The following is a 112141-nucleotide window of genomic DNA, read 5'->3' as shown; positions in this document are numbered from 1 at the left end:
GCCGTGTCCGGCTTGGCGCGGAAGTTCTGGATGATCAGTTCCTGGATGCCGTGGTACGAGCGCGAGACGCGGCGCAGCGCGAAGAGGGAGTCCGCGCGCTCCTCGTACGTCTCGCCGATCCCGATCAGCAGCCCGCTCGTGAAGGGGACGGAGGAGCGGCCCGCATCCTCCAGCACCCGCAGCCGTACGGCCGGTTCCTTGTCCGGGGAGCCGTAGTGCGGGCCGCCCGGCTCGGACCAGAGCCGCGTCGCCGTCGTCTCCAGCATCATGCCCATCGACGGGGCGACCGGCTTGAGCCGCTGGAAGTCCGTCCAGGACAGGACCCCCGGGTTGAGGTGCGGGAGCAGCCCCGTCTCCTCAAGGATGCGGATCGACATGGCCCGTACGTAGGCGATCGTGTCGTCGTACCCCTCCGCCTCCAGCCACTCGCGCGCCTCGGGCCACCGCTCCTCCGGCTTGTCGCCGAGGGTGATCAGGGCTTCCTTGCAGCCCATTTCGGCACCGCGCCGCGCGATGTCGAGAACCTCGTCCGGCGACATGAACATCCCGTGCCCGGCGGCCCGCAGCTTGCCGGGGACGGTGACGAAGGTGCAGTAGTGGCACTTGTCGCGGCAGAGGCGGGTGAGGGGGATGAAGACGCTCTTGGAGTACGTGATGACACCGGGCCGTCCCGCCGCCTCCAGCCCGGCGTCGCGCACCCGGGCCGCCGAAGCGGTCAGGTCGTCCAGGTCGGTGCCGCGCGCCTGGAGGAGCACTGCGGCTTCGGTGACGTCGAGGGCGACACCGTCCCTGGCGCGCCTGAGGGCGCGGCGCATGGCGTTGGCCGTGGGTCCGGGCTGCTGAGCGCTGATCGTCATTTGTCGAGCATACGAGCGAAGTCGTCGAGGGTCTTCAGCACCTCGGCCTCCCCGGCGGGCGGCAGCTGGAGTACGACCTCCTCGACGCCGAGCGAGGCGTAGTGCGCGAGCTTCCCGGGGTTGGGGAGGACCGCGTACGGGACGATCTCGAGCGCGCCCGGGTCGCGGCCCGCGTCCTCCCAGACCCGGCGCAGCACCGGCACCGACTCGGTGAGGCCGCGGCCGCCGATGGGCATCCAGCCGTCCGCGTACTCGGCGATGTGGGCGAAGAGCTTGGGGCCCGCCGCGCCGCCGATCAGGGTGCGGGGGGCGCCGCCGGAGACCGGCTTGGGGTAGGCATGGCTGGCGCGCACCGATCCGAACTCCCCCTTGTACGCAGTCGGTTCGGCGGCCCAGAGTGCCCGCATCAGCGCCATCCGGTCCCTGGTGAGGTCACGCCGACTGCGCCAGTCGACTCCGTGGTCGGCGGCCTCCTCGACGTTCCAGCCGTAGCCCAGGCCGAGGGTGAAGCGGCCGCCGGAGACGTGGTCGAGGGTGGCGATCTGCTTGGCGAGGGCGATCGGGTCGTGCTCGGCGACCAGCGTGATGCCGGTGCCGAGGGTGAGGTTCCGGGTGACCGCGGCGGCCTGGGCGAGGGCGACGAAGGGGTCCAGGGTGCGGCCGTATTCGGCGGGGAGGATCCCGTCCGGGGAGCCGGGGTAGGGCGTCGTCCGCTCGACGGGGATGTGGGTGTGTTCGGGGAGGTAGAGGCCGTCGAAGCCGCGCTCTTCGAGTGCTCGGGCGATGCGGACGGGCGTGATGGTCTCGTCCGTGAGGAAGATCGTGGTGCCGATGCGCATGACCCGGGCTCCTCTGCTGGGTGTCTGGTGGCGGGCAGAGGGTACGCCGTAGGTTGCCAAATGCCGATAGCCATCGGCCGCACAGCCAACGGGAGGAAACACCTTGCACACCCGCAAAGCCCTGTCGGGGCTCGTGCTCGCAGTGAGCATGGTGCTGGGGGCGCCCGCGGCCGCGTACGCAGCCGTGGACAGAACGCGCCACCACTACCACTCGCACAGCACCGGCAGCGGGGGGTCGTCCGGCTGGATGATCTTCATCGCGATCGCGGTCCTCGTGATCGTCCTGATCGTCTACGCGGTCAAGAAGTCCAACAGCTCCTCATGAGGCACCACCAACGGGAGGAATGAATCGTGCACACCCGCAAGGCCATCACAACCCTCGTGCTCACGGGGAGTCTGGTGCTGGGCGCACCCGCCGCCTCGTACGCCGTGGCACGCACCGGCGTGACGCAGAGCCAGAGCCAGAACCAGGTCCAGCACCGGTCGGCCGCCATCGGCGACTCCCACCGGACCACTGCCACCACGACCACCACCGATGCCGCCGCGCAGCACATCAACAAGCTCAAGAAGAAGAAAAAGAAGAAGAAGAGCTCGGGCATCGGCTGGATCGTCATCCTGCTGATCGTGATCATCATCGCGGCCGTGATCGTGTACGCCATCAGCCGCTCCCGCAAACGCGATTGATGCACTCAGGCATCATCTGACGACTCCCTTCCCTTTCCGCCCGGTTCACGGCTCAATACCAGCATGCGACCCATGACTGGAGCGAGCGGATCGAGCGGATCGTTGGGACGACGCGGGCTGCTGGTGACGGGTGCGGCCTCCGCGCTTACGTTGGGAAGCGTGAGCTTCGCGAGCGCGGACGGCGAGCAGACCAGGACCGTGCGGGGGACGCTGCCGCCCGGTTCGCCCGACTTCGTCTACCTGCCGGTGGACGTCCCGCGCGGGGTCCGGGAGCTGGCGGTCTCGTACACGTACGAGAAGGCGGTCGTCCCGGCCGGGACCCAGAACAACGCGCTCGACATCGGCATCTTCGACGAGCGCGGCACGGATCTGGGCGGCCGGGGCTTCCGGGGCTGGTCGGGCGGCGCGCGCACGGAGTTCTTCATCCGGGGCGACGAGGCGACCCCCGGCTACCTCGCTGGCCCGGTGCGCGCCGGGACCTGGCACATCGCGCTGGGCCCGTACACGACGGCCCCCGAGGGCCTTCCGTACGCCGTCACGATCACCCTCCGCTACGGAAAGACGCCCGCGACCCCCGCCCCCGTGTACCCGCCGGAGCGGGCCAGGGGCCGCGGCCGCGCCTGGTACCGGGGCGACTGCCACATCCACTCCGTCCACTCCGACGGCAAGCGGACGCCCGCGCAGATCGCGGCGCTGGCACGGGCGGCGGGCCTCGACTTCATCAACACCAGTGAGCACAACACGAGTTCGGGGCACAGGGCCTGGGCGGGCCTGTGGGGCGACGACCTCCTCATCCTCACCGGCGAGGAGATCACCACCCGCAACGGCCACGTGGTCGCGCTCGGCACCGACCCCGGCACCTTCGTCGACTGGCGCTATCGCGCCCGCGACAACCGCTTCGGTCACTTCGCCCGCGAGGTGCGCCGGGCGGGCGGCCTGGTGGTCCCCGCACACCCGCACGCCACCTGCATCGGCTGCAACTGGAAGTTCGGCTTCGGCGAGGCGGACGCGGTGGAGGTCTGGAACGGCCCCTACACGGTCGACGACGAGGTCTCGCTCGCCGACTGGGACAACACCCTTGTTTCAGGGCGTGGTTGGACCCCGGCGATGGGCAACAGCGACGCCCACAAGGACCCCGACGCGATCGGCACACCGCAGACGGTGGTCCTCGCCGACGACCTCACCCGGGAAGCGATCCAGGCGGGCATCCGCGCCGGCCACTCGTACATCGCCGAGTCCTCCAAGGTCTCGCTGACCTTCGGAGCGGCGGGCGGGCGCGGCCTGCACGCGGGGATCGGCGAGCGGCTGGAGGTGGAGAAGGACGCACCCGTGACCGTACGTCTCGAAGTGACCGGGGCGCCGGGCTGCACGCTGCACTTCGTGACGGACCAGGGGACGCTGTTCACCTCCGCACCGCTCCCGCCCTCGGGGGCGGGCACGGCGGAGTGGTCGACCACGGCGGCGTACGCGGCATATGTACGGGCCGAGGTCCGGCACGCGCCGGTCGTCCCGGGCCTGCCGGGACCGTTCGCCGCGCTCACGAACCCGGTGTTCCTGGGAGCGTGACCGCCCCCAGGGGCGGGCGCTCAGCCCCCGGGCTCGAACAGGTCCCCGGCGTCGCTCGCCGTGAGCGCCCGGTCGAACCACGCCTCGATCTCCTGAAGGTCCCGAGATGCCTCGATCCGCTCACGCACCGGGTCGGGGACGGCAAGTCCGCGCCGGTCGAGGATGCGCAGCACGTCTTCGATGCCCTTCTGCATACGTCCCGTCTCAAGGCCTTCCTCGCGGCCTTCCTCGCGGCCTTCCTGGCGCAGGCGCATCGACGTCTCGGAGCGGAAGAAGGAAAGGTCGACGGCCATCAGTTGCCTCCAGATCGTGGCGCCCGGGTAGCTGCCCAGGCCGAGTTCGGTCAGCTCTGCGAAGATCGCTGCGGTCTCTTCGTCGGTGGCTTTCAGTGCCTCGGCAAGTCTCTCCAGTATGGCAGCGACGCCCGGGTCCCTGCCGTGTGTAATGGCCGAGAGCGTCGCCAGCGGAATATCGCGCGCCGCTTCGTCCGCAGAGGCCACCACCGGCACATTGTGCGGGCCCAGGACCAGCGGACGCATGGTGAGCAGAGGCCAGACCGCGGGGCCGACCGTGAAGGGCCCCGAGGCCCATCGGGCGGTGGCCTTGTCCTGGCAGGTGACCAGGAGGATGACGGGGAGCTGGTACTTGGCGTGCAGGTGGGCCGCGTAATAGCACCAGCTCGCCGGCTTGCGCGGGTCCGGCCTGCTCTGCGCCTCCACCGCCAGCAGGTAGGCGCTTCCGTCGGCCGTCTCCATCCGCAGCAACGTATCGACCCGCCGCTCCAGCGGCTCGGTCTCCGTCAGGTCCGTCGGCATCAGCGCCGTCTCGACCGGCTCGGGGAAGTCGAGCCCCAGCGTTCTGAAGGTGCGGCCGAAGACACCGGGATCCTTCTGGAAGATCCGGTGCAGGGCTTCGTGTGAGGAAGTGACCATGAGCGCGAAGCTAGGGAGATCCACTTCCCAGCGCAGGCATACGAAGGCGGGCCACCCTCACGAGTGACCCGCCCCCGGCCTCCAGATCGCCCAAGTCACCCCGGCCAGACGATCGACTGCATCTCGCTGTACGCGTGCAGCGCGTACGAGCCCACGTCGCGCCCCACCCCGCTCTGCTTGAACCCGCCGAACGGCGCCTCCATGTTCCGGCCGATCGTGTTCACGCCGACCCCGCCCGCGCGCAGCCGCCGCGCGACCCGGAAGGCCTTCGCCACGTCCCCCGACCAGACATAGTCGAGGAGCCCGTAGTCGCTGTCGTTGGCGAGCGCGATGCCTTCCTCCTCCTCGTCGAAGGGGACGACCACGACGACGGGCCCGAAGATCTCCTCCCGTACGACCCGCATGTCGTTGGTGCAGTCCGCGAGCAGCGTCGGCGCGACATAGAACCCCCGCTCCATGGAAGGCCGTTCACCCCCCGCGACGACCGTCGCCCCCTCCTTCTTACCGAGCTCAACATACGACTCGACCCGGTCGCGGTGGGCGGCGGAGATCACCGGACCGACCACCGTCCCCCTCTCCCCCGGATCCCCCACCTTCATGAACCCGATGTACCCGGCCAGCTTCTCGACCAGCTGGTCGTAGATCCCGCGCTGCGCGAGCACCCGCGTGGGAGCCGTGCAGATCTGCCCGCTGTAGAAGGCGTACGTCGTCCCGATCCCGGCCACCGCCGAGTCCAGATCGGCGTCGTCGAAGACGACCGCCGCGCCCTTCCCGCCCAGCTCCATCAACTGCCGCTTCATGGACCGCCCGCAGACCTCCCCGATCCGCTGCCCGACCCCCGTGGACCCGGTGAAGCTGACCATGTCCACGTCCGGCGAATCGACGGCGGCCTCCCCGACCGCGGGGGCCGACCCCGTCACCACGTTCACCACACCCCGCGGCACTCCCGCCTCCTCCAGCGCCTCCGCCATGCGGAAGACCGAGAGCGGGTCCTGCGGGGCCGGCTTCACGACGACCGTGTTGCCCATCGCGAGCGCGGGCGCGACCTTGCCCGCGGGGTTGGCCCATGGGTTGTTGTACGAGGTGATGCAGGTGACGACGCCCACCGGCTGCCGCACGGTCAGCGCCCCGAAGACCCCGGCCTTCCCCATCGGGCCCGCCTCGTTGATCTGCGGGGGCAGCGCCGCCTCCACCGGCTCAAGGGCGCCCCGCGCGTACCGCTTGAAGCGCGCGACCCCCACCGCGACCTGCATCCCGCGCGCCGTCCCGGCGGTCGCGCCGCTCTCCGCCTGGGCGAGTTCGGCGTACGGCACGAAGTTGGCCTGCATGATGCCTGCCGCCCGGTCCAGGATCGCCGCCCGCTCCTCGGGACGTGTACGGGACCAGGACCCGAAGGCCTCCTGCGCCGCCGCGGCCGCCGCGTACACCTGGTCGCGGCTCGCCTCGGGTGCGTACCCGACGACCTCCTCGGACGCCGGATTGATCACCTCATAGTGACCGCCGTCCGGCTCGATCCACTCCCCGCCCACGAACAGCCGCTGATCCGCACTCACTTGGTGGACACCGTCCTTGTGTCTCGGCCCGATCGCAGGACCTTGCCCGGGATCGCCCCGGTGATCTCGTCGTCGCGGATGGTCTCCACGCCGTTGATCCGTACGGACACGATCCCGATGGCCCGCGAGTCCAGCCGGGGCGAGTCGCCCGGCAGGTCGTGCACGAGCGTCGCCGGGCCCGCGTCGATCCGCTCCGGGTCGAAGAGCACCAGGTCGGCATGGAAACCCTCCTCCACCCGCCCCCGCTCCCGCAGCCCGAAGAGCTGCGCCGGGTCGTCGGTCAGCATCTTCACGGCCGCTTCGAGACCCACCAGTTTCCGCCCCCGCAGACAGTCCCCGATGAAGCGCGTCGTGTACGGCGCACCGCACATCCGGTCCAGGTGCGCGCCCGCGTCCGAGCCGCCCAGCATCACGTCCTCGTGCCCCCAGGTCTCCTGCCGCAGCGCCCAGCTGGCCGGGTCGTTGTCGGTCGGCATGGGCCAAAGGACGGTCCGCAGCTGGTCGTTGGAGCAGATCTCGACGAGGGTCTGGAAGGCGTCCTGGCCGCGTTCGGCGGCGATGTCCTTCACCACACGCCCGCTCAGACCCTCGTTCGCCGCGGAGAACGTGTCCCCGATGACGTACCGGCCGAAGTTGGCGAGCCGCCGGAAGACCCCGGCCTCCTTGGAGTCCGCGCGCCGCAGCATCTCGGCCCGCACCCCCGCGTCGCTCAGCTTCTCGATGCGCTCCTCGACGGGGAGCCCGAGGATCTCGCCCCACCCCGGTATCAGGTTCAGTGCGCAGAAGGTGCCGAGCGACATGTTCATCGGGGTGAGGATCGGCATGGTCAGCGCGACGATCCGGCCGCCCGACTTCCGCGCGCGCTCGCTCGCCTCCAGCTGGCGCGGTACGCGCTCGGGGACGGAGGCGTCGATCGTCAGGACGTTCCAGTTCAGGGGCCGTCCGGCGGCCGCGCTCATCTCGACGAAGAGATCGATCTCCTCGTCGGCGAACTGGTCCAGGCATCCCGCCACGATCGCCTCGATCTGGGTGCCCTCGTGCTCGCCGATGGCCTTCGACAGGGCCAGCAGCTCGGCAGGCTTGGCGTGGCGCGAGGCGACCGGCTTCCCGTCGCCGTCGGAGTGCGTGGAGGACTGGGTGGTGGAGAGCCCCCAGGCGCCCGCCTCCATCGCCTCGTGGAAGAGCCGCAGCATGGCCGCGAGCTGCTCCTCGCTCGGCTGCCCGCCGACCGCGTCGGGTCCCATCACATGCCGCCGCAGCGCACAATGCCCCACCATGAAACCGGCGTTGACGGCGATGCGCCCTTCCAGCGCATCCAGATACTCCCCGAAGGTGGACCAGTTCCAGGGCGCGCCTTCCTCCAGTGCGACGAGCGACATGCCCTCGACCTTGGACATCATCCGGCGCGTGTAGTCGGCGTCCTCGGGGCGGTCCGGATTGAGCGGCGCGAGGGTGAATCCGCAGTTGCCGCCGGCGACCGTCGTCACGCCGTGGTTCATGGACGGGGTGGCGTACGGGTCCCAGAAGAGCTGGGCGTCGTAGTGCGTGTGCGGGTCGACGAAGCCGGGGGTCAGGACCAGCCCCGTCGCGTCCTCGCCGGTCGTCGCGTCCTCGGCGACCGTACCCGGCTCGGCGATGACGGCGATGCGGCCGTCGCGGATTCCGATGTCGGCGACGTACGAGGGGGCGCCGGTGCCGTCCACGACGGTCGCGTTGCGGATGAGGTGGTCGAGCATGGGATCAATTCCCTTCACTGCGAAGTGACTTCCGGTCATGGGTCCGGCCGGGGTGCACGGGGCAGGCCGCTGCCACGCATGCACCCCGGCCGGAACCGGACGACGGGAATCCGGGAAGATCCGCCGCCCGCTCTGCTGCTTGCTACTTGCCTGCGCCGGCTGCCTGCCGGAAGCGCGTCGTCCGGTGCACCGGGTCGGAGTCGATCTTCGGGATGACGTGCTCGCCGACGAGCCGAATCGTCTGCAGGACGTCCTCGGACTTCACCCCGATCGGGATCCCGAAGCTCAGCTGGTCGGCCCCGGCCTGCTCCCAGCGCTTGCACTGCTGGAGGACCTCGTCGGGGTCGCCGCAGATCATCAGCTCGTCCTGGATGAGGAGTTCGATGATCTCCTCGGTGAAGTCGGGGAGCATCTCGGGCCAGCGCGGCATCCCCTCGGGCAGCGGGAAGGTGTCGTGGTAGCGGAAGAGAAGGGACTGCAGCCGGTTGAGGCCGGCGCCCGCCGCGATCCGTACCGCCTCCTCGTGCGTCGGCGCGCAGATCGCGGTCGACGTCACCATGACGTTGTCGTTGACGAAGTCGCCGATCGGCTCGGCCTCCTGGATGGCGGTCTTGTACTGCTCCAGGACCCACTCCATGTCGGAGACCTTCTGGATGCTGAAGCCCAGCACCCCGAGGCCCTTCTTCGCCGCCATCGCGTACGAGGACGGGGAGCCGGCGGCGTACCACATGCCCGGGTGCGAGGCCCCGTACGGCTTGGGGAAGATCTTGCGGGGCGGCAGCGACCAGTGCTTGCCCTGGAACCCGGGGTACTCCTCCTGGAGCCACATCTTCGGGAACTCGGCGATGGTCTCTTCCCAGATCTCCTTGGTGTGGTTCATGTCGGTGATGCCCGGCATGAACCCCAGGATCTCGTGGCTTCCGGCGCCCCTCCCGCTGCCGAACTCGAAGCGTCCTTCGCTGAGATGGTCGAGCATGGCCACCTTCTCGGCGACCTTCACCGGGTGGTTGACCGGGGCGAGCGGGTTGAAGATGCCGGAGCCGAGGTGGATGCGCTCGGTGGCGTGGGCGAGGTATCCGAGGAAGACGTCATTGGCAGAGAGGTGCGAGTACTGCTCCAGGAAGTGGTGCTCGGAGGCCCAGGCGTACTTGAAGCCGGACTGGTCCGCCTGGATGACGTACTCCGTCTCCTCCATCAGCGCGTGGTGCTCCGCCTCGGGGTCGACAGCACGCCGGTCGTCCGGCACGTATCCCTGTACAAAGATCCCGAATTCCAAGGAGGTTCACCGTCCTCTGAGTTTCTGACACTGCGTCAGATATCCGATGGCTTCGACTCTGACACCGGGGCCGGGGACCGTCAATACCTGACGACCCATCAGAAGCAGTCGGGGGCGGTCAGAAGAGACTGACCCCGGCCAGCCATCCCCCGTCGATGACGAAGGGCTGTCCGGTGATGTACGAGGAGTCGTCCGCGCTGAGGAAGAGCGCCAGCTTCGCGACCTCCTCCGGCTTGCCCACGCGCTCCAGCGGCACGAGCTTCTTGTAGAGGTCGTCCAGGGCGGCGGACATCGCGTCGGCATCCGCATTGGGGTCGAGCTGGGCGGGGTTGCTCATCGGGGTGTCGATGGCGCCCGGGCACATGGCGTTGACCCGGATCTTCTTGCGCGCCAGCTCCATCGCGGCGACGCGGGTCAGCCCGAGGATGGCGGCCTTGGTGGCGGCGTACGCACCGACGACCGCCATGCCGGTGAGCGCGGTGTACGAGGCGGTGTTGACGATGGTGCCGCCGCCGGCATCCGCGATGGCGGGAGCGGTGTGCTTGATCCCCAGGAAGGCGCCGACCTGATTGACCTGCACGACCTGCTGGAACTCCTCCAGGGGCGTGTCGACGAGCTCGTTGAACCGAAGAATCCCGGCGTTGTTGACGAGCCCGTCGATCTTCCCGAAGGCCTCGACACCCGCCGCGACGGCGGCGACCCACTCCTCCTCCTGGCTCACGTCGAGATGGACGTACTTGGCGACCTTGTCCCCCAGCTCCTTGGCGAGCGCCTCGCCGAGATCGTCGAGCACATCCCCGAGGAGCACCTTCGCGCCCTCGGCGACGAAGAGCCGCGCCTCCTGCTCGCCCTGCCCGCGTGCGGCGCCGGTGATGACGACGACGCGTCCGTCAAGCTTGCCCATGTCCCGTGCTCCTCAGTTCAGTTGGGGTGCAACGTCGGCGGCGAAGGCCGCCATCTGGTCGGTGAGTTCGCTGCGGCTCCGTGAGCGGAACCGGATCTGGATCTGATGCACACCCATCTCCCCGTACTCCCTGAGGGATGCGGCGATGGCGTCGGGCTTTCCGGTGAGGGTGCGGCGGCCGGTGGGCCAGTCGGGCTCGCCGACGTACAGAGGCTCGGTGATGGCGCCGACGGTGATCGGCTCCTGCACACCGGCGGCTTCCCGCAGATCCTTCAACTTCCGGATCTGACCGGGCAGTTCACTGCGCGGATCGCCTTGCGGAAGCCACCCGTCGGCACGCTCGGCCGCCCGCCGGACGGCGGCGGGCGAGGACCCGCCGACCCAGATCGGCACGCGCTCCTGAGCGGGGCGGGGCAGCTGCCCGAGCCCGCTGAAGTCGAAGCGCTCGCCGTGGTGCTCGGGGTACTCCTCGGGCCCGAGGGCGGCCTTGAGCGCGTCGATGGTCTCGTTGAGCACGGGCCCCCGGTGCTCGAAGTCGGCCCCGACGGCGTCGAATTCCTCCTGCACGTGCCCGGCCCCGACCCCGAGGATCAGCCGTCCGCCGGAGAGGTGGTCGAGGGTCGCGTACTGCTTGGCGGTGATGAGCGGATGCCGCAGCCCGACGACGGCGACATGGCTCATCAGGCGGACGCGGGTGGTGATCCCCGCGAGGAAGCCGAGCGTGGCCACCGGGTCGTACCAGACGGTGGACATGCCCTCGGCGAGACGGCGCGGGATGGCGACGTGGTCACAGCTCGCGATGTACGCGAACCCGGAGCGGTCGGCGGTACGGGCGATCTCGGCGAGGTCGTCGGGGGTGGCCGACGCCTCCCAGGACTCGGCGTAGATGGCGCTCTGGGACTGGATGGGGAGCTGCATCCCGTACGCGAGTCGCCCCTCTGGCAGGACGTGGACCATGCGGACCCCCTACGGCCATGATCTGACGGTTCGTCAATTCCATTGCCGCACCATGGTGGTTGCTGACGGGTCATCAGACAAGGGGGTGGAGCGGGGAAGCGGAAGGATGAGGGCCTTGGGGGGCTGAGCCCCGGACCCCACCCAAAGCCCACCACCCGCCCCGCACCCCCGCACCCCACCCGCGTCAACCGATCGGTGGACGCGAAGTACAACCAGGTGATCCTCACGCCAACACCCCCCGGCCGGACAGCATTTCTCTCATGAATCAACTCCCTGTACGCGCCGCCCGCTGGAGCGCCCGGCACCCCTGGAAGGCCATCGTCGGATGGCTCGTGTTCGTGGTCCTGTGCCTCGGCATCGGCATCACGGTCGGTACGCACACCGCTCAGTCCTCCGACTTCGGCGTCGGTGAGGCCGGCCGCGCCGAGGCGATGGCGACCGAGGGCCATCTGCAGAAGAAGCCCGCCGAGCAGGTGCTGATCTCCTCGCGGTCCGGTGCGCTCGACAAGCCCGCCGCCGACGCTGCGGCGGCGGATGTCACCGCCCGGATGAAGAAGCTCCCGGAGGTCGCGTCCGTGGCCGCACCGCGCGCTTCGGCCGACGGCCGTCACCTCATGGTCAACGTGACGATGAAGGGCGCGGAACAGGACGGCAAGAAGAACGTCCCGCCGCTCACCGAACAGACCGCCGCCGTACAGAAGGCGCACCCCGACCTCCTCATCGAGGAGACCGGATCTCCCTCCATCAGCAAGGGAGTCAACGACCAGCGCGGCAAGGACCTCGCGCTCTCCGAGATGATCAGCCTGCCCGTCACGCTGGTCACCCTCCTGCTCGTCTTCGGCTCCGTCGTGATGGCCGGCGTACCGCTCCTGCTCGCGCTGACCTCCATCGCGGCCGCGATCGGCCTCTCCATGGTCGCCTCGCACCTGTCCCCCGACGCGGGCGTGGGCACCAACGTCATCCTCCTCATCGGCCTCGCGGTCGGCGTCGACTACACGCTCTTCTATCTCAAGCGCGAACGCGAGGAGCGCGCCCGCTCAGGCGGCCGCCTCAGCTCCGAAGCCCTCGTAGAACTGGCCGCAACGACCTCGGGCCGGGCGATCGTGGTCTCCGGCTTCGCGGTCATCGCCTCGACGGCCACCCTCTACCTGGCCTCCGACGTCATCTTCGCCTCGCTCGCCACCGGCACCGTCCTGGTCGTCCTGGTCGCGATGATCAGCTCTCTCACCGTCCTCCCCGCCCTGCTCGTCAAGATCGGCAAGCGCACCGAACGCCGGGCCGAGCGCCGTGCGGCCCAGGGGAAGCCCCCGACCAGGAGCACGGGAAGGGCCCAGAAGTCCGACAACGGCGGCAAGCTGTTCAACGCCCTCCTCAAGCCCGCGAGCAAGCACCCCGCGATCACGCTCTGCGTCTCGGTGCTGCTCCTGCTCGGCCTCTCGCTCCCCCTCGCCGGCCTGAAGGTGACGGAGATGCAGCGCGACACCTTCTCCCGCGACATCCCCGCCATGCAGTCGTACGACCGCCTCAACGCCGCCTACCCGGACCTGCGGGTCAAGCACCAGGTGGTCGTACGAGCCGAAGCCGCGCGTGCCACCGAAGTGGCCGCCGCCCTGACCGACCTCGGCCGCCGCGCCACGGCCGACCCGCTGTTCACCGCAACCGGACCCGGAACTCCGAAGCTCCGGACATCCGCCGACCACCGGATCACGGTCCTCGAACTCTCCGTGCCGTACGCAGGGAACTCCGAGGCCGCCGCCCGCTCCCTCGACCACATCCGCGACACCTACGTACCCGCGACGACCGGTCGCATCACAGCCGCCGAGACGGGCGTGACCGGCGACGTGGCCCGCCTCGCCGACTACCCGGCCCACCAGAACAGCAAGCTCCCCCTCGTGCTCGGCACACTGGCCCTGGTCACCTTCCTGATGACGCTGCTCGCGTTCCGCTCCGTGGTCCTGGCCCTGCTCGGTGTCGTACTCAACGCACTGTCCGCCGCCGCCTCGCTCGGTGTGCTGGTCCTGGTCTTCCAGGGCACGTGGGCGGAAGGCCTGCTGAACTTCGACTCGACAGGCTCGATCGGATCCCACGTCCTCCTCTTCCTCTTCGTGATCCTCTTCGGGCTCTCGATGGACTACCAGGTGTTCGTGGTGAGCCGGATCAGGGAGGCCGCGCTGAAGGGCGTGCCCACCCGGCAGGCGGTCATCTACGGAATCCGCAGCTCGGCGAGCGTGGTGACCAGCGCGGCCCTGGTGATGGTGACGATCTTCGGCAGCTACGTCTTCCTCCACCTGATGGAGATGAAGCAGATGGGCCTGGTGCTCGCGGTGGCGGTGCTGCTCGACGCGCTGGTCGTACGGCTCATGATCCTGCCGGCGGCCATGCTCCTGCTGGGGAACGCCAGTTGGTGGCCCTCGCGTGGAATGCGGCGGGCCCAGGCATCAGCATCAGGCTCCCCTGTGATCCAAACCACAGCCGCCGACCACGAGATGACAGCGCACGTAAGTTGAACCGCATGACGAAATGGGTGGAGGCCGGCCGCCGGAACTTCTTCAGCGGCTCGGCCTTCGGCCCGGCTGCGGACCCGTTCTGGCTGGGCGCCCTGCGGCAGTGGCGGATCGTGATCTGGGTCCTGTTCGGCATCATGGCCGCGGGCCTGATGGTGCCGGGCCGACCGGGCGGGTACACGTACGGGGCGCTCGCGGTCCTGGCGGTCGTGGTCCTCGCGTACGCGGCGGTCGACCGCTACCCCGACAACCGCGTACTGCGCCCCCACGGCTACCTCCTGATCCTCTCTCTCGGCCTCGGCGCACTCGCGTACCTCGCGCACAACAGCTACGCGGCGCTGTTCATCGTGACGCTGCCGCACTTCTGGCTGTACGGCAGGACCATGGGCGTCACCTTGTCGTTCATGGGCCTGACGACCGCATTCACCCTGGTCGCGAACGGAATCCGGCAGAGCTGGAGCGCCAACTACGTGGCCTCCACGGTGGTCTCCACCCTCATCGTCGTCGCGGTGGGGGGCCTGATGGGTGTGTGGCTGCACGCGGTGGTGGGCCAGAGCAACGAACGGGCCCGCCTGCTCGCGGAGTTGAAGGAGACCCAGGCCGCGCTCTCCGAGGCGCACCAGCGCCAGGGCGCGGACGAGGAGCGGCAGCGGATCGCACGCGAGATCCACGACACGCTCGCGCAGGGCTTCGCGTCGATCATCGTGCACGCGGAAGCGGCGAGGTCAGGCCTGACCGCAGACCCGGCGACCAGCGTCCAGCAGCTCCGCTCGATCGAGAACACGGCACGCGAGAACCTCGCCGAGGCACGCGTCCTGGTCGGCTCGGAGCAGCACAGCAGACTCGCGGCGGGCACGGTGGCGCAGACGCTGCGCCGGACCCTGGACCGTTTCGCGGAGGACACGGGCCTGCTGGTCGACGCGGACCTGGCGGACGTCACCTGCGACCAGCCGACGCGCATCGCGCTCCTGCGCTGCACCCAGGAATCCCTGTCCAACATACGCAAACACGCGGCGGCCTCCACGGTGAGCGTGCTGCTCGTACAGGAGGCGCACGGCGTGGAGTTGGAGATCACCGACGACGGGAGAGGCTTCGTGTACGGCCGGGCGCAGGGCTTCGGCCTGGACGGCATGCGCAAGCGGCTGGCGGAGTTCGGCGGCGAACTGACGGTGACGAGTTCACTGGGCGACGGCACCAGGGTCCTGGCGATGATCCCCACGGAGGCAACGGCATGAGCGACCACGCGAAGCTCCGGATCATCGTGGTGGACGACCACACGGTGATGCGCGCAGGGGTGGTGGCCCTGCTCGCCGCCGAGCCCGGCATCGAGATAGTCGGCGAGGCGGGCGACGGCCGCGAGGCCCTGGACCTGGTGGAGAAACACGCCCCCGACGTGGCGCTGGTCGACCTCCGTATGCCGGTCCTCGACGGAGTCGCGACGACGACGGAGATCGTGGCACGCCACCCCGGGACCCGGGTGCTGATCCTGACGACGTACGACACGGACGCGGAGATCGAACGCGGCGTGGAGGCGGGCGCGATCGGCTACCTCCTCAAGGACACGACGCGCGAACAGCTGGTCGCGGCGATCCACGCGGCATCGAGGGGCGAGACGGTGCTCGCGCCGAGGGTGGCGGAACGCCTGGTGGCCAAGATGCGCCGGCCGGTACAAGTCCCGCTCACCGCACGCGAGTCGGACGTCCTGAACGCGGTGGCCGACGGCCTGACCAACGCGGAGATAGGCCGCCGCCTGGTGATCGCGGAGGCCACGGTGAAGACCCACCTCCTGCGCCTGTTCGCAAAGCTGGACGTGAACGACCGCACGCGTGCGGTGGTGGTCGCGCTGGACCGGGGACTGTTGCGGCGGGGGTGACGACACTCAAGCGTGCGGCTCCTGCGCCGGGGACATACTCCTGCGTATGAGACGCAGCCGGACGCGCGCACTGGTGCTTGCACTTCTGGCCGCCGTATTCGTCGGCTATGCCCTGCTGTTGTGGCAGGGCCCGTGGTGGCTGGACGGCGATCGGCTGCGTCACGCACAACTCCGCCCGGCCGACGGCGTGGTGATCACCGGATTCCGCACGACGCTGGTGGCGCTCGGCGCGGGTGCGGTGGCCGGGGCGGGCCTCTACTACACCGACCGTACGCTGCGGCACACCCGCGAACGGGACCGCGAGCAGGCCGAGATCGCACGGGACGGGCAGGTCACCAGCCGCTATGTGGAAGCGATCAAGCTGCTGGCGTCGGAACGTGCGGTCGAGCGTCTGGGCGCTCTCTACGCCCTGGAACGGATCATGAGGGACTCCGCCAAGGACCACCTCACCGTGGTCGAGGTCCTCGCCGCGTTCGTACGGGACCAGGCGTCGGTGGAGCCCGGCACGGAGCCGGCCCCGGCAGCGCAGCCGGAGGAGTCCGTCCAGGCCGCGTTGACGGTGCTGGGCAGAAGGCCCGTGGTGCAGGAACCCTTTCGGATAGACCTCCGGCGGACCGACCTGCGCGGAGCAGACCTTCAGGACGCCCGGCTGGAAGGTGTGCGCCTCGCAGGCGCACGCCTGGAGGGAGCCAACCTCATCGGCGCCCACCTGGAGAAGGCATGGATGAGGGAGACCCGCCTCGGCGACGCGTGGCTCAACCGCGCCCACCTCGAAGGGGCCTACCTGAGAGGGGCCGATCTCCGCGGCGCCACCCTCAAGGAGGCGCATCTCGCGGAGACCCGCCTGCTCGGCGCGGACCTGTCGACCGCGGTCGGCCTCACTGCGGAACAGGTGGACGAGGCGGTGCTCGACGCGGAGACAAGGCTCCCTCACTGAGGGTCAGGCGTCCCTCGCGAAGACGAGCACCTCCGTGGAGGCGACACCCATGGGTGCGAGGAAGCCGGCCTCCAGGGTGCAGCCGAGGCTGGCGAAGAGGTCCACGCAGGTCCGGCGCGGAATCGCGGCCGGGTAGGAGTCGTGTCCCGCGCCGCCCTGCGTCGCCCAGGCGCGTACCGCGGCCGGGTCCAGGCAGGTCTCCGTCATGACATCGAAGACGATCCTGCCGCCGGGCCGCGTGACCCGTGCCATCTCGAAGAAGTAGCGGGAGGCGCAGAGGAAGGTCACGCTGTTGAAGACCTTGTTCGCATGAACGAGATCGATGCTGCCGTCGGGTGTGGGGGCGAGACTGGATCCTTCGGTCGGTCGGGCGACCACGCCGAACGTGTTCACCAGGTAGTCGGCCCAGGGCGCCGCCGTCTCGTAGATCTCGTAGCGGCTCGGCGAACACTCCTTGAGCGTCTTCTCCAGGTACCGTCCGGACCCGGGGCCGATCTCCAGCACCGTGTCCGGGCCGGCGGCGTAGACACCGAGGGCACGGAGTTCATCGATGGTGGACTGGGTGGCGCCAGGTGTCCCGTTCACGACCTCGTCGATGTAGTCACCGACCGGCAGACCGGCCGCCCGGGCGGCCCGCATCGTTGCTTCGAACGGGATGAAGTCGTCGATGCCGCCGAGGTTGTTGGCGCTCCGCACGACGTCGAATCCAGTACGCCGCAAAAGCCGCTTGACCCCCGACTTCAACACTGATGTTCCCTTGTCTGCTGCCTTCATCACGTATGACCCCCCCAGGTCGTATCCGTCACAAGTTGTCAGGATAGGTTCGCCGACCCCGACGCGCAGCGGGACGGCGATTTAGCTGCACAACCGCCAAAACCGGTTCACGTCGCCGCAACCTCGCACCCGATATGGCGCAGGTTCGCAGGGGTCGTTGTCAGCGCCCTGGTCTAACGTCGTGAGGCATGAGCGATCAACACCATGAGGTCACCGTCCGCCGAGCTCAACTGCCTGATCTTGAGGGCCTGGTGGCGTCCAGCGGTGCGCTGTTCGCCGAGGATGCAGGGACGCGGGACCCGAGCATCAACATCAACTGGCCGCTGGAGGCCGGGCCTGAACGCTTCGCCGCGGGGATCGACGACCCGAGCAGGCTCACACTCGTCGCGGAGTCCGGCGGGCAGATCGTCGCTCACCTCACGGGGGCCGTGGCCGAGGCGACGGCGCGGCAGCCGGTCAAGGTCGCCACCTTGATGAGCCTGTACGTGCGCCCGGCCCACCGCAGTGGCGGGCTCGGAGTGCGGCTGGTGGAGCACTTCTCCGCCTGGGCGAAGGAAGCAGGCGCCGAACTGGCCGAGGTGACCGCGTATGCGAGCAACAGCCAGGCGATCCGCTTCTACGAGCGGAGCGGCTTCACGAGCCAGGCGGTGACGTTGCGCACCAACTTGTGACCGGGAAGGGAGCGTTCATGAGGTCGGAACGTGTTGCTGTCATCGGCGTGGGCATCCTCGGGGCCAGTGTCGGCTGGAACCTGGCCCGGCTCGGCGCGAGGGTGGTCTTCATCGACGCGGATCAGCCGGGCGAAGGCGTCACCAACTGGTCCTTCTCCTGGGTCAACGCCAGCAACAAGACCGTGCGCAGGTCCTACTTCGACCTGAACGTCGCGGGCATGGAGGCGTACCGGGAGCTCGCCCGGACCGTCGGGCAGCCGGATTCATGGTGGCACCCCAGTGGCCACCTGCGCTGGGCGGACGATCCCGCAGCGGAGGCGGGACTCCTCAAGACGGCTGCTCTACTGACCAGTTGGGACTATCAGACCGAAGTGCGCACGGGGGCCGAGGTGCGCCGCCGCCTCGAACCCGCGCTCGCCTTGCCCGACGCGGTCCCCGTCGTGTTCTACCCCGACGAGGCCTGGGTGCACGGGCGCCATCTCGTCGACCGGCTGGTCGGCCAGGCCGTCGCGGCCGGCGCCGAGCAGCGGTACGGCGCCGCGGTCCGGGACATCGGCACCCGTTCGGACGGAGGTATCCGGACGCTCACCCTGTCCGACGGCAGCAGTCTCGACGTCGACATCGTCGTGAACGCGGCAGGCCCCAGCGCCTCCCAGGTCGCGGGGCTCGTCGCACGGCACTTGCCGATGCGCCGGGAGCCTGGAGTGGTCACCCGGCTCGACTGCGCACAGGTCCCGGTCCACCGGGCCATGCACGCGCCGCACGTGGAGATCCGTCCCGACGGCGACGCTTCGGTGGTCCTCCACAGCCGCGAGATCGACGCCTTGATCGACACAGGCAAGGAGCCAGGGGAACTCGCGCTGTTGCTGCGCGAGTTGGCCGGGCAAGTGGTTCCCGACCTCGGCGACTCCCGCATCGCACGGACACGGGTGGCCAACCGGCCCATCCCGGCCGACGGGTTCCCCTCGGTAGGACCAGTGCCGTCCCTGCCGGGCTACTACGAAGCCGTCACCCACAGCGGCATCACGCTCGGTCCTGTCATCGGCCGACTACTCGCTTCGGAGATCCTCACCGGCAAGCGGGACGAGCTGCTTACGGACTTCCGCCCGGAGCGGTTCACCGCGTGACAGGTCTGCCCGCGCACCGAGCCCGCATTGTCAGTGCTCACCGCTACGGTGCGGCCTGAAAGCGAAGAGAAGAGCTGCACCCTGGGGAGGGTCTGTGGGAGCGAAGACAGGTCTGCTGGTCTACGCGGACGGGGACGTGGCCGCCGCGCTGCGTCAGGTGGGAGCCGCGGCCGAGGAGCCGACTTCTGCCCTGATGGAGCGGCTCTACCCGGGTTGGGAGATCGAGAGGAGCGCGGGTTCGAACCTGTCCGATGGCGTCTACCCGCCTGACGGGACCGCCTACGCGGCCAGCTGGCCCGGCCTGGAGATCGTCTGCGATCGGCGGGTGATGATCGACTGTCCGTCGCAGTTGCCTGACCACTTGGTCGCCGCCGGCGCCGGCCGGCGTCTGGTCCTCCACGCCATGCACAGCGTCATCGACTGCCTCGCCTTCGCCGTGTGGGAAGACGGGCACCTCGTCCGCTCGCTGAGCGTGTCCCCGGAGCACGGCATCATCGAGAACATCGGCGAACCGCTCCCCTTCGAACTTCCCTACTGGGCCGGTGACCGACCCGCGGAGATCATTCCCTGGCCGGGCGAGGAGGACGAGCCGTACGCGCTCCCGTTCCACCCGCTGGACTTCGGCGAAGACGCGCTGCGGGCGCTCTGCGGGTTCATCCAGGAAGGCATGCCCGACCCCGACGACATCGATGCGTACAGCATTCAACTCCACGGCTTCCGGGTGCAGGACCCGCACGGTCCCAGCCCCGAAGAGCGCGAAGCCGAGCTCAAGAGAGCCGTGGAAGCCATGGGTCCGCCGCGCGTCTACACCATGGGCCCCGACGGCACGCTGATCGAGACCGACTTCCCGTAGGCGCACCTCGCTTCCGCACGTGGCGCGCTGCCTGCGCAGGCAGCGCGCCACGTGCACGACTCGCAGCGGCAGCAGCAGCGGTCAGCCCGCCCAGAGCCCTTCCCCCGTGAGTCCCAGCAGCTCGATCGCGTTGCCGCGCACGATCTGGTCGACCACGTCCCCGGACAGGTGGCCCATCTGCGACTCGCCGACCTCCTTCGACTTCGGCCACGTCGAGTCGGAGTGCGGGTAGTCCGTCTCGTACAGGACGTTGCCGACTCCGATCGCGTCCAGGTTCTTCAGGCCGAAGGCGTCGTCGAAGAAGCAGCCGTACACGTGCTCCGCGAAAAGCTCCGACGGCGGGCGGTGCACCTTGTCCGCCACTCCGCCCCAGCCGCGGTTCTCCTCCCAGACCACGTCCGCGCGCTCCAGGATGTACGGGATCCAGCCGATCTGGCCCTCCGCGTACATGATCTTCAGGTTCGGGAAGCGCTCGAACTTGCCGCTCATCAGCCAGTCGACCATCGAGAAGCAGCAGTTGGCGAAGGTGATCGTCGAGCCGACCGCGGGCGGTGCGTCCGCCGACGTCGACGGCATCTTCGAGGACGAGCCGATGTGCATCGCGATCACCGTCCCCGTCTCGTCGCACGCCTGCAGGAAGGGGTCCCACTCGTCGCCGTGGACGGACGGAAGTCCCAAATGCGGCGGTATCTCGGAGAAGGCGACCGCCCGCACCCCCCGCGCCGCGTTCCTGCGCACCTCCGCCGCCGCCAGCCGGGCGTCCCACAGCGGTACGAGGGTGAGCGGGATCAGCCGGCCCTGGGCCAGCGGGCCGCACCACTCGTCCACCATCCAGTCGTTGTACGCACGGACGCCGAGCAGCCCCAGTTCCCGGTCCTTGGCCTCCGTGAAGGTCTGGCCGCAGAAGCGCGGGAAGGTCGGGAAGCAGAGCGCCGACTGGACGTGGTTCACGTCCATGTCCGCCAGCCGCTCGGGCACCGAGAAGGAGCCCGGGCGCATCTGCTCGTACGTGATGACTTCGAGGCGTATCTCGTCCCTGTCGTAGCCCACCGCCGTGTCCAGGCGCGTCAGCGGCCGGTGCAGGTCCTCGTACACCCACCAGTCCCCGATCGGGCCTTCGTCGCCCTTCGCGCCCATGACCGGCGCGAACTTGCCTCCCAGGAAGGTCATTTCCTTCAAGGGGGCGCGGACGATCCGCGGACCGATGTCCTTGTACTTGGACGGGAGCCGGTCCCGCCAGACGTTGGGGGGCTCAACCGTGTGGTCGTCCACCGAGATGATCTTCGGGAAGGTCTCCATGGCGTTCATGCGCCCCACGGTAGACCCAATCTGACGAACCGTCAGCTCCCTTGGCGTGGGCAAGTACCAGGGAGACCTTGTGCAGAGCGTCACCTGGTGCTGACGGACCTGCCATGAACAAGGCAAACTGGCACATGCAGATGAGCAGTGCCAAGCAGTACGGGGCGCAGGGGGCAGCCATGGACCGTGACAGCGGGCCGCGCGTACCGGAGCAGCGGGCTCCGGAGCAGGCCGGGCAGGACCGGAGCACGGTCGCGCGCTTCAGCGTGCTCGGACCCGTACGGGCCTGGCGCGGCGAAGAGGCGCTGCCCTCCGGGTCCCCGCAGCAACGCGCCCTGCTCACCGCCCTCCTCCTGCGCAACGGCCGCACCGCGACCGCCGCCGAGCTGATCGACGCGATCTGGGGCGAGGAACCGCCGTCGCAGGCCCTCGCAGCAGTACGCACCTACGCCTCGCGCCTGCGCAAGATCCTCGGCACCGGCGTCCTGGTCAGCGAGGCCGGCGGGTACGCGATCCGTGCCACCGCGCGCACCCTCGACCTGACCGCCGCCCAGGAACTGGCCGCCGCAGCCGAGAAGTCGGCAGCCTCCGGCGACCGCTGCAAGGCCCGCGACCGGTTCAACGAGGCGCTCGCCCTCTGGGACGGCGAGCCGCTCGCCTCCATCCCCGGCCCGTACGCCGAAACGCAGCGCACCCGCCTCTCCGAATGGCGGCTCCAGCTCACCGAATCGCGCCTCGACCTGGACCTGGAGGTCGGCTGCCACGCGGAGGCCATCTCCGAACTGACCGCGCTCACCGCGGCCCACCCCCTGCGCGAACGCCTCCGCGAGCTCCTGATGCTCGCCCTGTACCGCAGCGGCCGCCAGGCCGAGGCGCTCGCCGTGTACGCGGACACCCGCCGCCTCCTCGCCGACGAGCTCGGCGTCGACCCGCGACCCGAACTCGCCCGCCTCCAGCAGCGCATCCTGCAGGCCGACGAGGACCTGGCCCGCCCGGCCGAAGCCCCTGCCACACCCGCCCCCGTGGCGGTTCGCCCCGCGCAACTCCCGGCCACCGTGCCTGACTTCACGGGCCGCGGCTCCTTCGTACGCGAGCTCGGCGACCGCCTGGCCACCGCCGAGGGCCGCGTCATGGCGGTCTCCGCGGTCGCCGGGATCGGCGGCGTCGGCAAGACGACCCTCGCCGTCCACGTGGCCCACGCCGCCCGCGCCCACTTCCCCGACGGCCAGCTCTACATCGACCTCCAGGGCGCCGGAAACCGCGCCGCCGAACCGGAGACCGTCCTGGGCTCCTTCCTCCGCGCACTGGGTACGGCGGACTCCGCGATCCCCGACTCCCTCGACGACCGCGCGGCCCTCTACCGCTCCACCCTCGACGGCCGCCGCGTCCTGGTCCTCCTCGACAACGCCCGCGACGCCGCCCAGATCCGCCCGCTGCTCCCCGGCACGACAGGCTCGGCGGCGCTGGTCACGAGCCGGGCCCGTATGGTCGACCTGGCGGGCGCGCACCTCGTCGACCTGGACGTCATGTCCCCCGAGGAAGCCCTCCAGCTCTTCACGAAGATCGTCGGGGACGAGCGGGTCAACTCCGAGCGCCAGGCGGCCCTGGACGTGGTGGCGGCCTGTGGCTTCCTCCCGCTCGCCATCCGTATCGCGGCGTCCCGCCTCGCGGCCCGCCGCACCTGGACGGTCTCGGTCCTCGCGGCGAAGCTCGCCGACGAGCGCCGCCGCCTTGACGAACTCCAGGCGGGCGACCTCGCCGTCAAGGCCACCTTCGAGCTCGGCTACGGCGCCCTGGAGCCCCAACAGGCCCGCGCCTTCCGCCTCCTGGGCCTGGCCGACGGCCCGGACATCTCCCTCGCGGCGGCAGCGGCGGTGCTCGACCTGCCCGCGCAGGAGGCCGAGGACATCCTCGAATCCCTGGTGGACACGAGCCTCCTGGAGTCGGCGGCCCCCGGCCGCTACCGCTACCACGACCTGGTGCGCCTCTACGCGCGTGCATGCGCGGAGCGCGACGAACAGCCCCCGGTGGAGCGGGAATTGGCACTGTCCCGGCTCCTGGACTTCTATCTCTCGACGGCTTCGCGGGTGTACGGCATCGAGCGCCCCGGCGACCGCCTGGTGGACCACCTGGAGCCGACGTCGTACGACGGTCTGACCTTCACGGACCGGCACGACGCGCAGGACTGGCTGTACTCGGAGGCCATCTCCCTGCTCGCCTGCGTACGCCAGTCGACGGGACCCGCGACCCTGCGCCGGTCCGTCGACCTGCTCTGGGCAGCCCTTGACCTGGCCGAGTCCGGCGCCAACTCCAAGGCGTACGAGACCGTCGCGACCGTCCTGCGCGACGCCGCGCGCGACGCCGGCGACCCGCGCGCCGAGGCGCGGGCCGTCATCACCCTCGCCTACGGCCACCACGTGGCAGGCCGCTTCGACCAGGGCGGCCGCGAGGCACAGGAGGCGTGCCGCCTCGCCGAGGGCACCCAGGACCCGATGGCCATGTGCTGGGCGGTGAACATCAGCGGCGCGATGGCCTTCTACCAGAACCGCTCCGAGGAGGGCGCGGAGTACTTCGCCCGCGCCGTGGAGGGCTTCCGCGCATGCGGGGACCTGGCGGGCGAGGCGAGCGCGCTGTGCAACCTCTCGCGGCTGCGCCTGGCGATGGGAGACGTCGACAGCGCCGTCGAACTCGCCCGGCAGGGCTCGGAGATGTACGACCGCATGGGTCACGCGCTCAAGGGCGCCAACGGCCGGTACGCGCTCGGACTCGCCCTCACCCAGAGCGGCAGGCTCGCCGACGCGGCGGAGAGGCTCAGGGAAGCCCTGGAGGTCTTCCGCGACAGCCGGCAGCGCCTGTGGGAGGGCATGACGCTCTTCCGCCTCGCCGAGGTGGACCTCGCCGCCCGCCGCCCCGCCCAGGCCGCGGCCAGCGCGGAGATGGCCCTGACGCTCCTGCGGGACATCGGCGGGGAGTGGCGGCGCGGGAACGTGCTGACCGTCCTCGGCCGGGCGCTGTCCGGCATCGGCCAGTCCGGCCGCGCCCGGGTCTGCTGGCAGGAGGCGCTGTCCGTGTTCGAGGAGCTGAAGTCCCCCGAGGCGGACGACGTACGCACACTGCTGGCACCTGCCGCAGTGGCGTGATGCCCGTCACACCAGGGCGTTCATCGTTCGTTTATCCCGACCCGGCAGTCTCTGACCTGTCGAACCGTCGCGTCGGGGGGCAGACGGATCGGCGAGTGGCCGTGGCCTTAGGGTGAGCGGCCCGGAGACGGCCCGCTCGGCAGTCCACGGGGGAGTTGCCGGGCGGGCCTTCCCGACCCATCACAAGCAGCCAGCCATCTATCAGGAGTTGACGATGAGCGAGACGCCAGGAACCGACCCGGTGGTCGACCCGGACAACATCCACGTCACGGATGCGAAGGCCGACGACCTGTCGACGGACAACATCCACGTCACGGGCGGCAAGGACGGCGAGACGTCGACGGACAACATCCACGTCACGGACAAGCCCGCCTGACCTGAACTTTCACGACGGGGTACGGGGTACGGGGGAGGAGCGGCCGCGGTGGCCCGGAGGGGGAGCCACCGCGGCCGCTTCATGTCCGCATGCATCCGCGCCGCACCGCACTGCACTGCACTGCACGCCGACCGATCCACCCCTCCGAGGGAGCCGAAATGACCCGCACCAAGAGGTTCTTCATCACCGCCGCCCTCGTGGTGGCCGCAGCGGCAGCAACCGCGACGCCCGCCCTGGCCGACCACCACGCGACCGTGTCGCCCGGGACCGTGGCACCCGCGAACATCCACATCACCTGAGGCACATCACCTGAGGCGCTCGCCTCACGCCCGCGCCCTGAGCGCCCCCTTGACCACCTTCCCGCTCGCGTTGCGCGGGAGCTCCGACACGAACTCCACGTCCCTGGGGACCTTGTAGTTCGCCATCTCGCGCCGCGACCACGCGATCAGGTCGTCCGAGGTGAGCGTCGAGCCCGGCCGCCGTACGGCATACGCCCGCCCGACCTCTCCGAGCCGCGGATCCGGTACGCCGATCACCGCCACGTCCGCCACATCCGGGTGCAGGCCAAGCAGTTGCTCTATCTCCGCCGGGTAGGCGTTGAAGCCGCCGACGATGAACATGTCCTTGATCCGGTCGGTGATCCGGAGGTTGCCGGACGCGTCCAGTACGCCGACGTCGCCCGTCCGCAGCCAGCCGTCCGCCGTGATCGCCTTCGCCGTCTCGGCCGGGTCCTCGTAGTACCCCTGCATGACGTTGAAGCCCCGCACCAGCACCTCGCCGGGCTTCCCCACCTCCGCCTCCACCCGCACCTCCGTGTCCGGGATCGCGCGGCCCGAGGTCGAGGAGATGACCTCCGCCTCGTCGCCTCTGCGGCACATCGTGACGATGCCCGATGCCTCGGAGAGGCCGTACGCCGTCAGGACCGTGGCGATGTGCAGTTCGCTGCGCAGGCGCTCGACGAGCTGGAGCGGGACCACCGCCGCGCCCGTCACCACCAGGCGCAGGGCGCTCAGGTCGTGGGACGCGCGGTTCGGGTGGTCCAGGAGCGACTGGTGGAGCGTGGGCGGGCCCGGCAGGACCGAGATGCGCTCCGCCGCGATGTTGGCGAGCGCCGTGTCCACGTTGAAGACCGGCTGCGGGACCATCGTCGCACCGCGCATCAGGCAGGCGATGATGCCCGCCTTGTAGCCGAAGGTGTGGAAGAAGGGGTTGATGATCAGGTAGCGGTCGCCTTCGCGCAGGCCGGCCAGGTCGGACCAGATCTCGTAGCCGCGCAGGGTCTGGGCGTGCGTGATCACCGCACCCTTGGGGCGGCCCGTGGTGCCCGAGGTGTAGACGATGTCCGAGGGGTCGGAGGAGACGATCGCCTCCGTACGGTCGCGGACCTCCGCCGCCTTCACCTCGTCGCCCGCCGCGAGGAAGTCCTTCCACGTACGGAAGTCGGCAGGGGCGTCGTCCGCCAGGACCACCACCTCCTCCAGGTGCGGCAGCCCCGGGAGCGGGCCGCCGGAGCCCTCGCCCTCCGCCGCGGCGCGGCGCAGGGACGCCACGTACGACGTCCCGAGGAAGGTCCCCGTGATGAACAGCAGCTTCGCGCGGCTCTGTTGGAGGACGTACGCCGCCTCCGTGCCCTTGAAGCGGGTGTTGAGCGGGACGAGCACCGCGCCCGCCGTCACCGCGCCGAGCGCCGAGACGATCCAGTCGAGGGTGTTGGGGGCCCAGACCGCGACCCGGTCGCCCGGTTCGATGCCGCGCGCCACGCAGGCCGCGGCCGCGCGCTCCACGCGCGCGCCGAGTTCCGCGTACGAGATCCGGGTGCGGCCCTCGACGACCGCCTCCCGATCCCCGTAGCGTTCGGCGGCATACCGGACCAGCCCGGGGATGGTTCCCCACTGCAAGTCGCCGCGCATCGCAAGCCTCCCTTACCCGCCCCGCACCAGTAGCTGACTATCCGTCAGATTAGCTGTAACCTCCCGCCCATGGCGACCCTCAAGGATGCGACAGCAATAGTCGGGATAGGCCAGACCCCCTTCGCGAAACGTCTCCCCGAGTCGGAGAAGACCCTCGCCTGCAGGGCGATCCTCGCCGCGCTGGAGGACGCGGGGATAGCACCCTCCGAGGTGGACGGCTTCGCCTCGTACACCATGGAGGAGACCGACGAGGTCGAGGTCGCCAAGGCGATAGGCGCAGGTGACGTCACCTTCTTCTCCAAGATCGGCTACGGCGGCGGCGGTTCGTGCGCGACCGTGGGACACCTCGCGTCGGCCATCGCGACCGGGCAGGCGAGCGTGGGCATCGCCTGGCGCTCACGCAAGCGCGGCAGCGGACCAAGGCCCTGGAAGAACACGGCGGTTCAGCTCCCGACCCCCGGCCAGTGGACCCGCCCCTTCGGCCTCCTGCGCCCTGCGGACGAGATCGGGATGCTGGCCCGCCGCTACATGCACGAGTACGGCGCGACCCGCGACCACCTCTTCAACGTCGCGCTCGCCTGCCGCAACCGGGCCAACCAGAATCCGGCCGCGATGATGTACGAGCGCCCGATGACCCGCGAGAGCTATATGAACTCCCGCTGGATCAGCGACCCGCTCTGCCTCTTCGACAACTGCCTCGAAACAGACGGGGCGTTGGCGTGTGTCATCGTCTCCGCCGAGCGCGCCCGCGACTGCCGCCAGAAGCCGGTGTACGTCCACTCCGCCGCCCAGGGCCTGCCCTCCCAGCACCACGGCATGGTCAACTACTGGAACGACGACCCGCTCACCGGCCCCGCCTGGACCGCCGCCCGACACCTGTGGAAACAGGCCGACTTCGGCCCCGAGGACGTCGACGTGGCCCAGATCTACGACGCGTTCACCCCGCTCATCCCCCTCTCCCTGGAGGGCTACGGCTTCTGCGGACGCGGCGAAGGCGCCTCCTTCACCGAGGGCGGCGCGCTGGAGATCGGCGGCCGGCTGCCCATCAACACGAGCGGCGGCGGTCTGAGCGAGGCGTACGTACACGGCTTCAACCTCATCACCGAGGGCGTCAAGCAGCTGCGCGGCGTCTCCACGGCGCAGGTCCCGGACGCCGCGACCTGCCTGGTCACCGCCGGTGAGGGTGTGCCGACTTCCGCCATTCTCCTGAGGAGTTGAGGTCACGATGCTCAAGCCAGTCACCGACGACGACGGCGCCCCCTTCTGGGAGTACGCCGCCCAGGGCGAACTCCGCGTCCAGGAGTGCACCGAGTGCAACGAACTCCGCTTCCCGCCCCGCCCCTGCTGCCCCCGCTGCCAGTCCTTCGAGAGCGACTGGCGCCTGATGAGCGGGCGCGCACGGATCTGGTCGTACGTCTTCCCGCATCCGCCGCTGCTCCCGGAGTACGCGGAGATGGCCCCGTACAACGCGGTCGTCGTCGAGCTCGCCGAAGCCCCGCAGATCCGCCTGGTGGGGAACGTGGTCACGGAGGCGGGCGCGCGGCTCGACTCGGTGGACCCAGGAAAGCTCCGCATCGGGGCGCGCGTGCACGTCGCCTTCGCCGAGGTCGAGGGCACCACCGTGCCGCAGTGGCTGCTGGAGCGGCCATGAGCATCCTGGTCCAGCAGTTCAAGGAGACGGGCGTCGCGGTCGTCACGATCGACCGCCCGCAGAAGCTGAACGCGATCGATCTGACGACCGCGAGCGAACTGGGCGCGATCTGGCGGCAGTTCAGGTTCGACGACAGCGTGCGGGCGGTCGTCCTGACGGGCTCCGGCGAGAAGGCTTTCTGCACGGGGATCGACCGGGGCGCGGAGGTGCCGCAGCCTCCGTCCCCGTACACGATCGACGATCCGCTGCTCACCATCGGACCGAAGTCCCAGGATCTGTGGAAGCCGGTGATCGCGGCGGTGCGCGGGATCGCGTGCGGCGGGGCGTTCTATCTGCTGGGCGAGGCGGAGTTCGTGGTGGCGGGGGAATCCGCGACCTTTTTCGACCCGCATACGACGTACGGCATGGTCAGCGCGTACGAGGCCATGTACATGGCCCAGCGGATGCCGTTCGGGGAAGTGGCCCGGATGTCGCTGATGGGGACGGCGGAGCGGGTGTCGGCGCGACGGGCGTACGAGGTGGGCCTGGTCAGCGAGTTGACCTCGGACGGTGAGGAGGAGGCGGCGGCGGTGCGGTGCGCGGAGACGATCGCGTCGTATCCGACGGAGGCGGTGCAGGGAACGGTGCGGGCACTGTGGGCGGCGAAGGCGGCGACGCGGGCGGCGGCGACCGCCCAGGCGCCGCTGCTGATCGGGCTCGGCAATGCGACGGGGGCGGCGCAGGCGGAGCTGTTCGGGGGGCGGGGGCGGGAGTTCAGGCTGCGATAGGGGTAGAGCCCTGCAGACCTCCCACAGGCTGTCCCCGTCACCGTCACCGGACTACCGTCGGACGCATGAAGGTCCGCCACAAGGCCCGAGCCGTCCACGATCGGCCCCGCCGGCGAGTTCACCATGGACCTGGACCGCCGCCACGGCCCCGGGCTCCTCGACCCCGATACCGGCATCTACGAGCCGGTACGCGTCGCACTCGATGCACCGGCCACGACCGGGCTGCATCTCCAGCCGGAGGAACTCGCCGTCTACGTACGCGATCGCGCCGAGGCGTGGTGCGCCCGGTAGTCGGCGCCTCACCTACCCGACCCGCTCCAGCGACTCCACCGCGCAGGTGGCGACCTGTCCCGCCTTCGAAGGCGTACCCATCGGCACCATCAGCACCCCGGCCCCGCCGGGGAACCGCACGTCCAGCGTCGCCGCACCCCGGTCCACCACCCCACCACTCGCACTGCGGAAGACCATCCGCACCCGGTAGCGAACCGAGTCTCCGTACTTGTCCTCCGACCGCTGCCGCACCGTGACCTTCACGGCAGCCTTGGTGTCCGCCTTCTGCACGCACGAAATCACCGTCGCGGAGTCTTCCGCAGACGCGGACGGCGTCGGCGTCGGCGTCGGCGTCGGCGTGCTCCGGTACGTACTGCCCCCGGATGAAGACGAGTTGTAGTTGTCGTCATCGTCGTAGTCATGGTGTGTCGTACGGCTCTTCGAGCTGTGACACCCGCCCCCGCCCGAACTGTGTCCGTGCTTCTTGCTCGAGAAACCGGTCAGCGCAAGCACCACCGCCACCAGAACAGCCCCGAATTTCACGCGTCGCAGCAACATGCCGTGTCCTCCCCCGTCCCCGTTGTCGGCGACACCCTAGCGGCGCGAACTACCGCATCCCAACCCGGAGTTCGGCGACTCTCGGCGCACGGCTCTTGGGCGAATCCAGGCTGAAGCTCCGCGCATCACCCAGTTCGTCCCGTACAAAAGCCGCAGTCTCCGCCACCGCCTTCCGCAGCGCCGCGTCGGGCTCGACGAACGCCTGCCACACGATCTCCTCCGCCTCCACGTCGTACTCCCACAGCCCCACCAGCCGCCCCCGGTCCACGATCATGTGCGCGGGCGCATCCGCGAGCCCGCCCAGCGACCGCTTCAGGAACGTCCGCTCGCCGTCCGCCGCATCCAGCAGTCGCCCCAAGTCCCGGTGCAGCAGGTGGATCCCGTCGATTCCGGCGAGCAGCGCGTACCGGGGCTTCTTCGGCCGTACGTAGGCACGGAACTCCTCCTCCCATTCCCCCGGGAGCAGCAACCCACCTCCCACGTCCACGAGTTCGAGCCCCGCCACCGCCGCCTTCGCCACCGCCGCGGTGAACCCGCTGAACCAGCGGAAGTGCGCGAGCGAGGCGGGCGCGGCCCACGCGAAGTACCGGCGTGCCAGTTCCGCCTGCGCTTCCTCCGCCCCCAGCAGGCCCAGGTCCAGGCCCCAGCGCACATAGCCGTACCGCTGCTGGTCGAGCCGTCCGTTCACGGGGACGCGGCGGATCTCGCCCCGCGCCTGGAGGCGGCCCAGCGCCAGGGGCAGCGTCGTGGAGAGGCCGCGCTTCTTGCCGGCCTCGCCCAGGGCGCGCACCTCGTCGCCCAGCGCGGTCCTGATCGCGGCGGGCAGCATCGGCGTCTCCCCCAGCGCCCCGACCACCGCCGCGCACAGCGCATCCACCTCGGCGGCCGTCACGCCCAGATGCTTGGCCGCCGCCTTGATGTCTCCCTCCGGCGCCCCGGCACCCACCGCGAGACCCAGCGCGAAGTCCCCGGCCGGCAGGACATACGTACAGCCACGCGCCGACGGCAGCTCGTGCACCGCGAGCGCCGCGACGGCCGCGTCCACCGCCTCCCGCCCGGCCCCGCAACGTGCGTACAGCCCGAGATAGGGGCCCGAACCCCCGACCGACCTGGCCCAGCCGGTCGCTGCGAGCACTTCCTCCGGCTGCGCACCCCGCAGGCTTCCGTCAAGCCCCTGCCGGTGGGCCCACCAGGCCCGCAGCCGCTCAGCCGTCACTTTCTCCGCCATGGGCCCCATAATCGCCGCCTCGCGGGGTACCCGCACCCCGCGTAACGTCGTGATCAAGAGCTGCCCCTGGAGGCTGATGATGATCCGCAACGTCCTCGGCTCGGCCGTGGCTCTGATTGGCGCGGCGGCCGCCGTATACAGCCCCTTCCAAGCTTGGTACGACGGCCGCCACGGCAGCGCGTACCGGATCCAGGACCTTTTCGGCGGCATCACGACCGTCAAGTCGTCCATCGCCGGATCGATCCTGCTGCCCTTCGCCTTCGCGGCCCTCGTAGCCCTGGCCGGTGTGGTGTTCCGCTCCCGGCTGCTCGTGGCCTTCGCCGGGGTGGTCACGCTGGGCTTCGCGATCCTGTGGATGGTGCAGATGTACCAGGTGGAGAGCAGCCTCGCCCTCAGCTCGGACGGATCGGGCCTGGGTCAGGGCGTCGCGAACGCCGTGGGCGGCGGCGTCTGTCTGCTCCTCGGCGCGGCCCTGATGAGCGGCCGCGGCAGCAGCCGTACGCAGCACGCGCCGGTGTACGCACCCGAGCCGGAGCCCGCGTCGTATCCCGGCCCCGAGCCGACCTACGCCCAGAACGAGCCGTCGTACACCCAGAACGAGGCAGGCGACACCGCCACCTTCAGCTCCCGCGACCTGCCCCCGGAGCTGACGGACCCGGACCCGCAGCCGTCGGCCGACACCCAGACCCAGCCCCAGCAGTGGTCGCCCCGCAAGAACGGCTGACCCTCAGCGGCTGACCATCAGCTCCTGCCGCCCGTGCCCGTCCCCTTCACCGCGTCCAGTGCGTACACGCACCGGTCCTTGCTGCACGCGTACACCACGCCCGCCTTCGCCACGGGCGAGCCCGTGATCTCGCCGCCCGTCGCCAGCTTCCAGCGCAGCTGGCCGCCCGCGGCGTCCAGCGTGTAGAGGCAGTGGTCCGCCGAGCCGAAGTGCAGGCGGCCCTCGGCCACGACCGGTGCGCCGACGACCTCGCCGCCCGCCGCGAACCGCCACTTCGGCGTGCCCGTCACCGCGTCCAGCGTGTAGAGCGCGCTGCCGCTGCCGACGTGGATGTTGCCGTCGGCGACCAGGACCGGCTCCACCGACTGGCGGGATTCGGTCGCGATGCGCCAGCGGTCGTTGCCGCTCGACGCGTCCAGGGCGTACACCGTGCCGAGGTAGTCCACGAGGTAGACCCCGCCCCCGGCCACCGCCGGGCCCGGCGCGAAGGCGGGCGGGGCGAGGAAGACCGCGGGGGCTTCGAAGTGCCAGCGGACGTGTCCCGACGTCCGGTCGATCGCCAGGACCCTGGTTCCCGCGGCGACGTACACATAGCCGTCGTCCGCCGGGGCGACCCGCACCGGGACTCCTCCGCAGGAGGCGGCGTCGCCGACCGGGTAGGACCAGCGCTCGGTTCCCGTACGGGCGTCGAGGGCGTAGAGGCGGGCGTCCTTCCAGACGTACACCGTGTCCGCGTCGAGGACCGGGCCCGCCTCCGGGGTCTCGAAGTCGGCCTGGCCGCCGGTCAGTTCCCACAGCCTGTCGCCGTTGGAGGCTTCCCGCGCCTGTACGCCGCCGCCGCGCGTCGCGGTGATCACCGTGCCCCGCTCGGCCTGCAGCGCGTACACCCAGGCATCCGTCTGGAGCCGCCAGCGGTCCGTGCCGTCCCTGGAGTCCAGTGCGTAGAGCGTCGGCCCGTCGGAGGCATGGATGCGGCCGCCGGAGACCGCCATCGACCAGGCGACGTCCTTGGTCTTGAACTGCCTGCGACCGCTGCCCACATCGAGCGCGTGCACCTCGAAGGAGGTGACGTAGAGCAGTCCGTTGTCGACGATCGGGGTGCCCCACACGTCGTTGGACATACGGAACCGCCACGGCCGCCAGCGCGGCGCACCTTCCGGAGCCTGCGCGGGTACGGCGACGGGCGGGGCCGCCACCGCGGCCTCGGTCCCGTTGAGAGCTCCGCCGGCGGGCGGCCGGATCCAGCCCGTCGCGGGGCCGGCCTCGGCCACCGCGTGGGACCGCACCTCGGCGGCACGGGGCCCGGGGCCGATCGGCACCGGGGCGCCCGGCAGACGGACCGGGCCATCGGCCGGTGCGATCCGCCAGTCGCCCTGCTCCTGGGGCTGGTGCTGATGCTGCTGGGCCTGCTGCTGCGGCTGCTGGTTCTGGTGCTGTTGGTTCTGGTGCTGCGGCTGGTACGCCGGCCGCGGCGGCGGCGAGGGCTGGGCCGTGGGGCGCTGCGCGGCCGGTGCGCGGCCGCCTCTGCGCTGCTCGATCATCGCGGTGGCCCGCGAGGGCAGCCAGGCCGACGCCGTACCGCTGTCGTCGCTGCCCGACGAGAAGAGGTGCGGGGCCAGCTGGGCCTGGAGGTCCTCGGGGCTCGGCCGGTTGAGGGCGTCCATCTGCATGCACGCCTCGATCAGCGGGCGCAGCTCGGCGGGCAGGCCGTTCGTGTCCGGCCCCTCCCTCAGCAGCATGAAGACGGTCTCCACCGGATTGGCCCCGTGGAAGGGCGCGTGCCCGGTCGCCGCGAAGATCAGCGTCGAGCCGAGCGAGAAGACGTCGCTCGCGCCCTTCACGCTGCGCGAGTCCTTCGCCTGCTCGGGCGACATGTACGCAGGGGTGCCCACAGCCACGTTCGTCATGGTCAGACGGGTGTTGGAGACCCCCGATGCGATCCCGAAGTCGATGACGCGGGGGCCGTCCTCGACGACGAGGACGTTGGACGGCTTGAGGTCGCGGTGGACCAGACCCGCGCCGTGGATCGACTGCAGGGCCTCGGCGATCCCCGCCGCCAGCCAGCGCACCGCCTGGGCCGGCATCGGCCCGCACTCATTCACTATTTCTTCGAGAGAGGGGGCGGGTACGTACGCGGTGGCCAGCCAGGGCACGGCCGCCCGCGGATCGGCGTCGACGACGGCCGCCGTGTAGAAGCCGGAGACGGCCCGCGCGGCCTCGACCTCGCGCGTGAAGCGCACCCGGAACAGCTGGTCCTCGGCGAGCTCGGTCCGTACCGTCTTGATCGCCACGCGCCGGCCCGAGGCCGAGCGCGCGAGGTACACGAGCCCCATGCCGCCGGCGCCGAGCCGTCCGAGCACCTCGAACGGCCCGATCCGCCTCGGATCGTGCTGCGTCAGCTGCTCCACCACTTGCCTGCCACCTCCCCGTACGGGCCCTGCAATGAATGCAGCCCCGTGCAGCGTCTCACCCCTGAGCGCCACCCGGCGGCGCGCACCCTGATTGTTCCTGCCTGGGGCGGTGGTGGCGAACCCGGGTGCGGATCGGGGTGTCCCGGTGCAATCGGGGGCAAGAGGGCGGTCCTGCGGAGATCAGGGCCGGGTCAGGGCTGGAGGACGGCGAAGGTGGCGCCCTGGTCGTCGTTGAGGATGGCGATGCGTCCGTACGGAATGTCGAAGGGCGGCTGCAGCACCCGCCCCCCGAGGCGGGTGGCCGTGGCCACTGCCGCGTCGCAGTCGGCCACCTGGAAGTAGAGGAGGAAGTAGGCGGGGAGCTCGTCGGGCATCTCGGGCCCGATCACGCTGCGTCCGCCGACGGACGTCTCCGGGCCCGGCTCTGCGCCCGCCGGGGACCAGATGCGGAAGTCGTCCGTGCCCTCGCCGACGTCCTGGCTGCCGAAGCCGAAGACCTCTTCGTAGAACGCGTCGACCGCCTCGGGGAGCCGGGTGTGGACCTCGACCCAGCAGTAGGCGCCGGTGGCGCGCTGCTTCTCGAAGCCCTCGTGCTGCGCCGCCTGCCAGAGGCCGAAGACCGCACCGCCGGGGTCCATGGCGACCGCCATCGTGCCGTGCGGACCGACCTCCATGGGGGCGAGCACGACCTGCCCGCCCGCCTCCTTCACCGCTTCCGCGGTGGCGGCGGCATCCGCGGTGGCGAAGTAGACGGTCCAGACGGTCGGCATGCGGCCGTCCTGCTTGGGTGCCAGTGCGGCGACCCTCTTCCCGTCACTGAAGGCGTTCGTGTAGAAGCCGTACTTCTCGTCGGCGTCCTCGTCGAAGGTCCAGCCGAAGAGCTCGCCGTAGAAGCGCTTGCCCGCCTCCAGGTCGTCGAGCTGCGCGTCCGCCCAGCAGGGCACACCGTCTGCGAATGCGGCCATGGGGGCCGTCCTTTCTCCACACTCCGCTGCTTCACTCACTGCTTCACTGTGACGCCCGTCACGCCCGTCATCCCCAAACTAACGGCGCCCCTCCGTTTCCGCAGCCAGTCAAATCGAACATACGGCCCATTATCCCCTTGGGGCACCCCACGCTCGAAGACTTGTCCACAGAAACAATCCACAGGCTGTTGATAAGACTATTCGGGGCACAGCCCCGTCAGGTTCCGGCCGAGCCCCATTTGCAGTCGGCCGAATCGCGCTCCGATCACCCCTCGGTAAGCTGACGGCATGACAGGACAAGTACGCACCGTCGACGGCCGCGTGGCCGGACGACGCGGCCAGGCGACGCGGCAGAAGCTGCTCGACTGCCTCAGCGAGATGCTCAGCTCCTCGCCGTACCGGGACGTCAAGGTCATCGACGTCGCCCGGAAAGCGGGGACTTCACCTGCGACCTTCTACCAGTACTTCCCCGACGTGGAAGGTGCCGTCCTGGAGATCGCCGAGGAAATGGCCAAGGAGGGCGCGGGGTTGACCTCCCTCGTCTCCGGCCGTTCCTGGGTCGGCAAGGCCGGATGGCAGGCCGCGGAGGAACTGGTCGAGGGATTCCTCGACTTCTGGCGTCGCAACGACGCGATCCTCCGGGTCGTCGACCTCGGTGCTGCGGAGGGCGACAAGCGCTTCTACAAAATCCGTATGAAGATCCTCAACTCCGTGACCAACTCCCTTACGGACGCGGTCAAGGAGCTCCAGTCGAAGGGCAAGGTCGACGCCGACGTCAGCCCGGCCGCGATGGCGGGATCCCTGGTCGCGATGCTCGCCGCAGTGGCTTCGCACCAGAAGGGCTTCCAGACCTGGGGCGTCAAGCAGGCCGAACTGAAGCCGAACCTCGCCCTGTTGGTCCACCTGGGCATCACCGGCAAGAAGCCGGTCAAGTAGGCGAGCGGACTCCGCGCCACGTCCTGTCGCGCCGACGGCGGATCACATCAGGGTGATCCGCCGTCGTCGTCTCCGCAGCCTGGAGCGTCAGCGTCGTACTACTCCGAACAGCCGGATCTCGCGGTCGATCCTCGCCTGGTACGTCGCGTACGGCGGCCAGAACTTCAGGGCCGCCTCCCACACCTCCGCACGCTCCTCCCCCTCCAGGAGCCGGGCGCGCACGGGGATGTCCGTACCCTTCCAGCTCACGTCGGCCTCCGGGTGAGCCAGCAGGTTCGCGGTCCAGTTGGGGTGCCCGTCGCGGCCGAAGTTGGACCCGACCAGCACCCACTCCCCGTCCCCCACCGGCATGCACGCCAGCGGAGTGGTGCGCGGGACACCGGACTTGGCGCCCTTCACGGTCAGGATCAGCCCCGGCAGCATCTGGGCGCTGAGCATCACCTTGCCGCGCGTCAGCTTGTGTACCGTCCGGTCCATCGCAGGGATGAAATGCGGCGCGTACTTCGCGAAGGCCCGGGTCGACGAGACCTTCTGGATGAGCTTGATTCCTGGCTTGCTCCTGGCCGGCGACATCAGACCGCGACCTCTCCTTCGAACAGCCCGGCCCCGTCCGCGGCATGTCCGCGGAGCCGGTGCACGGGCCCGAAGAGAAGATCGTCCCCGGCCGCGCGCTTGAAGTACAGATGCGCCTCGTGTTCCCAGGTGAAGCCGATCCCGCCGTGCAGCTGGATCGCCTCGGCCGCGGTCGTCCGCAGCGCTTCCAGGCCCTGGGCGAGGGCGAGGCCGCCGGCGGACGGGTCCCACGCCGCGTAGTACGCGGCCGACCTGGCGGCCTGCACGCCCACGTACAGATCGGCGAGGCGGTGCTTCACCGCCTGGAAGGAGCCGATCGCGCGCCCGAACTGCTCGCGCTCCTTCACGTATTCGACGGTACGGGCAAGAGCCTGATCGGCGGCCCCGACCGCCTCGGCGGCGAGGACGGCGGCAGCGACGGCACCCACCGCGGCCAGCGCGCCGGGAACATCCGCGTCGTCACGCTCCCCCAGCAACTCGGCTTCAGCGTCACGGAGTTCGATTCTGGCCTGCGGCCGGGTCTCGTCCAGGGCGGTGAGCCGGGTGCGCGCAAGCCCCGGCGCATCGTCCCGTACGAGAAAGAGCAGCGTCCGGCTGCGCGCGAAGCCCCCCGCATGGGCGGCGACCAGCAGCAGCCCCGCGCTGTGCCCGTACAGCACCTGCTCGACCTGCCCGTACAGCCGCCACGCCCCGTCCACGATGCGCGCCTGCACCCCGCCCGCACGCCCGCCGCCCGCCCAGTCGCCGTCGTTGGGCCCGGTCAGGCCGAGGGCGGCGCCGAGCGGGGCGGCGAGGGTGGCGGTCAGCGCACCGGCGGCCACCTGGGGGAGCAGGGAGGCGCGCTGCGCTTCGGAGCCCAGGGCCGCGATGAGCGGGGCCGCGAGCACGGCCGTCGCGATGAGCGGGGAGGGCAGCAGCGCGCGCCCGGTCTCCTCGCAGGCCAGGGCGAGTTCGGCGGGGCCGCAGCCCACGCCTTCGTACTCCGCGGGGAGGGCGAGGCCTGGCAGCCCGAGCTGCTGGGCGAGGGTGTTCCAGAGCTCGCTGTCGTACCCGGCTGGGAGACGTACGGCGGCCTTGACCTCGTCCGGACCACAGCGTTTGGCCAGCAACTCGCGTACGGTGCGGCGGATCTCGTCCTGTTCCGCGGTGAAGGCGGCATCCATCGACGGGCCCCTCTCCTGATCTGACGGCGCGTCATGTTAGGACGGCGGGGGCGAGATGCACAGGGTGCGGACACCTCCTGTCCTGGGTCACCGCATCTGATGTACCGTCAGATTCATGTCCTCTGCGATCTCCAGCTCCAACTCCAGGCGCAAGGTCGCCATAGCCGGCGTGGCCCTCTCGGACTGCGGCAAGGTCGACGAAGCCACCCCCTACGCCCTGCACGCCCAGGCCGCCCGCCGCGCCCTGGCCGACTCGGGACTCGACCGCTCCGTCATCGACGGCTTCGCCTCGGCGGGACTGGGCACGCTCGCGCCGGTCGAGGTGGCCGAATATCTGGGCCTGAAGCCGACATGGGTGGACAGCACGGCAGTCGGCGGCTCGACCTGGGAAGTAATGGCGGCCCACGCGGCGGACGCGATCGCCGCCGGCCACGCGAACGCGGTGCTGCTGGTCTACGGCTCGACGGCGCGGGCGGACATCAAGGCGAGGCGGCGGACCTCGAACCTCTCCTTCGGCGCACGGGGCCCGCTGCAGTTCGAGGTCCCGTACGGCCACTCCCTGATCGCCAAGTACGCGATGGCCGCACGCCGCCACATGCACGAATACGGCACGACACTGGAGCAGTTGGCCGAGGTCGCGGTCCAGGCCCGTACGAACGCGGCGACGAACCCGGACGCGATGTACCGCACCCCGATCACGGTCGACGAGGTGCTGTCGGGCCCGATGATCGCGGACCCCTTCACCAAGCTCCACTGCTGCATCCGCAGCGACGGCGGCTGCGCGGTGCTGCTGGTGGCGGAGGAGTACGTACAGGACTGCGCAAAGCCGCCGGTCTGGATCCTGGGCGCGGGCGAGCACGTCTCCCACACGACGATGTCGGAGTGGGACGACTTCACGGTCTCCCCGGCGGCGGTGAGCGGCCGCCTGGCCTTCGAACGGGCGGGAGTGACCCCGGCGGAGATCGACGTGGCGGAGATCTACGACGCGTTCACCTACATGACCCTGGTGACGCTTGAGGACCTGGGCTTCTGCGCGAAGGGAGAAGGCGGCGCGTTCGTGGAGAAGGGCCGCCTGCTACGGGACGGCGGCCTGCCGACGAACACGGACGGCGGCGGCCTCTCGGCCCAACACCCGGGCATGCGCGGCCTGTTCCTGCTGGTGGAGGCGGTACGCCAGCTGCGGGGCGAGGCGGGCGACGGCCAGGTCAGGAAGGCAGGGGGCCGCCTGCCGGAGCTGGCGGTGGCATCGGGAACGGGCGGCTGGTTCTGCTCGTCGGGGACGGTGGTGCTGGGTCGGGGGTGACGCTTGGGGGGTGGTTGGCTGGCGCCGTGAACCCGGTGGCTCTTGTCGGGGTCGGATGGGTGGGCCCCCCTGCCGACCGATACCTGGAGTGTGGCGTTTCCGGGGCGGAGTAAAGGGCGCGACTACGTCGCGTCGGCTACGCCGATTCCGCTGCGCTCCACCCTTGACACCACCCCTCCACCGCAAAAACTTGGCGGCTATCGGTCGGCAGAGGGTCCTGGCCGCATAAAGGGGAAGGTCACCTGGGGTGCGGTCAGCCGGGGACGACACCACACCCGCCAGTGGCTGGGCCGGCGGCCCGGTCCGCCACCCGCACCGGGCGCGGGCGAACCACCGCACCCGCTGGACGGGTAGCGCGGGCCTGCTCGGCGAGTGCGGGACGGCGGACCGGACCCCTCAGCGTGCGATCCGCGCCCCTAACTGAACACACACTCACCCCACGCCCGACGAACACCAGACACACACGCATCGTCGCAGGTCACAGCCCTGCACCCCGAGGACAGGATGGTTGAAGGCTCAAGTGGGTCACCTAAGGGGCACCCCACCGCCCCTGCCCACCCAAAACAGCGGCCAGCGGGGCATGAACACCCGCCCCACGACGGCCCCTTGACGCCGAACCGAGAGCGGCAGCCCCATGCAAGTCGTGCGACCTCCACCCCCAACCCGGGGAGCGGAGCTCCACCTTGGATGCTGTGACGCCAACCGCCCCGCCGAAGTGCCCCGCAGACAAACCCTTCAGCTCATCCGGCCCGCACTAGCAGCGCGGTGTACGCGAAGCGCCCGCCCCAACGCGGCAGCAGCCAGCCGGACGAGCCCCCAAGGGCTCGGCCTACGACGCGCAGCGTCGTACATCACTCACACCAACAACCACACAACCCGCCACCGCGCGCAGCGCACCCACCGACGCACGCCCCCCACCTGTTCGTCGTAGCTGCCTCCTTGCGCCGAAGGCGCGAAACGCCGCGCAACAGCCCCACCCACCCGAAGCCCACCACCCAGCGTCGAGGCGGTGACGCACGCACATGCACGTGCCATGATGCGCCCCATGTACATGATCACCGCTGCGGCGGCTGCAGATTCCTCCACCCCGACCGGGACTCTCATATTCCTCGGCGTGCTGGGACTCGCGGCGGTCTGCTGGGGAGGACGGTCGGCCTTCGACGTGCGGGGCGCCGTGGGCGTCATGATGGCGCGCCGTCGGGCCGCTCTCCAGCTGAGGGCCCAGCAGACCGGCAATCTGGGCCTCGTCGAGACCGATTGGGCCGGGCCGTGGTACTTCCGGCTCGTCGGCAGCGTTGTCGCCCTGGCGGGACTTGTCATCCTGCTCCTGGTCGCGATTCTCGCAACCACCTGACGCACGGGCTCACTCGTTACCCTGCTCGGCATGATCAGTTCATACGCGGGTTCCGAAGATGCCGAGGTTGCGATAGCTGCGGTACGTGCCGGGGCGGATGTCGTGCGCGCGATGTACGGACAGCGAATCGCCCGTATCGACAAGGGGGGCGGGGACTTCGCGACCGCCGCCGACGTGGAGGCGGAGAGGGTGATCCTCGACGTCCTCCGCACCGCCCGGCCCGATGACGCGATTCTCGGCGAGGAGGGCGGGCAGCAGGGGGCGACGGCGTCCGGCGCCAAGCGCCAGTGGCTCGTGGATCCCCTGTGCGGCACGCTGAATTACGCGGTCGGCAACATGCTGGTCGCCGTGAATGTCGCGTTGCGCGACGGGGCGGCGGCGGTGGCCGACCCGTTCAGCGGCGAGGTCTTCTTCACCGATGGGGAGACCGCCTGGGTGCGGCGCGATGAGGAAGACGCCCGGCTGAAGCCCACTCCCGCAACCCAGTTGGTGGACGTCAACCTGGATGCGCCGTTCCCGAGCGCGCCTGGATTCCGGGGCGTGGACCTGCTGGCGCACCCCGAGTTCGGGCGGCACTTCCGGCCCAGGGTCGTCTCCACGACGCTCGCCGTGGCCTGGGTAGCGGCGGGCAGGCGCGCCGCGTACGTCACCGACGGCGGCGACCTGTCCGGCAGCGTGCACTTCGCTGCCGGGATCGCGCTGTGCCGCGCCGCCGGCTGCGTGGTCACCGGGATCGACGGGGTCCCGATCAGTGAGGGCGGGCGCGGGCTGGTAGTCGCCGCCGACGCGGAGACCCACGGGCGGCTGATGTCGATGATCCGCAGCCGGGGGTAGGGCGCCACAGATTCCAGATGTGGAGGCACCGGCCGCCTCTGCTGTGCGGGCCCTCTCGTTACCTCCGCTGAGCACATGAGATCAGGAGGGCAAAATGAGCACCATAAATACGACGGCCTCTACCAGGGCTGGTACCAGTCGCGGTACCATTAGTGGTATGCCAGCGATCAACATCGAATTCACCGTTGAAGAACTTGAGCGCATCAAGGCTCGGGCCGCCTCCGCGAACAAGTCGATGCGGGCCCACGCGCATGACGTGCTCGTGGATGAGGCCGACCGGCTGGCCTTTGTCGAAGGCGCCACCGCCATCGCCCGCCGTATGCTGCCCCACGCTCTGGCAGAGTTCCCGGAGGGGCAACGTTGAGCCCAGTCATCCGCGTCGACATCGGCTGGGTCCTCCACGTCCAAGCCAGCGTCGCACCCCTCAATGTCCCCATCGACGACTGGGGCGCCCTCGGGTACATGGCCAGCCGTCACATGTTCGAGCGTGAGACCGGCTCCCTCTACTACGAGGAGCCCTCCGTGCGCGCCGCGACCTTCCTGCACACAGCGCTGCTCCTGCGGCCGTTCGCCGACTTCAACATGGTGATCGGCTGGTCCTGCGCGGAGATGTACATGATCGGGTCCGAGGAGCCCATCGTCGTCGAACCCAAGGACGTTCACGTCCTGACTGGGCAGGTCCGCGCGCAGGAGATCGGCCTGCGGGACATCGCCCGCCGCATCGAGTCCTGGCGCACGGCCGCCTGACTCAGGCCCGAGCCGTCACCCGGTCGCTTCGGTGAGCGTGACGAACGCGGACCAGGCGGCCGGGGTGACCGTGAAGGTGGGGCCGTCGGGGATCTTGGAGTCGCGGATGTGGATGGCGTGGGGGTGGGCTGCGATCTCTACGCAGGCGCCGCCCTCGTTGTTGCTGTAACTGGACTTGCGCCAGGCGTAGGCCACCTCGACGCAGTTACCGCCCTCGTTGCCGCTGTAACTGCTCTTGAACCAGGCCAGCTTCTCGGTGGTCACAGTCGCTCCGCCGTCCTCTCGATCAGTTCTGCGGACTTCCAGGGCGTGAGCGCCGCGGCGCGCAACGCGCCGAAGCGGTCGATGAGTTGATTGACCTCCTGCGGCTTGGAGATCAACGTACCGCCGCCAGGCCGGTCGGCGTACCCCCAATTCCGCCCGTCCGGCGCGCTCGCCAACTGGAACGGGCCATCCATCCCCGCGTGCGCGAACCCCTCCGTCGGCATCACCTGCACCGTCACGTGATGCATCGTCCGCATACATTCCAGTACATGCAGCAGCTGATTCCTCAGCACCGTCTTGCTGCCCAATGGCCTGCGCAGCACCGACTCCTCGATCACGTACGCCACCATCGGCAGCGGGTTCCGCTTGAGCACCGCCTGCCGTTCGAGGCGCGCCCCGACGTTCTTCTCGATCTCCGATTCCGGCAGTTGCGGGATCCTGACCTCGTACAGCGCCTGGATGTAGTCCTCGTTCTGGAGCAGGCCGGGGACCAGCATGTTCTCGTACGCGCTGATGCTTGCCGCGACCTTCTCCAGGCGTACCCAGCCCACGAACGTGCGCGGGTACTTCTCCTCCTCCATCAGAGGAACGCACGACTTCAGCGCACCCCGCGCGTCCAGCAGCAGATCCGCATCCGTGAGGTAGGTCGTCGTGGGGATCCGCTCGCCCCGCTCGTACGCACCCGCCAGCGACTCCGACACCAGCAGCCGCTCGCTCACCTCCAGCCGAGTCAGACCCGCCCGCGCCCGGAAATTCCTCAGCAGTTCGCCCACGTGCAGGCGCGCCGGTGAGGGCGAGGCCGCGTTCGTCTCGGTCGTCTTGTTGTTGGCCGTCATGGGGCCACCGCCCTCTCCACATCTCGCCGATGTGTACCCCGTACGGCTAGTAACGCTACGCAATCACCCCGAAGCTCGTAGGTATGACAAGAAAAGTGACCCCCGACTGGGTACCCGCTTCCGGCCACCAACTCCGGCTCACCGGAGTCCACTTCGACGCCATCCGGGTACGCGGCGTACGCGGCGAGGCCGTCCTGCATCACCTCGCCATGCTCACCGGTGGCGAACCGGGGCCCGTCGTGCGGGAAGTCGCCGGTGGGCGGTGGACGTACTTCCTCATTCCGCCGGGGACCAGCAGGGGGCACGACTGGCCGCCTGGCGCGACCTGTTTCGGGCCCTCCGTACGCGACCAGTACATCGGCATCCCCGCCGCCTACGGCCACACCTATCCCCTCCACTGGCGGTGCGATCCCCCGGGCGTCGGCGAATTCGTCGACCCTTCGCTCCTCCATGTGGTGGTCACCGCGCAGCTCTGTCATGACCCTGGGTGAGAATCGGCCCCATGGACTTTGTCTCACTTCTGCACAGCCAGCGCGTCTGGGACCTCCCCGAACTCCCCCACTTCGACCCCGCCACCGCGCCCTCCACACCCCTCCCCCTCTTCCACACCTGGTTCGCCGCCGCCGTTGCCGCCGGGCAGACCGAGCCGCACGTGATGTCGCTCGCGACCGTGGGCGAGGACGGGTTTCCCGACGTACGGGTCCTGATGCTGCACGGCGCCGATGAACGCGGCTGGCACTTCGCCTCCCACTCCACCAGCCGCAAGGGCGCGCAGCTCGCCGCCCGCCCCCACGCCGCGCTCGGCTTCTACTGGCCCGCGCAGGCCCGCCAGATCCGGGTGCGCGGAACAGTGACCGCCGCCCCTTCCGCCGAGAGCCAGGCCGATCTGCACGCCCGCTCGACGGGGGCACTCGCAGCGGCGATGACGGGGCGGATGAGTGAAGTGCTGGGCTCGCAAGAGGAGTTGATGGAGGCTTCCGCCGCCGCCTGGCAGCGCGCGCAGGTGGAACCCGATGCCCCCGTACCGACCTGGACTCTGTACGTACTACAGCCCACAGAGGTCGAGTTCTTCCAGGGGGACACGCGCCGGCAGCACGTACGGCTGCGCTATCGCCTTACAGATGAGGGGAGTTGGGCCAGCGAGCTGCTCTGGCCCTAGGCGAGTCGTTGGTCTCACACGGGCACATCGAGGCCGGCCGGCGGGGTCGCGCTCACCTCATGACAGGCGGCGACAAGACTCTGGTAGTACTGGCGACGCAAACCGTCGTTACGGCCACCGGCTCTGTAGACCTCACCCACGTTGCCCAGGGTGATTTTCACTTGACCCGAGACTGAGCGCGGGTCGCTGGAGGCACTCATTCCGGTGGAGCGGGCACGCAGGTTTGCCCCCAGCTGCTGCGCGGCGACGGTCATGGCCGTGTCGCTTCGCATCGCCGAATCGCTCAGCAGTGGATACGCCGCGTATAGGGCCTTGATGTCCTCAAAGGACTGGCTGCAGGCAGACTTCGCCTTGGAGTCCGTGGAGGGTTGGTGGTTCAACGCCCACCCACTCCAAACCCCCGCAACAACGAGGACGGCCTTGCCTGCCGATGCCCAACGGCGGTTCCGTCTCAGTTTCCTGGCTCTTTCAACGGCCCTCTTCTTCGACTGCGGCGTCGCCACAGGCTGCCTCGTGGCCTGCGCCACGGGCTGCTTCTCGGCCTGCACCGCGGCCTGCTTCCCACCCTGTTCTCCGGCGGCCTGACCGGCACTCAACCCCCGTAGCACCACCGCCAGTTCGGCCGCCCCCGAGTAGCGTCGCTCCGGCTCCTTGCTGAGCAACCGCAGCAGCACCCGGTCCCAGGCGGCAGGTATCCCCGGCGCCACCGAGCTGGGCGTGGGCGGCGTCTGGGTGAGGTGGGCCGTCACGTAGCCCATCGAGTCCGTGGCGGTGAAGGGCAGTCGTCCGGTGACCAGTTCGAACAGCAGGCAGCCGAGCGCGTACAGGTCGCTCCTGGTTTCCGGCAGGCCCCGCGCCTGCTCGGGGGCCATGTACGGGGGTGTGCCCACGATGAAGCCGGGCTCGGTGAGGCGATCCGCCGTGGCATACGGACCGGCCGCCCGTGCGATCCCGAAGTCGAGCACCTTCACCAGGCCGGATGGGGTGACCAGCACATTGGCGGGTTTGATGTCCCGGTGGAGCACTGCCGCCTCGTGCGCGGCCGCCAGCGCCTCACTGATCTGCGCCCCCCACTTCGCCGCATCCGCCAAGGCCACCCGCCCTCGCCGCAGCACCGTATCCAGCGACTCACCCGGAACCAGCTCCATCACCAGGAACGGCACCTGGCCGACTTCGGTGCCGGCCTCACCCATGTCGTGCACCGTCACGATGTTGGGGTGCTGCAGCGCCGCCGTGATCCTTGCCTCGCGCAGGAATCGGGCCCGCACCGCATCCCCGCGGCCGCCGGGTTCAGCGAGCATCGAGACCACCTTGACGGCAACATCGCGCCCCAGCCTCTCGTCCCGCGCCGCCCACACCTCCCCCATGCCGCCGTGGCCGATGCCCCTCACCAGTCGGTAACGCTCACCGAAACGCCGCCCCTCCATCGCCGAACTCCCCCCACCCGAATGACAGATCTCGATGGGCTCGCGTCCCACCAATCCACTCCCGCTCCTTGGATAGTTGCATTATCTTCGAAGCGCCGTCGCTTTATCCAGGGGGATCACCACATGGCAACTGACGAGATAGAACACCTCTATGCCGAGCGTCCGTCCGCTCCGGCCGCCGCACTCGCCGCCCAACGCGGCCTGGGCGACTGGGTCAAGACGTTCGCGCCAGGGCAGGGCCGCAAGTGGAGGAAGTCGCGGGACTGGAGGATGTACTTCTACACGGCCGGCCTGGCCGTGACCTCGCAGGAGGGGTTCCTGGCCGCGTACGACTACCGGACCCTGCGCGTCCTGCAGTACCGCCGCACCATCAACGGCTCTCTCGCAGAGGCCTGTTCGGTTCTGATCGACCCGGAGGGGAACGCCCTCAACATCGGGTACGGGCGGCCTCCGCTGTTCAAGAGCGACAAGATGGCCCTCGGCATGACCTCATGGGTGGGCGGCGCCGGGTTCCTCTACCCGGGTGTCTGGGGCGACCACATCCAGCAGCAGGTCACCGCCGCACAGCTGCCCGCGACGATCGCGCGCATCCAGCAGGGCGAGCAGGTGAAGTTCGGTCCCTACACGCTCGACCGGTACGGCGTCTCGGACCAGAAGCGCTCGGCCGCCTGGACCGAGATCAACGAAATCGGCTTCACTCTCGGCTCCTTCATGTTCAACGGCCACCAGAAGAGGTCAACGGCACCGGAGTCCGCGAACGCGTACGTCATCCCCAACCTCGATCTCTTCGTGAAGCTGTGCCACCACCTGAGCCCCTACGTGAAGGGCTGACCCCTCCGCCGTGGAACATCTGACGGGGCAGGACCCCGCACACATCGGCCCCTACCGACTGATCGCCCGCCTGGGCGAGGGCGGCATGGGCCTGGTCTATCTGGGCCGGTCCGATCTCGGCCGTACGGTCGCGGTGAAGGTCGTCCAGGCCGAGCACGCCCAACACCCCGAATTCCGCAGGCGGTTCACCCGCGAGGTCGCCGCCGCCCGGCGCGTGGGCGGCGACTGGACGGCCGCCGTCCTGGACGCCGACACCGAGGCGGCCGTGCCCTGGGTCGCCACCCAGTACATCCCGGGACCCGACCTGACCACCGTGGTCGGCAAGGACTACGGCCCGCTGCCCGAGCACTCGGTCCACACCCTCGCCAACCGCCTGGCCCTCGCTCTGCAGGCCGTGCACGAGGCGGGGCTGATCCACCGCGACCTCAAGCCGTCCAACGTCCTGGTCACCGTCGACGGGCCGCGCGTCATCGACTTCGGCATCGCGCGGGCGCTCGACAGCATCGGCGGCGACAGCCTGCTGACCCGCACCGGCATGCTGATCGGCTCCCCCGGCTTCATGTCCCCCGAGCAGGTCCGGGGTCATCAACTCACCGCCGCGAACGACCTGTTCTGCCTGGGCGCGGTCCTCGTGTACGCCGCCACCGGCCGCCTCCTCTTCGGCGCCACCGACACCGGGCTCAACGCCCATCTCTTCCGGATCGCGGAGGAGGAGGCGGACCTGACCGGCGTACCGGACTCGCTCGTCGATCTCGTACGCGCATGCCTGTCCAAGGACCCGGCGCTGCGGCCCACGACCGCGCAGGTCGTCGCGCGTACGGACACGGACCGGGCCGAGGAGTGGCTGCCGGGGTCGGTGCTGGCCCAACTGGGGCGCAAGGCGGCCGAGTTGCTGGACTTCGCTCCGGAGCAGCGGGGCGCGCCTCTCGAACCGACCTCGTATCCGCTGGCACCACCCGCGGCCGCGTCACCCGCGCCACCCACGTACGCCCCGGCCGCGTACTCGCCCACGAGCCCGGCGCACTTCGGGCCCGCGCCCGGATACACCCCCATGGCGCCCGCGCCCGGCGGCTGGCCCGCCCAGCCCTACGCCGCACCGGGAGCGGGGAACGGCGGGGGTGCTCCGCTCAAGCGCGGGTGGAGCCTCGCGATGGCCACGGTCGCCCAACTGGCCGTGGTGCTCGGCGCGACGACCTCCAGCGTCCTGCTGTGGGACGCCCTGCGCGACTTCGGTTCGGACTCCTCGTCCCGGGAGTGGATGGTCACCGCCCATTTCGTGGCCTTCGGTGCGCTGCTCTTCCTCGGCGGACACCTCGCGGACGTCATCGGCCGCAAGACGACGCTGCTCATCGGGCTGTCGGGGTTCGCCCTGGCCACCGTGGTCCAGGCCTCGGCCGCCGGCCCCGACATGATGCTCGGGGGCTACATCGTGCAGGGCGCCTTCGCCGCCCTGGTCACCCCGGCCTCGTTCGGTCTTGTCGCCGCGCACTTCACCGAGACGAGGGCACGCGCGAAGGCCTTCGGCGTCTACTCCCTGGTCGGCCTGGGCGGTTCGGCGGTCAGCCTGTTCCTCGCGGTGCCGCTCGCCCAGGGCGTGACGTGGCGCGTGTCCTTGTACGTCACCGTCCTGCTGGCCGTCATCGCCCTCATCGGCACCGCCGCCCTGGTACGCGATCTGTCGGACCGTGCCCCGGCCGGCTTCGACGCGGCGGGTGCGCTCCTGAGCACACTCGGGGTCGGAGCCATCGTCTTCGCCCTCGACCGGTCGTCGTTCATCGGCTGGGGAGCTCCCCTCGTCTCCCTCTGTCTCACCGTCGGCATCATCCTGCTGACGGCCTTCTTCTGGCGGCAGTCGCATACGGACGGCGCCGCGATCCTGCCGCCGTACGACTCCGGAGCCCGCGCGCGTCTCGGCGCACTGATCGCTCTGTTCCTGACCGGGGCCGCCCTGTATGCCGTGGTGCCGCTGCTCTCCAGCTTCCTGTGGTCCGTCGGGGCCGGCCTCGGCTTCCTGGCGTTCCTGGCGATGACCGGCTCGTTCCTCATCGGAGCCCTGCTGGTCTCCGCCCGGCTGCAGTACGTCGCGCCCCGCACCCTGCTGATACCGGGGCTGCTGCTCGCGGCGGTCGGCGTCCTGCTCATCAGCACGAGCATGGACTCCCCGACCCAGGCCTTCCCCAGCATGATCTGCCTGAGCATCGGCCTGGGCATGTCCGGCACCGTGCTCTACTCGGCCATCACCGAAGGCATCGCCCCGCACGACTCAGGCGGCCGGGCCGCCCTGGCCAGGACGGGCCAGGAGTTGGGTGATTCGGCAGGCGCCGTCCTGTTCGGCGGGATGGTCGGGATGCACGCCGAGGGCAGCCAGGACCCTCACTTCCTGTACGTGTCGGCTGCCGCCCTGGCGATCGCGGCGCTGATCGGGGGGCTGATGATCAAGGGTCCGACGAGGAGCGCCCTCCCCGCCGAACCCTGGTCCGCCCCGACCCTGGGGCGCTGATGCCGGATTAGGCTCCAGGCCATGCACAGCACCCTGACCGAGTACGCGCGGTGCCTCTACGGCGACGAGCACCGCGCCACGCCCCCTTGCGAGAAGGAACATCGCGAGCAGTACTTCGTCGAGGAGCTGACCTTCGCCGAACCGGACGCGATCCTCGCCATGCTCCGCGAGCTCAGCCCACACATCGTCGACGGCAATCTCCCGGTCTGGATCCGCAACCTGTCCTACCGCCTGGTGCTCCTGCAGCGGCCCGACGAACCCGGGCTGATGCGTGAGGCAGCGGACAGCCTCTGGCTGCACGGCCCCGACTGGGACACCATCGCGGCCGGTCTCCGAGAGCGGGCCGACGCCCTTGAAGCGGCGTCCCAGGAAAGTTAGATGTCGTTCCGGGCGGTGATCCTTCCCGCGTCGATCGCCGCGAGCAGGGCCGCGTGGTCGGCCTCCGTCCGGTCCGCGTAGGCGAGCGCCCAGGCGGCGACCGTGGTGTCGAAGGTGTCGGCGCGGCCCAGGTAGGACGCGATCGCCGCGCGGTCACCGGAGCGGGCGTGGGCGCCTGCCAGGGCCTGTCCGCACAGGGCTGCGTACCGCACCAGCATCGGGGCGGTGAGGCTGTTCACCTCCACGGAGCCCTTCATGTCCTTCAGTTGCCGCCAGTAGAAGAACCGTCCCGCCGGGCCCGTGGCCCAGCCCAGGAAGATGTCGCTCGCCGCCTGCGTCAGCTGCTGGCCGGCGACGACGCGGCGGCCCTGGTGGCGGTGGGCGCTGGGGCCCAGGTGGGCGGCGAGCACGGACTCCTCCGCCTCCTTCACCTGAAGGAAGAGCGGGTCCCCCACCGTCCGCCCTTCAAGGAGCACGATGAAGCAGCGGGTGCCCACGCTGCCCACGCCCACCACCTTCCGCGCGGCGTCGACCAGGCGGTAGCGCGAGAGCAGCGCCCTGCGGTCGTCGGGGACGCTGCGCAGGAAGTCCTCGTACGCCTCGTGGACGAGGCTCAGATCCTGCGCGGTGATCGGTTCGAGCAGGGGCGGGTCGTGGTGGATGCGCCGCTCGCCGTCGGGGCCGACCGCCGTGAGCTTCGCCAGCGCGTGCAGGCTGGTCCGGCCGCGGGCCTTCTCCAGGGCGGCGCCGACCTGCGCGCGGTTGGCCTTGCGTACGGCCGGCAGCAGTTCGGCGGTGTCCAGGCGTTCGTACCAGACGTCCAGCTCGCTCCGGTCAGCCAGCCTGCGCATGTGGGTGCGGTACGAGCGCACGGCGGACTGCGCGGCCGCCAGCGCGGACCGGTCGGTGCCGCCGTTCTCACGGGCGGCCACGGCGATGCTGGCGGCCAGCCGTTTGACGTCCCATTCGAAGGGGCCGGGCAGGGTCTCGTCGAAGTCGTTGAGGTCGAAGAGCAGCGCACGCTCCGGGGAGGCGAAGAAGCCGAAGTTCGACAGGTGGGCGTCGCCGCAGAGCTGGACGGTGAGGCCGGTGTGCGGGACCGAGGCCAGGTCGGCCGCCATGACCGCGGGCGCCCCGCGCAGGAAGGCGAACCGGGAGGCGGCCATCCTGCCGTATCTGATCGGGACCAGTTCGGGCACGCGGGTACGTGCCTGGGCCTCCAGGATCGCGATCGGGTCGGGCCGGTCGGCGGGCGGGGGCGTGGGGCCGTGCGCGCTGCGGGGGATGTTCCTGCGGGCTGCCCGGCCGGGGTCGGTGATCGTCACACCCCAGTCAAAGTCACCTCAGGGCCGCCCGCCATTCGGACCGTCCGGGTACGGGGGCGACTACGGAGCGGGGTACGGATCCGACGCCAGCCGCGCGTGCCCGTGCGCGTCCCGGAACGCCGTCAGGTCATGCGCCTCGTGCATGCCGCCGCGGCGCGTCCCCTCGTAGCGGTAGCCCGCGCGCTCGGCGACCAGGCAGGACGCCTCGTGGCCCAGGGCGTGGCCCAGTTCGACGCGGTGCAGGCCCAGGCCTCCCCGGCCCGTCTCCTCGAAGCCCCAGCGGGTGCAGACCTCCAGGGCGCGGCGGGCGATGCCCCGGCCGCGATGGTCAGGGAGGGTCCAGTAGCCGACGCCGGCGCAGCGCATGGAGGGGTTGATGGCGTGCAGGCCCACGTGGCCGACGACCAGGCCCGTGCCTTCCTCCGCCACCGCGAACATCACCATGTCCCCGCGGTCCCAGGCGGCGGCACGGGCCTCCAGTACGGCCCGTACGCCCTCCAGGTCGGTGACCGGAATCCTCGGGGTGTTCCAGCGGAGCAACTCGGGGTCGGTGACCCCGGCCAGCATCGCGTCCGCATCCCCCAACTCCCAGGCGCGCAGGGTCAGTCCGAATCCTGACAGGACGGGGTGGGGTCGGTGGATGGTGCGCGCGTCCGTCATCCCGCCATTCAACACGGCCCGAACACGGGGACGGCGACGGCCTCCTCGGTGCGGAACGACACCGCCAGCGCCATGCCGATGCGCAGGTCCGCTTCCGGGACTCCGACGACCTCCGTCATCATCCGCGGCCCCTCGGCGAGGTCGACAACAGCGGCGACGTACGGGACCTTCTCGCCGAACGGCGGCAGGTCGTTCCTGTGCACCACCGACCAGGTGTAGAGCGTGGCCCGGCCGCCCGCCCGCTCCCACTCCACGCGCTCGCTCCAGCAGTACGGGCAGAACTCGCGCGGGTAGTGGTGCGCCCGGCCGCAGTCGCCGCAGCGGCGGATCAGGAGGTGGCCTTCGCGGGCCCCGGCCCAGTAGGCCTCGGTGAAGGCGTCCACTTCGGGAAGGTCGAACCGTACGGCGCCTGCCCCTGCCCCGGTCACAGGAAGATCCCTATCGCGTGGTCGAGCGACCAGGCCTGCCAGGACATCGCGAAGAAGGCGACCAGCGAGATCAGCGCCATCATCGCGTTCTGTCCCTGCTCGGCCCAGTCGTGGATCATGAGAACGAGGTAGAGGAGGTTCAGGAGGAGGCCCGCGATCAGGGCGATCGGGGTGAGGAAACCGACCACCAGGCCGAGCCCCAGGGCCAGTTCGGCGTAGACGACGAGGTACGCCATCGCGCGCGGGCGCGGCTCCACCACCTTCTTGAAGCCCTTCCCCACCGCCGCCCACTTGTGCTTGCCCGCCACGTCCGCGGCCCAGGCGATCCCCGTACCGCGCTCGAACCAGCCCTTCTTGTCCTTGTGGCGCCAGCTCTCCAGCCACCACAGGCCCAGGCCGATCCGCAGGACGGCCAGCCATTCGGCGCTGCCGAGCCATATCGAGTGCATCCGGGGGTTCCTCTCCGGGGGCGTCATCTGACGGTACGTCAGTTCAGCGGATGGCGGCCGCGCGCGCAAGGGGCTGCGCATTTCCCGCCACCCGTGATCAATTCGCAACGGCATCTGCACTTGACCGAGACCGATCAAGCGACCGGGCGATTACTCTCCGAAGCATGAGCGACATCACTACCCACGACGACCGCCCCGTGTACGTCATCGGCGCGGGCCCCGGCGGCCTCGCCGTGGCCGCCGCGCTGCGCGAACAGGGCGTACGGGCCGTCGTACTGGAGAAGTCCGAGGACGTCGGCGCCTCCTGGCGGCGGCACTACGACCGGCTGCGCCTGCACACCACGCGCCGCCTCTCCTCCCTGCCCGGGCTGAAGATGCCGCGCTCGTTCGGGCGGTGGGTGGGCCGCGACAACGTCGTGCGCTACCTGGAGAAGTACGCCGAGTTCCATGAGCTCGAAGTCGTGACAGGGGTCGAGGTCACCCGCATCTCCCCCACCGACGACGGCAGTTGGCTGCTGCACGCCACCGGCGGGCGCGAGCTCACCGGGCGGGCCGTGGTGGTCGCCACCGGCTACAACCACACCCCGCGCATCCCGGACTGGGCCGGCCGCGAGACGTACACCGGTGACCTCATCCACGCGGGCGACTACCGCAACCCCGCCCCGTACGCGGGCAAGGACGTCCTCGTCGTCGGCATCGGGAACACCGGCGCCGAGATCGCCGTCGACCTCATCGAGGGCGGCGCCGCCCGCGTGCGGCTCGCGGTCCGTACCGCGCCGCACATCCTGCGGCGCTCGACGGCCGGATGGCCGGCCCAGGCGACGGGCATTCTCGTACGCCGCCTGCCAACCGGTCTGGTGGACCGCGCGGCGGGCCCGATGGCCCGCATCTCCGTACCCGACCTGGCGGAACACGGGCTGCCGCGACCGGACACGGGGCTCTACACGCGGGTGCGCCAGGGAGCGATCCCGGTGCAGGACGTCGGGCTGATCGACGCCGTACAGAAGGGCCAGGTCGAGATCGTGGCCGCCGTCGAGGCCTTCGAGGAGGGCAAGGTCGTCCTCGCCGACGGCGACCTGATCTCCCCCGAGACGGTCATCGCGGCCACCGGCTACCAGCGCGCGCTGGAGGGCCTCGTCGGGGAGCTGGACGTACTCGACGAGCGCGGACGCCCCGTGGTCCACGGCGGACGTACGCCGAAGCACGCACCCGGGCTCTACTTCACCGGCTTCACCAACCCCATCAGCGGGATGTTCCGCGAACTGGGCATCGACGCACGGAAGATCGCGGGGGCGGTCGCGAAGGGCTGAGCAGAAGGGCTGAGCACACGCGCTCCTGTGATCTCTGTGCAAGAAGTTCTGTACCGGGGCCCGAGGGTTGTACGAGACTGCGCTTTCCAACTGCATTACCTGCACCCCATCCATTGATCCATTGCTTCAACGGAGGATGCACGTGGCACGTGAAAGAAAGCTGTCCCGTCGCGCGATACTCGGCGGCGCCGCAGCCACCGCCGCCGCAGGCGCCACCACCCTCGCGGGCGCCCCCGCCGCACAGGCCGCCGATGCCGCCGCGGCCGCCGCCGACCGCACCGCGTCCGTGGACGCCGTCGTCGTCGGCGGCGGGCTCGCCGGGCTCACCGCGGCGCGGGACATCGCCGCCGGCGGGAAGTCCGTACTGGTCCTGGAGGCACGGGACCGGGTCGGCGGGCGGGTCTTCAACCTGACGCTGCCGAACGGGAGTTACACCGAAGGCGGCGGCGAGTTCATCGGACCGACGCAGGACCGGATCAAGGCCCTCGCGGACTCGCTGGGGGTCGCCACCTTCCCCACGTACAACACCGGCAAGAACGTGCTCCTCAAGGACGGCAAGCGCACACCGTACGCGACCGACGGGCTGCTGGGCTCGGTGCCGCCCATCGATGTGGCGGGGCTCGCGAACGCCGCCGCCGTGCAGGCGCTGCTCGACGACATGGCCAAGAAGGTCCCGGTCGGGGCTCCCTGGACGGCCGCGAAGGCCGCCGAGTGGGATGCGCAGACCTTCGAGAGCTGGCTGAAGGCCAATGCGATCATTCCGTCGGCGAAGTTCCTGTTCGACGTGGCGTGCACGTCCATCTTCTCGGCCGAGCCGCGTGAACTCTCCCTGCTGTACGTGCTGTTCTACATCGCGGCCGCCGGCAACGAGACCACGCCGGGAACCTTCGAGCGGCTGACCGAGACGGCCGACGGCGCGCAGGCCAACCGCTTCGTCGGCGGTTCGCAGCAGGTGCCGCTGAAGCTGGCCGCATCGCTGGGCGACAAGGTCGTGCTCGGTGCTCCCGTACGGCGCATCGCGAGCGGCGCCGGTGGCCGGCTGACCGTGACCGCCGACGGCATCAGCGTCTCCGCCCGCCGGGTGGTCGTCGCGCTGCCGCCGCCGCTCGCGGCGCGCATCGACTTCGACCCGCTGCTCCCGGCCCTGCGCGACCAGCTCGCGCAGCATCTGCCGATGGGGGCGATCGGGAAGGCGATCGCCGTCTACGACACCCCGTTCTGGCGGGCCGACGGGCTGAACGGGCAGGTCGTGAGCGACCAGGGTGCCGTCAGGTCGACGTTCGACAACTCGCCGCAGGACGGGTCGTTCGGTGCGCTCATGGGCTTCATCGAGTCCGACGAGATGCGGGCGCTCGACGGGGCGAGCGAGGCGGAGGTGAAGGCCGCCGTGCTCAAGGACTACGTCGCGTACTTCGGTGCCAAGGCGGCATCGCCGACCGCCTTCCTGCTCCAGCGCTGGGACAACGAGCGCTTCTCGCGCGGGGGTCCGGTGGCGTACGGGCCGCCCGGCTTCCTGACCACGTACGGGGCCGCGCTGCGGACCCCGACGGGGGCGGTGCACTGGGCGGGGACCGAGACGTCGACGTACTGGAACGGCTATATGGACGGGGCCGTGCGGTCCGGTGAGCGTGTGGCCAAGGAGGTCTTGGCGGCCCTCTGAGGCGGGTAGGTGTGACGGGGCCGGGAGCGATTTCTGCTTCCGGCCCCAAGCCTTTGCCTGCACAACTGTTCCTGACGGGCCGTCAGTTCAGTAATCTGACGTAACGTCAGGTACTTTTGGCCATCGCACAGGAGTGGGCGGCAACGATGCTCGGATCGACTCACGGCACCCTCACCACCGACTTCCGCGCACGTGTGGTGGCCTGCGGGGAACAGCCCCCCGTCGCCGTCCACGGCATCGCCGCCGCGGAGGGCGACGCCGACGTCAGCGGACGTCCGCTGTATGCGGCCGTACCCGACCTGGACCGGTTCTTCCGGCCGGAGTCGGTGGCGGTCGTCGGGGCATCGGACGCCGAGGGGCGTCCGAACACGGGCATCACGCGCCAGCTCATCGCGTGGGCCGAGCGGGTGGGCGCGCGGCTTCATCCCGTACACCCGACGCGCGAGACGGTCTTCGGGCTGCCGTGCGTCCCTTCGGTGGCCGACCTGCCCGAGCAGGTCGATCTGGCCGTGCTGCTGGTCGGGGATCCGCTGCCCGTGATCGAGCAACTCGGTGAAGCGAAGGTGAAGTTCGCCGTCGCGTTCGCTTCCGGCTTCGCCGAGACCGGCGACGAGGGTGCGGCCGCGCAGGCGCGGCTCGCGACGGCCGTGGAGGAGTCGGGGATCCGGCTGCTCGGGCCGAACACCAATCTGAACGCCTTCGAGAACTTCCGGGAGGACCTGGAAGGGCCCGCGATCGCCCTCATCACCCAGTCCGGGCATCAGGGACGGCCGGTCTTCGCCATGCAGGAGCTGGGGGTGCGGCTCTCGCACTGGGCGCCTACGGGCAATGAGGCGGACCTGGAGACGTCGGACTTCATCTCGTACTTCGCGGGCAAGCCGGAGATCGGCGCCATCGCGTGTTACGTGGAGGGACTGAAGGACGGCCGCTCCTTCCTCCTCGCCGCCGACCGGGCGGCGCGTGCCGGGGTCCCGGTCGTCGCGGTCAAGGTCGGGCGTACGGAGACGGGCGCGCGGATGGCCGCCTCGCACACCGGGAAGCTGACCGGCGCGGACCAGGTCGTGGACGCGGCGATGCGGCAGTTCGGGGTCGTGCGGGTCGACGGGCTCGATGAACTCCAGGACACGGCGGCGCTGTTGGCGCGGGCGAAGAAGCCGGTGGGCGGGGCGGAGGGTGTCGTCGTCTACTCGATCTCGGGCGGGACGGGCGCGCACTTCTCGGACCTGGCGTCGGCGGCGGGGCTCAAGCTCCCGGTGCTCTCGGAGGCCAAGCAGGCGGAGCTGCACGAGTGGATACCGCCGTATCTGAATGTGGCCAACCCGGTGGACTGCGGGGGCCATCCGGTGGGCGACTGGCGCGGACGCAAGATCATCGACGCGATCCTGGCGGACCCCGAGGTGGGCGTGCTGATCTGCCCGATCACCGGGCCCTTCCCGCCGATGAGCGACCGGCTGGCGCAGGACCTCGTGGACGCGGCCGAGCAGACCGACAAGCTGGTGTGCGTGGTGTGGGGGTCGCCGGTGGGGACCGAGGACGCGTACCGGGAGGTGCTGCTGGGATCGGGGCGGGTCGCCACCTTCCGGACGTTCGCGAACTGCATCACGGCGGTGCGGGCCTGGGCGGACCACCACCGGTTCACCGCCTCGTACCGGTCGGCTTTCGACGAGGCGCCCCGGGTGCCTTCGCCGTCGTTCCGTAAGGCGCAGGCACTGATGCGGCCGCACCAGCAGCTGAGCGAGCACGCGGCGAAGCAGCTGCTGCGGGCGTACGGGATCCGGGTGCCGCGCGAGCAGCTCGTGACGAGCGCGGCGGCGGCGGTGCGGGCGGCGGGGCTGGTCGGCTACCCGGTGGTGATGAAGGCTTCGGGGGCGCGGCTGGCGCACAAGACGGAGCTGGGGCTGGTGAAGGTCGGACTGACTTCCGCGAGTCAAGTACGTGACGCGTATCGGGAGTTGACCGATATCGCGCGCTACGAGGGCGTGGATCTCGACGGCATTCTGGTCTGCCAGATGGTGGAGCGGGGCGTGGAGATGGTGGTGGGCGTCACCCAGGACGCGCTGTTCGGGCCGACCGTGACGGTAGGTCTGGGGGGCGTCCTGGTCGAGGTGATGGGCGACGCGGCGGTACGGGTGCCGCCGTTCGGGGAGGACCAGGCGCGGGCGATGCTCGGGGAGTTGCGGGGGAAGGTGCTCCTGGAGGGGGTACGGGGTGCTCCGCCTGCGGATGTGGATGCGCTGGTGGAGGTGGTGCTGCGGATTCAGCGCATGGCGCTCGAACTGGGGGATGATCTGGCGGAGTTGGACATCAATCCTCTGATGGTGCTGCCGAGGGGGCAGGGGGCGGTGGCCTTGGATGCGCTCGCTGTGTGCCGGTAGGTGCGGGTCCGGCTGCGCGGGGCTCCTGATCGCGGCCTGCGGCCTGCTCGTCCTCAAGTGCCGGACAGGCTTGATCCGCCCGCATCGGGCCCGGTTGGCCCCGCGCTCGAATCACCCCCGCCCGTAGGCGACCTTCGGCCGCCTGTCCTCAACCTCCCCCAAGCCCTTGAGGAGCAGGGGGACCCCCTTGACGGGCTTCATCGCCCCAGTCTGAAAGGCCACCAGCACCCATGTCCGACGTTCTGCACACCACCTCCGACGGCGTCACCCGCATCACGCTCAACCGGCCCGAGGCCATGAACGCCCTCACCTGGGATCAGCGGGAGTTCATCATCGGGCTCCTCGCCGAGGCCTCCGCCGACCCTGCCGTGCGTGCCGTCGTCATCACCGCCAACGGCAAGGGGTTCTGCGCGGGTGCCGACCTGCGCGGGGCGCCCGCCACCGGCGATCGCGTCGCCGGTGACGTCGCCCGTACGATCCGGCGCGGCGCCCAGCGCTTCATCGCCGCCGTACTGGACTGCGAGAAGCCGGTGATCGCCGCCGTGAACGGCACCGCGGCCGGCATAGGCGCCCATCTGGCGTTCGCCTGCGACCTCGTCATCGCCGCTGAATCCGCCCGCTTCATCGAGGTGTTCGTACGCCGGGGCCTGGTCCCCGACGGCGGCGGCGCGTATCTGCTCCCCCGCCTCATCGGGCCCCAGCGCGCCAAGGAGCTGATGTTCTTCGGCGACGCGCTCCCCGCCGCCGAGGCGGAGCGGCTCGGGCTGGTCAACCGGGTCGTGCCCGACGAGGACCTCGCCAAGACGGCCCGCGAGTGGGCCGACCGGCTCGCGCAGGGCCCGACCCGGGCCCTCACCCTGACCAAGCAGCTGGTCAACGCCTCGCTCGACTCCGACCGTGCCACCGCGTTCGCCGCCGAGGCGACGGCCCAGGAGATCAACATGACGACGGCCGACGCGAACGAGGGCGTCGCGAGCTTCGTCGAGCGGCGCACGCCGAAATACCGGGGCCTCTGAACTCCCCTCCACCCCTTCCAATCTGACGATGCGTCAGCTCTAATGAGGTTGTGATGGGACACGCAGGGATGGCGGAAACCACCATCCGATACCTCAGGTCAGCAGGCGCCCCGGCAACAGCACGCCCGGTGGATCCACTCCCACGCCCCGACCTCCGAGCCGTCGGCGAGGACGAGCGGCTGCCGGTCGACCCGGGTGAATTCCGGCGTGTACTGGGCCAGTTCGCCAGCGGCGTCACCGTGATCACCGCGTACGACGACGAAGGCCCCACCGGCTTCGCCTGCCAGTCCTTCGCGTCCCTCTCCCTGGACCCGCCCCTGGTCGCCTTCATGGTCGGCCGTACGTCCACGACCTGGCCCCGCATCGCCCGCGCCGGCATCTTCTGCGTCAACATCCTCGGCGCGGACCAGGGCGCGCTGTGCCGGGGCTTCGCGGTGAGCGGCGCGGACAAGTTCGCGGGCGTCGAGCACACCCCGGCCCCCGTGACCGGCGCGCCACGCCTGGCCGGCGTACCGGCGTGGATCGACTGCCGCATCCAGACCGTGCACACCGGTGGCGACCACCTCATCGTGGTCGGCCGGGTGGAGGCGCTGGGCGGCACGGAGGGCGAGGAAGCGGGGCCGCTGCTCTTCCACCGGGGCCGCTTCGGCCGCTTCTCGGACTGAGTTCAGGCCGCCATCGCGACCGCGCCCACGTCCGGCTTGCGCCGGATGACCAGCGCCATCAGCGCGGCTGCGGCGCAGAGTGCGCCCGAGGCGTACCAGATCATGTCGTACGAGCCGAAGACGTCGCGCACCAGCCCGCCGAGATAGGCCACGATCGCCGCGCCCACCTGGTGCGAGGCCAGCACCCAGCCGAAGACGATCGCGCTGTCGTCGCCGAACTGCTCGCGGCAGAGCGCGATCGTGGGCGGGACGGTGGCGACCCAGTCGAGTCCGTAGAAGACGATGAAGAAGACCATCGGCGGGTGGACGTTGGGCGCGAGCAGGATGGGGAGGAAGAGCAGCGAGATGCCGCGCAGGGCGTAGTAGACGGCGAGCAGGCGGCGCGCGTCGAAGCGGTCGGTGAACCAGCCCGAGGCGATCGTCCCGATGATGTCGAAGACGCCGATCACCGCGAGGAGCGAGGCGGCGGCCGGGATGGGCATGTGGTGGTCGTGGGCTGCCGGGATGAAGTGGGTCTTGACCAGGCCGTTGGTGGACGCACCACAGATCGCGAAGGTCCCGGCGAGCAGCCAGAACGTGCCGGTCTTCGAGGCGTCGCGCAGCACGGTGACGGCGCGGCGGGCGGCGCCCGTCGCCGGCGGCGGCTTGGGGACGAAGACGTCGGAGCCGTACGGCGTCGTGCCGATGTCCGCCGGGTGGTCACGCAGCAGGAGCCACACGAAGGGGACGACCGCGAGGGCGGCGAGGGCGACGGTGATCGCGGCCGGGCGCCAGGTGTGGTGCTCCACCATCCAGGACAGGAAGGGCAGGAAGATCAGCTGGCCCGAGGCGCCGGCGGCGGTCAGGATGCCGGTGACGAGCCCCTTCTTCGCGACGAACCAGCGGTTGGTGACGGTGGCGGCGAAGGCGAGCGCCATGGATCCGGAGCCGAGGCCGACCAACACGCCCCAGAGCAGGATCAGTTGCCAGGCGGCGGTCATCCAGTAGGTGAGCCCGGAGCCGACGGCGATGACGGTGAGCGCGACCGCCACGACCTTGCGGATGCCGAAGCGGTCCATCAGAGCGGCGGCGAAGGGTGCGGTCAGCCCGTAGAGGGCGAGGTTCACGGAGACGGCGGACCCGATCGTGCCGCGCGACCAGTCGAACTCCTTGTGCAGCGGCTCGATGAGCAGCCCCGGCAGGGAGGCGAAGGCGGCGGCCCCGATGATCGTCACGAAGGTGACGACCGCGACGAACCAGGCACGGTGGATACGGGGCCGGGGTGCGGGGGCGCCGGTGGTGGCGGCGGGGAGGTCGGTTGTCTGCGTCACGTCAATCAGCATCGGGGAGCCGCCCCGCACGGACGAGTGGCCCGAAGGACAGCTCTCGCTAGGATCGGGCCACGACCGGGCACCCTGGAGCCACGAGCCGAACCGTGGCTGCGTGAACGGTTCTGCCTCGCTCGAAGGAGTGAGCGCACCTCATCGGCCGGGCAACCGGGCCCGACCCCGCTTAGGTTCGCGCACATGGTCAAGTCCCTCCACGAGGCCTCGCACCGGATCTTCCAGGACCGGCCCGAGATCCTCACCCCCGTCTTCAAGGTGCTGGACATCGAGCTGCCCGAGAAGGCCACCGTCGATGTCGTCACGGGTGACGTCACCGAGACCCGCCCGCTGTCGCGGCACGTGGACAGTGTGCTGCTCATCCAGCCCGCGGACGGCGAGGCGTTCCTCCTCGCCATCGAGGCGCAGGGCAAGAGGGACCCGGACAAGGAGACCAGCTGGCCCTACTACGTGGCCTATCTGCGCGAACGCTACGGAATTCCCGTGTTGTTGCTTGTGCTGTGCCACCAGCGGAGCACTGCCAAATGGGCCGTGGGACCGTTCACCTGCGGCGCGCGAAAGTGGACCGCGCAGAGCACCCATCCGCTGGTCATCGGCCCCGACAACGTACCGATGATCACCGAGCCGCGGGCCATCGAGGAGAATCTGGCCATGGCCGCGTTCACGGCCATCACGCATAGCGGAGGCCGCGGCGTCACCGCGATACTGGAGCCATTGGCGCGCGCCGTCCACGACCTCGACAGGGACTCCGCGGCCTATTGGGGCGAGTTTCTGGAGATCGGCCTGAGGGATACCCCGGCCGGAGCGAAATGGAGTGAACTCATGACCGTTGCCAGCTTCTTCCCCGGTCGGGGCACCGTCCGCGAGACCGCCTTTCTCGAAGGCGAGGCCCAAGGCGAGGCCAATTCCATCCTCCGCATCCTGGACCTGCGCGGCGTCGATGTCCCGGACGAGATCCGTGACCGTATCCGCGTCTGCACCGATCTCGACCTCCTCGGCCGCTGGCTGGACCGGACGGTCACCGCGCAGACCATCGACGACCTCTTCGCCGACGGCGCGACTCCCGACAGCGCCTGAGCATCGGAGGAGAGCCATGGCCTGACCGGCGGATCGTAGCCAGGCCGGTCGCCCCCGGCACCCGCCTACCCCACCCGCCGCAGATTCCGCACCGCCGGTATCGCGAACAGCACCCCGCACACCCCCACACTGATCACCGCCCCCGCGATCAGCACCTGCTTCATGCCCAGCGCCTCCGCCGCCGGTCCTGCCATCGCGCGGCCCACCGCCAGCATGATCAGGGAGCCTGCGACGTCGTACGCGTGGATTCTGTTCAGCGCCTCCTGGGGGACGTGCGTCTGGACCGTCGTCGACCACATCACCAGCCAGAACGCGAACGCCGTTCCCCCGATGAAGAAGCCAGCCGCCATCACGCCCAACGGCACGTCGTACGCCAGCACCAGCACATTCGCGACGATCCCGAACAGCGCGAACGTCCCGGCGAAGAGCGGGCGGACCGGGCGCAGGCGCATCGCGAGCAGGCCGCCGAGCGCGTTGCCCGCGCCGTTCAGCGTCATCATCACGCCGAACATCGTCGAGCCGTGCCGCTCGGTGACCACCACCGCCTCCAGCGGTACGAGCGGGCCCAGCACGGTCACTCCGTACACCGTCCAGACCAGGATCACGCTCCAGAGCCAGCTGCGCGCCCTGAACTCCCGCCAGCCGCCCGCGAGATCAGCCAGGAAGGACTCGCCGCGGGTGGCGGCCATCGGGGCCAGACGGATCATGAAGAGGCAGATGCCGCTCACCGCGAAGGTGCCCGCGTTCACCCCGAAGACGACCCCCGGGCCACCGAATCCGACCAGCGCGCCCGCTGCCGCCGGGCCGGCCATGGTGGTCAGGGACTCGGCGACGTTCAGCATCGCGTTGCCGCGCTGTACGTCGGGGACCATGCGCGGCAGCATGCTGGCGACGCCGGGCTGGAAGAGCGCGGCGGCGAGGCCGTTGAGCGCGCTGAGCGCGTAGACGAGCCAGAGCGGGGGCGAGCCGGCCACGAAGACCACCACGAGCATCGCCGTCGCCCCGAAGCGCACCGCGTCGGCCAGGACCATCATCCGGCGCGGGGTGAAACGGTCCGCCAGCACCCCGCCCACGATCACGAAGCCGGAGAAGCAGATCATCCAGGCGCCCAGCGCGAAGGAGACGGACGAAGCGCCGTGACCCGCGTCGAGGAGGCCCGCCGCGAGCGCGACCGGGACCATGCCGTCACCGAAGCGGGCGACGGTGCGGGCCGTGAAGAAGTAACGGAAGTTACGGTTCCAGAGGGTTTGTCCGCCCTCCGGCACCGGTTCGGCGGTCGTTTCGGGAATGGTCTGGCTCGGCGCGCGCTTATCGGTCACGATGGCGATGAATATCAAGGACAGGTCTGGACCACCACCCCTTTCCACTCCGTGAACAACCCGGGAGGAGCCCCACCGTGCGCCGCCACCGCGTAGTAGTCCTCGCCCTCGACGGGCTCCTCCCCTTCGAACTCGGCATCCCCGCAAGGATCTTCGGGCTCGCCCGGGACGCGGCGGGGCGGAGGCTGTACGAGGTCGTGACCTGTTCCGTCCGCCCGCCGGGACCCGTCCACACCGACTCCGACTTCTCGGTCCTCGTCGAGAACGGCCCCGAAGCCCTGGCAGGCGCCGACACCGTCGTGATCCCGGCCTCGTACGAACTCGGCCCCGTCCACGAGGAGGGCCGCCTCACCCCCGAACTCGCCGCCGCCCTCGCCCGGATCCGCCCCGGCACACGCCTCGTCTCCATCTGCACCGGCGGCTACGTCCTGGCCGCCGCCGGCTACCTCGACGGCCGCCCCGCCACCACCCACTGGGCCTCCGCCGACCACTTCCAGCGGCTCTTCCCCACCGTCCGGGTCGACCCGGACGTCCTGTTCATCGACGACGGCGACGTCCTCACCTCGGCCGGGGTGGCCGCAGGCATCGACCTCTGCATCCACATCGTGCGCCGCGACTTCGGTACGGCGGTCGCCAACCACGTCGCCCGTCGTACGGTGGTGCCCCCGCACCGCGACGGCGGCCAGGCGCAGTACATCCAACGCCCGGTCCCCGAACCTCAGTTGGCCACCACGACGGCCGCCCGCGCCTGGGCCCTGGCCCGCCTCCACGAGCCGATCCAGCTCCGCGACATGGCCGAGCAGGAGTCCATGTCGGTCCGCACCTTCACCCGCCGCTTCCGCGAGGAGGCCGGCATCAGCCCCGGCCAGTGGCTGACCCAGCAGCGCGTGGAACACGCCCGCCACCTCCTGGAGTCCACGGATCTGGGCATCGACCAGATCGCACGGGACTCCGGCTTCGGCACGGCCCAGTCGATGCGCGCCCACCTGCAGGCGGTGCTCGGCGTGCCGCCCACGGTCTACCGGCGGACGTTCCGCACGGGCAGCGCGGTCGTCTAGCCCACCGGTCAGCCGAGCAGCCGCACCCCCGGCCGGTCCGACTCCACGCGCAGCCGCGCCAGCGTGCTCGCGGTCGCCGTCGGCTTCAGGACCGTGGAGACCGCCCTGACCTGCGCCTGGACCGACTGGCGGCCGATGTCGAAGAGGTGGTAGCCGCGGTGGGCGTCGATGAACTTCCAGTGGGGGTTGTCCGCGCGCAGCGGGTTCCAGTACGCGTCGAAGGCCGCCAGGTCCTGGTCGCCGTTGCTGGAGATCGACGTGCCCACGAACTCGGCGCCGACCACCGCCGATGCCGGGTTCCCGAAGTCCTTCTTCAGGTCGCTGATCATCGTCAGGTGGCGGTCGCCGGAGAGGACGAGCGGGTTGCGTACGGCACCCAACTCGGCCAGCAGCGCGTTGCGTTCGGTCTGGTAGCCGTCCCACGCGTCGTAGAACCAGAGCTTGCCCTCACCCTGCTGGATGTCCGTCTCGGCCATCATGATCTGTGAGGCGATCACGTTCCAGCGGGCGGGCGAGCGGTTCAGGCCGCGCAGCAGCCAGTCCTTCTGCTCGGCGCCCAGCATGGTCATCACCGGGTCCTGCGCGCCCGCCTGGGTGGTGGCCTGGTCGCTGCGGAACTGGCGGGTGTCCAGGACGTTGAGGCGGATCAGGCGGCCGTAGTCGAAGCGCCGGTACATCTGGATGTGCGGGCCGTCGGGGATCGCGGTCGCGCGGACCGGCATGTGCTCGTAGTAAGCCTGGAAGGCGGCGGTGAGGCGCGTGAGGAAAGCCTCGTGGGTCTGCTTGGCGGGGTCCTGCGGGACCTCGCCCGCCCAGTCGTTGTCGACCTCGTGGTCGTCGAAGGTGACGACCCAGGGCGCGTGCGCGTGCATCGCCTGGAGGTCAGGGTCGGTGCGGTACTGCGCGTAGCGGTTGCGGTACTGCTCCAGGGTGTACGGCTCGCCCGCGCCCTCGTGGACGCGGACCGAGCCCGCCGCGGGCGCCGACTCGTAGATGTAGTCGCCCACGAAGAGGACCAGGTCGGGGTTCTGGGCCTTCATGTCGGCGTAGGGGGTGAAGAAGCCGTTCTGCCAGTTCTGGCAGGAGGCGAGCGCGATGCGCAGGCTGCCGCCCGAGGAGTGCGGGTGCGGGGCGGTGTGGGTGCGGCCGGCCGGGGATATCTGGCCGCCGACGCGGAAGCGGTACCAGTACTCGCGCCCCGCCTCCAGGCCGCGCGCGTCGGCGTGCACGCTGTGTCCGTACGCGGGGAGCGCCTGCGCGATGCCGTGGCGGACGATGCGGCGGAAGTGCTGGTCGGTGGCGACCTGCCATTCGACGGCGACCGGGGCGTCGGGCATTCCGCCGCCGTGCAGGGGGTCGGGCGCGAGGCGGGTCCACAGGACCACGGCGTCCGGGAGCGGGTCGCCCGAGGCGACGCCGAGGGTGAACAGACCGTCGGGGAGCGTCGGTTGGGCCGAGGCGTACGAGGAGGTCGCGAGCGGCAGCTGCGTGACGGCCGCCGCCCCGAGGGCGGCGGCCGATCCGGCCAGAAAACGGCGGCGGTCAGACATCTGGGACAACTCCCCTGCTCAGTGGGCCTCTTGTCACGCAAGAGGCTCACAGAGCAAAGGAGCCCTCCGGTTGAACAGGGGGCGTCCTGCGTATGGCGGCTGACGCAATCAGTCGGTGCGGTTGGTGTGCGCGACCGGGCAGCCGCCCGTCATCTGGCCGAGGAAGGCGTTCGGGTCGTAGAAGTGCTCGACCTCCAGGAGCTTCAGCTCCTCGCTCACCTTCGCGACGCTGACACCGTACATCTCGATCTTGCTGCCGTCGGGCTGGAAGCCCTTGTACTCGCCCTCGAAGCTGCCCCAGTGGCGCCACTTGAAGGTGACGGTCGGCGGGGGCGAGAGGACCTCGAGGACCTCCCAGTAGAAGCCCTGGGGGAAGGCGGTGTGGAAGACGTCGTGCGAGGACTCGAAGGTCTCCGCGCCGTAGAAGACGCTGTCGCCGATGAGGATGTTGTAGCTGCCGCGGTCCACGATCTCGGCCGCGTCGGCCCACTCGCCGCCGTTGATCCGGGTACGGAACTTCTCCGAGACCATGGACACCCAGGTCGCCGGATCGGCCTTGTGCGAGACCTCCATCTCGAAGACCTGCACGATCGATTCGACGATCGCCTCCAGCGACCCGGGTGCATGCTCGGTGGAACGCTGCCCGGGCATCACCGTGTGCGAGAGGTGATAGTCCGGGACTTCTTCGCGCCAGTCTTCGGGGGACGCGGCGGCGATGACCGCATCGCGTCCCTGGAGCCACAGTGGAGTCGGAGCCTGAGTCATGGAGAGGATCCTCACTCAGTCAACCTTTGGCCACAAGTGCACGTTTGGTAATGGATGGCCTACGACTCCCTTATGGATCAAGGGAGTTGAACATTCCGGTCAGGGCCCGAACGTGAGCACCCCGCGCGCGACCCGGCCGTGCTCGGCATCGTCCGCGGCCTTCGCGAAGTCCTCGATCGGATACGTCTCGGTGACCAGCTCGTCCAGGAGCAGCGCCCCCGTCCGGTACAGCTCCGCGTACAGCGCGATGTCGTGCTGCGGGCGCGAACTCCCATACCGGCAGCCGAGGATGGACTTGTCCAGGAACATCGCGGCGGGCAGGAACGACGCCTCCGCCGTCGGCGCCGCCATGCCGAGCAGGATCGCCTGGCCGCCCCGGTCGAGCAGCTCGATCGCCTGCCGTACGAGCGCGACGTGGCCCACGCATTCGAAGACATGGTCGGCCCCGGTGGGCAGGATGTCCCGTACCGCCTCGGTCGAGGGGAGGAACTCCGTCGCCCCGAACTGCCGTGCCACCGCCTCCTTCGCGGGGTTGTTGTCGACAGCGACGATCTTCGTCGCGCCCGCGATCCGAGCGCCCTGGATGACGTTAAGCCCGATACCGCCCGTACCGATGACGACGACGCTCTCGCCGATCGCGACCTTCGCCCGGTTCAGTACGGCACCGACCCCGGTCAGCACCCCGCAGCCGATCAGCGCGGCCGAGGTGAGCGGGATGTCGGACGGGATCTTCACCGCCTGGACCGCCTTGACGATCGTCCGCTCGGCGAAGGAGGAGTTCGACGCGAACTGGTAGAGCGGCTTGCCCGCGCGGGAGAAGGGCTGTCCCGGCATCCCGATCGCCTTGCGGCACATCGTCGGCCTGCCCCGGTCGCAGTCGGCGCACGCGCCGCAGGCCGCGAGCGTGGAGAGCGAGACATGGTCGCCTGCCGCCACGTGCGTCACTCCGGCCCCTACGGCCTCGACGACTCCCGCGCCCTCGTGCCCCAGTACGCAGGGCGCGGGAAAGGGGATCGTCCCGTCGATGACCGACAGGTCGCTGTGGCAGAGCCCGGCGGCGGCCACGTCCACCAGGACCTCGCCGGGTCCCGGGTCCCGTATCTCCAGATCGTCGACGACCTGGGCCTGCTTGCCGTCGAAGACGACACCCCTCATCTCGGCTCCCTCGGTAGGCCGAGCACGCGCTCGGCGATGATGGTGCGCTGGATCTCGTCCGAGCCGCCGTAGATGGTGTCGGCCCGGGTGAAGAGGAACTGCCTTTGCTGCGCGTCGAGTTCGTAGGGGTGGGCGGCGTCCCAGTCGTACGGACCGACTGCGGCGGACGCCCCGCGCACCTGCATCGCCAGCTCACCGAGCCGCTGATGCCAGCCGCCCCAGAGGAGCTTGGCGACACTGGGGGCGCCGGGGTCGGTGGTGGTGCCGAGGGTGCGCAGGGCGTTCCAGCGCATGGTGCGGAGTTCGGCCCACTGCCGTACGAGGCGGTCGCGCAGGACGGGGTCTTCGGCGGCGGCGCCGCGCGCGACGGCCTCGCCGATGACCTCCTCCAACTCGCGGGCGAACCCGATCTGTTGGACCAGCGTCGACACGCCACGCTCCAGGGCGAGCAGCCCCATGGCGACCTGCCAGCCGTTGCCTTCACCGCCGACGACGCCCACCGCGTGGGCCCCGTCGAAGAAGACCTCGTTGAACTCGGCGGTGCCCGACATCTGGCGGATCGGCCGTACGTCGATGCGGCCCGGCTGGTCCATGGGAACGAGGAGGAAGGAGAGTCCGTGGTGGCGGGTGCTGCCGGGCTCGGTCCTGGCCAGTACGAAGCACCAGTCGGCGTCCTGGGCGAGCGAGGTCCAGATCTTCTGGCCGGTGACCCGGTAGCCGTCTCCTTCCTTCTCGGCAGTGGTACGCACGCCTGCCAGGTCGGAGCCTGCGCCGGGCTCGCTGTAGCCCTGGCACCAGAGCTCCTCGCCGCGGGCGATGGGGGGCAGGAAGCGGCGCTTCTGCTCCTCGCTGCCGTACGCGATGAGGGTCGGGGCGAGGAGGTTCTCGCCGATGTGGCCCATGCGGCCGGGGGCGCGGATGCGGGCGTACTCCTCGGCCCAGACGACCTGTTGGGTCAGGGAGGCCCGCCGGTTGCCGAACCCGTCCTGTTCCCAGCCGATCCCGACCCACCCGCCGGAGCCGAGCTCCTGCTCCCAGCGGCGGCGGAGGCAGCTGCCTTCGTGCTCGCTGCCGGGGCCGCCGGTGCCGGCGGCGGTGGCGAACTCGCCGGTGAAGTGGGCTTCGAGCCAGGCGCGGGCGTCGGCGCGGAAATCGGCGTCCTCATCCGCGAAGGAGAAGTCCATCCCGCGCCCCCTCCCGCTGCGCGGGGCTTTCCCCTACCCGCCCCTTCCCGAACTGGGGCAAGCCCCAGACCCCGAGCCCCATCGGGCGTTTCGGGGGCTCCGCCCCCGGACCCCCGCTCCTCAAACGCCGGAGGGGCTGAGTTTTCCCGGCGTGCGCCTCCACGTGCGGACCTAGGGGCGCGGGGCTGTGACATGTGCGGCTCCGCCGCGTGGGCGCGACCAGCCACAACGCACCCGCGCGTACAAACGAAACCGAAGGCCGCTTACGGGGGCGCAGGGGGCGAAGCCCCCGCACAACGGGGCCCACGCGGTCTGGGGCGCAGCCCCAGTTTCGGGAAGGGGCGGGTAGGGGAACAGCGCCGCAGGCACCCCCGCACCCACCCCTAGCCATTCGGCCGCTCCTTCGCCGCCGCGGCCCGCGCCATCTCCTCCAGCCGCGCCAGCATCGGCATGGGGTCCGTCCCCACCGTCCCCGGCAGGAAGTCCGCGATCCGCTCCGGGGTCCACGCGCCCCCCTCCGCGTACCCGGCACGAAGCTCCCGCGGCTGCGCCCACACCGCGATCTTGGGCCCGGCGATCGTGTAGACCTGCCCGGTGATCTTCTCCTCCCTGGCCCGCTCGCTCAGCAGGTACGTCACGAGCGCCGCCACATCCTCCGGCTCCCCGATCTCCTTGAGCTCCATCGGTACGTTCGCCGACATCCGCGTCCGCGCCACCGGCGCCACCGCGTTCGCCGTGACCCCGTACTTGTTCAGGCCCAGCGCAGCGCTCCGCACCAGCGAGATGATCCCGCCCTTCGCGGCGCTGTAGTTCGCCTGGGCCACCGACCCCTGGTGGTTGCCGCTGGTGAAGCCGATCAGCGTCCCGGTCCCCTGCTTGCGCATGACCGCCGACGCCGCCCGGAAGACCGTGAACGTCCCCTTCAGGTGCGTCGCGACGACCGGGTCCCACTCCTCCTCGGACATGTTGAAGAGCATCCGTTCGCGCAGGATCCCCGCGACGCACACCACCCCGTCGATCCGCCCGAACTCCGCCAGCGCCGTGTCGACGACCCGTTGTCCGCCCGCCATCGTCGAGATGTCGTCGGCGACCGCGACCGCTTCGCCGCCCGCTGCCACGATCTCCTTCACCACGCCCTGCGCGATCTCGCTCTCCGGCTCTCCGCCCTCGATCGAGACCCCGTAGTCGTTGACGACGACCTTGGCCCCCTCCGCCGCGGCGGCCAGCGCGACCGCTCGCCCGATGCCGCGCCCGGCACCCGTGACGGCGACGACCTTGCCTGCCAAGAAGTTCCCCATGCCCAGCCCTTTCCACGGTTTCTGACGGACCGTTAGATTTTACGGGCACGCCGACAGCCGAGCACAAGACCCCCGGAGGACCGATGTCTCAGCCAGCACTCCCCCCGGAGTTCTTCGACATCGCCAAACGCGTGAACAACTGGGGGCGTTGGGGGGCGGAAGACGAGATCGGAACCCTCAATCTCATCACCGACGACGTCGTACGCGAGGCCGCCGCAGCCATCCGCACCGGCCGCCGCATCCCCCTCGCCCTCCCGCTCCAGGCGGACGGCGTCCAGACCGGCATGATCCCCGGCCGCATCAACCCGCTGCACGCCATGGTCCAGATCAACCAGGAGCTCTTCGGTCCCGGCACGGTCGCCACCAGCGACGACGCCGTGACCATGGGGCTGCAGGCGGCGACCCACTGGGACGCCCTCACCCACGCCTCGCACTCCGGAAAGATCTACAACGGCCGCCCCGCGTCCACGATCACGCCCCACACCCGCGCCGAGTTCAGCGGGATCGACAAGGCCCGCCATGTCGTCTCACGCGGCGTGCTCCTCGACGTCGCCCGCGCCAAAGGCCTCGACCGGCTCGAAGGCGGATACGCCGTCACACCCCAAGACCTGGACGAGGCGGAGGAGTTGGCGGGGACGAAGGTACGCTCCGGCGACATCGTTCTCGTACGCACCGGGCAGATGCAGGTCTACTTCACCGGCGACAAGCACGGCTACGGATACCCCTCGCCGGGCCTCTCCGTCCGTACCCCCGAGTGGTTCCACGCCCGCGACGTCGCCGCGGTCGCCAACGACACCCTCACCTTCGAGATCTTCCCCCCGGAGATCGAGAACCTCTGGCTGCCCGTGCACGCCCTGGACCTGGTCGAGATGGGCATGCTCCAGGGCCAGAACTGGAATCTCGAAGAACTGTCCACAGCCTGTGCAGAAGACAAGCGCTACAGCTTCCTGCTCTCCGCGATGCCGGAGCCGTTCGTCGGCGGTACGGGAACCCCGGTGGCACCGGTCGCCATCCTCTAGACCTGCCCACAGGGATGGTCGGGTGGCGGCGTTCGGCTGCCGCCACCCGGTCCGGCACCATGTGCCTTGCTCCTCTGCTGCCCTGGAGGAGCCGGCGCCGAGACACGACCCGCACTCGCCGAGGCGGTCCGAGCCCTCGGCACCCTCGACGTCCCCTCGCAACGAATCGCACATCCAGGGTGCTGAGACCGCCACGGTCCGTCAACGCCTGGGGAGCGCTTTGGGAGTTATACCCAATTTGTGACGGCGCACGACGGCTCGTACGCCTCCGCGTCGAACGCCTCTTCCGCGCCCCCGGATCCGGCCTCCGATCCGGCCGGCGTACCGCGATCCACCTCGCACCAGATGGACTTGCCCGCACCCTCCGGCTGCCAGCCCCACCGGTCGGCGAGCCCGTCGACCAGCTCCAGGCCGCGGCCGTTGGTGTCGTCGCCCTCCGCATGACGCGGCCGGGGCGGCCGGGAACTGATGTCGGCGACCTCGACGCGTACGGTCCCCGCCTCTTCGGCGCAGGACTCCGAGGGGCCGAAGAGCATCCTCAGTACGGCCGGACAGCCCGTGTGGACCACCGCGTTGGTGACGAGCTCCGAGATCAGCAGGATCAGCGTCTCGGCCACCGAGTCGTCGACCTTTATGCCGGATCCGTCGAGCCGGGAACGCGCCCATCTACGGGCCCGCCCCACCTCCGCGGGATCGGCCCCGACCTCCAGCTGAACCTGAAGCACCTGCACCGCTCACACCATCCGAACCGGCGGACACATCGCCTCTTGCCTCCGGGAAGTCACGGAACGTGATTCCCCTGGGAGACAGCATGGTTGACGTTCAGTCACCGCTACAAGCGCTTCAGGCATATTCCAGCGCGAAGGAGTAAGCGTGGTGCATACTGTGCGACGCTCGTTGCGGGATGTCGCACAGGGGTACTTTTCGCACCCCCGTACGGTGCGAGCGGCGCGCATTCCACGCCCCGGAGTCGCCGCACTGGCAACACCGGGACAGCTGCGCATCAGAGCCACTCGCATCCAACGGAGCGTACCGGAGCGAGCACCCGACTCCGGCCCGTGACGACCCGGCCGCAGGACACAACCCGATATCGACGCATCGTGACTCCTTACACAACCCCCTGCAACGCCTCGGCGAAACGGTCCTCCACCTGCGCGGCCGTCGGTCCCTGCCCGGCGCGCACCCACGCCCGTTTGAGGTGGAGGTGAACATCTGCCTCCCAGGTGAATCCCATCCCGCCGAACACCTGCAGACAGTCCCGTGCGTTGCGTACGGCCGCCTCGTCCGCGAGCAGCTTGGCGCCCGCCGCCTCCAGACCGTCCCCGGTCACCGCGGCCGCATAGACCGCCGCGCGCGCCAGTTCCGTCCGTACGAGCATCTGCGCGCACAGGTGCTTGACGGCCTGGAAGGACCCGATGGGCCGGCCGAACTGCTCGCGTTCGCCCGCGTATCGGACCGCCATCTCCGTCGTGCGGCCCGCACTGCCGAGCTGGAGCGCGGCGGTGAGGAGCACAGCGACATCGGGCATTTCGCTGTGAGGAGGGGCAATTCGGTGCAAGGGAGTCAGCGGGTCCACGGACCGGATCGCGCGGGCGCCGCTCGCGTCGCCCCGTACCTGGTCCGCGTCGGCCAGCCACTCCACGAGCCCGCCGTGGACCGCGGTGACGACCGTGTCCCCGGTGTCCGCGCCCTTCACCGACCCCGCGGCCAGGTGGGTCGCCACCAGCGGGCCCGGCAGCAACGCCCGTCCCGCCTCCTCGAAGACGAGTACGGCCTCGGGCGGTCCCAGCCCGACCCCGCCGTCCGCCTCGGGCAGACAGAGCGCGAACAGGCCCGCGTCGCCGAGCTCTTTCCACAGACCCCGGTCCAGCGTGCCCCGCTCCACCGCGTCCCGCATCGCCTCGCGCCCGAAGCGCCCGGCGAGCAGGTCGCGGAAGCCGTCCCTCAAAGCCCGCTGTTCGTCGCTGAGTTGAAAGTCCACGGGCGCCTTCACCGTCCCTTCGGTAGGCCGAGGATGCGCTCGGCGACGATGTTCTGCTGGATCTGGGAGGTTCCGGCGGCGATCGTGTACGACAGCGAGGAGAGCCGGTCCGCGGTCCACTCCTGGTCCAGGTCCAGCGCATCGGGGCCGAGCACTTCGGCCGCCGCCTCGTAGAGCTCCTGGCGGGCGTGCGAGTAGCGGAGCTTGAAGACCGAGCCACCCGTGCCGGGGACGCCGCCCGAGCGCTGCGCCTCGCTCACGTTCCACTGGGTGAGGCGCCACAGCGCGCCGAATTCGGCGCTGAGACGGCCCAGGCGGCGGCGCAGGACGGGGTCGTCCCAGCGGCCGTTCTCCCGTGCCGCGGCGGCCAGTTGGCCGAGCGTGCGCCGGCAGGCGACGACCTCGCCGACGAAGGCGGTGCCGCGTTCGTAGGAGAGGGTCACCATCGTCACCCGCCAGCCGTCGTTCTCCTCGCCGACCCGGTTGGCGACCGGGATGCGTACCTCGTCGAGGAACATCTCGGCGAACTCGGCGGATCCGGCGAGGGTGCGCAGCGGCCGCACCGTGATCCCCGGAGCGTCCATGGGCATCGCCAGCCAGGAGATCCCGCGGTGCTTGGGGGCGGTCGGGTCGGTCCGTACGAGCAGCTCGCACCAGTCGGCGACCTCCGCGTGCGAGGTCCAGATCTTGGAGCCGGTGACCACATAGTGGTCGCCGTCGCGGACCGCTTTCGTACGGAGGGACGCCAGGTCGGAGCCCGCGTCCGGCTCGCTGAACCCCTGGCACCAGGCCTCCTCGCCGCGCAGCACGGGCGGCAGCCACCGCTCGCGCTGCTCGGCGGTGCCTTCGGCGGCGATGGTGGGTCCTGCGTGCAGGAGGCCGACGAAGTTGGCCCCTACGTACGGCGCCCCGGCCTTCTCGGTCTCCTCCAGGAAGATCAGGTGCTGGGTGGGGCTGGTGCCCGCGGTGCCCCAGTGGACCTCGCCGTACCCGGCGTCGTACAGCCTGCGCTGCCAGCCCAGGTCGTACGTCCGGCGGGCGGGCCAGTCGAGCGGGTCGGGTCGCGGCGGCAGGGTGGGGAGGGTCGCGGCCAGCCACGCGCGCAGCCTGAGCCGGAAGCCTTCCTCCTCGTCGGTGTAGGTGAGGTCCATCAGTTTCGGCGGTCCCGGTCGAAGTCGAGGTCGAGCATCCGGATCGCGTTGCCGCGCATCAGCTTGTAGATCGTCTCGTCGTCGAGGCCCTTGACGTGGTCGAGGGCGACTTCCCTGGTGTTCGGGAAGGTGGAGTCGACGTGCGGATAGTCGGTCTCGAAGGTCGCGTTGTCGCGGCCGACGACGTCGAGCGAGGCGACGCCGTGCTTGTCGCGGAAGAAGCAGCAGAAGATCTGCCGGTAGTAGTACGTGGACGGCGGCTCGGGGATCAGGTCGCGCACCCCGCCCCACGCCCGGTGCTCCTGCCAGACGTCGTCGGCGCGCTCCAGGGCGTACGGGATCCACCCCATCTGGCCCTCGCTGTAGGCGAGTTTGAGCGTGGGGAACTTGACCAGGACCCCGCTGAAGAGGAAGTCCATCATCGAGGCCATGGCGTTGTTGAAGCTGAGCGCGGCCTGCACGGCGGGGGGTGCGTCGGGCGATGCGGCCGGCATCTGGGAGCTGGAGCCGATGTGCATGTTGACGACCGTGCCGGTCTCCTGGCAGACCGCGAAGAAGGGGTCCCAGTAGCCGGAGTGGATGGACGGCAGGCCGAGGTGGGTGGGGATCTCGGAGAAGGTCACGGCCTTCACGCCGCGCGCCGCGTTCCGCTTGATCTCGGCGACCGCGAGGTCGATGTCCCAGAGCGGGATGATGCAGAGCGGGATGAGGCGGCCGCCGCTGGAGCCGCACCACTCCTCGACCATCCAGTCGTTGTACGCCCGTACGCAGGCCAGGGCCACTTCCTTGTCGTGGGCCTCGGCGAAGGTCTGCCCGCAGAAGCGCGGGAAGGTGGGGAAGCAGAGCGAGGCCTCGACGTGATTGAGGTCCATGTCCTTGAGCCGCTCGGCCGGGTCCCAGCAGCCGCGCCGCATCTCGGCGCGGGTGATGCCCTCCAGGGTCATCTCGTCGCGGTCGAAGCCGACGGCGGCGATGTTGCGCTTGTACGGGAACTTCAGGTCCTCGTAGATCCACCAGTCGGTCGGCGGCCCTTCGGGGTCCATGGTGATCTGGTATTTACCGGCCACGTAGGCCAGTTCGCCGATGCCGGCGGTGAGCGGCTTGGGCCCGCGGTCCCGGTATTTCGCCGGCAGCCACGTATCGAAGAGATGAGCCGGTTCGATCACATGGTCGTCGACGCTGATGATCCGAGGCAGTTCGGTCATGGTGGCTGTCCCCTCCGGCTTTTCTGATGGACCGTCAGAAAGAGGCTAGCCCCGCACCCTCTGGACCGACAAGGCGCAGACCTCTACGCTCTCGACACGATCTGACTACCCGTCAGTTGTAAGGGAGTTCAGGGCATGACCGATTCCGCAGCCGCGACCGCACACAGCCAGGCCCACGCACTGGGCGCATCCGCGACGATGTGGGAGCTGATCGCCCGGCGCGCCGATCTCACCCCGGACCGCCCCGTCCTCCTCCAGGAGGACCGCACGCTCACCTTCGGCGAACTGCGGGACCGCTGCGAGCGCGTGGCCGCCGGGCTGTACGAGCGGGGCGTCCGCGCCGGCACGGTGGTCGCCTGGCAGCTGCCGACCCGTATCGAGACCGCCCTGCTCTCCTTCGCGCTGGCCAGGCTCGGAGCCGTACAGACGCCGATCATCCCCTTCTACCGCGACCGCGAGGTGGGCTTCGCGCTGCGCGAGTCGAAGGCGGAGTTCTTCGCCGTGCCTGGCACCTGGCGCGGCTTCGACCACACCGCGATGGCACACCGGCTCGGCGCCCGGGGCGTCTTCGAGGCGTACGACGAACTCCCGGACGGCGACCCGGAGTTGCTGCCACCGCCGCCGGGCGAGGGCACCTCGGTCCGCTGGATCTACTGGACCTCGGGCACGACCTCGGACCCCAAGGGCGTGCTGCACACGGACCGTTCACTGATCGCGGGCGGCTCATGCCTGGCGCACGCGCTGCATCTGCGCACCGACGACGTCGGCTCGATGGCATTCCCCTTCGCGCACATCGCCGGGCCCGACTACACGGTGATGCTGCTCCTGTACGGCTTCCCCGCGGTGATGTTCGAGCAGTTCGCGATGCCGGGCGCCCTCCCGGAGTACCGCCGCCACGGGGTGACGGTGGCCGGTGGCTCCACCGCGTTCTACTCCATGTTCCTCACCGAACAGCGCAAGGCCCCCGCCGGGAAGCTGATCCCCACCCTGCGCCTGCTCGCCGGCGGCGGCGCCCCCAAGCCGCCCGAGATCTACCACGCGGTGGTCCGCGAAATGGGCATCCAGCTCACCCACGGCTACGGCATGACCGAAGTCCCCATGATCACGATGGGCGCCCCCGACGACACGGCGCAGAACCTGGCCACCACGGAGGGCCGCCCGCCCGCCGGGATGGAGATCCGCATCACCGACGAGTACGGCAAGGAGCTCCCCCCGGACACGGACGGCGAGGTCAGGCTGCGCGGCGAGGCGGTCTGCCAGGGCTACCTCGACCCGGCCCAGTCGGCCGGCGTCTTCGACGCGGAGGGCTTCCTGATCACGGGCGACGTGGGCCACCTCACCGTCTCGGGGCACCTCGTCCTCACCGGCCGCCTCAAGGACATCATCATCCGCAAAGGCGAGAACATCTCGGCCAAGGAGATAGAGGACCTGCTCCACCGGCACCCGGCGGTGGGCGACGCCGCCGTGATCGGGCTGCCGGACACGGAGCGCGGGGAGCTGGTCTGCGCGGTGGTGGAGCAGCGGGCGGGGGCTGAGGCTCCGACGCTGGCCGGGGTGGTCGCGTATCTGCGCGGGGAGGGCCTGGCCACGCACAAGCTGCCCGAGCGCCTGGAGGTGGTCGAGGCGCTGCCGCGCAACGAGACGCTGCGGAAGGTCCTGAAGTACAAGCTGCGTGAGCAGTACAGCTAGAAACCCGCCGGAACCCGCCGAGGAGCCCGCCCGACGAAAGGGATATAGCGTACATAGTGCCGATCTCCGGCCAAGGAGGCATCTATGTCCGAACTCATTGTCATCGGCTACGACGACCCTGCCGTGGCGAAACAGGCCTTCCGGGCTGTTCAGCAGCTGAAGAAGGACTCCGTGGTCGACTTCACCGGTCTGGCCGTCGTCTCGGTGGACGAGGAGGGCGAGACGCACGTCGACACCCCCCGCAAGGACGAGAAGGTGCCGATCGCGGCGACCGCAGGGGCCCTGTGGGGCCTGGTCATCGGCATGTTTGTCCTCGTCCCTGTGCTGGGCATCGTGGGAGCCGCTGTCGGCGGGCTGGCCGGAAAGCTGAGCCAGATGGGGCTCGACGCGAAGTTCCGCGCGAAGGTCGACTCCCTGCTGCAGCCCGGCTCGGCAGCCGTCGTGATCATGGCGCCGGCGACCGGGGAAGCGTTCTCGGAGGCGATGGCGGAGTTCGGCGGCGAGGTCCTGAAGACGACGCTCCCCGAGGACCAGGAGAAGGAGCTCTCCGAGCTGCTCTCGGGCGCCGCTGCCTAGCCGATCGCGTAGTACGAGGCGAAAGCGGCCAGCACCTCGTCCTCGGTGATCCGGCCGTCGCCGTCGCCGTCCAGCGCGCCCGCCACCTGCCCGGAGATCTCGGCGGGAACACCGAGGGTGCGCAGGACCCGGTCGGCGGCCGCGGGCGTCGGACCCGAGCCGTCCTCGTCCGCCAGCGCGATCACCGCGTGGAGGAAGGGGCGGGCGATCTCCGCGAACCGTGCCGGGTTGTCCTGGAGTCTTTTCACCGCACCCGAGACGAATTCCGGCCGGGTGATGCGCTGGTCGCCGTCGACGTCGGCGATCCCGGCCATGCCCTGCCAGAAGGCTTCCGCCCCCGCGTAGAGGGCCTGGCCCTTGTCGCACCGCGCCGTCGTGGAGAACTCCGCGAGCAGTGCCTTCGCCGCCGCACTGAAGTCCTCGCGGTCGATCCAGCCGTTGCCGTCCTGGTCGAAGGTGGCGAACCGCGACGCCGTCTTGCGCTCGTACTCTGCGCTGTCCATGTACCGGAGCGTACGACTCGCCGGAGCCCGGTGAAGGGGTTACGCCGACAGCGGCTGTGCGTCGTCCTCGACGGCCGATGCCACGTCCACGTACACCTCGAACAGACGGCGTACGCCGAGGGCCGCGAGGACCTTGTTCACATGCGATCCGTCGGGCGCTCCCTGGGCGGGGAGGATCAGACGCAGGCGGCCCTGGCAGGAGCGGAGCAGCCGGCGGGCGGCGATCAGGACGCCGACACCGCTGGAGTCGCAGAAGAGAACGTCCGAGAGGTCGAGCACCACGTCGTGGCGGCCCTCGGCCACCGCGTCGTGGACCCGCTGGCGTATGACGGGCGAGCTCACCAGATCCAGCTCGCCGGAGATGCGCAGTACGGCCCATTCGCCCTGGTCGGCTTCGACAACGTTCAGCATCACGCGACTGGACCTTCCCGCTCCGGTTCTTGCCCCCGCTGTGCGCAGCTGCCCCGCAGCCCTCTCATGAAACACCGTTCCCATGAGCTACACACCGAAGGTTTCGGACAGAAGTGATCATATTTGGTCGGCGAGACTGACAGGTTCTTTATCATCGCGAGCCGCCCGCCGGGCGCACTTACCGCAAAGGCACCTGCATTGTCGGCACCCCGCACTACATTCGAAGGGGTAGAGGGGCACAGCGTGCGGGCTTGGGGGCCAGATGCCGAAGGACACACCACCCCGGTGGGACCGCAGGATGCAGCAGCGACTCGCGCGCGGCGAGGCCGCCGCGCTCGGTGAGCTGTACGACCGGTTCGCGTCACTCGTGCACAGCCTTGCCCACCGAGTGCTCGACGACGACGAGGCCGCCGACCGCATCACGCGCGAGGTGTTCGGTTATGTGTGGGAAAACCCCGATGCGTACGACCCCAAGCACGGGTCGATGAGGTCATGGGTGGCCACCCTCGCCCACCGCCAGGCCGTGCACCGCCTGCGCCAGACCGAATCGGCCGCACTGGCGGCGGGCGGCGAAGGCACCACCGAGGATCTGGAGCAGAAGGTACGGGAGGCCTCGGCGGCCGCCCGCGCCGACTACATCGTGACGTCCATGCCCGCCCCTCTGCGGGCCGCACTCGAACTCGCCTATTTCCAGCGCCGTGACTACCGCCAGACAGCCGCCGACCTCGGCGTCACCGAGGACGAGGCGCGGCGCCGGCTGCGGCTCGGGCTGCAGCTGCTCTCCACGGCCAACACCCGCCCCGTCACCGGCGCTTCGGCCCCTCCCGGCTACGGACGTGCACTGTGAACGGCCCGGCGCAGGACGGCATCCCCGAGCCGGCGGAGGAACTCCCGCCCCGGATACCCTCCCAGCGCGGAGTCTCGGAGGCCGCGGACGCCGGGGGCGAACTGGCCACCCCACCCCTGTCCCTGACCCACAAGGTGCTCAAGTCCCTGCTCGGCGCCTGGGCGCTGGCCGCCTGCTCGCCCCAGGAGACCGAGGCCGTCGAGGCCCACCTCACCACCTGCTCCGCCTGCGCGGACGAGGCGCTGCGGCTGCGCGACGCGGTGGGGCTGCTGCACGCCGAGCGGAGCCTGGACCTCGACCCGCTGCTCAGGTCGCGGGTCCTGCAGGGGTGCCTGGCCGGGCGCCCGGCCCGTATCCCCGTACCGGACTGGGCCGCTCCGTACGACGCGGAGACCGCCAGGCTCGACGCCCTGCTCAATGACTTCGGCGATGCGGAGTGGCACGCGCCGGTGCGGCTGAAGTGGTTCGAGAGCGAGCAGCCGGTGTCCCGGCGGACGACGGTCGCGGGCGTCATCGCGCACCTCCTGTCCGTGGACGCGCTGGTGGCCCTGGCGCTGGGCCTGGACGACCCGTTGGGCGGCGAAGCCCCGACGGAACCCACCGAGCGCACCGACCACTTCTGGCGCTCGGCCCACTTCCCGCCGACCCGCACGATCCGCGAGCCGTGGCGGGAGCAGGGCCACGACCTGATCCGTACGGTCTCCTTCGCGGGCCGCGGCGTGGCCGAACTGGACGTCCCCTACGGCGGGTTCAGCCTGCCGCTGCGGGACTCGTTCCTTGACCGGGCCTTCGAGTGCTGGGTGCACGCGGGCGACATCGCGGACGCGGTGGACTATCCGTACGACCCACCGTCGGCGGCCCACCTCCACACGATGATCGACCTGGCCGCACGACTGCTCCCCACCACCCTCGCCGCCCGCCGCCGCGCCGGCCTGGCCGCTCCCGCCCGCAGACTGGTCTCGGCGGGCTCGCCCGGCCGCAGCCTGCGCCTGGAGATCGAGGGGGTCGGCGGCGGCGACTGGTACATCTCCCTGGACTCCCCCGGGGCGATCGCGTCGCCCGCTCACGCGGTGGCCCACATCGCCCTGGACGGCGTGGAGTTCTGTCAGCTGGCCGCAGGCCACGTCTCTCCGGAGGAGGCGGCGGCGGGTCAGGACGGCGACCGCGAGGCGATCAGGGACGTACTGTTCGCGGCGGCATCGATGAGCAGGCTGTGATTTTCGTGCACCCCGCACGCTGATGGGCCCGGGGGGCCTCACAGGCTTCGGGGCGCTGCGCCGTCAGGCGAAGACGACCGTGCGGCGTCCGTTCATCAGCACCCGATGCTCCGCATGCCACTTCACAGCCCGCGCCAGCGCCTGGCACTCCACGTCGCGGCCGACCGCCACCAGCTGGTCCGGAGTGACCTCGTGGCCGACCCGCTCGACCTCCTGCTCGATGATCGGGCCCTCGTCGAGGTCGGCCGTCACATAGTGCGCCGTCGCGCCGATCAGCTTCACACCGCGCGCATGCGCCTGGTGGTACGGCTTCGCGCCCTTGAAGCTCGGCAGGAAGGAGTGGTGGATGTTGATGATCCGGCCGTTCAACGCCTTGCAGAAATCGTCCGAGAGGACCTGCATGTAGCGGGCCAGGACGACCAGCTCGACGCGCTCCTCGCGTACGAGATCGATCACCTGCGCCTCGGCGGCCGCCTTGGTCTCCTTCGTCACCGGGATGTGGTGGAAGGGGATGCCGTACGAGCCGACCAGCTCCGCGAAGTCCGTGTGGTTGGAGACGACGGCCGCGATCTCCACCGGCAGCGCGCCGGTCCGCGAGCGGAAGAGGAGGTCGTTCAGGCAGTGGCCGAATTTCGACACCATCAGCACGATCCGCATCCGGTCGCCGTCGCCGGCCCGGTGCAGCTGCCAGTCCATCGCGAAGGAGTCGCCGACCGCCGCGAAGCTCGCCCGCAGCTTCTCCAGGTTCACCGGCGCCTCCGCCGAGAAGTGGACCCGCATGAAGAAGAGACCGGTGTCACGGTCGCCGAACTGCTGGCTGTCCTCGATGTTGCAGCCCGTGATGAACAGATACGAGGACACGGCATGGACGATGCCCTGCTTGTCCGGGCAGGAGAGCGTGAGGACGTACTGGTCAGCCATGCCGGACAGGGTGCCACAGACCGCTTGAGTCAGGCTGCACGGGTCAGAATGCGGAGCACCTCGAGCGTGCGCGGGGCCGCGTCCGGGTCGTCCCCGTCGCTCGCCGCCAGCCGTACGTGCGCCTCGCGGGCCGCGCGTACCGCCTCCGGCCACCCGTGATGTTCCATATATACGGATACGGGCGCATCAGGCCCCACTTGGTGCATGATCCTCAGCACCCGCAGCACGGCGGTGTCGACCAGGGTGGCCTCGCCCGAGTCGCGGAAGATCGTCCCGACGTACTTCTCGGCGGACCAGTTGTCGAGCCAGGTGTCCTCGACCAGCCGGTACACGGCGTCGGTGACATCCCCGTATCCCTCAAGGCCGGCCAGCCAGCATTCCTGGTGGAAGGCGGGGTCGGAGAGCATGTGGAGCGCCGAACGCACATTGGCGCGCCAGCGCCACCACGGCATGTCGTTGAGTGGCATGGAGCCCATGGTGGCGGTGCGACGGGGTCGGCGGGAAGGGGTTTCGGAAGAAGCTGACACGATTTCGATCGTACGTTCCCTTCAGGCACGCCTGTGCCCGCCCCCGTAATTCACTTTCACGTCACCCAACGTTGAGCGAAGGCCACCGCCCCGTTACCCGGGAGGCGGAAATCTTCATGCCCATGACCGGTGTGCGACGCTCCACCTCCTTCCTCCTCGCTCTCACCATGGCGGCTGGAGCCTCGCTCCTCACCGGCTGCGGGTCGCTCCCTGGGATCGGGGGATCCAGGGAGCCACTCACCGTGATGACGTGGGCGCCCGACGGCACCCAGGCCACCAACATGCCGGGCATGCCCGCCATGGCCGTCGCCTTCTCCCGCTGGGTCAACGACAACGGCGGCATCGACGGGCACAAGATCAAGGTGCTCACCTGCAACGAGCAGAACACCACCATCGGCGCGGGCAACTGCGCCCGGCGGGCGGTCAAGGAGGGTGCGGTCGCCGTCGTCGGTTCGTACAGCCAGTTCGGCTCCGCCTTCATGCCGCCGCTGGAGGCCGCGGCGATTCCGTTCATCGGCGGATACGGCATCTCCGGCGACGAGTTCACCTCCCTCGACTCCTATCCCGTCAACGGCGGCCAGGCCGCGCTCCTCGCGGGCAACGGCCGGCAGCTCGCACGCGACTGCAAGCGGGTCGCACTCATCCGTCCCGACACCATCGACGGCGACAATCTGCCCCCGCTCATCAACTCCGGCCTGGCGGAGGGCCACCGGCGTGCGGCGGTCGACATACGCGCGGCCGACGACGCGGGCGACTACAGCACGGTGGCCGCACAGGCCCTGGAGCGAGTGGGCGCAGGGCCCGGGGTCCCGGCGCGGATCGGCAGATCCGCGGCGCGGGAACAGGCGGGCAAGGGCTGCGTCACGGCCGTGCTCGGGGAGCGCACCGAGACGTTCCTGGACTCCTTCCGCCGGGTCGAGGCCAAGGACCAGCAGGTGCGGATCTCCTCGGTCGTCGGCAGCGTCGGCCAGGCACTCGTCGACTCCACCGGCGGCAAGGCGGGCCCCTTCGAGGGGGCGTACGTCACCGGCTGGTACCCGGAGTCGGGCGACCCGCGCTGGAACGCGATGCGCGGCGTCGTCGACAAGTACGCCTTCGGGGACGACCGGATCGACACGGACGACGCCGGGGTGCAGACGACCTGGGTCGCGTACACCGTGCTGAAGCGGGCCGTCGAGTCCCTCCACAAGGACTCGATCTCCCGCAGCGACCTGATCACCACGCTGAACCGCCGGACTCCGGTGACGACGGGCGGGCTCACTCCGCCGCTGCGGTGGGACTTCGACTCGATGCTGGCGTCGGCGGGCTTCCCGCGGCTGGTCAACCGCTCGGTGACGTACCAAGTGGTGCGTCAGGGGCGGCTCGTGGCGCAGCAGAAGGGCTTCGTGGACGTGGGTGCGACGCTGGAGAACGCGCGCACGTCGAGCTGAGTCCGGGGCCCGGTTCGCCGGGCCCCTTCGCCCCCCTACAGCTGGGTGGCGCCGCGCTTGGTCAGTCCGTACTGGCCCGCGATCGCGTTCCAGAGCTTGGACGCCTGCTGCTTGGCGCCGCTGGCCTGGCCGCTCGCCGCGTCGCCCTGGTTCGCCGCCTGGGTGCGGCGGGCGTGGCCGCCCTTGCAGCCGTGCTTCTTCGCCTTGGCGACCTGGTCGGCCCAGGCGGCGTAGTGCTCGTCGGCGGAAGCGGAGGCATTCCACGCGGTGGTGAGGGAGGCCGACAGCTGGGCGTTGTCCGCCAGTTTGTCGAGCTTGAGGGTCTTCAACTGGGTCACCAGGCTGTGCCGTTGGTTGGCGGCACCGCGCAGGTCGACGGCGGCCTGGCCGAGGTTCTGGCAGGACCTGATGTTGCCGACGGCGCCGATCACGGCGGAGCGGCTGCTGCTGCTGCCCGCGAGCAGCTTGTCGAGCTCCACGGCCTGGGCCTTGCCCGCGTCGGCGGCGGGCTGCTGCGAGTTCTTGCCCGGGGCGGACGAGGAAGAGGCGACGGGCTGCTTGTCGTCGCCCTTCTTGGCGTCGTCCCCGCCGCTGCTCATCAGGGCTCCGACACCGACGCCGATGACGGCGCAGCCGACCACGACGGCGGCGATGAGGGGCGTCTTGGAGGAGCGGCGCCGGCCGGAGTCAGGGGCTTCGTCGGGGTCGTAGGCGTACTGCTGGTGCTGGGGCTGGGGCTGGGGCTGCGGCGGCTGGTAGGACGGCTGCTGCTGGTAGGGCGGCTGCTGTCGCTGAGCCTGGGGCCGCGGGGTGTGGGGCTCGAAGCGCGGCAACTGCTGGGTCTCACCGGCCGGTTGGGGCGGCCCGTCCGTACGGAAGAGGCTGTCGAACTCGGCGGGCGGCTGCCGGTCCTCGGGGGCTCCGGGGCGGATGCCGTACGGCGCGCTGTCGGGGGCGGCAGGGACTGGCTGGATGAACTGGGTGGCGTCGGCGTCGTAGTTCTGCTGGGCGGGCTGCGGTGCGTAGCCCAGGAACTGGGTGGAGTCCGCTGCGGGGACCGGCGCGATGTACTGCGTGGCGTCGGCGGAGCCGTGGGGGGACTCGGGGGGCAAGGGCTGGGCGTAGGACGGGGTTTGGGGCGCGTAGGGCTGGGGCTGCTGCTGAGGCTGCTGGTAGGGCAGCTGCTGCTGGGGCTGCTGGTACGGGAGTTGCTGGTGCGGCTGCTGGTGCTGGGGCGCGGGTTGCTCGGGGCCCCAGGGCTGCCCCCATGGCTGGCCGCCGGCCGGGACGGTGTGTCCGCCGGCAACCTCCGGTATCAGCGGCGCACTTCCGTCCGCGGGCAGCACAACGCCTTCGTGCGCGGGCCGCACAGCGGGAAGCTGCGGCTCGTCGCCCTGTCCGTTCTGCGTCACCGGGACTCCTACTGCGCGTAGACCTACGGAATCGTCGGTTCACGCTACCGGGTGACACGGGGGTGCTGCCACGTGCCCGGGGGTGCGGGTGAGGTGTGTAACACGGCGGGGGTGCGCGGCGCTGATGATGGGGCCGGGCAAATTCAAGCCCCTCCGGCGATTGAGGAGCGGGGGTCCGGGGGCAGAGCCCCCGAAAAGCGGGGGCCGGGGCGGCAGCCCCGGTTTCGGGAAGGGGCGGGTCAGGGGACAGATCCCGGCCTGCGCCTACGCCGCCGCCACCTCCAGCCGCGCTCCGAACTCCCTCACCGGCGCCTCCTCCCCGAACGGCTCCAGCCGCGCCTGCAAGTCCTCCAGATAGTCCGCGCCCCGGTTCGACCGCACGGTCGCGAGCAGTTCCACCGCGCGAGTCCCCGTCGCACACGCCTGCTCCACCTCGCGCTGCTGCACCTGCGCCGTGGCCAGCAGCACCAGCCCGATCGCCCGGCGCCGCACCTTCCCCTCGGGCAGTGCGGCCAAGGCCTCCTCCGCGCGCCGCGCACCCGCCTCGCCCTGGCCCAGGTCCCGGTGGCAGTGCGCCAACTCGTCCGCGAGGTACGCCGTTCCGAAATGCCCGATCCAGGCCGGATCGTCCCCGCTCTCGCCCTCCCCCTCCGCCACGTCCATCGCCGTCAGCGCCTTCCCCGCCACCAGCTGCGTCGTCCGCGCGTCCCCCAGCAGCGCGTGGCCCCGCGCCTCGGCCGCGTAGAACATCGCCTCCACGCGCGCCGTGACCCGCCCCCGCGCACCTTCCTGCGCCGCCCGCGCGAGCTGCGCGATCTCCCTCGGGTTGCCCAGCTGCGCCGCGAGGTGCGACATCGAAGCCGCCAGTACGTAGCCCCCGTACCCCCGGTCCCCCGCCGCCTGCGCCAGCCTCAGCGCCTGGATGTAGTAGCGCTGCGCTAGCCCGGGCTGGCCCGTGTCGATCGCCATGTAGCCCGCGAGCTCCGTCAGCCGGGCCACCGCGGCGAACAGCTCACGGCCCACCGCGTCGCGGTACGAACCGGCCAGCAGCCCCGACACCACGCTGTTCAGGTAGTGGACGACCACCGGGCGCACATGCCCGCTCCCGAAGCGGTGGTCCAGTTCCACCAGCGCCTCGGTCATCGCCCGGACCGCCTCGACGTCCGAGACCCCCACCCGCGCCCCCGACGACCGCGCCACCGCCGCGTCCGCGCCCGTGATCAGCCAGTCCCTGCTCGGCTCGACCAGCGCGGAGGCCGCCACCGTCGATCCGGAGAGGAAGTCCCTGCGGCCCACGTCACTGCGCCACAGCTCACACACCTGCTCGATCGCGCCGAGGACGGTGGGCGAGAACTGCAGCCCCACCCCCGACGCCAGGTTCTTGCCGTTCGCCATCCCGATCTCGTCGATCGTGACCGTACGGCCGAGCTTGCGGCCCAGCGCCTCGGCGACGATCCCCGGCGCCCGCCCGCGCGGCTGCTGGCCGCGCAGCCACCTGGCCACCGAGGTCTTGTCGTAACGAAGGTCGATCCCGCGCTCCGCGCCGACCATGTTGACGCGGCGCGCGAGCCCCGCGTTGGAGCAGCCCGCCTCCTGGATGAGCGCCTGCAGGCGCTCGTTGGGCTGGCGTGCGACGAGAGGCCTGGCGGCCATGGGTACCCCCTGCATTGATCACAGTGCAGATCACTGTGTTGATCACTTCCCGGCAGATGTCCGGAGAATGCGGATGAAGGAGCAATTCCGCGCAGTTCTCCCCATGTGGCTACCCACCCCCGCACCGCATTCGCATGCGCGCCCCCGTACGTGCATCCATGCGCCCCACATGCCGGAACGATGCTCCACCGCCGCCCGCCCCGCGCCCGTAACCCAAGGTGGCGGCGGGAGTTGTGTTCTTCGTGGAAGAGACCATCGCAGGCACAGCAGGCACGACGGCAGCCGCACACATCCCCCAGCAGCGAGGCGAGCTCCTCCTCGACTGCGCCGTCCGGTACGCGGAGGAACGGCACTGGGACGTGTTCGCCGGCGCCTGGCTGGAGGCGGAGGACGGCGTCGAACGGTGCTCCTGCGGCGAGGCCGAATGCGCGGCGCCCGGTGCGCACCCCAACGGTTCCGACTGGGCGACGCAGGCGACGGGCAGCGCCGTGGCCGCGCGCCGGCTGTGGTCCAAGATGCCCAAGGCCTCGATCCTGCTGCCGACCGGCCGCACCTTCGACGCGATCGACGTCCCCGAGACCGCCGGCTTCCTCGCGCTCGCCCGCATGGAGCGGATGGAGCTGACGCTGGGCCCCGTGACCTGCACGCCCGACCGCCGGATGGTGTTCTTCGTGCTGCCGGGCGCGGGCGTCAAGGTGCCCGATCTCGTACGGAAGTTGGGCTGGGCGCCGTCCGCCCTCGATCTCGTCGTACGCGGCGAGGGCGACTACGTGGCCGCGCCCCCGACCAGGGTCGGCAGGAGCGGCGCAGTGCAGTGGGCGCGCCGTCCCACGCCCGCGAACCGCTGGTTGCCCGACGCGGAGGAACTGATCAGTCCGCTCGCGTACGCCTGCGGCCAGGAGGCCCGCGGCAGCCGCCCTTAGTGTGGTCCCCATCAACGGGGACTTCGAAAGGCGCGGCACCATGCCCGACCAGGCAGTGGCGGTAAAGGTAAGCGGACTCTGGAAGCGGTTCGGCGAGCAGGTGGCCGTCGCGGGGATCGACCTGGAGCTGCCCGCAGGCCAGTTCATCGGCCTGGTCGGCCCGAACGGTGCGGGCAAGACCACGACCCTGTCCATGGTCACCGGGCTGCTCAGGCCCGACATGGGCACGATCGAGGTCGCGGGCCACGACGTCTGGCAGGACCCGGTCGCGGTCAAGTCCCGTATCGGCGTGCTCCCCGAGGGCCTGCGCCTCTTCGAGCGGCTCTCGGGCCGCGAACTCCTCGCGTACAGCGGGCGGCTCCGCGGGCTGCCCGGCGCGGAGGTCGACAAGCGGGCGACGCAGCTCCTGGACGTACTGGACCTGGCAGGCTCCCAGCACAAGCTGGTCGTCGACTACTCGACGGGCATGCGCAAGAAGATCGGGCTGGCCGCCGCCCTGCTCCACAATCCCGAAGTGCTGTTCCTCGACGAGCCGTTCGAGGGTGTGGACCCCGTCTCCGCCCAGACGATCCGCGGCGTCCTGGAGCGCTACACCGCCTCGGGCGCCACCGTCGTCTTCTCCAGCCATGTGATGGAGCTGGTCGAGTCGCTCTGCGACTGGGTGGCCGTGATGGCCGCGGGCCGCATCAGGGCGCAGGGTCCGCTGGCGGACGTACGGGGTGAAGCACCCTCCCTCCAGGAGGCGTTCCTGGAGCTGGTCGGCGCGAACGGCCGCGACGCGGGGACCAGCCTGGACTGGCTCGGCGGCGGTGCCCGATGAACGGACCCACCGACGGTCTGGGCGCGCTCGGGGTGGACGCGGACGGACCCGCACCTGCCCAACAGAACGCCGCGCCGGCCGACTTCGCCCTCACGCCGATCTTCATCAGGCTCAAGCTCTCCCTCCTGCGCAACGGTCTTCGCCAGTCGTCCGGGCGCAAGGCCGCGTACATCGCCTCGATGGTCGTCGTCGCGCTCTTCGGCGCGCTGCAGCTCCTCGGGCTGATCGCCCTGCACGGCAACGCGCACGCGGGCTCGCTCACGGCGATCCTCGTCGCGGTCCTCGCGCTGGGCTGGACCGTGATGCCGCTCTTCTTCCCCAGCGGCGACGAGACGCTCGACCCGACCCGGCTGGTGATGCTCCCGCTGCGGCCCGAACCCCTGGTGCGGGCGCTGCTCGCCGCGTCGCTCGTCGGCATCGGACCGCTCTTCACGCTCTGCCTGGTGCTCGGGTCGGCCATCGCGGTGGCGACGTCCGCCGCCGCGGCGGCCGTCGCCGTCGTCGCCGTGCCCCTCGCCATCCTGCTCTGCGTGGCGCTGTCCCGTGCGGTGGCGGCGGGCAACGTACGGCTGCTCACCTCCCGCAAGGGCCGCGACCTCGCCGTACTGAGCGGGCTGATCATCGCGGTGGGCATCCAGGTGGTGAACTTCGGCGCCCAACGCCTCGGCCGCTCGGGCGGGTTGTCGGCGCTCGACCCGGCCGGGGACATCCTGCGCTGGGTGCCCGGTCCATCCGCGATCGGCGCGGTCGCCTCGGTGAGCGAGGGATCGTACGGGCGGGCCGCCGCCCAGCTCCTCATCTCCGCCGCCGGGCTCTTCCTGCTGCTCCGCTTCTGGCAGAACTCGCTCATCAAGCTCATGACGTCCCCCGACGGCTCGACGATCGCCGCCGCGGAACCCGTCCGCAAGGACTCCGCGTCCGGCATCGGCCGGCTGCTCCCCCAGGGCCGCACGGGCGCGGTCATGCACCGCACGCTGCTCTACATCTGGCGCGACCCCAAGACCAAGGCCGCCTGGATCACCTCGCTCGCGATCGGGCTGATCGTGCCGATCTTCAACGCCCTCCAGGGCAGCGGCTCGATCTACTTCGCCTGCTTCGCCTCGGGGATGCTCGGCGTCCAGATGTACAACCAGTTCGGCCAGGACACCTCGGCCTTCTGGATGGTCGCCCAGACCATCTCGACCACCAAGGACGCCTACGGCGAGCTGCGGGCCCGCGCCCTGGCCCTGCTCCTGGTCGCCCTTCCGTACACCGTCCTGGTCACCTTCGTGACCGCCGCGGTCATCGGGGACTGGTCGGCACTGCCCGAGGCGCTCGGTCTGGCGCTGGCGCTGCTCGGCGCGATGATGGCGACGGGGGCGCTGGCCTCGGCCCGCTTCCCGTACTCGATCCCGCAGGACAACGCCCACAAGAACGTCGCGCCCGGCCAGGGAGGCATCGCCGCGATCTCGATCTTCGGCGGGATGGTCTCGGGTGCCGTGCTGTGCGCGCCGGTGATCGCCCTGCTGATCTGGCTGCATGTGACCGGTGCGCACGGCTGGCTCTGGGTGCTGCTTCCGCTGGGTGCGGTGTACGGGGTCCTGATCGCCTGGGCCGCCCTGCGTCTGGCGGCACCGCAGACCTCGGCCCGGCTGCCGGAGATCCTCGCGGCGGTCAGCAAGGGGTAACGGAGCCCGTCACGAGGACGTCAGGACGCCGTCCAGGAAGGACTCGACCGCCATGCGCCAGCCCTCGGGCTGGTCGTAGTGGACGAGATGGCCGGCGTCCGCGACCTCCGCGTACTGGCCGCGCGGCAGGACTCTGACCATCTCCTGGGCCTCCGCACGGCCCAGCTCCCCGTCGAGGCCGCGGACGACCAGGGTGGGGCACTGGACCTGGGCGAGCTCCTCCCAGTGGGCGTCGTACACCCAGGTCTCGCGGGACTTGAGCATCTGGCGGCGGGAGAAGACGGGACGCCATCCGTCGGCGCGCTCGGCCATCACCTCGGCGAAGAACTCGCCGCGGGCCGGGCTGGGGCGCTCCACCCAGGGGTCGTCCTCGCCGAACCACTTGCGTACGTCGGCGAGGGTGGCGAAGGGGACGGGCCAGGACTTGAACCAGTCCTCCCACTCGCGCTGGGACGCGGCGCCGAGCGAGGAGGCCCGCATGTCGCAGATGACGACGGCCCGGACGAGGTCGGGGCGTTTGGCGGCGAGCTGCCAGGCGGTGAGGGCGCCCATGGAGTGGCCGATCAGGGTGACCGGGGCGAGGTTCAGCTGTTCGACTGCGGCTTCCGCGTCGGCCACGTAGGCCTCGCGGGTGAACGGTCCTTCGCTGGGCCTCTCGCTGCGTCCGTGGCCGCGCTGGTCGAGGGCGACCGCGCGGTGGCGCTCGGTGAGCCAGCGGGCGGTGGAGGCCCAGTGCGAGGCGCGGCCCATCAGCCCGTGCAGTAATAAGACCCCTGGGGCGTGGTCCGCCTCCGAGCGCCCCTTCGGGGCTTCGGCGAACTCCCAGGCGGCGAGGCGCACGCCGTCGGCTCCGGTCACGTCGATACGCCGCACCATGTGTTCCGGCACCCCCTTCTCGTTCCCCAGGATCGAACAGGTTGCTTCAGCCCCACCAGGCTATCGAACTCGTATTCGAAAAAGCGCCCCTCCCACACAACACCCCTCTTTCGAGTGACGGCACTCAAGGATTGGCCGCTGCTGCCGAGGGGAGATCTTCAGCGGGGGGCGGACCGCTCGGGGATGACGGTCCGACGGAACTGACCTTGAGAGCTCGGGGCTCCAGGTCAGAGCAGGGGAGGACAGGCCCCGGCGCCTTCGGGCGCCGGGGCCCTCTGCGCACAGGAGCGAGTGCGGATGCGACAGGCGCATTCAGCAGCTCCTTTCCCGGCCGCGACAAGCGGGCCGAGCCGGCACGTCCGGGTCCGGGACGTCCGGGTCTCGCACATCTGGGTCGTGCACATCCGGGTCGTGCGCTTGTCGTACTCGCATACCGAAGCCCGGCGCAACCCGCTGTGGCGCGGCACGCTCGGACCTCAGGTCATATGCCTCAGCCGACAGCCTTGCACGGCTCGCGCCCGAGCGCTGCCCATACGCCGGTTCTCAACGGACCTACGGCGTACGGGTGTTACGTCCCGATCAGCGCTTGGCGACGAAGACGTGCGACGCCACCTCGGAATCGAGCTCGGCGGCCTCGCCGCTGCTCCCCACGAGGACCCCGCCGGGCGAATCCGTCACGCTCACCACCGAGCCCGGCTGCACGCCCGCGCGGCGCAGCGTGTACATCAGCTGGGCGTCCGTCTGGATCGGCTCACCGATGCGCCGCACGACCACGGTCTTGCCCTCGGGACCCGGGTCCAGATCGGCCAGGCTGACCATGCTGTCGTCCAGGAACGGATCGGCCTCGGCCTTCTCGCCCAGCTCCTCCAGGCCCGGGATCGGGTTTCCGTACGGAGACTCGGTGGGGTGACGCAGCAGCTCCAGGACCCGCCGCTCCACCGCCTCGCTCATCACGTGCTCCCAGCGGCATGCCTCCGCGTGGACCTGCTCCCACTCCAGGCCGATCACATCGACCAGCAGACACTCGGCGAGGCGGTGCTTGCGCATCACCCGCGTCGCCAGCTTGCGGCCCTCTTCCGTCAGCTCCAGGTGCCGGTCGCTCGCGACGGCCACCAGGCCGTCGCGCTCCATCCGCGCCACGGTCTGGCTGACCGTGGGACCGCTCTGGTCCAGCCGCTCCGCGATCCGGGCACGCATGGGGACCACACCTTCCTCCTCGAGTTCGAGGATGGTGCGGAGGTACATCTCGGTTGTATCAATCAACCCCGACATTTGGTGCCCCTTGTTTGACTAGTGCGCTGGCCCGAGGAGGGTGCTGGAGGTCCTCCTGGCTCAATTCTGACGCATAGCTCCGACAACCGGGCCGCGCCGGGGTCGAGCGGTATTGACAGTCCACAGGTCCAGACCGCAACGTGATCGCCATGACCAACGCGAGCGACAGTCTGGCCGGGCAGTTCTTCGACTCCGCGATCGGGCTGTTGCAGCAGGTCCGGGACGGTGAGGCCCACAGTGTGGCAGCCGCCGGGACCATGATCGCCGACACCGTCGAAGCGGGCGGCCGGCTCTTCGCTTTCGGCGCAGGACACTCCTCGCTCCCCGCCCAGGACGTGGTCTACCGCGCCGGCGGCCTGGCCCTGATGAACCTCCTCGTCGTCCCCGGCACCCTCGGCGTCGACGTCATGCCCGCCACGCTGGGCTCCGCCCTGGAACGGGTCGACGGCCTCGCCGGCGCGGTCCTCGACTCCAGCCCGGCCCAGCCCGGCGACGTACTGGTGATCATCTCGATGTCCGGGCGCAACGCACTGCCCGTGGAGATGGCGATGAACGCGCGCGCCCTGGGCCTGAAGGTGATCGGCGTGACGTCCACGGTCTTCGCGACGGAGACCAAATCGCGGCACACCTCGGGCACGTACCTCAAGGACCACTGCGACGTCGTGATCGACAGCCGCATCCCGATCGGCGACGCGGAGCTCACCGCCGAGGGCATCGACGCACCGTTCGCACCGGCGTCGACCGTGGTCACCAGCGCGCTGATGCAGGCCACGATGGCGACCGCGGCGGGCGAGCTGGCCAAGCGGGGCGTGGAGGTACCGCTGCTGAGGTCGGGGAACGTCGACGGCGGCCACGAGTGGAACGGCCGCGTGCTCAAGGAGTACGGCGACCGCATCTTCTACCGCCACTGAGCGAATTCAAGCCCCCGGCCCCGAAAGGGCCCTGGCCAAGTCCACCGCGGCAGCGATCCGCACGGCCACACTCTCCGCGTACACCGCATCCGGCTTCTCGAACGCGGCCCGCGAAGCCCCCCGCAGGAACGTCACCACCCCCAGCGTCAGCCCCCTGCTGCGCAGGACCACACAGAGCGCGTGCACGGTCCCGGGCAGCCACAGCCGGTCCGCCGCCCACCCCGTGTCGGCAGCCGCCCCGCTCGCCCGGACCGCCCCGATCCGCTCGACGGCCTGCAGCGCCGGGTGCCCGGCCGCGTACCGCAGCGGGATCCCCGAGGCATACGGCAGCGTGGGCCCCGGCTCGGGCGAGGGCGTGGCGGCCGCCCGTACGAGCCTCGTCCCTCCCTCGGGGACCAGATCGATCAGCGCATGGTCGGCGAAGCCCGCGAGCGCGTAGTCCAGATACGAGGTCGCCGCCTCCATCGGGTCCTCGCACTCGGAGGCCGCATGCGAGGCCCGGTGCAGCTGATTGGCGCGGAAGCGCAGCCGGTCCGCCTCCTGCGCGGCCTCCTTGGACTCGGTGACGTCCTGGAAGAGCCACCCGACCCCCAGCGGAACAGGCTCCTCCGCCAACGGCGAAGCCAGCCGCAGGAACCCGCACCGCCAGCACCGCCGCCGCTCCCCCTCGGCCGTACGCAGCGTCACCCAGATCTCGGCGGGCGCGGGCAGCGCGCCTTCGGCCAGTACGTGATGGAGCGCACCCTCCAGCTCATCCACGCCCTGCAGGATCAGCTCGCCCAGCGGCCGCCCGAGGAGCGTGGAACGCCCGGCCGAAAGGGCCCGCGCCGCATGGGCGTTGACGACGGTGGGACGCAGATCGACGTCGACCAGGACGACCCCCCACGACGCGTCCTCGAAGAGCGCCTCGCTCAGCGCGATGGCCCGCTCCAGATCGATCTGGGCGTGCACCTCGCTGAACGCGCAGTAGATCCCGGCCGGTTGGCCGTCGGCGCCGCGCACCCCGGCGGACTGCATCCGTACGAGAACGCGCCCCCCGTCCTTCCGCAACAGCGCGAACTCGTGCACCTGCCGCCCCGGCACACCCATCACGGCCATCAGCCGCCCCTGCACCTCGCCCGCATCGGCACTCCGCACCGCCCACCCCGCGAACCCCCGCCGCCCCACGGCCTCTTCGGGCGTCCATCCGAGGATGCGCTCGGCCTCGCGGTTCCAGTGGGTGATGACACCGTCCGCGTCGAAGGCGCAGAGAGCGGCGTCCATTCCGTCGAGGAGTGCGGCCAGAAGATCGCTGGTCGGCTGCTCGGTGGGCTGTTCGTGTTCGGGCTCGATCCGGGAAGCACTCATCCTGAACCCCCTGGCAGGACGTGTCCGCCGCGTATGACGTCTACCCGATCATTGAACGCGAACGTGACCCAGCCCACACGCGACTTTCAGAAATCGTTGCTCTGGACGTGCCGCAGCGAACTGCCGGACAAGCCCTAACACAGCCCAAGTCCCCATGCCGGACAATCCCGTTGATTCGGCAAAAATCACATCCAGCCGTGATGAGCCCTGAATTATCGCCCGATCGTGATGCGGCAGCTACGGTCGCAGCACACGCTCGAAAGGAGGTCACTCGCTCCCCGGCCCGGCTGCCGGGCTCATCTCCATCTGCGGAGGCGGGCAGAGTGACCAGCTCCAGTCATCGCGATCAACAGGTCCAAGGCAGGTGCCCTTGATGGCTACGTTTCCTGTAGGTGAGAAGACCCACCAGGCTGTGCTTCCTCAGCAGCCTGCTCTGGAATCCGTGGGAGCAGACACCCCTGGGAGCAGGGACGAAACGGCTCACGGACAGCCCGCCACCAGGCGGCACACCGGCATGGAACATGAGCGAGGGGAGACCGGCGGCGAACGCACCACATCCCGTCGGCGTCACGCCGGACCCGATGCCACGGCACCGGGTCCGGCAGAGAACGGGAACGGTGACGTTCCCCCGCACAACTCGCCATACGGGGGCGGAACAGGAGCAGGCAGGGTCTTCGTCCTCGCAAAGGACGGAGCCCCCCTCATGCCCTGCCACCCCGCACGCGCCCGCCAACTCCTCGATCGCAGCCGCGCCGTGGTCACACGGCACGCTCCGTTCACCATCCGGCTGAAGGACCGAACCTTCGCCGATTCCGAAGTCCAAGGGGTACAGATCGGGATCGATCCCGGCTCAAAGTTCACCGGAATCTCCGTCATGGACGAGAAGAAGCAGAGCAATCACGACGGGTCAACATCCACTGTGCGGCGCGGACTTGCCGCAGTCGAACTCCAGCACCGCGGCGAACAGATCCACCGCAGCATGCGGCAGCGCGCAGGCTACCGCCGCCGCAGACGCTCGAAGAACCTCCGCCACCGAGCGCCGCGCTCCCACAACCGCACCCGCCCGAAGGGCTGGCTGGCCCCGGCAGTACGCCACCGGGTCGACACCACGATCTCCACCGTCCGCCGGCTGTCCCTGCTCGCCCCAGTGACCGGCATACACGTGGAGAGCGTGGCATTCGACACGCATGCCATGAGCGAGGGCAGGCCGCTCAGCGCTGTCGAGTACCGCAACGGCACACTCGCAGGCACCGAAATCCGCGCGTATCTCCTCGCCAAATGGGGCCGTGCCTGCGCGTATTGCGGGGCAACCGGTGTGTCCTTGAACATCGATCACGTCCGCTCCCGCAGCCGTGGCGGCTCCGGCCGCGTCTCGAACCTGACGCTGGCGTGCGTCGCGTGCAACCAGGCCAAGGGCTCCCTGCCCATCGAGGCCTTCCTCGCACACCAGCCCAAGAGGCTCGCGGAAATCCTGCGCGAGATGAAGAAGCCACTGCACGACGCAGCTGTCATGAACGCAACTCGGCGACAGCTCATTGGGGCCCTCAGCACCCTTGGTGCGCCCGTTCACACCTGGTCGGGCGCCCGCACACAGTGGAATCGCAACGCGATGGGACTGGGGAAGAGCCACACCATCGACGCCCTTGCCGTCGGTCACCTCGACCTTGAGTGCGGGGACGCCATCGTCCGCGTTCCCGAAACGATCCACATCGTCAATGCCACCGGCCGCGGTTCGTACGCCCGCACGACCCCCGACCGCTACGGCTTCCCCCGGCTCCACCGCACCCGCGCCAAGCAGCACTACGGCTATGCAACCGGCGATCTGGTGCGCGCCGTGATGCCCAGCGGGAAGTGGGCCGGGACATGGACCGGACGCATCTCGGTACGGGCCAGCGGGCAGCACAGCCTGGCTGTCCACGGAGGCCGTTTCAACGTCTCCTACCGGCACCTTCGACTTCTTCAGAGGGCCGACGGCTACGCCTATGCCACAAGGGTCGAGCCCACGCTCGGCACCAGTAGGGAAAAATAGGTTGAGCGCCCTAGCGGCGACTCCTAATGTGATGCCCACGCACTGAGAGGAGGTGATCCGTAAGTGAAGGCTTACCGGACCAGCGAGGTGGCTGCGGGCTGACGGCCCGTCGCGCACCACTGTGCCTTGGTGCACCGGGGCACAGCGCCGACAGACTGTCGGCCGTAATACCACGCAGTCACCGACCCGCGGGCTCGCCGGTTTCGTCCGGCCGGCTCCTCTCCGGAGGAACCAGAGCCCGCGGGTTTCTGCACGTCCAGAAGTCCTACGGACAGAGGCGCTCGACGCGCCACCGCCCGCCCTCGTTCACGTACCGCAGCCGGTCGTGCAGCCGGTTCTCGTGGCCCTGCCAGAACTCCACCGCCTCCGGTACGACCCGGAAGCCGCCCCAGCCCTCCGGCACCGGCACCTCCGTGCCCGCCGGATAGCGGGCCTCCAACTCCTCGTATCTGCTGGTCAGTTCTGTGCGCGAGCCGATCACCGTCGACTGCGCGCTCGCCCACGCGCCCAGCTGCGAGCCGTGCGGGCGGCTGTGGAAGTACGCGGCCGTCTCCTCGCGCGGGATGCGGGCCGCCGTGCCGGTGACGATGACCTGGCGGGCGATCTGGTGCCAGGGGAAGAGGAGCGAGAGGTGGGGGTTGGCGGTCAGTTCGCGGCCCTTGCGGGAGGCGTAGTTCGTGAAGAAGACGAAGCCCCCGTCGTCGTACTTCTTCAGCAGCACCGTGCGGGACGACGGGCGTCCGTCCGGGGTCGCCGTCGAGACGACCATCGCGTTCGGCTCGTGGAGTCCGCCGGAGACGGCGTCCTTGAACCAGCGGGCGAACTGGTCCATCGGTGTGGGGGCGAGGTCCGTCTCCGCGAGGACGGTGGTGCGGTACTGCTCACGCATGGCGGCGGGATCGAGATCGTTCGGCACGGGGCACATCCTGCCGCAGCCGCCAGGAATACCCCCGTGTGCCGGATACTGCATCTTCCCGGGGGACGACCCCCGAACCCCCAGCAGTACGGACAGGCCACCGGGCCCGATGACACCGCAGCCGCGAGGAATACCCCCCGTGTGCCGGATGTCACGCTTCCCCGCACCCGTCCGGACCCGCCAAACTCTGCGACGGGCCACTGTGGCCTTCTGACGAAAGCGGTGGGGTGACCAACCGCCGCACGGGGCATGAGCGGGGTGACCCCACACCCCTTCTTTTCCGTCTGCCGCACGCATCTTGAGGAGCCGCCTGATGTCCGACTTCATTCCCGGCCTTGAAGGAGTCGTAGCCTTCGAGACCGAGATCGCCGAACCCGACAAGGAGGGTGGCGCGCTCCGGTATCGGGGCGTCGACATCGAGGACCTCGTCGGTCACGTCTCCTTCGGGAACGTCTGGGGCCTGCTGGTCGACGGGGCGTTCAATCCCGGCCTGCCGCCCGCCGAGCCCTTCCCCATCCCCGTCCACTCCGGGGACATCCGCGTCGACGTCCAGTCCGCGCTCGCCATGCTCGCGCCCGTCTGGGGGCTGAAACCGCTCCTCGACATCGACGAGAAGACGGCGCGCGACAATCTGGCGCGGGCCGCCGTCATGGCACTCTCGTACGTCGCCCAGTCGGCCCGCGGCCAGGGCAACGCGATGGTCCCGCAGCGTGAGATCGACAAGGCGGAGTCCGTCGTCGAGCGCTTCATGATCCGCTGGCGCGGCGAGCCCGACCCCAAGCATGTGCAGGCCGTCGACGCCTACTGGACGTCGGCCGCCGAGCACGGCATGAACGCTTCCACCTTCACCGCGCGCGTCATCGCCTCGACCGGTGCCGACGTATCCGCCGCCCTCTCGGGCGCGGTCGGCGCGATGTCGGGCCCGCTGCACGGCGGTGCGCCCTCCCGCGTCCTCGGCATGATCGAGGAGATCGAGCGGACCGGGGACGCCACCGCGTACGTGAAGCAGGCGCTCGACAAGGGCGAGCGGCTGATGGGCTTCGGCCACCGCGTGTACCGCGCCGAGGACCCGCGGGCGCGCGTCCTGCGCCGTACGGCCAAGGAGCTCGGGGCGCCGCGTTTCGAGGTCGCCGAGGCCCTGGAGAAGGCGGCTCTGGAAGAGCTGCACGCGCGTCGGCCCGACCGGGTGCTGGCCACCAACGTGGAGTTCTGGGCGGCGATCGTCCTGGACTTCGCCGAGGTCCCGGCGCACATGTTCACCTCGATGTTCACGTGTGCGCGGACGGCGGGGTGGAGCGCCCACATCCTGGAGCAGAAGCGCACCGGCCGGCTGGTCCGTCCCTCCGCCCGCTACATCGGCCCCGGGACGCGCGACCCCCGCGACATCGTGGGGTACGGCGACATCGCACGCTGAGGCGGCCTCTCCGGCAGGCTGGCCTTGACGTCAGGGTCAAGGTCTACGGTCGTCATCACGAGAAAGAGCGAAGGGCAGGGCAGCACCCATGCGCATCGGAGAACTGGCGGAACGTGCGGGCATGACCACGCGCGCACTGCGCTACTACGAGACGCGCGGACTGCTGCCCGCCCGCCGCACCACCAACGGCTACCGCGACTACGACGAGGAGGACCTGGCGCTCCTGCGCCAGATCCGCACCCTCCAGGACTTCGGTTTCGACCTGGAGGAGACCCGTCCGTTCGTCGACTGCCTGCGCTCGGGCCACCCCGAGGGCGACTCCTGCCCTGCCTCCCTGGAGGTCTACCGCAGGAAGCTTGCCGAGCTGGACGGGGTCATCGCCCAGTTGCAGGCGGTACGCGAACAGGTCGGTGCCCAACTGGTGCGCGCGGAGGCGGCGCTGGTGCCCGAGCCGCGGTGCGAGCTCTCCTCGTACGACGCCTGACCGACCTGCCATCCGAGGGAGCAGACCCATGTCGCAGAGCACTGCCCTGAACCCCGTCCTGACCATCACCGACGCCGAGTTCGCCGATGAGGTCCTGGCCTCCGACGTCCCCGTGCTCGTCGACTTCACCGCCGCCTGGTGCGGCCCGTGCCGGATGCTGTCGCCGGTGCTCGACCGCATCGCCGAGGAGGCGGAGGGCCGGCTGAAGATCGTCAAGCTGGACGTGGACACCAGCCCGGCCACCCCGGCCGCGTACGGCGTCCTCTCGATGCCCACGCTGATGGTCTTCCAGGGCGGCGAGCCGGTGAAGTCGATGGTGGGCGCCCGCCCGCAGCGCAGGCTCGTCGAGGAGCTCTCGGACGTCGTCGAGCTCTAGTCGAGCTCCGGTCGAGCTCTAAAGCGCGTCCGGCTCCTTGAACACCACGGGCACATCGTTGTCGACGACGACCCGGCCGAGCAGCTCGGCGAGCCGGTCGCGGTCGTCGTCGCCGAGCGAGGCGGGGAGCAGCTCGATACGCCGGCAGGTGTCGGCGTAGAACCGCTTGGCGAGCTCCGCACCGTCGTCGGTGAGCGCGACCCGGACCGCGCGCCGGTCCTGCGGGGACGGCTCGCGTCGTACGAGTCCGTTCGCGGCGGTGCGGTCCACCAGCCCGGTGAGGCTGGACTTGGCGAGGCCGAGCATGGTGCCGAGCTCGGTCATCCCGTACGGCTGCGGCATCAGGACGCAGAGCAACTGGCCCTGCTGCGGGGTGAGTCCGAACTGCCGGCCCGACTCCGCGTACACGGCGTTCACCAGGAAGGAAGCGCGCACCAGTGCGGTGACGACTCCCATCCGCCCGCCCTCTTGGATTGCCATGCCGCCAGCGTACGGCAGCAGACTTCGCACTACGAACTACCGTGCAGCGACTCCTCGACGAGGTGCGCCCACTGGGCGACGACCCGCTCGCGGCGGCTCGTGTCGTCGGTGAGGAGGTTGGCGAGGCCCAGGCCGCGGGCCATGTCGAGGAGTCCCTGGACAGTTTCGCGCACGCCGGGGACCGACTCGTCCGCGTGCAGGAGTGCGACCGCGATGCGGTGCGACTCGCGGCCCACTCTGGCTTCCAATTCTGTGACGCGGGCGTGAAGTTGAGGTTCATTGGATGCCGCGACCCACAGGTGGAGCGCGGCACGGAAGAGCGGGCCCGTGTAGAGGCCGACTATCGCCGCGACCACCGTGCGGGGGTCCTGGGACGGCAGCGCGCGCAGGGCGTTGGAGCGTTCCTCGGCGACGTATTCGACCGCCGCCGTGAAGAGGTCCTCGCGGGTCGGGAAGTGGTGCTGCGCGGCGCCCCGGGAGACGCCCGCGCGTTCGGCGACGACAGTGACCGTGGAGCCCGTCCAGCCGTGTTCGGCCAGGCAGGAGACCGCCGCCTCCAGGAGGCGCTGGCGCGTGGCGCGGCTGCGGTCCTGCTTCGGGGAGGTCACAACACCCATGCGGGGTCCCGTCGTTCGAGGAAGGCCGTGATGCCCTCGTGGGCGTCGGGTGAGGCGAAGAGGGACGCGGAGAGGGCGGTGAGGTCTTCGGTGTGGCGGTCGAATTTCTCCAGGATCGTAGCCGTGACCAGGGACTTCGATGCGGTCAGGCCCTGGGGGGAGGCCCGGCGGAGGCCGGTGAGGATGGGGGCGAGAGCAGTGCCGGGGTCGGCTGCCGACTCGGTGATCAGGCCCGTACGGGCTGCTTCCGCCGCGTCGAAGCGCTCGCCTGTGAGGTAGTAGCGGGCCGCCGCGCGGGGGTCCATGCGCGGGAGGACGGGCAGGGAGATGACCGCGGGGGCCAGGCCGAGCAGGGACTCCGTGAAGGCGAAGGTGGCGGCGGGGCCCGCGACGGAGATGTCGCAGGCCGCCAGGAGCCCGAGGCCGCCGGCGCGGACGTGGCCGGTGACGCGGGCGACGACCGGCTTGGGGTGCGCGACGATCGTACGGAGGAGGGCGACGAAGGCCGCCGGGTCGGCCGGGGACTTCAGATCGGCGCCTGCGCAGAAGGTCGTGCCGGTGTGGGTGAGGAGGATGGCGCGGGTGTCGGTGTCGGTCGCGCAGGCCTGGAGCGCCTGGGCGAGTCCGGTGACCAGGGCCGCGGAGAGTGCGTTGCGGTTGGGCGGGGAGTCGAGGGTGAGGGTGGTGATCCCGCGCTCGGGTTTGGAGATGCGTACAACGGTCATGCCTTGTCCCTGAGTTGGCGCCTGAGGATCTTGCCGGACGCTGCGCGCGGCACGCTCCCGATGAACTCGACGCGGCGGATCTTCTTGTACGGGGAGACGCGTTCGGCGACGTACGCCATGACGTCGTCGGCGGTGAGTGCCGCTCCGGGCTGCTGGACCACGTACGCCTTGGGCAGTTCGGTGCCCTCGTCGTCGTACACGCCGATGACCGCCGCGTCCGCGACGGCCGGGTGGGTGAGGAGGAGCGCTTCGAGTTCGGCGGGGGCCACTTGGTAGCCCTTGTACTTGATGAGCTCCTTCACGCGGTCGACGATGTGCAGCCAGCCGTCCCCTTCGACGCGGCCGATGTCGCCCGTGTGGACCCAGCCGTCGGGGTCGATCATCGCGGCGGTCTCGGAGGGGCGGTTGAGGTAGCCCTTCATCACCTGCGGGCCGCGGATCGCGACCTCGCCCTCCTCGCCGGGGGCGACGTCCTTGGCCGGGTCGTCGAGGGACAGGATGCGCATCTCGGTGGAGGGGACGAGCTTGCCGACGGTCCCCGGGGGCGGGTTCTTCGCGTCGTACGGAACCATGTGCGTGCCCGGGGAGAGCTCGGTCATGCCGTACGCCTGACGGACCGGCGGGAGGCCGAGGCGCTCCGAACAGGCCGCCGCGAGGGCCGAGTCGAGGGGGGCCGCCGCGCTCACGATGTAGTCGAGCGAAGAGAGGTCGTAGCGGGCCACGGAGGGGTGCTTGGCGAGCGCGAGGACGATCGGGGGCGCCACGTACAGGCCGGTGATGCGGTGGCGTTCGATCGTGGCGAGGAACTGGTCGAGGTCGAAGCGCGGGAGGACGACGACGGTCGCGCCGGAACGCAGGGGGGCGTTCATGAGGGCGGTGAGGCCGTAGATGTGGAAGAAGGGGAGGACCGCGAGGATGCGGTCGCCCGGATTCATCGGGGCGAGCGGGCGCATCTGCTCCAGGTTGGTGGCGATGGAGGTGTGCGTGAGCATGACGCCCTTGGGGGTGCCCGTGGTGCCCGAGGAGTACGGGAGGGCCGCGATGTCCGTGGCGGGGTCGATGGGCGGGTCGGGTACGGGGCCTGGCGAAGCGAGGTCGCCGGGCCGGTCGCAGACGAGGATCTCCTCGATGCCGCCGACCAACTCGGCTGCCCTGCGGGCGGTTTCGAGGAGCGGGGAGATGGTGACGATCCAGCGGGCGGAGGAGTCGGAGAGCTGCTTGGCGAACTCCTCCGCCGTGGCGAGGGGGTGGACGGTGGTGACGGAGGCTCCGGCGCGGGTGGCGCCGTAGAAGACGACGGGGTAGGCGATGGTGTTGGGGCTGTGCAGGGCCAGGACGTCGCCCTTGCGGACACCGGCTTCGGCGAGGGCCGCGGCGGTGCGGCGGTGGCTGATGTCGAGCTCGGTGTAGGTGAGCGTGGTGCCGGTCGCCGCGTCGATGAGGGCGGGGGCGCTGCCGTACGCGCGAGCGTCGCCGAGGACCGCTTCGTGGATGGGCTTGCTGACGGCCGGGACATCTGCGTACGCGCTGCGGAACACCATGACAGCCCCTTGGGTGGTGGGTGAGTAAGCGTCAGGATCCCTGCTGTCAGTACGACTTGGGGAGCCCCAGGGACTGGTGGGAGATGAAGTTGAGGATCATCTCGCGGCTGACGGGGGCGATGCGGGCCACGCGGGCTGCCGTGATGAGGGAGGCGAGTCCGTACTCGCGGGTGAGGCCGTTGCCGCCGAGGGTGTGGACGGACTGGTCGACGGCTTTGACGCAGGCTTCGGCGGCCGCGTACTTGGCCATGTTGGCGGCTTCGCCGGCGCCGAGGTCGTCGCCCAAGTCGTAGAGCGCTGCGGCCTTTTGCATCATCAGGCGGGAGAGTTCGAGCTCGATGTGGGCCTGGGCGAGGGGGTGGGCGATGGCCTGGTGGGAGCCGATGGGCTCTTTCCAGACCTGGCGGGTCTGTGCGTACGCGATGGCTTTGGTGAGGGCGTAGCGGCCCATGCCGATCGCGAAGGCGGCGGTCATGATGCGCTCGGGGTTGAGGCCCGCGAAGAGCTGGAGGAGGCCGGCGTCCTCGTCGCCGACGAGGGCTTCGGCGGGGAGGCGTACGTCGTCGAGGGTGAGCTCGAACTGCTTCTCGTGCGCGGCGAGTTCCATGTCGATCTGGGAGCGCTGGAAGCCGGGGGCGTCGCGCGGGACGATGAAAAGGCAGGGCTTGAGGCGGCCGGTCCTCGCGTCTTCGGTGCGGCCGACGATGAGGGTCGCGTCGGCGAGGTCGACGCCGGAGATGAAGACCTTGCGGCCGGTGAGGAGCCAGTCGCCCGTCTCTTTGTCCCGGCGGGCGGTGGTGGTGATGCGGTGGGAGTTGGAGCCCGCGTCGGGTTCGGTGATGCCGAAGGCCATGGTGAGGGTGCCGTCGGCGAGACCGGGGAGCCACTGCTGCTTCTGGGCTTCGGTGCCGAAGCGGGCGATGACGGTTCCGCAGATGGCGGGGGACACGACCATCATGAGGAGGGGGCAGCCTGCGGCGCCCAACTCTTCGAGGACGAGGGAGAGTTCGGCTATGCCGCCGCCTCCGCCGCCGTATTCGGCGGGGAGGTTGACGCCGAGGTAGCCGAGCTTGGCGGCTTCGGACCAGAGGGCGGCGCGGTCGTAGTCGCGGGGGTTGCCGGTGGTCGAGGCGTGGCGTTTGCCGAGGGCGGACACGGCGGCGCGGAGTGCGGTGAGCTCTTCGGTTTCGAGGACGGTGCTCATGCTGATGCTGCCTCCTGAGGGTCCTGTGCTGCGTGGTCCTGCGCTGCTTGGTCCAGTGCTGCTTGGTCCTGTGCTTCTTCTTCTACGACGGCGAGCAGGGTGCCGACCTCGACCTGGAGGCCGGGGGTGGCGTGGAGCGCGGTGAGGGTGCCGGAGGCGGGCGCGGTGATCTTGTGCTCCATCTTCATGGCTTCCAGCCAGAGGATCGGCTGACCTGCGGTGACGCGGTCTCCGACGGCGATGTCAGTGGTGCGTACTACGGTTCCTGGCATGGGGGCGAGCAGGGATCCGGGGGCCTGCTGGGAGGCGGGGTCGGGGAAGCGGGAGAGGGGGGTGAGGGTGGTGGCGTTGACGTGGACGCGGCCGCTGCCTGCGGGGGCGGCGACGGTGAACGGGCGCTGGATGCCGTCGACTTCGAGGACGACACGGTCGGGGGCGGCCGATACGACGCGTACGCCTTCGGCGGTGAGCCCGTCGCGGGTGTGGCGGTAGCGGACCTCGTGCTCGGTGCCGTCGGGCTCGGAGCGGTAGCGCTTGATCTGGGGCTGGGAGTGCAGGTTGCGCCAGCCGCCAAGGGAGGAGCGGCCGCAGGCGTCGGCGAGGGCGGCGGCGAGGGGGGCGTGGGGATCGGGGACGGGGGCGGTGAGTTGATGAAGGTGGCGGTCGAAGAACCCGGTGTCCGCGAAGCCGGTGTCGGGGCTCCCGGCAGCGAACTCCGGGTGGCGCAGGGAGCGTACGAGCAGGTCGCGGTTGGTGACGGGCCCGTGGAGGGTGGCGCGCTCCAGGGCGGCGGCGAGCCGGCGGATGGCTTCCGCCCGGGTCGGGGCGTGGGCGACGACCTTGGCGAGCATCGGGTCGTAGTGGACGGGGATGGTGTCTCCGTCGGCGTACCCGGAGTCGAGGCGCACGCCGTCGGGGACGGCGATGCGATGGAGGGTGCCGGTCTGGGGGGTCCAGGAGCGGGCGGGGTCCTCGGCGTAGAGGCGGGCCTCGACGGCGTGACCGCGGGCGGGCGGCGAGGCGCCGTCCAGCCGGTGGCCTTCGGCGATGCGGATCTGGAGGGCGACGAGGTCGAGCCCGAACACGGCCTCGGTGACGGGGTGTTCGACCTGGAGGCGGGTGTTCATCTCCAGGAAGTGGGCGCGCCCGTCGGAGGTGACGAGGAACTCGACGGTGCCTGCGCCGCGATAGTCGGTGGCACGGGCGGCGCGTACGGCCTGGGTGTGGAGGGTGTCGATGAGCTCGGGGGTCAGCCCCGGGGCGGGGGCTTCTTCGATGACCTTCTGGTGCCGGCGCTGGAGGGAGCAGTCGCGGGTGCCGAGGGCCCAGACGGTGCCGTGGGCGTCGGCCATGATCTGGACTTCGACGTGCCGCCCGCCTTCGATATAGGGCTCGACAAAGACTTCCCCGTCACCGAAGGCGGAGGCGGCCTCGGCACGAGCGGCGACCAACTCCCCTTTCAGCTGGTCGAGTTCGCGGACGACCCGCATCCCGCGCCCGCCGCCGCCCGCGGCGGCCTTCACGAGGACGGGCAGGTCGTCGGCGGTGAGACCGTCGACGTCCAGGGGCGCGATCCCCATGAGCTCCTTGGCGCGGGTCTTGGAGGCCATGGCCTCGATGGCGGCGGGGGGTGGCCCGATCCATACGAGTCCGGCATCGATGACGGCGCGGGCGAAGGCGGCGTTCTCGGAGAGGAATCCATACCCCGGGTGGACGGCGTCGGCGCCTGCGGCGAGCGCGGCCTTCACGACGAGGTCGGCGCGGAGATAGGTGTCGGCGGGGGTGGCGCCCGGGAGCCGTACGGCGGTGTCGGCGGTACGGGTGTGGAGGGCGTCGGCGTCCGGGTCGGAGTGGACGGCGACGGTGTGGATGCCGAGGTCGCGGCAGGTGCGGGCGATGCGGCAGGCGATTTCGCCCCGGTTCGCGATGAGGATTGAGCTGATCATTTGATTCGTCATGGGGAGGACCTCACATCCGGAAGACGCCGAAGCCGCCGCGGGCGCCCTCGACCGGTGCGGTGTGGATGGCGGACAGGCACAGGCCGAGGACGGTGCGGGTGTCGCGGGGGTCGATGACCCCGTCGTCGTACAGCCGTCCGGAAAGGAACATCGGGAGGGATTCGGACTCGATCTGCTGCTCGACCATGGCGCGCAGGGCAGCGTCGGCCTCGTCGTCGTAGGGCTGGCCCTTCGCGGTCGCGGAGGCGCGGGCGACGATGGAGAGCACACCGGCGAGCTGCTGGGGCCCCATGACTGCGGACTTGGCGCTGGGCCAGGCGAAGAGGAAGCGGGGGTCGTAGGCGCGGCCGCACATGCCGTAGTGCCCGGCGCCGTAACTCGCGCCGAGGAGGACGGAGAGGTGTGGGACACGGGAGTTGGAGACGGCGTTGATCATCATGGCGCCGTGCTTGATGATGCCGCCCTGCTCGTACTCCTTGCCGACCATGTAGCCGGTGGTGTTGTGGAGGAAGAGGAGGGGGATGTCGCGCTGGTTGGCGAGCTGGATGAACTGGGCGGCCTTCTGCGACTCGGCGGAGAAGAGGACGCCCTGGGCGTTGGCGAGGATGCCGATGGGATAGCCGTGCAGCTCGGCCCACCCGGTGACGAGGCTCGTCCCGTAGAGCGGCTTGAACTCGTCGAAGTCGGAGGCGTCGACGATACGGGCGATGACCTCGCGGGGGTCGAAGGGAGTGCGGAGGTCGGACGGCACGATGCCGAGGAGCTCGTCGTGGTCGTACTTGGGCGGGACGGGAAGGGCCGCCGCCGGACCGGGGTGCGCCTTGCGGTGGTTGAGGCGGGCGACGACGCGGCGGGCCTGGCGGATGGCGTCGTACTCGTCGAGGGCGAAGTAGTCGGCGAGGCCTGAGGTACGGGCGTGCATCTCGGCGCCGCCGAGGGATTCGTCGTCGCTCTCCTCGCCGGTGGCCATCTTCACGAGGGGCGGCCCGCCGAGGAAGACCTTCGACTGCTCCTTGATCATCACGACGTGGTCGGACATGCCCGGGACGTAGGCGCCGCCGGCGGTGGAGTTGCCGAAGACGACGGAGACGGTGGGGATTCCGGCGGCGGAGAGCCGGGTGATGTCGCGGAAGAGGGCGCCGCCGGGGATGAAGATCTCCTTCTGGGAGGGGAGATCGGCGCCGCCGGACTCGACGAGGCTGATGCAGGGGAGCCGGTTGGCGAGGGCTATCTCGTGGGCCCGGAAGGCCTTCTTGAGGGTCCACGGGTTGGAGGCGCCGCCGCGGACGGTGGGGTCGTTGGCGGTGATGAGGCACTCCGTGCCCTCGACGGTGCCGATGCCGGTGACCATGGCGGCCCCGACGGCGTACTCGCTGCCCCAGGCGGCGAGCGGGGAGAGTTCGAGGAAGGGGGTGTCGGGGTCGAGGAGGAGCTCGATGCGCTCGCGGGCGAGGAGTTTGCCGCGGTCGTGATGGCGGGTCGTGTACTTCTCGCCCCCGCCGGCGAGAGCTTTGGCGTGCTCGGCGTCGAGCTCGGTGAGCTTGGCGAGCATGGCGGCGCGGGCGGAGGAGTAGTCGGGGGAGGCGGGGTCGAGGGTGGTGGGGAGGGTGGTCATGGGGTGGGTTACCTCGGGGGTTGGGGGGTGGATTCGGCGCGGGTGGCGCTGCGCGTCGGGCTCATCCGGCTGCTCGTACGCAACACGCCTGTGGATCAGTCGCACATCAGCAAAATCAAGCCCGTCCGGCGCTTGAGGACAGGCGGCCGAAGCTCGCCTACGGGGGTGCTGAGGGCGAAGCCCCCGCAGGCGGGGCCCGGGGCGCGCAGCCCCCGTTCACCCCACCCCCGCCAGGGGGTCTGGGGCGCAGCCCCAGTTTCGGGAAGGGGCGGGTAGGGGAACTGGCCCGCGCAGCGGCGCCCCCGGCTCACCCTGCGCCCCCGCTCACCCCGCCCCCGCGAACGCGACCGGCACATCGACCCACCGCGCCCGCAACCACTCCCCCACCCCCTTCCCCTGAGGATCGAACCGCGCCTGGGACGCAACCCCGTCCCCCAACAACCCCTCCACCACAAAGTTCAACGCCCGCAGATTCGGCAGCACATGCCGAACGACCCGCAGCCCACCAACCTCCGGCAGCAACTCACGGAACCGCTCCACGCTCAGCTCATGCACGAGCCAACGCCACTCCTCGTCCCCCCGCACCCACACCCCCACATTCACGTCCCCGCCCTTGTCACCACTGCGAGCCCCAGCGACAACACCCAATGGAGCACGCCGAGTTGGCCCGACCGCCAACGGCTCAGGAAGCGCAGGCTCACCCACCGACTCCAGCACCCGGGTCCGTAGAGGATCAGAAATCACCACTCGCACCCCATCCGGCAGCACCGCGGAATGCACCACACTCCCCCGCTCGACCCCCACCGCATCGAAGACCCCATAAGGCGCCCCCTTCCCCGGCGGAGCCGTGACGTGGAACCCGGGATAGCTCCCCAGCGCCAGCTCGATCGCGGCCCCGCTGACCACCCGCCCGACGGCCGCCGCATCGGGATCCCGCACCACAAGCCGTAGAAGCGCGCTCGCGCACTCCTCGCTGGCGGCATCGTCCCGATCGGTCCGTACGAGTTCCCACCGCACATCCGCAGGCCGGGCCTTCCCGAAGGCATCCTCGACCTGCCCCCGTACGAGGTCGGCCTTGGCCTCGATATCCAGCCCGGTCAGCACGAACACGACTTCATTGCGCCACCCCCCGATCCGGGTGACCCCGCCCTTCAGCAGGGGCGGCGGCGCCTCGCCCCGCACCCCTGATATCCGCACCCGGTCGACCCCGTCGGCCTCCAGCCGCACGGTGTCGAGCCGGGCGGTGACATCGGGCCCGGGGTATCGCGCGCCCCCGGTCTCGTACAGAAGCTGCGCGGTCACGGTGCCCACATCAACCACACCCCCGGTACCGGGATGCTTGGTAATAACGCAGGACCCATCCGCATGCACCTCGGCCACAGGAAACCCGGGCCGCCGCACGTCATGACCGCCGAAGAAGGAGTAGTTCCCCCCGGTGGCCTGAGTCCCGCACTCCAGGACATGCCCGGCGACCACGGCCCCCGCGAGCGGGTCCAGGTCTTCGGCGCCCCACCCGTAATGCCAGGCGGCAGCCCCACTCACCAGAGCCGCATCGGTCACGCGCCCGGTGACGACAACATCGGCGCCACCCCGCAGGCACGCGGCAATGCCACCCCCACCCAGATACGCGTTGGCGGTCAGGGCCCCGTCCGGCAACGGAAGCGAGCCCCCGTCGACCCAGCCCACCCGCACCGGAACACCGACCCGAGCACTCAACTCCCTTACAGCAGCGGCCAGCCCACCGGGATTGAGCCCACCGGCATTGGTGACGATCCGCACCCCCCGCTCCCGGGCAAGCCCCAGCCCTTCCTCCATCTGCCGCAGAAAGGTCTTGGCATACCCGAGCCGGGGATCCTTGAGCCGGTCGCGCCCCAGGATGAGCATGGTCAGCTCGGCGAGATAGTCCCCGGTGAGCACATCGAGCGGCCCGCCGGTGAGCATCTCCTTCATGGCATCGAAGCGATCCCCGTAAAAACCGGACGCATTCCCCACCCTCAACACCACTGCGCCTCAGGCCCCCTTGGCCGGACGCCCGGCCCCCGCAGGCCCGGCGAAGGCCTGCGCGATGTCGAGCCACCGATCGGCGTCGGCGCCCACGGCACGGAGCGCCAGATCATCACGGTGCGCGCGCTGCGTGACAAGCAGACAGAAGTCGATCGCGGCCCCGCTGACCCGCTGCGGAGCACTCTCGGGCCCGTAGACCCACAACTCGCCACCGGGCCCGGTGAGTTCGACGCGAAACTCCTCCCCCGGCGCATCAAGCCCCCGCACCCCAAAGGCAAAGTCCCGCGCCCGCACACCAATCCGCGCCACATGCCGCAGCCGAGCGGTGGGCTTCCGCGTTACGCCAACGGCATCGGCGATGTCCTGCCCATGGGCCCAGGTCTCCATGAGCCGCCCGGTGGCCATGGACGCAACGCTCATGGGCGGCCCGTACCAAGGAAACCGAACCCCGACCGGGGCGTCACGCAAAGCCTGTTGCAACTGCTCACGCCCATCACGCCACCACGACAACAACTCCCCCACGGGCAGCAGCGCCCCGGCCTCGGCGCCTTCGTCCACAAAGGACTCGGGCGAGGCGAGCGCCTTCTCGACCTCCCCCGCAAAGGCATCGGCATCGGTCACGGCAAGCAGCGACGCGGCGTCCGTCCACGCGAGATGGGCGATCTGATGGGCGACGGACCACCCGGCGGCGGGCGTGTCCAGCGCCCACTCCCGCTGCAACAACCCCCCGACCAATCCGTCGAGTTCGGCGCCTTCATCACGCAGATCATCAAGCACAACTGCTGCATCGGACACGGCGAGCTCCCTCCGGCGGGCACGGCGGCGTGGACCGGAGCATGGCACCGCCCACCAAAACAAGCAAGCGTGCTTGCATTATTTTCCGGCCACTCGAGTGCAGCACCAACCGCCCACCACGCAGGGCGATGTAAAGGATTCCTTGACACCACCAAATCCGTAAAGGCATCCTTTACGCATGGCCAACTCCCCCGCCCCACTGGCGGCCTTGAGCGCCCAGCTCACCGAACAGAGCTCGGCCCTGGCGACGTCGGCGATCAGCCCGTTGACCCCGCCGCCCTACCTCGACCTGGTCCGACGCGCTCAAGACGTCGACGCGCTGGCCGAGCAGGTGCTCAAACTGTGCGTCCAGCAGGCCCGGGACGCCGGCCACACCTGGCAGGAGGTCGGGGATCTGCTCGGCGTCACCCGCCAGGCCGCCTTCCAGCGATTCGGCAAGCCCATCGACCCCCGGACGGGAGAACCCATGGACAAGACCGTGCACATCACCGACGCCGCAGAACGCGCCATCAGGCTCGTCACGGACATCCTCGAAGACCGCATGGCCGACGCCAGGCCTTCCTTCAACGCCGAGGTCCTGGCGGCATTCACCGACGAGGTGCGGGGCAACACCCTGGCCTCCGTCACCGGCCTCGTCGGCGCGTACGAAGGCTTCGGTGAGGGCGAGCCCTTCGTGCGACGCATCGGCGATCACACGGTGGTCGACGTCCCGCTGCGCTACGAAGCAGGCGCGATGAAGGCCCGCGTCGCGTTCGACGCGGACGAGAAGGTCGCAGGATTCTTCATCCTCGCGCCCGAGGCCCCGTAAGGCCCCTGCATCCGGCTATCCGGCCCTGACCGGGCTTGCGTAGTACGGGGAGCGACGCCAGTTCTCGCGACCCACAGCGGACAGTGGCGGCTTCCACAGCAGGACGCCGCATCGGCGCTCCCACAAGATCGTCAGCCAAGTATCAACAAACCCCAGGGCCAGCATCACCGGAAGAAACAGGCCGATCAACGGCATGTGGATCACGTACGCGCCCGCGAGCGCCATCATCAGAACCAAGACTGCCACCCGCACGCGGCCCCGCCGCAGGTGGCGGGCCTGCTCCACGTTCCGATCCAGCACCGCGAGATCTTCGATCATCACAGCGGCGCCGAACTCCCGTAGCCGACGCGGCCGGGACAGCAGCAGACAGGCTGCCCAGACCAGCTCCATGACGACAAGGCCGGCAATCTGAAGACGCCCGGCAAAGCCGGAGAGCCTCAGGTCGTCCACGGTGAAGAAGATCAGCGCATACGCGGCCACCCCAGCAAGGATCCCCGCCAGCCCCTCCCCAAGCTGAGCAGCGACAACCCGCACAAGTCCGGCACCGGCCATGC

The 112141-nt window shown here is 70.3% G+C and carries 106 protein-coding genes (1 of these 106 only partly in view); 51 read left to right on the top strand and 55 right to left on the bottom strand.

What is annotated here, in order from left to right; translation table 11 throughout:
* Together AB0H78_RS13785 and AB0H78_RS13780 are read right to left on the bottom strand one after the other, a co-directional pair.
* On the bottom strand, positions 1 to 857 hold the 5' portion of the coding sequence (locus AB0H78_RS13785) for a bifunctional FO biosynthesis protein CofGH (protein ID WP_363234549.1). The gene continues 1732 nt to the left of window position 1, outside the view; 857 of the gene's 2589 nt are visible here — the first part of the coding sequence; it begins with the start codon at positions 855 to 857; the stop codon falls past the left edge of the window.
* A complete protein-coding gene (locus AB0H78_RS13780; protein WP_363234548.1) occupies positions 854 to 1696 on the bottom strand; it encodes an LLM class F420-dependent oxidoreductase in 843 nt (280 codons plus the stop codon). Before AB0H78_RS13780 ends, AB0H78_RS13785 begins: the two co-directional genes overlap by 4 nt.
* 103 nt (positions 1697 to 1799) lie before the next feature.
* On the opposite strand from AB0H78_RS13780, the gene AB0H78_RS13775 reads away from it, so the two are divergent.
* The 3 genes from AB0H78_RS13775 to AB0H78_RS13765 all read left to right on the top strand — a co-directional run bounded on the left by AB0H78_RS13775 (position 1800) and on the right by AB0H78_RS13765 (position 3946).
* On the top strand, positions 1800 to 2021 hold the full coding sequence (locus tag AB0H78_RS13775; RefSeq protein ID WP_363234547.1) for a hypothetical protein: 222 nt from the start codon (positions 1800 to 1802) through the stop codon (positions 2019 to 2021).
* Positions 2022 to 2047: 26 nt separating this feature from the next.
* Positions 2048 to 2380, top strand: a complete 333-nt coding sequence (locus AB0H78_RS13770; protein ID WP_363234546.1) for a hypothetical protein — start codon at positions 2048 to 2050, stop codon at positions 2378 to 2380.
* Between the two features lie 72 nt (positions 2381 to 2452).
* Positions 2453 to 3946 carry a CehA/McbA family metallohydrolase gene (locus AB0H78_RS13765; protein ID WP_363234545.1) on the top strand — a complete coding sequence of 498 codons (1494 nt, stop codon included), beginning with the start codon at positions 2453 to 2455 and terminating at the stop codon, positions 3944 to 3946.
* Positions 3947 to 3966: 20 nt separating this feature from the next.
* Here AB0H78_RS13765 and AB0H78_RS13760 read toward each other — a convergent pair whose 3' ends face one another.
* The 6 genes from AB0H78_RS13760 to AB0H78_RS13735 all read right to left on the bottom strand — a co-directional run bounded on the left by AB0H78_RS13760 (position 3967) and on the right by AB0H78_RS13735 (position 11304).
* Positions 3967 to 4878 carry a hypothetical protein gene (locus tag AB0H78_RS13760; protein ID WP_363234544.1) on the bottom strand — a complete coding sequence of 304 codons (912 nt, stop codon included), beginning with the start codon at positions 4876 to 4878 and terminating at the stop codon, positions 3967 to 3969.
* A gap of 95 nt (positions 4879 to 4973) precedes the next feature.
* Complete coding sequence (locus tag AB0H78_RS13755; RefSeq protein ID WP_363234543.1) at positions 4974 to 6431, bottom strand: aldehyde dehydrogenase family protein; 1458 nt, start codon at positions 6429 to 6431, stop codon at positions 4974 to 4976.
* Positions 6428 to 8167 (bottom strand): D-aminoacylase, encoded by a 1740-nt coding sequence (locus AB0H78_RS13750; protein ID WP_363234542.1) that lies wholly within the window; start codon positions 8165 to 8167, stop codon positions 6428 to 6430. The genes AB0H78_RS13755 and AB0H78_RS13750 overlap by 4 nt, the downstream gene beginning before the upstream one ends.
* A 142-nt stretch (positions 8168 to 8309) precedes the next feature.
* Positions 8310 to 9443 carry an LLM class flavin-dependent oxidoreductase gene (locus AB0H78_RS13745; protein ID WP_363234541.1) on the bottom strand — a complete coding sequence of 378 codons (1134 nt, stop codon included), beginning with the start codon at positions 9441 to 9443 and terminating at the stop codon, positions 8310 to 8312.
* Positions 9444 to 9561: 118 nt separating this feature from the next.
* A complete protein-coding gene (locus AB0H78_RS13740; protein WP_363234540.1) occupies positions 9562 to 10347 on the bottom strand; it encodes a glucose 1-dehydrogenase in 786 nt (261 codons plus the stop codon).
* Positions 10348 to 10359: 12 nt separating this feature from the next.
* Positions 10360 to 11304, bottom strand: coding sequence for a TIGR03619 family F420-dependent LLM class oxidoreductase (locus AB0H78_RS13735; RefSeq protein WP_363234539.1), 945 nt, complete (start codon positions 11302 to 11304; stop codon positions 10360 to 10362).
* A 260-nt stretch (positions 11305 to 11564) separates the two neighbouring features.
* On the opposite strand from AB0H78_RS13735, the gene AB0H78_RS13730 reads away from it, so the two are divergent.
* Genes AB0H78_RS13730 through AB0H78_RS13715 form a run of 4 tightly spaced genes read left to right on the top strand, consistent with a single transcriptional unit; the run spans position 11565 to position 16618 of the window.
* Complete coding sequence (locus AB0H78_RS13730) at positions 11565 to 13811, top strand: MMPL family transporter (protein ID WP_363234538.1); 2247 nt, start codon at positions 11565 to 11567, stop codon at positions 13809 to 13811.
* A 5-nt stretch (positions 13812 to 13816) separates the two neighbouring features.
* Entirely contained in the window at positions 13817 to 15043 is a 1227-nt protein-coding gene (locus AB0H78_RS13725; RefSeq protein ID WP_363234537.1) for a sensor histidine kinase, read from the top strand.
* Positions 15040 to 15681, top strand: a complete 642-nt coding sequence (locus AB0H78_RS13720; RefSeq protein WP_363234536.1) for a response regulator transcription factor — start codon at positions 15040 to 15042, stop codon at positions 15679 to 15681. Before AB0H78_RS13725 ends, AB0H78_RS13720 begins: the two co-directional genes overlap by 4 nt.
* Positions 15682 to 15727: 46 nt before the next feature.
* Entirely contained in the window at positions 15728 to 16618 is an 891-nt protein-coding gene (locus AB0H78_RS13715; RefSeq protein ID WP_363234535.1) for a pentapeptide repeat-containing protein, read from the top strand.
* A gap of 3 nt (positions 16619 to 16621) precedes the next feature.
* On the opposite strand, the gene AB0H78_RS13710 is transcribed toward AB0H78_RS13715, so the two are convergent.
* Positions 16622 to 17392: a methyltransferase domain-containing protein gene (locus tag AB0H78_RS13710; RefSeq protein WP_363234681.1), complete on the bottom strand. Its 771-nt coding sequence runs from the start codon at positions 17390 to 17392 to the stop codon at positions 16622 to 16624.
* Between the two features lie 188 nt (positions 17393 to 17580).
* Here AB0H78_RS13710 and AB0H78_RS13705 point away from each other — a divergent pair, with 188 nt between their 5' ends.
* The 3 genes from AB0H78_RS13705 to AB0H78_RS13695 all read left to right on the top strand — a co-directional run bounded on the left by AB0H78_RS13705 (position 17581) and on the right by AB0H78_RS13695 (position 20043).
* The gene (locus AB0H78_RS13705; RefSeq protein ID WP_363234534.1) at positions 17581 to 18063 is read left to right on the top strand and encodes a GNAT family N-acetyltransferase; all 483 of its coding nucleotides are present in this window, start codon (positions 17581 to 17583) and stop codon (positions 18061 to 18063) included.
* Between the two features lie 17 nt (positions 18064 to 18080).
* Positions 18081 to 19190: an FAD-dependent oxidoreductase gene (locus tag AB0H78_RS13700; protein ID WP_363234533.1), complete on the top strand. Its 1110-nt coding sequence runs from the start codon at positions 18081 to 18083 to the stop codon at positions 19188 to 19190.
* Positions 19191 to 19284: 94 nt separating this feature from the next.
* Positions 19285 to 20043: a hypothetical protein gene (locus AB0H78_RS13695; RefSeq protein ID WP_363234532.1), complete on the top strand. Its 759-nt coding sequence runs from the start codon at positions 19285 to 19287 to the stop codon at positions 20041 to 20043.
* Positions 20044 to 20124: 81 nt separating this feature from the next.
* Here AB0H78_RS13695 and AB0H78_RS13690 read toward each other — a convergent pair whose 3' ends face one another.
* The gene (locus AB0H78_RS13690) at positions 20125 to 21342 is read right to left on the bottom strand and encodes an amidohydrolase family protein (RefSeq protein WP_363234680.1); all 1218 of its coding nucleotides are present in this window, start codon (positions 21340 to 21342) and stop codon (positions 20125 to 20127) included.
* A 179-nt stretch (positions 21343 to 21521) separates the two neighbouring features.
* Between AB0H78_RS13690 and AB0H78_RS13685 the strand changes: the two genes are divergently transcribed.
* The 3 genes from AB0H78_RS13685 (at position 21522) to AB0H78_RS13675 (ending at position 25157) form a co-directional block, all read left to right on the top strand.
* Positions 21522 to 24482, top strand: a complete 2961-nt coding sequence (locus AB0H78_RS13685) for a BTAD domain-containing putative transcriptional regulator (protein WP_363234678.1) — start codon at positions 21522 to 21524, stop codon at positions 24480 to 24482.
* A 214-nt stretch (positions 24483 to 24696) separates the two neighbouring features.
* A complete protein-coding gene (locus tag AB0H78_RS13680) occupies positions 24697 to 24858 on the top strand; it encodes a hypothetical protein (protein WP_363234531.1) in 162 nt (53 codons plus the stop codon).
* 158 nt (positions 24859 to 25016) lie between these two features.
* Positions 25017 to 25157 carry a hypothetical protein gene (locus tag AB0H78_RS13675; protein WP_363234530.1) on the top strand — a complete coding sequence of 47 codons (141 nt, stop codon included), beginning with the start codon at positions 25017 to 25019 and terminating at the stop codon, positions 25155 to 25157.
* Between the two features lie 24 nt (positions 25158 to 25181).
* On the opposite strand, the gene AB0H78_RS13670 is transcribed toward AB0H78_RS13675, so the two are convergent.
* Positions 25182 to 26768 carry a FadD3 family acyl-CoA ligase gene (locus AB0H78_RS13670; protein ID WP_363234529.1) on the bottom strand — a complete coding sequence of 529 codons (1587 nt, stop codon included), beginning with the start codon at positions 26766 to 26768 and terminating at the stop codon, positions 25182 to 25184.
* A gap of 69 nt (positions 26769 to 26837) precedes the next feature.
* On the opposite strand from AB0H78_RS13670, the gene AB0H78_RS13665 reads away from it, so the two are divergent.
* The 4 genes from AB0H78_RS13665 (at position 26838) to AB0H78_RS13650 (ending at position 29477) form a co-directional block, all read left to right on the top strand.
* Positions 26838 to 27986, top strand: a complete 1149-nt coding sequence (locus tag AB0H78_RS13665) for a lipid-transfer protein (protein WP_363234528.1) — start codon at positions 26838 to 26840, stop codon at positions 27984 to 27986.
* Positions 27987 to 27993: 7 nt separating this feature from the next.
* The gene (locus AB0H78_RS13660; protein ID WP_363234527.1) at positions 27994 to 28419 is read left to right on the top strand and encodes an OB-fold domain-containing protein; all 426 of its coding nucleotides are present in this window, start codon (positions 27994 to 27996) and stop codon (positions 28417 to 28419) included.
* Positions 28416 to 29186, top strand: a complete 771-nt coding sequence (locus tag AB0H78_RS13655) for an enoyl-CoA hydratase/isomerase family protein (RefSeq protein WP_363234526.1) — start codon at positions 28416 to 28418, stop codon at positions 29184 to 29186. Before AB0H78_RS13660 ends, AB0H78_RS13655 begins: the two co-directional genes overlap by 4 nt.
* A gap of 123 nt (positions 29187 to 29309) precedes the next feature.
* Positions 29310 to 29477: a hypothetical protein gene (locus AB0H78_RS13650; RefSeq protein ID WP_363234525.1), complete on the top strand. Its 168-nt coding sequence runs from the start codon at positions 29310 to 29312 to the stop codon at positions 29475 to 29477.
* 12 nt (positions 29478 to 29489) lie between these two features.
* On the opposite strand, the gene AB0H78_RS13645 is transcribed toward AB0H78_RS13650, so the two are convergent.
* Both AB0H78_RS13645 and AB0H78_RS13640 read right to left on the bottom strand, forming a co-directional pair.
* Entirely contained in the window at positions 29490 to 30014 is a 525-nt protein-coding gene (locus AB0H78_RS13645; RefSeq protein WP_363234524.1) for a hypothetical protein, read from the bottom strand.
* A 49-nt stretch (positions 30015 to 30063) separates the two neighbouring features.
* Positions 30064 to 31242: a crosslink repair DNA glycosylase YcaQ family protein gene (locus AB0H78_RS13640; protein ID WP_363234523.1), complete on the bottom strand. Its 1179-nt coding sequence runs from the start codon at positions 31240 to 31242 to the stop codon at positions 30064 to 30066.
* 79 nt (positions 31243 to 31321) lie between these two features.
* Between AB0H78_RS13640 and AB0H78_RS13635 the strand changes: the two genes are divergently transcribed.
* A complete protein-coding gene (locus tag AB0H78_RS13635) occupies positions 31322 to 31966 on the top strand; it encodes a hypothetical protein (protein ID WP_363234677.1) in 645 nt (214 codons plus the stop codon).
* Between the two features lie 17 nt (positions 31967 to 31983).
* Here AB0H78_RS13635 and AB0H78_RS13630 read toward each other — a convergent pair whose 3' ends face one another.
* Both AB0H78_RS13630 and AB0H78_RS13625 read right to left on the bottom strand, forming a co-directional pair.
* A complete protein-coding gene (locus AB0H78_RS13630; RefSeq protein ID WP_363234522.1) occupies positions 31984 to 34377 on the bottom strand; it encodes a PQQ-binding-like beta-propeller repeat protein in 2394 nt (797 codons plus the stop codon).
* 191 nt (positions 34378 to 34568) lie between these two features.
* A complete protein-coding gene (locus AB0H78_RS13625; protein WP_363234521.1) occupies positions 34569 to 35342 on the bottom strand; it encodes a VOC family protein in 774 nt (257 codons plus the stop codon).
* A 288-nt stretch (positions 35343 to 35630) separates the two neighbouring features.
* Here AB0H78_RS13625 and AB0H78_RS13620 point away from each other — a divergent pair, with 288 nt between their 5' ends.
* Complete coding sequence (locus tag AB0H78_RS13620; protein ID WP_329121198.1) at positions 35631 to 36278, top strand: TetR family transcriptional regulator; 648 nt, start codon at positions 35631 to 35633, stop codon at positions 36276 to 36278.
* 87 nt (positions 36279 to 36365) lie between these two features.
* On the opposite strand, the gene AB0H78_RS13615 is transcribed toward AB0H78_RS13620, so the two are convergent.
* The gene (locus tag AB0H78_RS13615) at positions 36366 to 36851 is read right to left on the bottom strand and encodes a nitroreductase family deazaflavin-dependent oxidoreductase (protein ID WP_363234520.1); all 486 of its coding nucleotides are present in this window, start codon (positions 36849 to 36851) and stop codon (positions 36366 to 36368) included.
* Complete coding sequence (locus AB0H78_RS13610; protein WP_363234519.1) at positions 36851 to 38014, bottom strand: acyl-CoA dehydrogenase family protein; 1164 nt, start codon at positions 38012 to 38014, stop codon at positions 36851 to 36853. The genes AB0H78_RS13615 and AB0H78_RS13610 overlap by 1 nt, the downstream gene beginning before the upstream one ends.
* 115 nt (positions 38015 to 38129) lie before the next feature.
* On the opposite strand from AB0H78_RS13610, the gene AB0H78_RS13605 reads away from it, so the two are divergent.
* From AB0H78_RS13605 to AB0H78_RS13585, 5 genes are all read left to right on the top strand, one after another.
* On the top strand, positions 38130 to 39317 hold the full coding sequence (locus AB0H78_RS13605) for an acetyl-CoA acetyltransferase (protein ID WP_363234518.1): 1188 nt from the start codon (positions 38130 to 38132) through the stop codon (positions 39315 to 39317).
* A 1045-nt stretch (positions 39318 to 40362) separates the two neighbouring features.
* The gene (locus AB0H78_RS13600; RefSeq protein ID WP_363234517.1) at positions 40363 to 40671 is read left to right on the top strand and encodes a hypothetical protein; all 309 of its coding nucleotides are present in this window, start codon (positions 40363 to 40365) and stop codon (positions 40669 to 40671) included.
* A 30-nt stretch (positions 40672 to 40701) separates the two neighbouring features.
* Positions 40702 to 41505, top strand: a complete 804-nt coding sequence (locus tag AB0H78_RS13595; protein ID WP_363234516.1) for an inositol monophosphatase family protein — start codon at positions 40702 to 40704, stop codon at positions 41503 to 41505.
* A 157-nt stretch (positions 41506 to 41662) separates the two neighbouring features.
* The gene (locus tag AB0H78_RS13590) at positions 41663 to 41869 is read left to right on the top strand and encodes a hypothetical protein (RefSeq protein WP_363234515.1); all 207 of its coding nucleotides are present in this window, start codon (positions 41663 to 41665) and stop codon (positions 41867 to 41869) included.
* Entirely contained in the window at positions 41866 to 42252 is a 387-nt protein-coding gene (locus AB0H78_RS13585; RefSeq protein ID WP_363234514.1) for a hypothetical protein, read from the top strand. The genes AB0H78_RS13590 and AB0H78_RS13585 overlap by 4 nt, the downstream gene beginning before the upstream one ends.
* A 15-nt stretch (positions 42253 to 42267) precedes the next feature.
* Here AB0H78_RS13585 and AB0H78_RS13580 read toward each other — a convergent pair whose 3' ends face one another.
* Positions 42268 to 42516 (bottom strand): DUF397 domain-containing protein, encoded by a 249-nt coding sequence (locus AB0H78_RS13580; protein ID WP_363234513.1) that lies wholly within the window; start codon positions 42514 to 42516, stop codon positions 42268 to 42270.
* Complete coding sequence (locus AB0H78_RS13575; protein WP_363234512.1) at positions 42513 to 43352, bottom strand: helix-turn-helix transcriptional regulator; 840 nt, start codon at positions 43350 to 43352, stop codon at positions 42513 to 42515. Before AB0H78_RS13575 ends, AB0H78_RS13580 begins: the two co-directional genes overlap by 4 nt.
* A gap of 83 nt (positions 43353 to 43435) precedes the next feature.
* Here AB0H78_RS13575 and AB0H78_RS13570 point away from each other — a divergent pair, with 83 nt between their 5' ends.
* Both AB0H78_RS13570 and AB0H78_RS13565 read left to right on the top strand, forming a co-directional pair.
* On the top strand, positions 43436 to 43843 hold the full coding sequence (locus AB0H78_RS13570; protein ID WP_363234511.1) for a hypothetical protein: 408 nt from the start codon (positions 43436 to 43438) through the stop codon (positions 43841 to 43843).
* 11 nt (positions 43844 to 43854) lie between these two features.
* Entirely contained in the window at positions 43855 to 44511 is a 657-nt protein-coding gene (locus AB0H78_RS13565) for a pyridoxal 5'-phosphate synthase (protein WP_363234510.1), read from the top strand.
* Positions 44512 to 44525: 14 nt separating this feature from the next.
* Here the strand turns inward: AB0H78_RS13565 and AB0H78_RS13560 are convergent, their stop codons facing one another.
* Positions 44526 to 45989 carry a serine/threonine-protein kinase gene (locus AB0H78_RS13560; RefSeq protein ID WP_363234509.1) on the bottom strand — a complete coding sequence of 488 codons (1464 nt, stop codon included), beginning with the start codon at positions 45987 to 45989 and terminating at the stop codon, positions 44526 to 44528.
* Positions 45990 to 46061: 72 nt separating this feature from the next.
* Here AB0H78_RS13560 and AB0H78_RS13555 point away from each other — a divergent pair, with 72 nt between their 5' ends.
* Genes AB0H78_RS13555 through AB0H78_RS13545 form a run of 3 tightly spaced genes read left to right on the top strand, consistent with a single transcriptional unit; the run spans position 46062 to position 49647 of the window.
* The gene (locus AB0H78_RS13555; RefSeq protein WP_363234508.1) at positions 46062 to 46769 is read left to right on the top strand and encodes a DUF6585 family protein; all 708 of its coding nucleotides are present in this window, start codon (positions 46062 to 46064) and stop codon (positions 46767 to 46769) included.
* Between the two features lie 10 nt (positions 46770 to 46779).
* A complete protein-coding gene (locus tag AB0H78_RS13550; protein ID WP_363234507.1) occupies positions 46780 to 49269 on the top strand; it encodes a bifunctional serine/threonine protein kinase/MFS transporter in 2490 nt (829 codons plus the stop codon).
* A 21-nt stretch (positions 49270 to 49290) separates the two neighbouring features.
* Complete coding sequence (locus AB0H78_RS13545; RefSeq protein WP_363234506.1) at positions 49291 to 49647, top strand: hypothetical protein; 357 nt, start codon at positions 49291 to 49293, stop codon at positions 49645 to 49647.
* Here AB0H78_RS13545 and AB0H78_RS13540 read toward each other — a convergent pair.
* The 4 genes from AB0H78_RS13540 to AB0H78_RS13525 are packed head-to-tail and all read right to left on the bottom strand — an operon-like array spanning position 49644 to position 52509.
* Positions 49644 to 50972, bottom strand: coding sequence for a DUF2252 domain-containing protein (locus tag AB0H78_RS13540; protein WP_363234505.1), 1329 nt, complete (start codon positions 50970 to 50972; stop codon positions 49644 to 49646). The genes AB0H78_RS13545 and AB0H78_RS13540 overlap by 4 nt on opposite strands.
* 60 nt (positions 50973 to 51032) lie before the next feature.
* The gene (locus AB0H78_RS13535) at positions 51033 to 51632 is read right to left on the bottom strand and encodes a GNAT family N-acetyltransferase (RefSeq protein WP_363234504.1); all 600 of its coding nucleotides are present in this window, start codon (positions 51630 to 51632) and stop codon (positions 51033 to 51035) included.
* A gap of 8 nt (positions 51633 to 51640) precedes the next feature.
* The gene (locus AB0H78_RS13530; protein WP_363234503.1) at positions 51641 to 52060 is read right to left on the bottom strand and encodes a Zn-ribbon domain-containing OB-fold protein; all 420 of its coding nucleotides are present in this window, start codon (positions 52058 to 52060) and stop codon (positions 51641 to 51643) included.
* Entirely contained in the window at positions 52057 to 52509 is a 453-nt protein-coding gene (locus tag AB0H78_RS13525; protein ID WP_363234502.1) for a DoxX family membrane protein, read from the bottom strand. The genes AB0H78_RS13530 and AB0H78_RS13525 overlap by 4 nt, the downstream gene beginning before the upstream one ends.
* Positions 52510 to 52673: 164 nt before the next feature.
* On the opposite strand from AB0H78_RS13525, the gene AB0H78_RS13520 reads away from it, so the two are divergent.
* The 5 genes from AB0H78_RS13520 (at position 52674) to AB0H78_RS13500 (ending at position 59535) form a co-directional block, all read left to right on the top strand.
* Positions 52674 to 53819 carry an NAD(P)/FAD-dependent oxidoreductase gene (locus tag AB0H78_RS13520; RefSeq protein WP_363234501.1) on the top strand — a complete coding sequence of 382 codons (1146 nt, stop codon included), beginning with the start codon at positions 52674 to 52676 and terminating at the stop codon, positions 53817 to 53819.
* A 142-nt stretch (positions 53820 to 53961) separates the two neighbouring features.
* Positions 53962 to 55479: an FAD-dependent oxidoreductase gene (locus AB0H78_RS13515; protein ID WP_363234500.1), complete on the top strand. Its 1518-nt coding sequence runs from the start codon at positions 53962 to 53964 to the stop codon at positions 55477 to 55479.
* A 146-nt stretch (positions 55480 to 55625) separates the two neighbouring features.
* The gene (locus tag AB0H78_RS13510; protein WP_363234499.1) at positions 55626 to 57854 is read left to right on the top strand and encodes an acetate--CoA ligase family protein; all 2229 of its coding nucleotides are present in this window, start codon (positions 55626 to 55628) and stop codon (positions 57852 to 57854) included.
* Between the two features lie 230 nt (positions 57855 to 58084).
* Positions 58085 to 58870: an enoyl-CoA hydratase-related protein gene (locus tag AB0H78_RS13505; RefSeq protein ID WP_363234498.1), complete on the top strand. Its 786-nt coding sequence runs from the start codon at positions 58085 to 58087 to the stop codon at positions 58868 to 58870.
* A gap of 68 nt (positions 58871 to 58938) precedes the next feature.
* Complete coding sequence (locus AB0H78_RS13500) at positions 58939 to 59535, top strand: flavin reductase family protein (protein ID WP_363234676.1); 597 nt, start codon at positions 58939 to 58941, stop codon at positions 59533 to 59535.
* A 2-nt stretch (positions 59536 to 59537) separates the two neighbouring features.
* Here the strand turns inward: AB0H78_RS13500 and AB0H78_RS13495 are convergent, their stop codons facing one another.
* Positions 59538 to 60857, bottom strand: coding sequence for an MFS transporter (locus AB0H78_RS13495; protein ID WP_363234497.1), 1320 nt, complete (start codon positions 60855 to 60857; stop codon positions 59538 to 59540).
* A gap of 183 nt (positions 60858 to 61040) precedes the next feature.
* On the opposite strand from AB0H78_RS13495, the gene AB0H78_RS13490 reads away from it, so the two are divergent.
* Complete coding sequence (locus tag AB0H78_RS13490) at positions 61041 to 61934, top strand: hypothetical protein (RefSeq protein ID WP_363234496.1); 894 nt, start codon at positions 61041 to 61043, stop codon at positions 61932 to 61934.
* A gap of 65 nt (positions 61935 to 61999) precedes the next feature.
* Here AB0H78_RS13490 and AB0H78_RS13485 read toward each other — a convergent pair whose 3' ends face one another.
* Positions 62000 to 63199: an MFS transporter gene (locus AB0H78_RS13485; RefSeq protein WP_363234675.1), complete on the bottom strand. Its 1200-nt coding sequence runs from the start codon at positions 63197 to 63199 to the stop codon at positions 62000 to 62002.
* 131 nt (positions 63200 to 63330) lie between these two features.
* Here AB0H78_RS13485 and AB0H78_RS13480 point away from each other — a divergent pair, with 131 nt between their 5' ends.
* Positions 63331 to 64311: a helix-turn-helix domain-containing protein gene (locus AB0H78_RS13480; protein WP_363234495.1), complete on the top strand. Its 981-nt coding sequence runs from the start codon at positions 63331 to 63333 to the stop codon at positions 64309 to 64311.
* Positions 64312 to 64319: 8 nt separating this feature from the next.
* On the opposite strand, the gene AB0H78_RS13475 is transcribed toward AB0H78_RS13480, so the two are convergent.
* The 5 genes from AB0H78_RS13475 to AB0H78_RS13455 all read right to left on the bottom strand — a co-directional run bounded on the left by AB0H78_RS13475 (position 64320) and on the right by AB0H78_RS13455 (position 70263).
* Entirely contained in the window at positions 64320 to 65861 is a 1542-nt protein-coding gene (locus tag AB0H78_RS13475; RefSeq protein WP_363234494.1) for an alkaline phosphatase D family protein, read from the bottom strand.
* A 108-nt stretch (positions 65862 to 65969) separates the two neighbouring features.
* Positions 65970 to 66626 (bottom strand): SnoaL-like polyketide cyclase, encoded by a 657-nt coding sequence (locus AB0H78_RS13470; protein WP_363234493.1) that lies wholly within the window; start codon positions 66624 to 66626, stop codon positions 65970 to 65972.
* A 99-nt stretch (positions 66627 to 66725) separates the two neighbouring features.
* On the bottom strand, positions 66726 to 67781 hold the full coding sequence (locus AB0H78_RS13465; RefSeq protein ID WP_363234492.1) for a Zn-dependent alcohol dehydrogenase: 1056 nt from the start codon (positions 67779 to 67781) through the stop codon (positions 66726 to 66728).
* On the bottom strand, positions 67778 to 68965 hold the full coding sequence (locus AB0H78_RS13460; protein WP_363234491.1) for an acyl-CoA dehydrogenase family protein: 1188 nt from the start codon (positions 68963 to 68965) through the stop codon (positions 67778 to 67780). The genes AB0H78_RS13465 and AB0H78_RS13460 overlap by 4 nt, the downstream gene beginning before the upstream one ends.
* 383 nt (positions 68966 to 69348) lie before the next feature.
* Positions 69349 to 70263, bottom strand: coding sequence for an SDR family oxidoreductase (locus tag AB0H78_RS13455; RefSeq protein WP_363234490.1), 915 nt, complete (start codon positions 70261 to 70263; stop codon positions 69349 to 69351).
* Positions 70264 to 70346: 83 nt separating this feature from the next.
* On the opposite strand from AB0H78_RS13455, the gene AB0H78_RS13450 reads away from it, so the two are divergent.
* Positions 70347 to 71282 carry a cyclase family protein gene (locus AB0H78_RS13450; protein ID WP_363234489.1) on the top strand — a complete coding sequence of 312 codons (936 nt, stop codon included), beginning with the start codon at positions 70347 to 70349 and terminating at the stop codon, positions 71280 to 71282.
* A gap of 227 nt (positions 71283 to 71509) precedes the next feature.
* Here AB0H78_RS13450 and AB0H78_RS13445 read toward each other — a convergent pair whose 3' ends face one another.
* From AB0H78_RS13445 to AB0H78_RS13430, 4 genes are all read right to left on the bottom strand, one after another.
* Positions 71510 to 72013 (bottom strand): ATP-binding protein, encoded by a 504-nt coding sequence (locus tag AB0H78_RS13445; protein WP_363234488.1) that lies wholly within the window; start codon positions 72011 to 72013, stop codon positions 71510 to 71512.
* Positions 72014 to 72390: 377 nt separating this feature from the next.
* Positions 72391 to 73263 carry an acyl-CoA dehydrogenase family protein gene (locus AB0H78_RS13440; RefSeq protein WP_363234487.1) on the bottom strand — a complete coding sequence of 291 codons (873 nt, stop codon included), beginning with the start codon at positions 73261 to 73263 and terminating at the stop codon, positions 72391 to 72393.
* An 8-nt stretch (positions 73264 to 73271) separates the two neighbouring features.
* A complete protein-coding gene (locus AB0H78_RS13435) occupies positions 73272 to 74414 on the bottom strand; it encodes an acyl-CoA dehydrogenase (protein WP_363234486.1) in 1143 nt (380 codons plus the stop codon).
* Positions 74414 to 75619, bottom strand: coding sequence for an amidohydrolase family protein (locus tag AB0H78_RS13430; RefSeq protein ID WP_363234485.1), 1206 nt, complete (start codon positions 75617 to 75619; stop codon positions 74414 to 74416). Before AB0H78_RS13430 ends, AB0H78_RS13435 begins: the two co-directional genes overlap by 1 nt.
* Before the next feature lie 135 nt (positions 75620 to 75754).
* Here AB0H78_RS13430 and AB0H78_RS13425 point away from each other — a divergent pair, with 135 nt between their 5' ends.
* Together AB0H78_RS13425 and AB0H78_RS13420 are read left to right on the top strand one after the other, a co-directional pair.
* Positions 75755 to 77308, top strand: coding sequence for an AMP-binding protein (locus AB0H78_RS13425; protein ID WP_363234484.1), 1554 nt, complete (start codon positions 75755 to 75757; stop codon positions 77306 to 77308).
* Positions 77309 to 77392: 84 nt separating this feature from the next.
* Complete coding sequence (locus AB0H78_RS13420) at positions 77393 to 77884, top strand: DUF1269 domain-containing protein (RefSeq protein ID WP_363234483.1); 492 nt, start codon at positions 77393 to 77395, stop codon at positions 77882 to 77884.
* Here the strand turns inward: AB0H78_RS13420 and AB0H78_RS13415 are convergent.
* Positions 77881 to 78387, bottom strand: coding sequence for an EF-hand domain-containing protein (locus AB0H78_RS13415; protein WP_363234482.1), 507 nt, complete (start codon positions 78385 to 78387; stop codon positions 77881 to 77883). The two genes, AB0H78_RS13420 and AB0H78_RS13415, sit on opposite strands and share 4 nt — an antisense overlap.
* Positions 78388 to 78426: 39 nt before the next feature.
* Positions 78427 to 78798 carry an STAS domain-containing protein gene (locus AB0H78_RS13410; RefSeq protein ID WP_363234674.1) on the bottom strand — a complete coding sequence of 124 codons (372 nt, stop codon included), beginning with the start codon at positions 78796 to 78798 and terminating at the stop codon, positions 78427 to 78429.
* Between the two features lie 262 nt (positions 78799 to 79060).
* Between AB0H78_RS13410 and AB0H78_RS13405 the strand changes: the two genes are divergently transcribed.
* The gene (locus AB0H78_RS13405; RefSeq protein WP_363234481.1) at positions 79061 to 79645 is read left to right on the top strand and encodes a sigma-70 family RNA polymerase sigma factor; all 585 of its coding nucleotides are present in this window, start codon (positions 79061 to 79063) and stop codon (positions 79643 to 79645) included.
* A gap of 53 nt (positions 79646 to 79698) precedes the next feature.
* On the top strand, positions 79699 to 80862 hold the full coding sequence (locus tag AB0H78_RS13400) for a zf-HC2 domain-containing protein (RefSeq protein ID WP_363234673.1): 1164 nt from the start codon (positions 79699 to 79701) through the stop codon (positions 80860 to 80862).
* A gap of 63 nt (positions 80863 to 80925) precedes the next feature.
* Here the strand turns inward: AB0H78_RS13400 and purU are convergent, their stop codons facing one another.
* A complete protein-coding gene (purU, locus tag AB0H78_RS13395) occupies positions 80926 to 81783 on the bottom strand; it encodes a formyltetrahydrofolate deformylase (protein WP_363234480.1) in 858 nt (285 codons plus the stop codon).
* A 29-nt stretch (positions 81784 to 81812) separates the two neighbouring features.
* A complete protein-coding gene (locus AB0H78_RS13390) occupies positions 81813 to 82259 on the bottom strand; it encodes a hypothetical protein (protein ID WP_363234672.1) in 447 nt (148 codons plus the stop codon).
* 173 nt (positions 82260 to 82432) lie between these two features.
* On the opposite strand from AB0H78_RS13390, the gene AB0H78_RS13385 reads away from it, so the two are divergent.
* Positions 82433 to 83740, top strand: coding sequence for an ABC transporter substrate-binding protein (locus AB0H78_RS13385; RefSeq protein ID WP_363234479.1), 1308 nt, complete (start codon positions 82433 to 82435; stop codon positions 83738 to 83740).
* Between the two features lie 35 nt (positions 83741 to 83775).
* Here the strand turns inward: AB0H78_RS13385 and AB0H78_RS13380 are convergent, their stop codons facing one another.
* Positions 83776 to 85152, bottom strand: a complete 1377-nt coding sequence (locus AB0H78_RS13380) for a hypothetical protein (RefSeq protein ID WP_363234478.1) — start codon at positions 85150 to 85152, stop codon at positions 83776 to 83778.
* A 264-nt stretch (positions 85153 to 85416) separates the two neighbouring features.
* Positions 85417 to 86805 (bottom strand): transcriptional regulator, encoded by a 1389-nt coding sequence (locus AB0H78_RS13375; RefSeq protein ID WP_363234477.1) that lies wholly within the window; start codon positions 86803 to 86805, stop codon positions 85417 to 85419.
* Positions 86806 to 87038: 233 nt separating this feature from the next.
* Here AB0H78_RS13375 and AB0H78_RS13370 point away from each other — a divergent pair, with 233 nt between their 5' ends.
* The 3 genes from AB0H78_RS13370 to AB0H78_RS13360 are packed head-to-tail and all read left to right on the top strand — an operon-like array spanning position 87039 to position 90215.
* Positions 87039 to 87728, top strand: a complete 690-nt coding sequence (locus tag AB0H78_RS13370) for a bifunctional DNA primase/polymerase (RefSeq protein ID WP_363234476.1) — start codon at positions 87039 to 87041, stop codon at positions 87726 to 87728.
* Positions 87729 to 87768: 40 nt separating this feature from the next.
* Positions 87769 to 88548 carry an ABC transporter ATP-binding protein gene (locus AB0H78_RS13365; protein WP_363234475.1) on the top strand — a complete coding sequence of 260 codons (780 nt, stop codon included), beginning with the start codon at positions 87769 to 87771 and terminating at the stop codon, positions 88546 to 88548.
* A complete protein-coding gene (locus AB0H78_RS13360) occupies positions 88545 to 90215 on the top strand; it encodes a transporter (protein WP_363234474.1) in 1671 nt (556 codons plus the stop codon). Before AB0H78_RS13365 ends, AB0H78_RS13360 begins: the two co-directional genes overlap by 4 nt.
* 9 nt (positions 90216 to 90224) lie before the next feature.
* On the opposite strand, the gene AB0H78_RS13355 is transcribed toward AB0H78_RS13360, so the two are convergent.
* Positions 90225 to 91091 carry an alpha/beta hydrolase gene (locus tag AB0H78_RS13355; protein ID WP_363234473.1) on the bottom strand — a complete coding sequence of 289 codons (867 nt, stop codon included), beginning with the start codon at positions 91089 to 91091 and terminating at the stop codon, positions 90225 to 90227.
* Positions 91092 to 91670: 579 nt separating this feature from the next.
* Positions 91671 to 92363, bottom strand: a complete 693-nt coding sequence (locus tag AB0H78_RS13350; protein ID WP_363234472.1) for a metal-dependent transcriptional regulator — start codon at positions 92361 to 92363, stop codon at positions 91671 to 91673.
* Positions 92364 to 92512: 149 nt separating this feature from the next.
* On the opposite strand from AB0H78_RS13350, the gene AB0H78_RS13345 reads away from it, so the two are divergent.
* Entirely contained in the window at positions 92513 to 93274 is a 762-nt protein-coding gene (locus tag AB0H78_RS13345) for an SIS domain-containing protein (RefSeq protein WP_363234471.1), read from the top strand.
* Between the two features lie 6 nt (positions 93275 to 93280).
* Here AB0H78_RS13345 and AB0H78_RS13340 read toward each other — a convergent pair whose 3' ends face one another.
* Positions 93281 to 94621, bottom strand: coding sequence for a PAS domain-containing protein (locus tag AB0H78_RS13340; protein WP_363234470.1), 1341 nt, complete (start codon positions 94619 to 94621; stop codon positions 93281 to 93283).
* A gap of 373 nt (positions 94622 to 94994) precedes the next feature.
* Between AB0H78_RS13340 and iscB the strand changes: the two genes are divergently transcribed.
* The gene (gene iscB / locus AB0H78_RS13335; RefSeq protein ID WP_363234469.1) at positions 94995 to 96650 is read left to right on the top strand and encodes an RNA-guided endonuclease IscB; all 1656 of its coding nucleotides are present in this window, start codon (positions 94995 to 94997) and stop codon (positions 96648 to 96650) included.
* A 265-nt stretch (positions 96651 to 96915) separates the two neighbouring features.
* On the opposite strand, the gene pdxH is transcribed toward iscB, so the two are convergent.
* Positions 96916 to 97575, bottom strand: coding sequence for a pyridoxamine 5'-phosphate oxidase (gene pdxH / locus AB0H78_RS13330; protein ID WP_363234468.1), 660 nt, complete (start codon positions 97573 to 97575; stop codon positions 96916 to 96918).
* 304 nt (positions 97576 to 97879) lie between these two features.
* On the opposite strand from pdxH, the gene AB0H78_RS13325 reads away from it, so the two are divergent.
* The 3 genes from AB0H78_RS13325 (at position 97880) to trxA (ending at position 99840) form a co-directional block, all read left to right on the top strand.
* Positions 97880 to 98980, top strand: a complete 1101-nt coding sequence (locus AB0H78_RS13325) for a citrate synthase 2 (protein WP_363234467.1) — start codon at positions 97880 to 97882, stop codon at positions 98978 to 98980.
* Between the two features lie 88 nt (positions 98981 to 99068).
* Positions 99069 to 99464: a MerR family transcriptional regulator gene (locus AB0H78_RS13320; protein ID WP_363234466.1), complete on the top strand. Its 396-nt coding sequence runs from the start codon at positions 99069 to 99071 to the stop codon at positions 99462 to 99464.
* Positions 99465 to 99492: 28 nt separating this feature from the next.
* On the top strand, positions 99493 to 99840 hold the full coding sequence (trxA, locus tag AB0H78_RS13315) for a thioredoxin (RefSeq protein ID WP_363234465.1): 348 nt from the start codon (positions 99493 to 99495) through the stop codon (positions 99838 to 99840).
* Between the two features lie 18 nt (positions 99841 to 99858).
* On the opposite strand, the gene AB0H78_RS13310 is transcribed toward trxA, so the two are convergent.
* The 9 genes from AB0H78_RS13310 to AB0H78_RS13270 all read right to left on the bottom strand — a co-directional run bounded on the left by AB0H78_RS13310 (position 99859) and on the right by AB0H78_RS13270 (position 110779).
* The gene (locus tag AB0H78_RS13310) at positions 99859 to 100296 is read right to left on the bottom strand and encodes a MarR family transcriptional regulator (RefSeq protein ID WP_363234671.1); all 438 of its coding nucleotides are present in this window, start codon (positions 100294 to 100296) and stop codon (positions 99859 to 99861) included.
* Between the two features lie 53 nt (positions 100297 to 100349).
* Positions 100350 to 100937, bottom strand: a complete 588-nt coding sequence (locus tag AB0H78_RS13305) for a TetR/AcrR family transcriptional regulator (RefSeq protein WP_363234464.1) — start codon at positions 100935 to 100937, stop codon at positions 100350 to 100352.
* Positions 100925 to 101662, bottom strand: coding sequence for an enoyl-CoA hydratase family protein (locus AB0H78_RS13300; protein ID WP_363234463.1), 738 nt, complete (start codon positions 101660 to 101662; stop codon positions 100925 to 100927). The genes AB0H78_RS13305 and AB0H78_RS13300 overlap by 13 nt, the downstream gene beginning before the upstream one ends.
* Positions 101659 to 103203: a 4-coumarate--CoA ligase family protein gene (locus AB0H78_RS13295; protein ID WP_363234462.1), complete on the bottom strand. Its 1545-nt coding sequence runs from the start codon at positions 103201 to 103203 to the stop codon at positions 101659 to 101661. The genes AB0H78_RS13300 and AB0H78_RS13295 overlap by 4 nt, the downstream gene beginning before the upstream one ends.
* 46 nt (positions 103204 to 103249) lie before the next feature.
* Positions 103250 to 104407: an acyl-CoA dehydrogenase family protein gene (locus AB0H78_RS13290; protein WP_363234461.1), complete on the bottom strand. Its 1158-nt coding sequence runs from the start codon at positions 104405 to 104407 to the stop codon at positions 103250 to 103252.
* Entirely contained in the window at positions 104404 to 106353 is a 1950-nt protein-coding gene (locus AB0H78_RS13285) for a biotin carboxylase N-terminal domain-containing protein (protein WP_363234460.1), read from the bottom strand. The genes AB0H78_RS13290 and AB0H78_RS13285 overlap by 4 nt, the downstream gene beginning before the upstream one ends.
* Before the next feature lie 22 nt (positions 106354 to 106375).
* On the bottom strand, positions 106376 to 107980 hold the full coding sequence (locus AB0H78_RS13280; RefSeq protein WP_363234459.1) for a carboxyl transferase domain-containing protein: 1605 nt from the start codon (positions 107978 to 107980) through the stop codon (positions 106376 to 106378).
* A gap of 324 nt (positions 107981 to 108304) precedes the next feature.
* Positions 108305 to 109984, bottom strand: a complete 1680-nt coding sequence (locus tag AB0H78_RS13275; RefSeq protein ID WP_363234458.1) for an acyclic terpene utilization AtuA family protein — start codon at positions 109982 to 109984, stop codon at positions 108305 to 108307.
* A gap of 6 nt (positions 109985 to 109990) precedes the next feature.
* Entirely contained in the window at positions 109991 to 110779 is a 789-nt protein-coding gene (locus AB0H78_RS13270; RefSeq protein ID WP_363234457.1) for a TIGR03084 family metal-binding protein, read from the bottom strand.
* Between the two features lie 178 nt (positions 110780 to 110957).
* On the opposite strand from AB0H78_RS13270, the gene AB0H78_RS13265 reads away from it, so the two are divergent.
* Positions 110958 to 111587: a hypothetical protein gene (locus AB0H78_RS13265; RefSeq protein ID WP_363234456.1), complete on the top strand. Its 630-nt coding sequence runs from the start codon at positions 110958 to 110960 to the stop codon at positions 111585 to 111587.
* A gap of 15 nt (positions 111588 to 111602) precedes the next feature.
* On the opposite strand, the gene AB0H78_RS13260 is transcribed toward AB0H78_RS13265, so the two are convergent.
* The gene (locus AB0H78_RS13260) at positions 111603 to 112139 is read right to left on the bottom strand and encodes a hypothetical protein (RefSeq protein WP_363234455.1); all 537 of its coding nucleotides are present in this window, start codon (positions 112137 to 112139) and stop codon (positions 111603 to 111605) included.
* Between the last annotated feature and the right edge of the window lie 2 nt (positions 112140 to 112141).

The organism is Streptomyces sp. NPDC050738 (assembly GCF_040654175.1).
Lineage (GTDB): Bacteria > Actinomycetota > Actinomycetes > Streptomycetales > Streptomycetaceae > Streptomyces.
Note: the sequence above shows the minus strand (reverse complement) of the source record. Positions and strands in the feature narration are given on the sequence as shown.

Coding starts and splice junctions, on each gene's coding strand:
- AB0H78_RS13780 (WP_363234548.1), bottom strand. CDS start 1,696: ATGCGCATCGGCACCACGATCTTCCTCACGGACGAGACCATCACGCCC.
- AB0H78_RS13765 (WP_363234545.1), top strand. CDS start 2,453: ATGACTGGAGCGAGCGGATCGAGCGGATCGTTGGGACGACGCGGGCTG.
- AB0H78_RS13760 (WP_363234544.1), bottom strand. CDS start 4,878: ATGGTCACTTCCTCACACGAAGCCCTGCACCGGATCTTCCAGAAGGAT.
- AB0H78_RS13750 (WP_363234542.1), bottom strand. CDS start 8,167: ATGCTCGACCACCTCATCCGCAACGCGACCGTCGTGGACGGCACCGGC.
- AB0H78_RS13740 (WP_363234540.1), bottom strand. CDS start 10,347: ATGGGCAAGCTTGACGGACGCGTCGTCGTCATCACCGGCGCCGCACGC.
- AB0H78_RS13735 (WP_363234539.1), bottom strand. CDS start 11,304: ATGGTCCACGTCCTGCCAGAGGGGCGACTCGCGTACGGGATGCAGCTC.
- AB0H78_RS13730 (WP_363234538.1), top strand. CDS start 11,565: ATGAATCAACTCCCTGTACGCGCCGCCCGCTGGAGCGCCCGGCACCCC.
- AB0H78_RS13725 (WP_363234537.1), top strand. CDS start 13,817: ATGACGAAATGGGTGGAGGCCGGCCGCCGGAACTTCTTCAGCGGCTCG.
- AB0H78_RS13720 (WP_363234536.1), top strand. CDS start 15,040: ATGAGCGACCACGCGAAGCTCCGGATCATCGTGGTGGACGACCACACG.
- AB0H78_RS13715 (WP_363234535.1), top strand. CDS start 15,728: ATGAGACGCAGCCGGACGCGCGCACTGGTGCTTGCACTTCTGGCCGCC.
- AB0H78_RS13710 (WP_363234681.1), bottom strand. CDS start 17,392: ATGAAGGCAGCAGACAAGGGAACATCAGTGTTGAAGTCGGGGGTCAAG.
- AB0H78_RS13705 (WP_363234534.1), top strand. CDS start 17,581: ATGAGCGATCAACACCATGAGGTCACCGTCCGCCGAGCTCAACTGCCT.
- AB0H78_RS13700 (WP_363234533.1), top strand. CDS start 18,081: ATGAGGTCGGAACGTGTTGCTGTCATCGGCGTGGGCATCCTCGGGGCC.
- AB0H78_RS13690 (WP_363234680.1), bottom strand. CDS start 21,342: ATGGAGACCTTCCCGAAGATCATCTCGGTGGACGACCACACGGTTGAG.
- AB0H78_RS13685 (WP_363234678.1), top strand. CDS start 21,522: ATGGACCGTGACAGCGGGCCGCGCGTACCGGAGCAGCGGGCTCCGGAG.
- AB0H78_RS13680 (WP_363234531.1), top strand. CDS start 24,697: ATGAGCGAGACGCCAGGAACCGACCCGGTGGTCGACCCGGACAACATC.
- AB0H78_RS13675 (WP_363234530.1), top strand. CDS start 25,017: ATGACCCGCACCAAGAGGTTCTTCATCACCGCCGCCCTCGTGGTGGCC.
- AB0H78_RS13670 (WP_363234529.1), bottom strand. CDS start 26,768: ATGCGCGGCGACTTGCAGTGGGGAACCATCCCCGGGCTGGTCCGGTAT.
- AB0H78_RS13665 (WP_363234528.1), top strand. CDS start 26,838: ATGGCGACCCTCAAGGATGCGACAGCAATAGTCGGGATAGGCCAGACC.
- AB0H78_RS13660 (WP_363234527.1), top strand. CDS start 27,994: ATGCTCAAGCCAGTCACCGACGACGACGGCGCCCCCTTCTGGGAGTAC.
- AB0H78_RS13655 (WP_363234526.1), top strand. CDS start 28,416: ATGAGCATCCTGGTCCAGCAGTTCAAGGAGACGGGCGTCGCGGTCGTC.
- AB0H78_RS13650 (WP_363234525.1), top strand. CDS start 29,310: ATGGACCTGGACCGCCGCCACGGCCCCGGGCTCCTCGACCCCGATACC.
- AB0H78_RS13645 (WP_363234524.1), bottom strand. CDS start 30,014: ATGTTGCTGCGACGCGTGAAATTCGGGGCTGTTCTGGTGGCGGTGGTG.
- AB0H78_RS13640 (WP_363234523.1), bottom strand. CDS start 31,242: ATGGCGGAGAAAGTGACGGCTGAGCGGCTGCGGGCCTGGTGGGCCCAC.
- AB0H78_RS13635 (WP_363234677.1), top strand. CDS start 31,322: ATGATCCGCAACGTCCTCGGCTCGGCCGTGGCTCTGATTGGCGCGGCG.
- AB0H78_RS13625 (WP_363234521.1), bottom strand. CDS start 35,342: ATGGCCGCATTCGCAGACGGTGTGCCCTGCTGGGCGGACGCGCAGCTC.
- AB0H78_RS13620 (WP_329121198.1), top strand. CDS start 35,631: ATGACAGGACAAGTACGCACCGTCGACGGCCGCGTGGCCGGACGACGC.
- AB0H78_RS13615 (WP_363234520.1), bottom strand. CDS start 36,851: ATGTCGCCGGCCAGGAGCAAGCCAGGAATCAAGCTCATCCAGAAGGTC.
- AB0H78_RS13610 (WP_363234519.1), bottom strand. CDS start 38,014: ATGGATGCCGCCTTCACCGCGGAACAGGACGAGATCCGCCGCACCGTA.
- AB0H78_RS13605 (WP_363234518.1), top strand. CDS start 38,130: ATGTCCTCTGCGATCTCCAGCTCCAACTCCAGGCGCAAGGTCGCCATA.
- AB0H78_RS13600 (WP_363234517.1), top strand. CDS start 40,363: ATGTACATGATCACCGCTGCGGCGGCTGCAGATTCCTCCACCCCGACC.
- AB0H78_RS13595 (WP_363234516.1), top strand. CDS start 40,702: ATGATCAGTTCATACGCGGGTTCCGAAGATGCCGAGGTTGCGATAGCT.
- AB0H78_RS13590 (WP_363234515.1), top strand. CDS start 41,663: ATGCCAGCGATCAACATCGAATTCACCGTTGAAGAACTTGAGCGCATC.
- AB0H78_RS13575 (WP_363234512.1), bottom strand. CDS start 43,352: ATGACGGCCAACAACAAGACGACCGAGACGAACGCGGCCTCGCCCTCA.
- AB0H78_RS13570 (WP_363234511.1), top strand. CDS start 43,436: ATGACAAGAAAAGTGACCCCCGACTGGGTACCCGCTTCCGGCCACCAA.
- AB0H78_RS13565 (WP_363234510.1), top strand. CDS start 43,855: ATGGACTTTGTCTCACTTCTGCACAGCCAGCGCGTCTGGGACCTCCCC.
- AB0H78_RS13555 (WP_363234508.1), top strand. CDS start 46,062: ATGGCAACTGACGAGATAGAACACCTCTATGCCGAGCGTCCGTCCGCT.
- AB0H78_RS13545 (WP_363234506.1), top strand. CDS start 49,291: ATGCACAGCACCCTGACCGAGTACGCGCGGTGCCTCTACGGCGACGAG.
- AB0H78_RS13535 (WP_363234504.1), bottom strand. CDS start 51,632: ATGACGGACGCGCGCACCATCCACCGACCCCACCCCGTCCTGTCAGGA.
- AB0H78_RS13525 (WP_363234502.1), bottom strand. CDS start 52,509: ATGCACTCGATATGGCTCGGCAGCGCCGAATGGCTGGCCGTCCTGCGG.
- AB0H78_RS13520 (WP_363234501.1), top strand. CDS start 52,674: ATGAGCGACATCACTACCCACGACGACCGCCCCGTGTACGTCATCGGC.
- AB0H78_RS13510 (WP_363234499.1), top strand. CDS start 55,626: ATGCTCGGATCGACTCACGGCACCCTCACCACCGACTTCCGCGCACGT.
- AB0H78_RS13505 (WP_363234498.1), top strand. CDS start 58,085: ATGTCCGACGTTCTGCACACCACCTCCGACGGCGTCACCCGCATCACG.
- AB0H78_RS13500 (WP_363234676.1), top strand. CDS start 58,939: ATGGCGGAAACCACCATCCGATACCTCAGGTCAGCAGGCGCCCCGGCA.
- AB0H78_RS13495 (WP_363234497.1), bottom strand. CDS start 60,857: ATGCTGATTGACGTGACGCAGACAACCGACCTCCCCGCCGCCACCACC.
- AB0H78_RS13490 (WP_363234496.1), top strand. CDS start 61,041: ATGGTCAAGTCCCTCCACGAGGCCTCGCACCGGATCTTCCAGGACCGG.
- AB0H78_RS13475 (WP_363234494.1), bottom strand. CDS start 65,861: ATGTCTGACCGCCGCCGTTTTCTGGCCGGATCGGCCGCCGCCCTCGGG.
- AB0H78_RS13470 (WP_363234493.1), bottom strand. CDS start 66,626: ATGACTCAGGCTCCGACTCCACTGTGGCTCCAGGGACGCGATGCGGTC.
- AB0H78_RS13465 (WP_363234492.1), bottom strand. CDS start 67,781: ATGAGGGGTGTCGTCTTCGACGGCAAGCAGGCCCAGGTCGTCGACGAT.
- AB0H78_RS13460 (WP_363234491.1), bottom strand. CDS start 68,965: ATGGACTTCTCCTTCGCGGATGAGGACGCCGATTTCCGCGCCGACGCC.
- AB0H78_RS13455 (WP_363234490.1), bottom strand. CDS start 70,263: ATGGGGAACTTCTTGGCAGGCAAGGTCGTCGCCGTCACGGGTGCCGGG.
- AB0H78_RS13450 (WP_363234489.1), top strand. CDS start 70,347: ATGTCTCAGCCAGCACTCCCCCCGGAGTTCTTCGACATCGCCAAACGC.
- AB0H78_RS13435 (WP_363234486.1), bottom strand. CDS start 74,414: ATGGACCTCACCTACACCGACGAGGAGGAAGGCTTCCGGCTCAGGCTG.
- AB0H78_RS13430 (WP_363234485.1), bottom strand. CDS start 75,619: ATGACCGAACTGCCTCGGATCATCAGCGTCGACGACCATGTGATCGAA.
- AB0H78_RS13425 (WP_363234484.1), top strand. CDS start 75,755: ATGACCGATTCCGCAGCCGCGACCGCACACAGCCAGGCCCACGCACTG.
- AB0H78_RS13420 (WP_363234483.1), top strand. CDS start 77,393: ATGTCCGAACTCATTGTCATCGGCTACGACGACCCTGCCGTGGCGAAA.
- AB0H78_RS13415 (WP_363234482.1), bottom strand. CDS start 78,387: ATGGACAGCGCAGAGTACGAGCGCAAGACGGCGTCGCGGTTCGCCACC.
- AB0H78_RS13410 (WP_363234674.1), bottom strand. CDS start 78,798: ATGCTGAACGTTGTCGAAGCCGACCAGGGCGAATGGGCCGTACTGCGC.
- AB0H78_RS13405 (WP_363234481.1), top strand. CDS start 79,061: ATGCCGAAGGACACACCACCCCGGTGGGACCGCAGGATGCAGCAGCGA.
- purU (WP_363234480.1), bottom strand. CDS start 81,783: ATGGCTGACCAGTACGTCCTCACGCTCTCCTGCCCGGACAAGCAGGGC.
- AB0H78_RS13390 (WP_363234672.1), bottom strand. CDS start 82,259: ATGGGCTCCATGCCACTCAACGACATGCCGTGGTGGCGCTGGCGCGCC.
- AB0H78_RS13385 (WP_363234479.1), top strand. CDS start 82,433: ATGACCGGTGTGCGACGCTCCACCTCCTTCCTCCTCGCTCTCACCATG.
- AB0H78_RS13375 (WP_363234477.1), bottom strand. CDS start 86,805: ATGGCCGCCAGGCCTCTCGTCGCACGCCAGCCCAACGAGCGCCTGCAG.
- AB0H78_RS13365 (WP_363234475.1), top strand. CDS start 87,769: ATGCCCGACCAGGCAGTGGCGGTAAAGGTAAGCGGACTCTGGAAGCGG.
- AB0H78_RS13360 (WP_363234474.1), top strand. CDS start 88,545: ATGAACGGACCCACCGACGGTCTGGGCGCGCTCGGGGTGGACGCGGAC.
- AB0H78_RS13355 (WP_363234473.1), bottom strand. CDS start 91,091: ATGGTGCGGCGTATCGACGTGACCGGAGCCGACGGCGTGCGCCTCGCC.
- AB0H78_RS13350 (WP_363234472.1), bottom strand. CDS start 92,363: ATGTCGGGGTTGATTGATACAACCGAGATGTACCTCCGCACCATCCTC.
- AB0H78_RS13345 (WP_363234471.1), top strand. CDS start 92,513: ATGACCAACGCGAGCGACAGTCTGGCCGGGCAGTTCTTCGACTCCGCG.
- AB0H78_RS13340 (WP_363234470.1), bottom strand. CDS start 94,621: ATGAGTGCTTCCCGGATCGAGCCCGAACACGAACAGCCCACCGAGCAG.
- iscB (WP_363234469.1), top strand. CDS start 94,995: ATGGCTACGTTTCCTGTAGGTGAGAAGACCCACCAGGCTGTGCTTCCT.
- pdxH (WP_363234468.1), bottom strand. CDS start 97,575: ATGTGCCCCGTGCCGAACGATCTCGATCCCGCCGCCATGCGTGAGCAG.
- AB0H78_RS13325 (WP_363234467.1), top strand. CDS start 97,880: ATGTCCGACTTCATTCCCGGCCTTGAAGGAGTCGTAGCCTTCGAGACC.
- AB0H78_RS13320 (WP_363234466.1), top strand. CDS start 99,069: ATGCGCATCGGAGAACTGGCGGAACGTGCGGGCATGACCACGCGCGCA.
- trxA (WP_363234465.1), top strand. CDS start 99,493: ATGTCGCAGAGCACTGCCCTGAACCCCGTCCTGACCATCACCGACGCC.
- AB0H78_RS13310 (WP_363234671.1), bottom strand. CDS start 100,296: ATGGGAGTCGTCACCGCACTGGTGCGCGCTTCCTTCCTGGTGAACGCC.
- AB0H78_RS13305 (WP_363234464.1), bottom strand. CDS start 100,937: ATGGGTGTTGTGACCTCCCCGAAGCAGGACCGCAGCCGCGCCACGCGC.
- AB0H78_RS13300 (WP_363234463.1), bottom strand. CDS start 101,662: ATGACCGTTGTACGCATCTCCAAACCCGAGCGCGGGATCACCACCCTC.
- AB0H78_RS13295 (WP_363234462.1), bottom strand. CDS start 103,203: ATGGTGTTCCGCAGCGCGTACGCAGATGTCCCGGCCGTCAGCAAGCCC.
- AB0H78_RS13290 (WP_363234461.1), bottom strand. CDS start 104,407: ATGAGCACCGTCCTCGAAACCGAAGAGCTCACCGCACTCCGCGCCGCC.
- AB0H78_RS13285 (WP_363234460.1), bottom strand. CDS start 106,353: ATGATCAGCTCAATCCTCATCGCGAACCGGGGCGAAATCGCCTGCCGC.
- AB0H78_RS13280 (WP_363234459.1), bottom strand. CDS start 107,980: ATGACCACCCTCCCCACCACCCTCGACCCCGCCTCCCCCGACTACTCC.
- AB0H78_RS13265 (WP_363234456.1), top strand. CDS start 110,958: ATGGCCAACTCCCCCGCCCCACTGGCGGCCTTGAGCGCCCAGCTCACC.
- AB0H78_RS13260 (WP_363234455.1), bottom strand. CDS start 112,139: ATGGCCGGTGCCGGACTTGTGCGGGTTGTCGCTGCTCAGCTTGGGGAG.